The sequence below is a fragment of the Alkalispirochaeta americana genome, assembly GCF_900156105.1.
In the GTDB taxonomy this organism is placed as follows: domain Bacteria; phylum Spirochaetota; class Spirochaetia; order DSM-27196; family Alkalispirochaetaceae; genus Alkalispirochaeta; species Alkalispirochaeta americana.
Window position 1 is genome coordinate 115,344 of record NZ_FTMS01000003.1, and the last position, 105,802, is coordinate 221,145.

At 57.6% G+C, this 105,802-nt stretch carries 91 protein-coding genes and 4 tRNA genes (1 of these 95 running past the window's edge); 51 read left to right on the top strand and 44 right to left on the bottom strand.

The window, feature by feature from the left end:
• The 4 genes from BW950_RS03340 to BW950_RS03355 form a co-directional block, all read right to left on the bottom strand.
• Window positions 1-3,755, bottom strand: the 5' portion of a protein-coding gene (locus tag BW950_RS03340) for a FlgD immunoglobulin-like domain containing protein (protein WP_076487874.1). Its footprint begins 1,576 nt before the window's first position; 3,755 of the gene's 5,331 nt are visible here — the first part of the coding sequence; its start codon is at window positions 3,753-3,755; its stop codon lies off the left edge, out of view.
• A gap of 83 nt (window positions 3,756-3,838) precedes the next feature.
• A complete protein-coding gene (gene epsC, locus BW950_RS03345; protein WP_076487875.1) occupies window positions 3,839-4,753 on the bottom strand; it encodes a serine O-acetyltransferase EpsC in 915 nt (304 codons plus the stop codon).
• A 156-nt stretch (window positions 4,754-4,909) separates the two neighbouring features.
• Window positions 4,910-6,379 (bottom strand): exodeoxyribonuclease I, encoded by a 1,470-nt coding sequence (sbcB, locus tag BW950_RS03350; protein ID WP_076487876.1) that lies wholly within the window; start codon window positions 6,377-6,379, stop codon window positions 4,910-4,912.
• Window positions 6,380-6,502: 123 nt separating this feature from the next.
• Window positions 6,503-7,063, bottom strand: coding sequence for a hypothetical protein (locus tag BW950_RS03355; protein WP_143559108.1), 561 nt, complete (start codon window positions 7,061-7,063; stop codon window positions 6,503-6,505).
• A 267-nt stretch (window positions 7,064-7,330) separates the two neighbouring features.
• Between BW950_RS03355 and clpB the strand changes: the two genes are divergently transcribed.
• Together clpB and argH are read left to right on the top strand one after the other, a co-directional pair.
• A complete protein-coding gene (gene clpB / locus BW950_RS03360; protein ID WP_076487966.1) occupies window positions 7,331-9,940 on the top strand; it encodes an ATP-dependent chaperone ClpB in 2,610 nt (869 codons plus the stop codon).
• A 21-nt stretch (window positions 9,941-9,961) separates the two neighbouring features.
• The gene (gene argH / locus BW950_RS03365) at window positions 9,962-11,413 is read left to right on the top strand and encodes an argininosuccinate lyase (RefSeq protein ID WP_234969016.1); all 1,452 of its coding nucleotides are present in this window, start codon (window positions 9,962-9,964) and stop codon (window positions 11,411-11,413) included.
• A gap of 27 nt (window positions 11,414-11,440) precedes the next feature.
• On the opposite strand, the gene BW950_RS03370 is transcribed toward argH, so the two are convergent.
• From BW950_RS03370 to BW950_RS03385, 4 genes are read right to left on the bottom strand one after another with little or no spacing between them, the layout of a single operon-like run.
• A complete protein-coding gene (locus BW950_RS03370) occupies window positions 11,441-12,256 on the bottom strand; it encodes an ABC transporter permease (protein ID WP_076487878.1) in 816 nt (271 codons plus the stop codon).
• Window positions 12,253-13,314, bottom strand: coding sequence for an ABC transporter permease (locus BW950_RS03375; protein WP_076487879.1), 1,062 nt, complete (start codon window positions 13,312-13,314; stop codon window positions 12,253-12,255). The genes BW950_RS03370 and BW950_RS03375 overlap by 4 nt, the downstream gene beginning before the upstream one ends.
• The gene (locus BW950_RS03380) at window positions 13,311-14,819 is read right to left on the bottom strand and encodes an ATP-binding cassette domain-containing protein (protein WP_076487880.1); all 1,509 of its coding nucleotides are present in this window, start codon (window positions 14,817-14,819) and stop codon (window positions 13,311-13,313) included. Before BW950_RS03380 ends, BW950_RS03375 begins: the two co-directional genes overlap by 4 nt.
• Window position 14,820: 1 nt before the next feature.
• A complete protein-coding gene (locus BW950_RS03385; protein ID WP_076487881.1) occupies window positions 14,821-15,909 on the bottom strand; it encodes a BMP family ABC transporter substrate-binding protein in 1,089 nt (362 codons plus the stop codon).
• A gap of 136 nt (window positions 15,910-16,045) precedes the next feature.
• Between BW950_RS03385 and BW950_RS03390 the strand changes: the two genes are divergently transcribed.
• Complete coding sequence (locus BW950_RS03390; protein WP_076487882.1) at window positions 16,046-17,440, top strand: xylulokinase; 1,395 nt, start codon at window positions 16,046-16,048, stop codon at window positions 17,438-17,440.
• 78 nt (window positions 17,441-17,518) lie between these two features.
• On the opposite strand, the gene BW950_RS15285 is transcribed toward BW950_RS03390, so the two are convergent.
• From BW950_RS15285 to BW950_RS03410, 4 genes are all read right to left on the bottom strand, one after another.
• Window positions 17,519-17,860 carry a P-II family nitrogen regulator gene (locus BW950_RS15285; RefSeq protein WP_076487883.1) on the bottom strand — a complete coding sequence of 114 codons (342 nt, stop codon included), beginning with the start codon at window positions 17,858-17,860 and terminating at the stop codon, window positions 17,519-17,521.
• A 24-nt stretch (window positions 17,861-17,884) separates the two neighbouring features.
• On the bottom strand, window positions 17,885-19,204 hold the full coding sequence (locus BW950_RS03400) for an ammonium transporter (protein ID WP_076487884.1): 1,320 nt from the start codon (window positions 19,202-19,204) through the stop codon (window positions 17,885-17,887).
• 215 nt (window positions 19,205-19,419) lie between these two features.
• On the bottom strand, window positions 19,420-20,982 hold the full coding sequence (gene nifA, locus BW950_RS03405) for a nif-specific transcriptional activator NifA (RefSeq protein ID WP_076487885.1): 1,563 nt from the start codon (window positions 20,980-20,982) through the stop codon (window positions 19,420-19,422).
• Between the two features lie 117 nt (window positions 20,983-21,099).
• Window positions 21,100-21,573 carry a hypothetical protein gene (locus BW950_RS03410; RefSeq protein WP_076487886.1) on the bottom strand — a complete coding sequence of 158 codons (474 nt, stop codon included), beginning with the start codon at window positions 21,571-21,573 and terminating at the stop codon, window positions 21,100-21,102.
• A gap of 111 nt (window positions 21,574-21,684) precedes the next feature.
• On the opposite strand from BW950_RS03410, the gene rpsF reads away from it, so the two are divergent.
• From rpsF to BW950_RS03445, 7 genes are all read left to right on the top strand, one after another.
• Window positions 21,685-21,966: a 30S ribosomal protein S6 gene (rpsF, locus tag BW950_RS03415; RefSeq protein ID WP_076487887.1), complete on the top strand. Its 282-nt coding sequence runs from the start codon at window positions 21,685-21,687 to the stop codon at window positions 21,964-21,966.
• Window positions 21,967-22,011: 45 nt separating this feature from the next.
• A complete protein-coding gene (locus BW950_RS03420; RefSeq protein ID WP_076487888.1) occupies window positions 22,012-22,500 on the top strand; it encodes a single-stranded DNA-binding protein in 489 nt (162 codons plus the stop codon).
• Between the two features lie 78 nt (window positions 22,501-22,578).
• Window positions 22,579-22,875 carry a 30S ribosomal protein S18 gene (rpsR, locus tag BW950_RS03425; RefSeq protein WP_499697505.1) on the top strand — a complete coding sequence of 99 codons (297 nt, stop codon included), beginning with the start codon at window positions 22,579-22,581 and terminating at the stop codon, window positions 22,873-22,875.
• Window positions 22,876-22,887: 12 nt separating this feature from the next.
• The gene (locus BW950_RS03430; protein WP_076487890.1) at window positions 22,888-23,829 is read left to right on the top strand and encodes a DUF2232 domain-containing protein; all 942 of its coding nucleotides are present in this window, start codon (window positions 22,888-22,890) and stop codon (window positions 23,827-23,829) included.
• Window positions 23,807-24,475 (top strand): 50S ribosomal protein L9, encoded by a 669-nt coding sequence (gene rplI, locus BW950_RS03435; protein ID WP_076487891.1) that lies wholly within the window; start codon window positions 23,807-23,809, stop codon window positions 24,473-24,475. The genes BW950_RS03430 and rplI overlap by 23 nt, the downstream gene beginning before the upstream one ends.
• An 8-nt stretch (window positions 24,476-24,483) precedes the next feature.
• Window positions 24,484-25,809, top strand: a complete 1,326-nt coding sequence (dnaB, locus tag BW950_RS03440; RefSeq protein WP_076487892.1) for a replicative DNA helicase — start codon at window positions 24,484-24,486, stop codon at window positions 25,807-25,809.
• Window positions 25,810-25,878: 69 nt separating this feature from the next.
• Window positions 25,879-26,160: a late competence development ComFB family protein gene (locus tag BW950_RS03445; RefSeq protein ID WP_076487893.1), complete on the top strand. Its 282-nt coding sequence runs from the start codon at window positions 25,879-25,881 to the stop codon at window positions 26,158-26,160.
• A gap of 81 nt (window positions 26,161-26,241) precedes the next feature.
• On the opposite strand, the gene BW950_RS03450 is transcribed toward BW950_RS03445, so the two are convergent.
• The 8 genes from BW950_RS03450 to BW950_RS03485 form a co-directional block, all read right to left on the bottom strand.
• Window positions 26,242-28,494, bottom strand: a complete 2,253-nt coding sequence (locus BW950_RS03450) for an outer membrane protein assembly factor BamB family protein (RefSeq protein ID WP_076487894.1) — start codon at window positions 28,492-28,494, stop codon at window positions 26,242-26,244.
• A 4-nt stretch (window positions 28,495-28,498) separates the two neighbouring features.
• Complete coding sequence (gene rseP, locus BW950_RS03455; protein WP_076487895.1) at window positions 28,499-29,854, bottom strand: RIP metalloprotease RseP; 1,356 nt, start codon at window positions 29,852-29,854, stop codon at window positions 28,499-28,501.
• 51 nt (window positions 29,855-29,905) lie between these two features.
• Window positions 29,906-30,790 (bottom strand): phosphatidate cytidylyltransferase, encoded by an 885-nt coding sequence (locus tag BW950_RS03460; RefSeq protein ID WP_076487896.1) that lies wholly within the window; start codon window positions 30,788-30,790, stop codon window positions 29,906-29,908.
• Complete coding sequence (gene uppS / locus BW950_RS03465) at window positions 30,787-31,527, bottom strand: polyprenyl diphosphate synthase (RefSeq protein ID WP_076487897.1); 741 nt, start codon at window positions 31,525-31,527, stop codon at window positions 30,787-30,789. Before uppS ends, BW950_RS03460 begins: the two co-directional genes overlap by 4 nt.
• Entirely contained in the window at window positions 31,527-32,081 is a 555-nt protein-coding gene (frr, locus tag BW950_RS03470; protein ID WP_076487898.1) for a ribosome recycling factor, read from the bottom strand. Before frr ends, uppS begins: the two co-directional genes overlap by 1 nt.
• Before the next feature lie 30 nt (window positions 32,082-32,111).
• Complete coding sequence (gene tsf, locus BW950_RS03475; RefSeq protein WP_076487899.1) at window positions 32,112-32,957, bottom strand: translation elongation factor Ts; 846 nt, start codon at window positions 32,955-32,957, stop codon at window positions 32,112-32,114.
• A 131-nt stretch (window positions 32,958-33,088) separates the two neighbouring features.
• On the bottom strand, window positions 33,089-34,045 hold the full coding sequence (gene rpsB / locus BW950_RS03480; protein ID WP_076487900.1) for a 30S ribosomal protein S2: 957 nt from the start codon (window positions 34,043-34,045) through the stop codon (window positions 33,089-33,091).
• 83 nt (window positions 34,046-34,128) lie between these two features.
• Window positions 34,129-34,794 carry a Maf family protein gene (locus BW950_RS03485; RefSeq protein ID WP_076487901.1) on the bottom strand — a complete coding sequence of 222 codons (666 nt, stop codon included), beginning with the start codon at window positions 34,792-34,794 and terminating at the stop codon, window positions 34,129-34,131.
• Window positions 34,795-34,929: 135 nt separating this feature from the next.
• On the opposite strand from BW950_RS03485, the gene BW950_RS03490 reads away from it, so the two are divergent.
• Window positions 34,930-35,003 (top strand) — tRNA-Arg (locus tag BW950_RS03490).
• A gap of 328 nt (window positions 35,004-35,331) precedes the next feature.
• Here the strand turns inward: BW950_RS03490 and BW950_RS03495 are convergent.
• Window positions 35,332-35,919 (bottom strand): plasmid pRiA4b ORF-3 family protein, encoded by a 588-nt coding sequence (locus BW950_RS03495; protein WP_076487902.1) that lies wholly within the window; start codon window positions 35,917-35,919, stop codon window positions 35,332-35,334.
• Window positions 35,916-37,283 (bottom strand): tetratricopeptide repeat protein, encoded by a 1,368-nt coding sequence (locus BW950_RS03500; protein WP_200796780.1) that lies wholly within the window; start codon window positions 37,281-37,283, stop codon window positions 35,916-35,918. The genes BW950_RS03495 and BW950_RS03500 overlap by 4 nt, the downstream gene beginning before the upstream one ends.
• 198 nt (window positions 37,284-37,481) lie before the next feature.
• Between BW950_RS03500 and BW950_RS03505 the strand changes: the two genes are divergently transcribed.
• Both BW950_RS03505 and BW950_RS03510 read left to right on the top strand, forming a co-directional pair.
• Window positions 37,482-38,123, top strand: a complete 642-nt coding sequence (locus BW950_RS03505) for a TetR/AcrR family transcriptional regulator (RefSeq protein WP_076487903.1) — start codon at window positions 37,482-37,484, stop codon at window positions 38,121-38,123.
• Between the two features lie 102 nt (window positions 38,124-38,225).
• Entirely contained in the window at window positions 38,226-39,386 is a 1,161-nt protein-coding gene (locus BW950_RS03510) for a nitroreductase family protein (RefSeq protein ID WP_076487904.1), read from the top strand.
• Window positions 39,387-39,428: 42 nt separating this feature from the next.
• On the opposite strand, the gene BW950_RS03515 is transcribed toward BW950_RS03510, so the two are convergent.
• The 3 genes from BW950_RS03515 to BW950_RS03525 form a co-directional block, all read right to left on the bottom strand.
• Window positions 39,429-41,669 (bottom strand): response regulator, encoded by a 2,241-nt coding sequence (locus tag BW950_RS03515; RefSeq protein WP_076487905.1) that lies wholly within the window; start codon window positions 41,667-41,669, stop codon window positions 39,429-39,431.
• Between the two features lie 78 nt (window positions 41,670-41,747).
• A complete protein-coding gene (locus BW950_RS03520) occupies window positions 41,748-44,180 on the bottom strand; it encodes a spermidine synthase family protein (protein ID WP_143559110.1) in 2,433 nt (810 codons plus the stop codon).
• Between the two features lie 67 nt (window positions 44,181-44,247).
• The gene (locus BW950_RS03525; RefSeq protein ID WP_200796781.1) at window positions 44,248-44,994 is read right to left on the bottom strand and encodes a protein-L-isoaspartate(D-aspartate) O-methyltransferase; all 747 of its coding nucleotides are present in this window, start codon (window positions 44,992-44,994) and stop codon (window positions 44,248-44,250) included.
• A gap of 601 nt (window positions 44,995-45,595) precedes the next feature.
• Here BW950_RS03525 and BW950_RS03530 point away from each other — a divergent pair.
• Genes BW950_RS03530 through BW950_RS03540 form a run of 3 tightly spaced genes read left to right on the top strand, consistent with a single transcriptional unit; the run spans window position 45,596 to window position 49,991 of the window.
• Window positions 45,596-46,210, top strand: a complete 615-nt coding sequence (locus BW950_RS03530; protein WP_076487906.1) for an SAM-dependent methyltransferase — start codon at window positions 45,596-45,598, stop codon at window positions 46,208-46,210.
• A gap of 11 nt (window positions 46,211-46,221) precedes the next feature.
• Complete coding sequence (locus BW950_RS03535) at window positions 46,222-48,213, top strand: flippase-like domain-containing protein (protein WP_159438708.1); 1,992 nt, start codon at window positions 46,222-46,224, stop codon at window positions 48,211-48,213.
• Window positions 48,213-49,991 carry a ferrous iron transporter B gene (locus BW950_RS03540; protein WP_076487908.1) on the top strand — a complete coding sequence of 593 codons (1,779 nt, stop codon included), beginning with the start codon at window positions 48,213-48,215 and terminating at the stop codon, window positions 49,989-49,991. The genes BW950_RS03535 and BW950_RS03540 overlap by 1 nt, the downstream gene beginning before the upstream one ends.
• A gap of 7 nt (window positions 49,992-49,998) precedes the next feature.
• Here the strand turns inward: BW950_RS03540 and BW950_RS03545 are convergent, their stop codons facing one another.
• The 7 genes from BW950_RS03545 to hydG are packed head-to-tail and all read right to left on the bottom strand — an operon-like array spanning window position 49,999 to window position 56,255.
• Window positions 49,999-50,640 (bottom strand): histidine phosphatase family protein, encoded by a 642-nt coding sequence (locus BW950_RS03545; protein ID WP_076487909.1) that lies wholly within the window; start codon window positions 50,638-50,640, stop codon window positions 49,999-50,001.
• Window positions 50,637-51,413, bottom strand: a complete 777-nt coding sequence (locus BW950_RS03550) for an adenosylcobinamide-GDP ribazoletransferase (RefSeq protein WP_076487910.1) — start codon at window positions 51,411-51,413, stop codon at window positions 50,637-50,639. Before BW950_RS03550 ends, BW950_RS03545 begins: the two co-directional genes overlap by 4 nt.
• Before the next feature lie 28 nt (window positions 51,414-51,441).
• Window positions 51,442-52,686 (bottom strand): [FeFe] hydrogenase H-cluster maturation GTPase HydF, encoded by a 1,245-nt coding sequence (gene hydF / locus BW950_RS03555; protein WP_076487911.1) that lies wholly within the window; start codon window positions 52,684-52,686, stop codon window positions 51,442-51,444.
• Window positions 52,683-52,982, bottom strand: coding sequence for a TM1266 family iron-only hydrogenase system putative regulator (locus tag BW950_RS03560; protein ID WP_076487912.1), 300 nt, complete (start codon window positions 52,980-52,982; stop codon window positions 52,683-52,685). Before BW950_RS03560 ends, hydF begins: the two co-directional genes overlap by 4 nt.
• Window positions 52,966-53,568 carry a hypothetical protein gene (locus BW950_RS03565; RefSeq protein WP_076487913.1) on the bottom strand — a complete coding sequence of 201 codons (603 nt, stop codon included), beginning with the start codon at window positions 53,566-53,568 and terminating at the stop codon, window positions 52,966-52,968. Before BW950_RS03565 ends, BW950_RS03560 begins: the two co-directional genes overlap by 17 nt.
• Window positions 53,561-54,691 (bottom strand): [FeFe] hydrogenase H-cluster radical SAM maturase HydE, encoded by a 1,131-nt coding sequence (gene hydE, locus BW950_RS03570; RefSeq protein ID WP_076487914.1) that lies wholly within the window; start codon window positions 54,689-54,691, stop codon window positions 53,561-53,563. The genes BW950_RS03565 and hydE overlap by 8 nt, the downstream gene beginning before the upstream one ends.
• Window positions 54,684-56,255: a [FeFe] hydrogenase H-cluster radical SAM maturase HydG gene (gene hydG, locus BW950_RS03575; RefSeq protein ID WP_076487915.1), complete on the bottom strand. Its 1,572-nt coding sequence runs from the start codon at window positions 56,253-56,255 to the stop codon at window positions 54,684-54,686. Before hydG ends, hydE begins: the two co-directional genes overlap by 8 nt.
• A gap of 328 nt (window positions 56,256-56,583) precedes the next feature.
• On the opposite strand from hydG, the gene BW950_RS03580 reads away from it, so the two are divergent.
• From BW950_RS03580 to BW950_RS03655, 16 genes are all read left to right on the top strand, one after another.
• Window positions 56,584-57,690, top strand: coding sequence for a DUF3187 family protein (locus tag BW950_RS03580; protein WP_076487916.1), 1,107 nt, complete (start codon window positions 56,584-56,586; stop codon window positions 57,688-57,690).
• A 75-nt stretch (window positions 57,691-57,765) separates the two neighbouring features.
• Window positions 57,766-59,085 carry an ABC transporter substrate-binding protein gene (locus BW950_RS03585; protein ID WP_083943686.1) on the top strand — a complete coding sequence of 440 codons (1,320 nt, stop codon included), beginning with the start codon at window positions 57,766-57,768 and terminating at the stop codon, window positions 59,083-59,085.
• Between the two features lie 292 nt (window positions 59,086-59,377).
• On the top strand, window positions 59,378-60,124 hold the full coding sequence (locus BW950_RS03590) for a carbohydrate ABC transporter permease (RefSeq protein ID WP_159438709.1): 747 nt from the start codon (window positions 59,378-59,380) through the stop codon (window positions 60,122-60,124).
• Window positions 60,125-60,189: 65 nt separating this feature from the next.
• Entirely contained in the window at window positions 60,190-61,068 is an 879-nt protein-coding gene (locus BW950_RS03595) for a carbohydrate ABC transporter permease (RefSeq protein WP_076487919.1), read from the top strand.
• 69 nt (window positions 61,069-61,137) lie between these two features.
• Window positions 61,138-62,094 carry a nucleoside hydrolase gene (locus tag BW950_RS03600; RefSeq protein WP_200796783.1) on the top strand — a complete coding sequence of 319 codons (957 nt, stop codon included), beginning with the start codon at window positions 61,138-61,140 and terminating at the stop codon, window positions 62,092-62,094.
• A gap of 95 nt (window positions 62,095-62,189) precedes the next feature.
• Complete coding sequence (locus BW950_RS03605; RefSeq protein WP_083943688.1) at window positions 62,190-63,086, top strand: ABC transporter ATP-binding protein; 897 nt, start codon at window positions 62,190-62,192, stop codon at window positions 63,084-63,086.
• The gene (locus BW950_RS03610; RefSeq protein WP_076487920.1) at window positions 63,083-64,054 is read left to right on the top strand and encodes an ABC transporter substrate-binding protein; all 972 of its coding nucleotides are present in this window, start codon (window positions 63,083-63,085) and stop codon (window positions 64,052-64,054) included. The genes BW950_RS03605 and BW950_RS03610 overlap by 4 nt, the downstream gene beginning before the upstream one ends.
• Window positions 64,035-65,078, top strand: coding sequence for a FecCD family ABC transporter permease (locus tag BW950_RS03615; RefSeq protein WP_076487921.1), 1,044 nt, complete (start codon window positions 64,035-64,037; stop codon window positions 65,076-65,078). Before BW950_RS03610 ends, BW950_RS03615 begins: the two co-directional genes overlap by 20 nt.
• 84 nt (window positions 65,079-65,162) lie before the next feature.
• Window positions 65,163-66,125, top strand: a complete 963-nt coding sequence (locus BW950_RS03620; protein ID WP_076487922.1) for an ABC transporter substrate-binding protein — start codon at window positions 65,163-65,165, stop codon at window positions 66,123-66,125.
• Window positions 66,122-66,805, top strand: coding sequence for a GTP-binding protein (locus BW950_RS03625; protein ID WP_076487923.1), 684 nt, complete (start codon window positions 66,122-66,124; stop codon window positions 66,803-66,805). Before BW950_RS03620 ends, BW950_RS03625 begins: the two co-directional genes overlap by 4 nt.
• 3 nt (window positions 66,806-66,808) lie before the next feature.
• Window positions 66,809-67,858: an ATP-binding cassette domain-containing protein gene (locus BW950_RS03630; RefSeq protein ID WP_076487924.1), complete on the top strand. Its 1,050-nt coding sequence runs from the start codon at window positions 66,809-66,811 to the stop codon at window positions 67,856-67,858.
• Window positions 67,859-68,101: 243 nt separating this feature from the next.
• Window positions 68,102-69,124: a C4-dicarboxylate TRAP transporter substrate-binding protein gene (locus BW950_RS03635; protein WP_076487925.1), complete on the top strand. Its 1,023-nt coding sequence runs from the start codon at window positions 68,102-68,104 to the stop codon at window positions 69,122-69,124.
• Between the two features lie 78 nt (window positions 69,125-69,202).
• Window positions 69,203-69,718, top strand: coding sequence for a TRAP transporter small permease (locus BW950_RS03640; RefSeq protein ID WP_076487926.1), 516 nt, complete (start codon window positions 69,203-69,205; stop codon window positions 69,716-69,718).
• Between the two features lie 36 nt (window positions 69,719-69,754).
• Window positions 69,755-71,035, top strand: a complete 1,281-nt coding sequence (locus BW950_RS03645) for a TRAP transporter large permease (protein WP_076487927.1) — start codon at window positions 69,755-69,757, stop codon at window positions 71,033-71,035.
• A gap of 83 nt (window positions 71,036-71,118) precedes the next feature.
• The gene (locus BW950_RS03650) at window positions 71,119-72,390 is read left to right on the top strand and encodes an exonuclease SbcCD subunit D C-terminal domain-containing protein (protein WP_076487928.1); all 1,272 of its coding nucleotides are present in this window, start codon (window positions 71,119-71,121) and stop codon (window positions 72,388-72,390) included.
• 13 nt (window positions 72,391-72,403) lie between these two features.
• Window positions 72,404-75,658 carry an AAA family ATPase gene (locus tag BW950_RS03655; RefSeq protein WP_076487929.1) on the top strand — a complete coding sequence of 1,085 codons (3,255 nt, stop codon included), beginning with the start codon at window positions 72,404-72,406 and terminating at the stop codon, window positions 75,656-75,658.
• Window positions 75,659-75,678: 20 nt separating this feature from the next.
• Here BW950_RS03655 and BW950_RS03660 read toward each other — a convergent pair whose 3' ends face one another.
• The 4 genes from BW950_RS03660 to BW950_RS03675 all read right to left on the bottom strand — a co-directional run bounded on the left by BW950_RS03660 (window position 75,679) and on the right by BW950_RS03675 (window position 82,077).
• Window positions 75,679-77,652 (bottom strand): GNAT family N-acetyltransferase, encoded by a 1,974-nt coding sequence (locus BW950_RS03660; protein ID WP_076487930.1) that lies wholly within the window; start codon window positions 77,650-77,652, stop codon window positions 75,679-75,681.
• Window positions 77,653-77,738: 86 nt separating this feature from the next.
• Window positions 77,739-79,793 (bottom strand): hypothetical protein, encoded by a 2,055-nt coding sequence (locus tag BW950_RS03665; protein WP_076487931.1) that lies wholly within the window; start codon window positions 79,791-79,793, stop codon window positions 77,739-77,741.
• Window positions 79,794-79,924: 131 nt separating this feature from the next.
• Complete coding sequence (locus BW950_RS03670; protein ID WP_076487932.1) at window positions 79,925-80,302, bottom strand: response regulator; 378 nt, start codon at window positions 80,300-80,302, stop codon at window positions 79,925-79,927.
• The gene (locus BW950_RS03675; RefSeq protein WP_076487933.1) at window positions 80,299-82,077 is read right to left on the bottom strand and encodes a sensor histidine kinase; all 1,779 of its coding nucleotides are present in this window, start codon (window positions 82,075-82,077) and stop codon (window positions 80,299-80,301) included. Before BW950_RS03675 ends, BW950_RS03670 begins: the two co-directional genes overlap by 4 nt.
• Before the next feature lie 161 nt (window positions 82,078-82,238).
• Here BW950_RS03675 and BW950_RS03680 point away from each other — a divergent pair, with 161 nt between their 5' ends.
• Genes BW950_RS03680 through BW950_RS03690 form a run of 3 tightly spaced genes read left to right on the top strand, consistent with a single transcriptional unit; the run spans window position 82,239 to window position 84,617 of the window.
• The gene (locus BW950_RS03680) at window positions 82,239-82,901 is read left to right on the top strand and encodes a hypothetical protein (RefSeq protein ID WP_143559112.1); all 663 of its coding nucleotides are present in this window, start codon (window positions 82,239-82,241) and stop codon (window positions 82,899-82,901) included.
• Window positions 82,898-83,602 carry a response regulator transcription factor gene (locus BW950_RS03685; RefSeq protein WP_076487935.1) on the top strand — a complete coding sequence of 235 codons (705 nt, stop codon included), beginning with the start codon at window positions 82,898-82,900 and terminating at the stop codon, window positions 83,600-83,602. Before BW950_RS03680 ends, BW950_RS03685 begins: the two co-directional genes overlap by 4 nt.
• Window positions 83,603-83,642: 40 nt before the next feature.
• Window positions 83,643-84,617, top strand: coding sequence for a mechanosensitive ion channel family protein (locus tag BW950_RS03690; RefSeq protein ID WP_076487973.1), 975 nt, complete (start codon window positions 83,643-83,645; stop codon window positions 84,615-84,617).
• Here BW950_RS03690 and BW950_RS03695 read toward each other — a convergent pair.
• The 5 genes from BW950_RS03695 to BW950_RS03715 form a co-directional block, all read right to left on the bottom strand.
• The gene (locus BW950_RS03695; RefSeq protein ID WP_076487936.1) at window positions 84,614-85,576 is read right to left on the bottom strand and encodes an L-lactate dehydrogenase; all 963 of its coding nucleotides are present in this window, start codon (window positions 85,574-85,576) and stop codon (window positions 84,614-84,616) included. The genes BW950_RS03690 and BW950_RS03695 overlap by 4 nt on opposite strands.
• Window positions 85,577-85,662: 86 nt before the next feature.
• Window positions 85,663-86,835: an MFS transporter gene (locus BW950_RS03700; RefSeq protein ID WP_076487937.1), complete on the bottom strand. Its 1,173-nt coding sequence runs from the start codon at window positions 86,833-86,835 to the stop codon at window positions 85,663-85,665.
• A 13-nt stretch (window positions 86,836-86,848) separates the two neighbouring features.
• Window positions 86,849-87,880 carry an ROK family transcriptional regulator gene (locus BW950_RS03705; RefSeq protein ID WP_076487938.1) on the bottom strand — a complete coding sequence of 344 codons (1,032 nt, stop codon included), beginning with the start codon at window positions 87,878-87,880 and terminating at the stop codon, window positions 86,849-86,851.
• A gap of 62 nt (window positions 87,881-87,942) precedes the next feature.
• Window positions 87,943-88,740 carry a class I SAM-dependent methyltransferase gene (locus tag BW950_RS03710; RefSeq protein WP_076487939.1) on the bottom strand — a complete coding sequence of 266 codons (798 nt, stop codon included), beginning with the start codon at window positions 88,738-88,740 and terminating at the stop codon, window positions 87,943-87,945.
• 81 nt (window positions 88,741-88,821) lie between these two features.
• Window positions 88,822-88,893, bottom strand: a tRNA-Thr gene (locus tag BW950_RS03715).
• A gap of 168 nt (window positions 88,894-89,061) precedes the next feature.
• On the opposite strand from BW950_RS03715, the gene BW950_RS03720 reads away from it, so the two are divergent.
• The 6 genes from BW950_RS03720 to tsaD all read left to right on the top strand — a co-directional run bounded on the left by BW950_RS03720 (window position 89,062) and on the right by tsaD (window position 94,111).
• Window positions 89,062-89,931, top strand: a complete 870-nt coding sequence (locus tag BW950_RS03720; RefSeq protein WP_076487940.1) for a flagellar hook-basal body protein — start codon at window positions 89,062-89,064, stop codon at window positions 89,929-89,931.
• Between the two features lie 63 nt (window positions 89,932-89,994).
• A complete protein-coding gene (flgG, locus tag BW950_RS03725; RefSeq protein ID WP_076487941.1) occupies window positions 89,995-90,789 on the top strand; it encodes a flagellar basal-body rod protein FlgG in 795 nt (264 codons plus the stop codon).
• A gap of 5 nt (window positions 90,790-90,794) precedes the next feature.
• Window positions 90,795-91,115, top strand: a complete 321-nt coding sequence (locus BW950_RS03730; RefSeq protein WP_076487942.1) for a rod-binding protein — start codon at window positions 90,795-90,797, stop codon at window positions 91,113-91,115.
• Window positions 91,116-91,316: 201 nt separating this feature from the next.
• The gene (locus BW950_RS03735; RefSeq protein WP_076487943.1) at window positions 91,317-92,162 is read left to right on the top strand and encodes a sigma-70 family RNA polymerase sigma factor; all 846 of its coding nucleotides are present in this window, start codon (window positions 91,317-91,319) and stop codon (window positions 92,160-92,162) included.
• A 16-nt stretch (window positions 92,163-92,178) separates the two neighbouring features.
• Window positions 92,179-93,078, top strand: coding sequence for a divergent polysaccharide deacetylase family protein (locus tag BW950_RS03740; protein WP_076487944.1), 900 nt, complete (start codon window positions 92,179-92,181; stop codon window positions 93,076-93,078).
• Window positions 93,059-94,111 (top strand): tRNA (adenosine(37)-N6)-threonylcarbamoyltransferase complex transferase subunit TsaD, encoded by a 1,053-nt coding sequence (tsaD, locus tag BW950_RS03745; protein WP_076487945.1) that lies wholly within the window; start codon window positions 93,059-93,061, stop codon window positions 94,109-94,111. The genes BW950_RS03740 and tsaD overlap by 20 nt, the downstream gene beginning before the upstream one ends.
• Here tsaD and BW950_RS03750 read toward each other — a convergent pair.
• On the bottom strand, window positions 94,103-95,074 hold the full coding sequence (locus tag BW950_RS03750; protein WP_076487946.1) for a nucleotide-binding protein: 972 nt from the start codon (window positions 95,072-95,074) through the stop codon (window positions 94,103-94,105). The two genes, tsaD and BW950_RS03750, sit on opposite strands and share 9 nt — an antisense overlap.
• Window positions 95,075-95,169: 95 nt before the next feature.
• On the opposite strand from BW950_RS03750, the gene BW950_RS03755 reads away from it, so the two are divergent.
• From BW950_RS03755 to BW950_RS03765, 3 genes are all read left to right on the top strand, one after another.
• Window positions 95,170-95,709 carry an adenine phosphoribosyltransferase gene (locus tag BW950_RS03755; protein ID WP_076487947.1) on the top strand — a complete coding sequence of 180 codons (540 nt, stop codon included), beginning with the start codon at window positions 95,170-95,172 and terminating at the stop codon, window positions 95,707-95,709.
• Window positions 95,710-95,753: 44 nt separating this feature from the next.
• Window positions 95,754-95,825, top strand: a tRNA-Gln gene (locus BW950_RS03760).
• Window positions 95,826-95,837: 12 nt separating this feature from the next.
• Window positions 95,838-95,909: transfer RNA gene (locus BW950_RS03765), tRNA-Glu, on the top strand.
• 343 nt (window positions 95,910-96,252) lie between these two features.
• Here the strand turns inward: BW950_RS03765 and BW950_RS03770 are convergent.
• Complete coding sequence (locus BW950_RS03770) at window positions 96,253-96,735, bottom strand: flavodoxin domain-containing protein (RefSeq protein WP_076487948.1); 483 nt, start codon at window positions 96,733-96,735, stop codon at window positions 96,253-96,255.
• Between the two features lie 288 nt (window positions 96,736-97,023).
• On the opposite strand from BW950_RS03770, the gene BW950_RS03775 reads away from it, so the two are divergent.
• From BW950_RS03775 to BW950_RS03805, 7 genes are all read left to right on the top strand, one after another.
• A complete protein-coding gene (locus BW950_RS03775; protein ID WP_076487949.1) occupies window positions 97,024-99,039 on the top strand; it encodes a DUF5054 domain-containing protein in 2,016 nt (671 codons plus the stop codon).
• Window positions 99,036-99,935, top strand: a complete 900-nt coding sequence (locus BW950_RS15230; protein ID WP_076487950.1) for an AAC(3) family N-acetyltransferase — start codon at window positions 99,036-99,038, stop codon at window positions 99,933-99,935. Before BW950_RS03775 ends, BW950_RS15230 begins: the two co-directional genes overlap by 4 nt.
• Window positions 99,932-100,507, top strand: coding sequence for an NAD(P)H-dependent oxidoreductase (locus tag BW950_RS03785; RefSeq protein WP_076487951.1), 576 nt, complete (start codon window positions 99,932-99,934; stop codon window positions 100,505-100,507). Before BW950_RS15230 ends, BW950_RS03785 begins: the two co-directional genes overlap by 4 nt.
• Before the next feature lie 232 nt (window positions 100,508-100,739).
• Window positions 100,740-101,714 (top strand): TAXI family TRAP transporter solute-binding subunit, encoded by a 975-nt coding sequence (locus BW950_RS03790; RefSeq protein ID WP_076487952.1) that lies wholly within the window; start codon window positions 100,740-100,742, stop codon window positions 101,712-101,714.
• Between the two features lie 97 nt (window positions 101,715-101,811).
• A complete protein-coding gene (locus BW950_RS15520; protein WP_076487953.1) occupies window positions 101,812-102,315 on the top strand; it encodes a DUF1850 domain-containing protein in 504 nt (167 codons plus the stop codon).
• Window positions 102,267-104,240 (top strand): TRAP transporter permease, encoded by a 1,974-nt coding sequence (locus tag BW950_RS03800; RefSeq protein ID WP_076487974.1) that lies wholly within the window; start codon window positions 102,267-102,269, stop codon window positions 104,238-104,240. Before BW950_RS15520 ends, BW950_RS03800 begins: the two co-directional genes overlap by 49 nt.
• A gap of 247 nt (window positions 104,241-104,487) precedes the next feature.
• Window positions 104,488-105,111, top strand: a complete 624-nt coding sequence (locus BW950_RS03805; RefSeq protein WP_076487954.1) for a hypothetical protein — start codon at window positions 104,488-104,490, stop codon at window positions 105,109-105,111.
• A gap of 85 nt (window positions 105,112-105,196) precedes the next feature.
• On the opposite strand, the gene BW950_RS03810 is transcribed toward BW950_RS03805, so the two are convergent.
• Window positions 105,197-105,802, bottom strand: a 606-nt coding sequence (locus BW950_RS03810) for an Rpn family recombination-promoting nuclease/putative transposase (RefSeq protein WP_076487955.1), incomplete at its 5' end; no start/stop codon positions are given.

Sequence of the window (105,802 nt, forward strand, 5' to 3'; positions counted from 1 at the left end):
TCACCCTTGCGATAAGAGAAGGTGATGGTGTCGTGGACGCCGTTTCCGTTGGGGCTGAAGGCGCGCCGCCCGGCGTAGAGATCAAGGGGTGTTTCGGCGGTATATACCTCGAAGGGAATCTGGCCTGTTCCGCCGGTATTTCCGGCAAGATCCGTGGCAGCGAGTTCGTAGGTGTAGAGCCCGTCGGGAACCCGCCGGCGTTCCTGGTCCAGGCCGGAGAAAACCAGTTCCTCCGGGGCGTGGCCTGTCCATTCCCATTGCCGGATGATTCGGCCCTCTTCGTCCCGAAGGGTGCCTGTCCATCGGTCTTCCCGGGAGGTTTCCTGGGAGATTATGAGTTCGTCCAGGCGACCGTCGCCATCGGGAGAAATGATCTCCGACGAGAACTGCGCTGTTGCCTCGGGCGGTATCCGGTCGACCAGGACTGTCCTGATCGATCTGACTCGGGGATGAGCGCCGGTGGCAAAGCGTACGGCCAGTTCTCCCCGGTATTCACCATCGGGCACAGGATTCCCCTGGTCGTTGCGGCCATCCCAGACAAAGGGTTCCAGAGCGCCCGTGCCGTCCACGGTGCGGACCGATTGATCCTCCTGGCCGGGCTGACCCTGGCCAGGAAGAATTCGCAGGGTCCATCGGGTGATGCCATCTTCGATATTGGATCGGGGCAGGAGTGTTACCGTCTCGCGCCCGCCGCGCCCGTTGGGGCTGAAGGCGGGGTGGCTGAGACGAAGCTGTATCTCCACATCCCTGGTATCGGTACGGAAGGGAGGAGTGCGCAGGGTCAGGGAGTTTCCGGCAGCGTCGGTGGCGCTTACGCCGTAGCGGTAGGTGCCGTCGGGTACCACCTGGCCGTCCTGATCGGTGCCGTCCCAGGAGAAATCCTGAAGTTCGCCCGAGGTTTCCCAGGTTCGAAGCTTTCTTCCCTGGGTGTCTTCGATCCAGCGGGTCCAGAGGGATTCCCGGGAAGAGCTCTGGAGGATCGGCATGGTATCCTTGGCGTCATCTCCGCCGGGTGAGAAGGCTCGCTCGTCGTCGCCCAGGGTGACTGTGGCTTGGGGAGGAACCGTGTCCACCTCAAAGGGAGCGCTCAGGGCTGCGGGACGGTTGCCATGGCGGTATTCCACCACCAGGCGCACCCGGTAGGTGCCGTCGGGCACGAACTCGCCCGTGGTGCCGCGACCGTCCCAGCGGTAGCTTTCGTCGGGTGCTCCCGCACCGTCGATGCGGGCCATGAGGGTTTCTTCCCCGTCAAGAACTTCCAGGAAAAACCGTTCTGCTCCGCGAGGGTCCTCAATGTGAGGGAGGAGATCCATCGTCGGATGAGGGCCCCGGGTTCCGGGGGCAAAGGCGTCCCGGGAGGTGGAGACAAAAACCGGGGTCTCTCTGGTGTCCAGGGTAAAGGTAATGGCCCGGCTGTTGGCGCGGTTTCCCGCCCGGTCCTGACCGGTGAGGATGTAGCGGTACTCGCCGTCGGGGAGGGGCGTTCCCTGACCACTGCGGCCGTCCCAGAGGAGTCGCTCTGCGGGGCGTCCTTCCCAGCGGAAGGTTCGTGTTACTTCGCCGTAGGCGTTTTCGATGCGCCCTTCCCACCACAGGGCTTCTTCGGTGTCCTGAATGAAGGCGATCGTGTCCTTGCGGCCGTTTCCGTTGGGCGAGAAGATATCGTCTTCGGCCACCACCGAGAGCCGGGGCGGGGTAATGTCCAGCACGAAGGAGGGGGATGCTGTCCGGGGTTCGCTGCCGTTTCGATAGAGCAGGGTAAGTCTGGCCTGATAGGTGCCCTCTTCCAGGGCACGGCCCCGGTCATCGCGACCATCGAAGATCCAGCGCGAAGGAACCTGCTCCCCGCCTGCCATGGTCCGCCGGGAGCGGCCTGTTTCATCGAGGATCTCCAGCGTATGGGTGCGGATTCCCTCCCGGATGGGTATATCCGGGGTAAGAATGATCTCGTCCTGACGGCCGTTCCCGTTGGGGGAGAAATGGCTCAGGTTTACGGCGAGTCCGATAGGGGTTGGAACGGTATCGACGATGATGTTTTCCAGCTGTCCCTTTCCGGTATTCATGGCCCGGTCCGTGGCGGTTGCCTGGTACCAGTAGACGCCGTCGGGGACAATTGATCCCGAGGAATCCCGGCCGTCCCAGACGAAGGGCTCCAGGTCGGTCTCATGAAACTCTTTCTCCAGGATAACCGTGTCGGAGGCGTCAAGAATCTGAACGGTCCAGAGATCTTCCCGGGAGCTGGTCTGGTTGATCGTAACGGTGTCCTGCCCACCGATTCCGCCGGGGGCAAAGATGAGCTCGTCCGTGTCTTCCGGGGGAATGATGGTTACCTCGGGAGGGGTGGTGTCCACCACAATCGGTTTCTCCCGCGATACGGCGCGGTTGGCGTTGTCGTCCGTGGCTTCCACGGTGAAGGTGTATTCGCCATCGGGGGCGACTCCGCCGGCGTCGGTTCGCCCGTCCCAGCGTATTCGGGCCGGGACGGCCACGCCGGTCCGGACATACAGGATGCGGTCCAGGAAGGATTGAAACCCGACGTTTTCAGGGCGCTGTTCTGCGTTTTCGATGGTGCGGATCACCGTTCCCTGATCGTCGCGGACCACAAAGGCCCAGGACATGACGTAGCGTTCGTCGGTGATCTCCACCGGCAGAAGCAGTTCGTCGGCCAGGCCATCGTTGTTGGGGGAGATATACTGCGTTTCGGGGTAGTCCAGAACAATTTTCGGGGGAGTCCGGTCTACCACGCCAAAGGCTACGTTTACTCCCGTCGAGGCGGCCCAGAGGTCGTCGTAGAGGGGTGCCCAGGCAGCATGGGCTGCGATCTCGCTTTGTTGCCACAGAGGAGCGGGGCTGTCTCCGGGAGTTGTTCGGGTTGGGTTTGCTCCGGTTTGGAAGCGCGCGGTGAGGCCGATCGAGGGGAGCAGGGATCCCGAGGTTCGGTCGCTGTCGTCCTGTTCGGCCAGGTCGATCTCCCATCCCAGGGTGAGGGAAAAACGGTCCCGGAAGGTGGCGCGTGAGCTGATCCGGTAGATCAGGTTCTGGAAGCTCGGGGCCTGAAGGCCCGTGTGGCCCTCCCATCGGATGTCATCGTCGGCGTAGAGCGTTGCATGGATATCGGCTGCGGGGGTAAAGGGTGCGGGAGTTCCTGAATAGTCCGAGTCCGGTTCGGGGCTGAGACCGATTTGGGTGAGAGCTGCTCCCCATCGCAGGTCCCGCAGCGGGCCGTGATCGCCCAGGTGGTGGATCATGCCCAGGCTCAGCCCTCCGCCGAAGGCGGTGCTGTTCCCCTGGTGGGCGAGTTGCCCGCTTATTCCGATGCCGGCTTGTACAGTGGGGTAGAGTTCCTTGGCGGCGCTGAAGTTCAGGGCGCCCCGTTGCCCCAGGTGCAGGTCTTCTGCCTCGATTGAGAGGTATTGCAGGGATCCTGTGAAGACGGCGTAGGGTGTAGGGACCGTCAGGGCCAGATGGAGGCTCCCGCCTTCCCAGGAGCCGTCGCCGGCCAGGGAGGTGTGGCCTGCATCAAGGTGTATCCGCTGTTTCCGGGCCGATACGGCAGGGTTTATCACGTCGCCGCTGCCCGATTGATCGGTGGCGGTGCTGGCGCCCCCGGCAAGGAAGAGGGGCGACCAGAGACGCTGCATGGCCTCGCTTCCCGGGGAGGGATCGTAGGCAAAGGCCGTGCCGTGAGCGAGAAGGAAAGAACCAGAAACCAGGGCCAGGAGTGCGCCGTGCCGGAGGCGGGAGATTATCTTCATACTCCCTTCAGTGTACCTCAGGATGGAAAAGATATCACCTGTTCCCCGGGATAATTCGCCCCCGGGATATGCTTCCGGGAGCGTTATATCTGAAAGTCCCCTGTTCGGGATTTTTCCCGCCGGGTCTGAAACTCTCCGGCACGGCTATAGATTCTGCTGAAGGGAGGAACCGAACTGGTGATCCAGACGTTTCCGCCGATGATCGAGTTGTGGCCGATGGTGGTCTCCCCGCCGAGGATCGTTGCTCCCGCGTAGATTGTTACGTTGTCCTCGATAGTGGGATGGCGCTTTTTGTTGGCGTCCCGCTTGTGAACGCTCAAGGCACCGATAGTCACGCCCTGGTAGACCTTTACATGGGCTCCGATGATGGTGCTCTCTCCCACCACGACGCCCGTGGCGTGGTCGATGAAAAAGGAATCCCCGATGGTTGCTCCGGGGTGAATATCAATTCCTGTGCGGCCGTGGATCTCCTCGCTCATCATGCGCGGAATCAGGGGAACCTCCCGAATCCAGAGTTCGTGGGCCAGGCGGTGTGCCATGATAGCCTCCAGCCCCGGGTAGGCCAGGATGATCTCCTCTGTGGAACGTGCCGCCGGATCTCCTTCCAGGGCTGCCTGCACATCCAGCCGCAGACGGCGCCGGATCTCGGGGACTTCCTCAAGAAAAGAAAAGGTAATCTTCTGGGCTTCGTGCCGGTAGGGCTCGGTGTCTTCCGTTTCGTGGCAGATTCCCTGGTGAAAGCAGAGACTGCGGAAGATCTCTTCCGAGAGGCGCCCTGCCAGGGATCCTACCCGCTCGGCCACGAGGAAACGAGCGTTGTGCCGGGCGATATGCTCTTCGCTCTGGAAACCCGGGAAGATCAAGGCCTGCAGGTCGTTCAGGATGCGGCGGATACTTGGCCGGGAGGGCAGATTGGGGCCGTCGATATGGTTGATCGCCCCCACGGTATCGTAGGAATCGACGATCGCTGAAATGATTGGAGTCAGGTCGTCACGCATAGTCTCTATTATTATGGATTTGATCGGTTTTGTGTAGCCGTGGATGGCCAATCACACAGGGTCAATCACACAGGGTCAATCACGAAGGGGTGAAAGGCGAAGGACCAATCCCCGATGACCAGGATGGGAGCCCTCTGGCCTGCGAGACCTCTGGCCCTAACGGGCCGAAAGAATATGCTCGTCCAGCCAGCGGGCGTAGTCCAGAAGGTCCTTCAGGGTCTTGCGTTTTCCTGCCGGGAGATCAGGCAGGGCCATGAGGTTGTGAAGCTTTTTTCTGAAGCTCCCGAAATCCAGGGCATTGCGGTATTCCGGGGCCAGAAGCCGTCGGGCGCAGTGACTTTGCCATCGCTGAAGTTCCTCAGAAGTGAGTTCCTGGGGATAGCTTCTGCCCAGATACCGCCGTAGCATTTCAGGCCCCCGAGGGTCCGTGAAGGTCGGCGGGGCCGTTGCCAGCTCAGATGGAGTGGTTTGGTGTATCCGGCGGAAGGTTTCCTGGTCGGCATCCCCAAAGAATCCGCCGCTGTATATTCCCAAATCAGGATCGGTGTAGCCCTGTTCCCCCGGGGTGTCCCCGCTGGCGGAGTCTCTTTGATAGACCGCCCTGATCTTCGTGGCCAGATCTTCTTTGCCCGCCAGGGCCGATGCGTTGCGCCGTATTTCTTCCAGACAAAGCCCCAGGGCTTGGGCCCGGTCTCCGGTGAGGGTGGAGAGGGGTGCCACCGCCGGTACGCGGTTGAGCTGAACCCCCAGCAGGGGTATCCGTTCTTCTCCTGCCAGCTCCTCCCGGCTGGAGAAGACCCTGCGGCGAATCTCCTCCCTGGAAAGATCCCAGAGTGGCGAGGGATCAAACCTCAGATCAAAGAGGATGATCTGGTTCGGGTTGTCGGGGCTCACCGTGAGGGGCCAGACCACGGAGGAGCATCCTCCGGGCCGCGTCAGGAGCGAATCGGCCAGGACAAGCGGTTCGGGATGCTCCAGATTCAGGACGCGCCGGACCTGATCTTTTTTGCGGAGTGTCAAATAATAGGAGAAGAGGCGGGGTTGCTTCTCCTTGATCAGCCGGGCCAGGGCAATGGTGGCCCGCACATCGCTCAAGGCGTCGTGAGCATCGTCGTGGGAGATCCCGTTGGCTCGGGTGAGTTCCTCCAGCTTGAACACCGGCGTCCCCGCCTCGTCGGTGGTCCATTGGACTCCTTCGGGGCGCAGATCGTGGGCGAGGCGTATCAGGGGCAATATATCCCATCGACTGTTGCCCTGGGCATATTCCCGCCGGTAGGGGTCGTGGAAGGTTCGGTAGAAGAGGTTCCGGAGGAACTCGTCGTCAAAGCGGATCGAGTTGTACCCGGCGGTGCATGTGCCGGGTACGCTCAGAATCCGGTTGATCTCCCGGGCCAGTTCGGCCTCCACCAGGCCATTCTCGGCGGTTTGCCTGGGCGTGATTCCCGTGAGCAGACACGCCTCGGGATCGGGCAGGTAATCGGGACTTATGCGCCCGTAGAGGATCGAGGGCTCTTCCAGCTCCTGGAGATCGTAGTCGGTGCGGATCGCAGCAAACTGGGCGATCCGGTCCCAACGGGGATCCCGGCCAAAGGTTTCCAGGTCGTACCAGAGAAATGTCTGTGCCACCTGCCGATGGTAGCCCGGAGAGAGAGGCCTTCACAACCCGGCGGGATTTCTTCCGGAGGTTTTTTTTCAAGGAAGCTCCCGTCGGGGCGTCCGAGTCTGCCGGGCCACCCGAAGCTGCCGCGACTAGCGGCGACCGCTTCGAAGGATGGAGCGAATCAGGCGCATCACCATGCGGCTTACGCCATAGCTGATCTCCCGCTCTACGCCCCGGCGAAACGTGGCCTGGGGAGAGCGGTAACCTCTGCGACCACGGCCGCCTCGGTAGGTGTTTCCGAAGAGATCCTGCCGGGCTCCCGACGCGGGAGAGGTTGCTTGTCCCGCGTGCGCTCCGGTCGGGCCCGATTGAGAATAATCCGGTTCCGATGTGCCGGTCTGAAACTGGGAGTCTCCTATGCGGGTGTAGCTGGTCATCTGTTTCCACTGGTTGTCGGTGTTTTCCAGAAAGGAAAGAAAGATCCCTTCCGCACGATCCCGGGGCAGCCGCTGGTCCACTGCGGCATACATGCCCGTGTCGTCACCGTACTCCAGGAAAAATCCCTGCTCTATCAGGGATGTCTGAACAAAATGGGTGTCGTCGTAGAGCATGATCAGCGTGTTTTTCCCTGCCATGGTTTGTTCAAAGACCTCTCTCACCAGCTCGGGGGTCGCCTCGTCCCAGGTTTCGTTCGCCGTTTGCAGTGTCATTATGTCCTCCTCCGGAAAGAGCTGTTTTGGCACGCCCTGCCTGGTGATGCGGATCTTCCTCCTGGAGAGATCCCGGCAGAGCGGTGCTGGCTCGTTCCGACTCAACCGCACCCCGGTCTCTGCGTGCTGCAGAAATCGGCGGCTGGTCTGTACAGGTACTCTTATCACTGTAGTATTGTGGCGACAGGTGCTTTTTGCAAACTCTCTTCAAATCTTGTCTTTTACCGGTTGAATGCGGGCGGAGCTGGCGATATCTTTTTACGCGATATGAACAACGACGGAATGACTCTGAAAGCCCAGGCTGCGGTGCAGGATGCTGCAGCCATAGCAAACCGGAACGATCACGGAACGCTCGAGGCGATACACCTGGCCCGGGCTCTTGCCGCGCAGGAACAGGGCATTGTGGGAGCTATCCTGCAACGACTCGAGGTCCCCCTGGGGCCCTTCATCCGCCAGATCGACGAGGAGATTCAGAAGATGCCCCGGGTAACGGGGGACCACGGTCAGCTTCACCCCTCACCAGCCCTGGGTCGCATCTTTGCCAAGGCTGAGGCAATGCCCCGGGAGATGGGGGATCGCTACGTCTCGACCGAGCATTTCCTGATTGCGATTCTGGAGTCTTCCGACAAGGCCGCAACGCTCTTTACCGCTGCCGGGGTGACGGCCAAGGCGGTTCGGGAGGTGCTTCAGGATCTTCGCGGCGGCGAGACCGTGGACAATCAGGACCCCGAGGGAAAAATGCAGGTCCTGGAAAAATACTGCAAGGATCTTACCGCTCTGGCTCGTCAGGAGAAGCTGGACCCGGTCATCGGCCGTGATGAGGAGATCCGTCGGGTCATGCAGGTTCTCTCACGGCGTACAAAAAACAACCCTGTCCTGATCGGCGAGCCGGGAGTGGGAAAAACGGCTATCGCCGAGGGGCTGGCACGGCGAATCGTGGCAGGGGACGTTCCCGAATCGTTGCGAAACAAAAAGATACTTGCTCTTGATCTGGGGGCGCTTCTTGCGGGGACCAAGTTCCGGGGCGAGTTCGAGGAACGCCTGAAGGGAGTAATCGAGGAGATCTCCAAGTCCAGGGGGCAGATCATTCTCTTTATCGATGAGCTCCATACTCTCATGGGCGCCGGAGCGGCCGAGGGATCCATGGACGCCAGCAACCTCCTGAAACCCGCCCTTGCCCGGGGAGAACTTCGAACCATCGGAGCCACCACCCTGGACGAGTACCGCAAACACATAGAAAAAGACGCAGCCTTCGAACGACGTTTTCAGACGGTTTATACCGAAGAACCCAGCGTGGAGAACGCCGTGGCGATCCTGCGGGGCCTCAAGGAACGCTACGAGGTTCATCACGGGGTCCGGATTCTCGACGATGCCCTGGTGGCGGCGGCGACCCTCTCGGATCGTTACATCACAAACCGCTTTCTCCCGGACAAGGCGATCGATCTGGTGGACGAGGCCGCTAGCCGCATGAAAATGGAGATCGAGAGTCAGCCCACGGAGCTGGATCAGCTGGACCGGCGGATATTGCAACTTGATATCGAGGCCCAGGCTCTTAAAACCGAGACCAGCGAGAGCGGTCGTGAACGTCTTGTGAAGGTGGAAGAGGAGGTGGCCGAACTGCGTCATCGCCGGGACGAGATGCACCTGCGGTGGAAAAACGAGAAGGACGTGATCGACCGGATTCGCGATTTGAAGGTTCGCCTGGAGCAGCTCTCAATCGAGGAGACCCAGCACGAACGGGAAGGAAATCTTGCCAAGGCCGCCGAGATCAAGCACGGCACGATTCCCCAGCTCAATCAGGAGATCCAGCGCCTCAGTGACCGCCTGCGCGAGCTTCAGAGCGAGGAGTCCCTTCTGCGGGAAGAAGTCACCCACGAAGATATCGCCCGGGTCGTCTCGTCCTGGACGGGTATCCCCGTGAGCAAGATGATGTCCAGCGAGGTCCAAAAGTTGCTTCAGCTTGAATCGATCCTGGAAGAGCGTGTTGTGGGGCAACCCCGGGCGATCGAGGCGGTAAGTGATGCGATCCGGCGCAACAAGAGCGGTATTGGTGATGAGAACCGCCCCACGGGAACGTTCCTCTTTCTGGGGCCGACGGGGGTGGGCAAGACCGAGCTGGCCAAGACGATCGCCTCGTTTCTCTTCGATGATGAACGGGCTCTTACCCGGATTGATATGAGCGAGTATATGGAGCGCCACGCCGTGAGTCGTCTTATCGGGGCTCCTCCGGGATATGTGGGCTACGACCAGGGGGGGCAGCTCACCGAGGTGGTTCGGCGCAGGCCCTATTCGGTGTTGCTCTTCGACGAGGTTGAGAAGGCCCACCCCGATGTGTTCAATATCTTTTTGCAGCTTCTCGACGAGGGGCGACTCACTGACGGTCAGGGGCGGCTGGTAGATTTCCGTCACACCATCGTGATCATGACCAGCAACGTTGGCAGCGATCTTATTCTTGCCGCCGATGACCTCGATTCCATCACCGATCAGGTCCAGGACCGGCTTCGGCAGGTTTTTAAACCCGAGTTTCTCAACCGCCTCGACGAGGTGATCACCTTCAGGAGACTCGATCAGAATCACATTCGGCGTATCGTTTCGCTGGAGCTGGAACGTTTGAACCGGCGTGTGGCAGACCGGGGAATTTCCATCGAGTTTACCCCCCAGGCGCTAACCCGTCTTGCTGCTATCGGCTACGATCCTGCCTATGGAGCCCGGCCCCTGAAACGGGCGGTCCAGCAGTACATCCAGAATCCTCTGGCCAAGCGGCTTCTGGGGGAGTCCTTTTCCCAGGGAGGGGTGGTCCTGGTGGACGCGGTCCCGGGGGAGGGGGCTCCTGTCAGGGGGGAGGAGGCCTTCTCCTTTGCCCTTCGGCCTGCCTGAGCTGGTCCGGGAGCCTCGTGAGTGCCCCGGGAGCTTCTGGAAGCTCCCGGGAGTTTGACCCGCCCGGCGTTGCTGGAGTACTCTCGCGTTATGGCAAAACTCTGGGAAAAAGGCTACAGCCTTGACGATGCGGTGGAGTGTTTCACCGTGGGACGGGACTATCTGCTGGATTTGAACTTGATAACCGCCGACGCCGTGGCGAGCATCGCCCATGTGCGGATGCTTGCCTCTACGGGACTGCTTGAGAACGACCAAGCCCGAGCCCTGGAGGAGGAGCTCCGGCAGATCGCCCGCGACGGAGTTGCCGGAAAGGTAAGGATCTCCCGGGAGGACGAGGACTGTCATACCGTCCTGGAGGCGCTCCTGACGGAACGCCTGGGAGACGCGGGCAAACGGGTTCACACCGGGCGAAGCCGGAACGATCAGGTCACGGTTGCCACCAGGCTCTTCTCCCGGGAATCGCTTCTGACGATTACCACAGACACGATAACCCTCGTTGAACGGCTTCTTGACCGGGCCCGGGAGGAAAGCTCCACGGTTATGCCCGGCAGAACTCACCTGCAGATCGCCATGCTCTCCACCTTCGGCCTCTGGCTTGCTTCCTGGGCGGAACAGCTCCTGGATGATCTGGAACTCCTCGAGACAGCGGCTCGTCTGAACGACCGGTCTCCTCTGGGGTCAGCCGCAAGTTACGGAGTTCCCCTGCCGCTGGACCGGGAGATGGTGGCCGATGTACTGGGGTTTTCGGGGGTCCAGAACAACGTTCTGGCGGTGCAACATTCCCGGGGAACTCTGGATGGTCATATTGCGGGAGCCCTGGCGGCGATCGCAACAACTCTGGGACGCATGGCCCAGGATCTGATCCTCTTTTCTCTCCCCGAAGTCGGCTACGTGCGCTTGCCCTCGGCTCTCTGCAGCGGGTCCAGCATCATGCCCCAGAAACAGAATCCCGATGCTCTGGAGCTGCTGCGGTCCCGGGCGTCTCTGGTGGAGGGGTGGGCTGCTCAGTGTCGAGGCGTGGTGAGGGGATTACCCTCGGGCTACAATCGGGATTTGCAGGATACCAAGGAACCCCTTTTGAGATCCCTGGCCACAGTTCGTGAGGAGCTGGCCGTTGCCCTGGTTCTGGTGGACCGTCTGGAGCCGCAGCGGGACCGCATGGCCAAGGCCCTGAACGCCGAGGTCTTTGCCACGGACTACGCCTATCAACTGGTTCTGGAAGGAGTCCCCTTTCGGGAGGCCTATCAGCGGGCTGCCCGGGATTACGGTCAGCAAGAGCTCCCCGATCCCCGGGAGGCCCTGGCCCGGCGGACCAGCACGGGAACCCCGGGCAACCTTAACCTGGAGGCCCCCCTGCGGCGCCTGGCCGGGCACAAGGAGCGTGTTTTGGAGGGGTTCAAACGGCACCAGCGGGCTCTGAAGGACCTTCTGGGCCAGGAACTCTCCCTTTTGCCACAGGACGAATCCCGGTAAACCCGGGGAGGGTCTGCTCCTGCCGGGCTAGGCCCGGCGCCGGAAAAAGGCACAATAGGCCACAAAGGCGATCACCGTGAGCAGATAGGGCAGGGCCAGGAGAACTGTGGGAGAAACCCCCGCCGTTGCCTGGGCCCGCACCGCCACGGCCTCCAGGAGGCCAAAAAGGAGCGCCGCTCCAGCGAGCCCCCAGGGGCGACGGTAGCCCAGGTAGATGATCACCAGAGCGATCCAGCCCCGGCCGGCGCTGATCCCCGGAAGATAGGCGCCAATTCGCAGTGCCAGGAGCGCCCCCGCCAGAGCAGAGAAAATCCCGCTGACGATCAGTCCCAGGAGCTGATACGGAGCAACCCCGACGTGGTTGGCCCGGAGCCACCGGGGTTCTTCCCCGGCCACACGCAGACGCAGACCGGGAACGGTGTAGAAGAGGCCTCCCCAGACAAGAATCAGAACAATCAGAGCCCAGACCGGCACCGCCTGGATCGGTATTCCGCCCCCCGAGGGAAGGCGGATCGATCCTCGTGTCCCCAGAAGCGTTTCCGAGAGGAGGGGGATCGTTCCTGCCGAGAGAAGGTTGATCGCCAGCCCCACGATGAAGGGGTTTGCCCGCCAGCGAAGGACAAAGTGACCGAAGATCAGCGCTGGCACCACCCCCGCCAGGGTTGCCGCCAGGATAGACCCCAGGGGACCGAGCCCGGCCAGATGGGCTGCCACGGCCGTGAAGGCCCCCAGGGCGATCATGCCTTCGAGACCGATGTTCAGGATGCCGCTCCGCTCGGCCACAAGCCCCCCCAGGGCCGCTATCAGGAGAAAGGAGCTGCTTTGAAGAACCTGGGCGATCATGAGGCCTCCCGGTTTTGCCGGACCCGGGGGAACCCCGCGATCCGGGCCGTTACAAAGAGAAAAATGACTCCCTGAATGAGAGATCCCAGCTCCCACGTGGTCTGATCCTGCAGCACCGCCGCCCGGGCGCCCCCATCGAGAAAGGCAAAAAAGAGCGCTGCCGGGACCACCAGGAGAGGGTTGTTTCGGGCGATCAGAGCCACGGCGATTCCGTTCCACCCCAAATTCCCCGAAAAACCGGTGATGCTCCTGCCGTGAACCCCCAGGACCAGGGCGCTTCCGGCGATCCCGTGAAGGGCCCCCGAGATCGCCAGGGGAATCACGGTGTATCGTCCAACCGGTATGCCTGCATACCGTGCCAACTCCCGGTTATAGGCGGTAATACGCATCTCGTACCCAAAGAGGGTCCACCGCAGGACAACCGTCAGGGTCGCCGCCGCCAGAAGCGCCCAGATCAGGCTGCTGTTGAGCGTCGACGGGGGCAGGAATCGGGCAAGTCGCACCGACGCGGGCACGAAGGGCGTGGCCAGGAGGTTGCTCGTCTGATCTCGCAGGGGGCCAAGAATCAGATAATCACCCACAGGGAGCACCGCTGCGGCCAGAAGGAAGGTCGTGATCAGCTCGTCGGCCCCCGTGAGGTGGCGCAACCATCCCGAGAGCCCTGCCATCGTCCCGGCTGCCATTGCGGCAATGGCAACTCCCGCCAGGGCAACTGCGCCGGCGGCGAGGCCGGGGTTTTCGGCATACCCTGCCAGGGGCGAGGTCGTGAGAACCGCCGTCAGGACAATTGCTCCCAGGTAGGTCTGGCCCTCACCCCCCAGATTAAACACACCAGCCCGGAAGGCCCAGATTACTCCCGTTCCTGTCAGGGTGAGCAGTGAGGCCCGGGCCAGGGTATTGCCCAGGGCGTAGGAGTTGGACCAGGGGCCGGTAAGAAAGGTTGTAATCGTCCGCAGGGGGTGGGGCGACGAGAGGAGAATCACCACCAGAACCGTTGCAACCGCTGCTGCAGCAGCCAGAAACGGACCCCGCCGGGAGGCCCCTGCGGCACCGGTCATGAGGATATCCCCGCAAAGGCCCGGGCGATAGCGCCCTCCTGGTGGGGCAGAAAGTCGCCCTGGACCAGGCCGTGGTGAAGCACTACAACCCTGCTTGCCAGGGACGTCACGGCATCAATGCTGGAACTCAGGAGCAGCACCGCAGCCCCCGTTGCGGCAATCTCCCGCAGCGACTCCAGCAGGATGTGCTGGCTCTGGAGATCGAGTCCCGCCGTGGGCTCGGCGATGATACATATCCGGGGGTTTGTATCCAGTTCCCGGGCAAGGATCAGCTTCTGGATCATCCCGCCCGAGAGCGACCCCAGCGGCATATGCCGGTGAGTGCGGATATCGAAGCGTTTCAGAAGGCGGTTCGTCACGTGTTTTGCCTCGCCGGGGGTGCGGAACCCCCGTTGATAGACCTGGTTTCTGTCGATCACCGTGGCGTTCTCTTCCACGCTCCCCTCCAGGGCTGCGGCCCGGTCAAAGCGATCCGAGGGAATGAAGGCGATCCCCCGCTGGCGCAGAAGACCCGGCACGATCCGGGCCGGAACACGTTGCCCCGCCGCCGAGAGAGCCCCTGCGGCCAGAGTGCTCTGCCCCCCCAGATACTGTTCCAGGAGGTCCAGCCCCGATTCGCGCACCCCCGTGAGAGCCGTTATCGTTCCTCGGGGTGCTTTGAAGGAGAGGGGGCCCACGGTTCGTCCCGTCGGGGCGTCGTGGAGGAGGAGTTCCTCGCAGACCAGCCCCGCCTCATCGGAAGAGGCCGGGGACTGTTGCCTTTTCTCCTGGTGCGTGTTCCCGTGGATCGTCTCCCGGTGGTGATCAAAGAGCTGCGCTGCCAGTTCCTCTGCCGGGGGAACCGGGCTGGAAGAGGTCGATGTGGAGCCCTGGCGGAGCAGGGTGACCCGATCTGCCAGGCCACTTATCTCTCCCAGATCGTGGGAAATATAGAGAATTGCCACTCCTTGCTCCCGGAGCGTCCGCATGGCCCGAAGGATTCGCTCCTGATCGGGCCGTGCCAGCCCCACGGTGGGCTCGTCCAGGATAAGGACCTTGGGGTGCTGGGCAAGAGCCGCCAGGAGCGAGGCCAGGCGCAGCTCCGTTCCGTTCAGGCTGCCCGCGGGCTTGTTTGTGTCCAGATCGATGCCGAAGCGCTTTGCCCGACCTGTGATGATCCGGGCCGCTTCACGCCTGTTCAGGAAGAGCGAGACCCCCGGGAGCCTGCCCAGGCGGGGTTCCCTGCCAACGATGAGGTTTTCCATCACCGGCAGGGAGGACGCCATCCGGGGATATTGAGGAACCACAGCGCAGTGTCCCGGGGAACATCCCCTGAGATATCCCCGGTCGGGCGACTCGATACCCGCCAGGATCCTCACGAAGGTGGATTTCCCTGCGCCGTTTTCTCCGGCTAACCCGTGGATCTCTCCCGGAAAGAGAGAGATCGATGCGTTCTGCAGCGCCTGGACCGCGCCGTACCGCTTTCCTATGTGTTCCGCCGTGAGAACCGGCTCCAGAGCCGTCACATCACGTCCCCGGCGGGGTCATCTCCAGGCGGAGCTCCCCCTGACGCAACAGTTCAAGCTTGGCCTCCATAGCCTGGATCATCTCGGAGGGAATCAGCTCCCGGAAGGCGGGATGCTCCGTATCAAAGCCCACGGCCCCGTCGGCCACACCCAGAATGCGAGCGCTCCCCCAGGGAGTCTCTCCCCGCAGAGCCTCTTTCGTGGCCTGGTAGGTCATCGTATCCTGATGAACCAGCGAGGAACCGGCCACCACGCCCGGCCCCTCGTCGTAGCCGGAATCGTCGTACCAGAGAACGTAGGTCCCTCGTTCCCGTGCTGCCGAGAGGGCCCCCTGATTTCCGCCACCGGCGATAGTCAGAATTGTATCGCTTCCGCTACGGATCATGTCTGCGGCGATCTCCTGGGCCTTGCCTGCATCGAACCAGTTGCCCAGAACCCGGAAGTCCAGGGTTATTTCCTCCGATATCTGGCGGGCTCCCTCGCGGTAGCCCGGCAGAATGACCTCGTTCATAATGGGGAACTCCTGGCCAGCCAGGAGCCCGATCCGTGGCCGGGCAGTAGCTCCTGGAAGATCGCTGGTGGTAAGGAGGCCCGCAAAATACCCCGAGAGATACGCCTGCTCCCGCTGGTTAAAGAGGATCGAGTGCACCCCTTCGTGGTCTGGCAGATAGGCATCCATCAGGAGGAATCGAACCCCGGGAACGGCCTGGGCAACCTCCAGAATAATCTCGGGCATGCTGGGGTTGGAGGTCACGATAAGATCGTACCGGCCCGACGCGGCCATGGACATGACCCCTTCAAGCCATCCGGCCTGGTTGAACCCGCCCTCGACCACCGTGGCCGATGCGCCGGGAAAATCTGCCACGGCCCTGCGGACGCCCCTGACGAGCATCTCGTAGGTGGGGCTCCCGTCAACCACGCCGGGGACAAAGACGCCGATCGCTGATTTTTCGGTACCCCGGGTTTCGTCCCCCCCGTATCCGGACGGAGAGTGACGGGTGTCGCTGGAAGAATCTCCTCCGCAGGAGACGAAGCCCGTCATGGCCAGAAGGGCCAGGGGCGCCAGGAGGGCGGTATATAACGCTTTCATGGGCCTATTCTAACGGGAAGAGTCGGCCTTTCTCAATCGCCTTTGGCGCCTTTGGTGACGAGTGACTGCAGAGATCTCTTTTCCGGGAAGATCCTGCCGTTGACCGCCGGTGATCCTCTTGGTAGCTTCTGGGAGTATGACAACAGCAGCGGTGGATCACACACGATACCTGGTGATAGACATCGGCACCTCCAGCCTGAAGGCGGCCGTGGTAACAACCTCCGGGGAGCTCCTCTCCTTTATCCGGCGGCCCGTCATGGGCCCCTCCGATTCAGCATCGGCCTTCGACGGCCACCGCTGGCTTGAAGCGTTGAGGGAAACCGTTCCCACCGTGGCAGGCCACTACAGGATCGACGCTGTGGTGATCAGCGGAAACGGCCCCACCGTGGTTGCTGTAGACGAGGAGGGGCGCATTCTGGGGCAGCCCCTGCTCTGGCTGGACCCCCGGGCTGAGGTCCTGCCAGAGAGCGTCTCGTTCTATCTTCCAAAAATCCTCTGGTTTCACCGCAACGACCCCCACGCCGATCAGGTTCGGTGGTACCTTCCCTTCCCGGAGTATCTCCTCTTTTATCTCACCGGTGAGGCCGTGGCCGTAACCCCGGGCGAGGAGTTCTCCCCCTACATCTGGAATACCGACGACGCCTCGGCAGCGGGGCTGGATACCCGAAAGCTGCCGCCCTTCGTTCAGGTGGGTTCCGTGGCAGGTCAGGTGGCGCGTCACCGCAGTGTCGAGCTGGGGCTCCCCCCGGGAACCCCCGTGGTGGCGGCGGGGTCGGACTTCCTCATGAGCCTGATCGGTACCAACTGCCTTCAGCCGGGCATGACCTGCGATCGGGCCGGAACATCCGAAGGAATCAACTATTGTTCGGCCCACCCCCGCCAGGCCGAGCACCTGCGGACCCTGCCGCATGTTATCCCGGGGCTGTACAACGTGGCGGGCATCCTCTCCTCCACGGGGCTGCTCTTCGAATGGTTTCGCGAGATCAGCGGTCAGAGGGGTCGTGATTACGGTGACATGATGCTGGAAATTCTGCGATTGTCCGAGGATGCTGACCTGCCCTGGTTTTTCCCCTCCCTCCAGCGGCCCGGGGCGTGGCAGTTTCGACGGGGCATGTTTATCGGCCTGGGAGCGCAGCACAGCCGGGCCGAGATGGGCCGGGCCGTGGTCCTCTCCATCGGCTTTGCCGTGCGGGAGGCCTTGGAGTTGCTCGAGGGGGCGGGATGCTCCGTGACGGAGCTTGTAGCATGCGGGGGCCAGGCTCGAAACGGGCTGTGGACCCAAATGAAGGCCGATATGACAGGAGTCCCCGTGAGCGTTCCCGCCGTGGCCGACGCTGAATTGATTGGAAACCTCTGCTGTGGCATGGTAGCTCTGGGAGAAGCCTCCTCCCTGCAAGCGGCCGCCGCCAGGGCAGTTCACATCGTCCACACCTATCATCCCGATCCTGCAGGGGCCCTTCGCTACGCCGAGCAGCATCACCGGTATCAGGCTCGTTTCCGGCGGTTTCAGGAAGCCCTGGAAGGGTGCTGATAAGGAGTTCCTCCGCAGGCTGGGGAACTCCGGCACGCTCCCGATGGCTGCCCTGTCAGGCAGCCATCGGGCTGTTAATCAGCCGATCGCGTCGTTCCCCGTCTCCCCGGTGCGAATGCGGATCACCTCCGCCAGGGGGACAACAAAGATCTTTCCGTCGCCTATCGTGTCCGTTCTCGCTCCACGAAGGATCGCCTCAATGGTGACATCGGTAAACTCGTCGTTCACAGCGATCTCCAGGCGAACCTTCTTCAGAAGATTTACCTCGATATCGATCCCCCGGTATACTTCGTGGTAGCCCTTCTGCTGCCCCGCTCCCAGGGCGTTGGTGATCGAAAGTTTGAAAACCTTCGCCTTGTAGAGCTCTTCCTTCACGTTATTCAGTCGGTGGGGCTGTATGTAGGCAATAATCAGTTTCATGGCGTTCTGCTCCTTTCTAAGCGATCACACGTTGGAGAAAATCTGGAAACCTGCGTAGGATTCAGTCCCGTGCTCGGAGATATCGAGACCCAGAAGTTCATCTTCCGGCGATACTCGCAGGAGGCCCCAGGTCTTTAGCAGGTAGAAAAGGATGAACGATGTGCTGAGAACCCACAAAAGGACAGCGCCGATACCGATCAGCTGAACCCCTATCTGACCTCCCCGGGTGAGACCGCTGCCGATCAGTTCGAGGTCGCCGAAGAGCCCCACCGCCAGGGTTCCCCAGATTCCTGTGATACCGTGGACACTGATCGCACCCACAGGATCGTCCACATGGAGAACCTTATCGATAATTTCAACGGAGATCACCACAATTACTCCGCCGAGGGCCCCCACCAGGAGTGATAATCCGGGGCTTATCACCCAGGTTCCAGCGGTGATCGCCACGAGCCCCGCCAACGCTCCGTTCAGGGACATGGAGGGATCGGGTTTCCCGAACCACTTCCAGCTGGTAACCATGGCGGCAATCGCGCCTGCCGAGGCAGCCAGGGTAGTGGTTGTTGCCACGTAGGCGATATCCAGATCCGTTCCGGAAAGGGTGCTTCCCGCGTTGAAACCGTACCATCCAAACCACAGGATAAAGACTCCCAGTGCTGCCAGGGGCATGTTGTGGCCCTGAATTGCCTTCACTGTCACCACATCTCCAACCTTGACGTATTTTCCTCGCCGGGCTCCTATCATGATGGCTCCGGCCAGGGCTGCCCAGGCACCTACAGAGTGGACCACGGTAGATCCTGCAAAATCATGGAATCCCATCCCGGCGAGCCAGCCCGCATCGGACCATATCCAGTGGCCGCTGACAGGGTAGATAAGGCCTGACACAACCGCCGAGTAGAGGAGATAGCCCGAATACTTGGTTCGTTCTGCCATGGCTCCGCTCACAATGGTTGCTGCCGTGGCGGCAAAGACTACCTGGAAGAACCAGTCGCGAAAGTCTGCCGAATCTGCTCCGGCGAGAAAGAACTGATCCGTTCCCACCAGGCCGGCGGCGCTGGCGCCGTACATGATGGCCCAGCCCACGGCAAAATACGCGATAGCCCCCATGGAGAAATCCATCAGATTCTTCATGATGATGTTCCCGGCGTTTTTGGCGCGGGTGAGGCCGGTTTCGACCATGGCAAAACCGGCTTGCATCAGAAAGACCAGCGCTCCTGCCAGGGTGAGCCATATCATGTCAAAGGCCTGGCTGTAGAGTTCCAGTACCGCTTCCACATCTTGCGCTGCTACGTGTGTCAGGGAGATCGCAGTCATCAAGAGAACCAGCAAAAAAGTCCGTCGTCCCATAGTGTTTTTCCTCCTCACAGGATGGGGTCGTATCAATCACTGTTCAAGCAAAAGGTGTGCCAGTTTTTCCGATGAGGAGGATTTGATGGGGAGCTGCGGGCACATCTTTCACCTTTGTAAGGAAATAGAAAGATGCGCCCCTGCGGGATCTTTGATGACAATAAGGGTGTTTATGCGGTTGGCGACTACTTTTATGTATGAATATGCTTATAAGCCTACATTCTTGTTCTATAATTCCTCGGGTCGATGCCGTGTTTTTTGACTCGCAGGCCCATGATGCGCTCGGTTATATCCAGGATGCGCGCCGCCTTGGCCATGTTCCCCTTGGTCGATTTCAGGGCGTCCATGAGCAGTTCCCGTTCCAGGTTGTCCAGGGAATCCTGGAGCGATCCGTGAATCTGGGTGTTGGTGCTCTCGGCGGACTGAAGGCTTGGAGGCAGATGGTGCGAATGGATCACCCCGTCGGCGCTCAACAGGACAGCCCGCTCGATGCAGTTTTCCAGCTCCCTCACGTTCCCGGGCCAGTGATAATTGCTCAGCAAGTCGATAGCGGGCGTAGAGATTCGCTGGATAGGTTTGTGATTCTCCTCGCGGTACTTTGCAATGAAGTGATCAGCCAGGAGGAGGATGTCGTTTCGCCGCTCCCGCAGGGGAGGAATATGAATAGGAAAGACGTTGAGCCGGTAGTACAGGTCTTCCCGAAAGAGCCCTTCTTCCATGGCTCGCTCCAGATCCCGGTTGGTGGCTGCGATAACACGGACGTTGGTGCGAATCGTCTCGTTTCCTCCCACACGCTCAAACTCCTTCTCCTGAAGCACCCTGAGAAGCTTGACCTGGGTCATGGCCGAGAGATCGCCGATTTCGTCGAGAAAGATTGTTCCCCCGTTGGCCATCTCGAAGCGCCCCTTGCGGGTGCTGATGGCGCCGGTGAAGGCTCCTTTCTCGTGGCCAAAGAGTTCGCTCTCGATCACCGTCTCCGGAAGAGCGGCGCAGTTCACCTTGATAAGAGGTTTTGCCGCCCGGGCGCTGTTATAGTGGATCGCCTGGGCCACCAGTTCCTTCCCTGTTCCGCTTTCCCCGCGGATAAGGACCGTGGCGTCGCTGCGAGAGACCTGGGCCATCATATCAAAAACGTGTTGCATGGCCTTGCTGTTGCCAATGATATTGGAGGGACGGAACTTTTCTTCCAGCTCTCGGTGGAGGCGGGAGTTCTCCTCCAGAAGTTGTTCTCTCTCCTCCATAACGGTCTGTCGGATCTTTACGGCCTGAGCGATCAGGGACGCCACAACCGTAAGGATACGCAGATCCTCCTGAAGCGCCTCTTCGCCGGGAAAACTGCGGTCCACGCTCAACGCGCCGATCGTCTCGGGGCCGATCTTGACGGGGACACAGATGAAGGAGACCTCCTCGGAGGGTTTGCCCCGGCGCGCTCCGGTGCGATTGAGGAACTCCGGTTCTTCGTCTATGCGGGGAATGATCTTTGACCGACCGCTTTGAACGACCTTCCCCGTGATTCCTTCGCCAAGCTTGTAGCGGCCCCGCTTCCGCTCTGCTGGCGAGAGGCCGTAGGCTGCTTCGATAAGAATCTCGCCGCTCTTGCGGTTGAGAAGGGTGATCGTCCCGCGGAGCATTCCCAGGTGGTCTGTAACCGCTGTCAGGACAGGCTGGATCACCTGCTTGAGATCCATGCTTTGATCCAGGATCTGGCTTATTTCAAAGAGGAGCGAGAGTTCTTCCAGTTTTCCTCTTGTATGGTTGTCGGAATGTGTGGTGTTCATGGCGTACTCCCTGGGCATTACCCTACATCATTGTAGGGTAATACACAAGAGAGGCTTTTTTAGACCAATCCATACAATCCGGTAGGTCTTTCTTGTGCCAGGGGCGGCCGTCTTCTGTCAGGTCGCGCCCTGCTCTGTATCATCGGGGTCGCTCGCCAGGAGAAAGCTGAACTCCTCGGAAGAGACGATCGACGACGATGAGTCCTCCTCGGGTTCAACCTTATCCAGGTGGGCCTCCACCTCACGAAGCAGTGCTTCTTCCTCCTCTTTGATTGTTGCCAGCCGTTCCAGGTACGGTGCAAAGGCATCCTGAAAGGCGGTTTCTCCCTCAAGGATGAGCGACAGAAAAGCCTTGTAGGCCAGGGCTGTCCTGCGGAGGGCTCGCAGATAGGTTGTCCGGTTTATGAGCTGTTCCTGCTCCTGCAGGACGCGGTGCTTGCGCTGAAGCACGGCGTGGACGAAAAAAATATCCTCCAGGATTTTGTCCCGGAAATATTCCGGATCAATATCCAGGCGCAACCCGGACTCTACGGTACGGATGATTGAGTGGAGAAAAAAAAGATTATCCTGATAATGAATTTTTGCGGGCAAGGGATTCCTCCGATATTGACACAGACCGTGGAGCGTGGTAACGTCCTCCGACCTTCTTGCTGCCTTTGATGGTATCAAAATGGTAGTCGCAAGTCCAGAAGGAGGAATAATTTGCGAACATACGAAGCGATGTGTGTGTTCCGCTCCGACCAGGAAACATTCAATGCCGGGGTCGTTGCGGTACGGGAAGAGTTGGAAAAGCTGGGAGCCCAGATCGAAAAAGAAGAAGACATGGGCTTGAGAACCTTGGCGTATCCTATCAAAAACCAGATCCAGGCTCACTATTTTTACTACGTGTGCACCATGGATCCCGAGAAAGCCAAGCAGATTGAACGCCCCCTGCGCTTGCGCAGTGAGCTTCTGCGGTTTTTGATGGTGCGGCGGGACGATTAAGGATCACCTTGAAAGAGCTGTTCCAAACCAGGGGATCGAGGAAACATGGCTGATATCAACCACGTCGTCTTGGTGGGGCGTCTTGTTCGGGATGCCCAGCTGAAATATACCGGTGGAGGACTTGCTATCTGCGAGTTCTCCCTGGCTATCAATAATCGCCGAAAGCAGGGCGATCAATGGGTGGATGAACCCAGTTTTTTTGATGTGACGTTGTTCGGTCGACAGGGCGAAGCAATTCAGCGCTATCTCACGCAGGGCAAGCAAATTGGCGTTGACGGCCAGTTGCGGCAGGACCGATGGCAGACTCCCGAAGGGCAGAATCGCAGCAAGGTGGTGGTAATCGCCAACAATGTGATGCTTCTCGGTGGTGCCGGCGCCGGCGCCGGTGGCGGATCAGGCGAAGGAGGCGGTTTTGGCTCCTCCCGATCTGATCGCGAGGGTTCTGGCGGGTCAGGAGCACCCCGTGGGGGTGGTGGCCCCGGCGGCGATGATGGCTTTGGCTCGGATGATTTTCCCGATAACATTCCCTTTTGAGCACCTCTTGTACAGGCGTCTTTGATCGGATAGGGAACGAAGGAAACAAGTAACCAGGAGGACCATGTGTCTGACGAAATGAAACGAAGCGGTGATTCAAGAGGCCGCGATGGTGGCCGTGACGGCCGGGATGATCGTGACGGTGGACGGGGATTTCGACCCCGTGGACGGAGTCACTTTCGAAAAAAAGTAGACAAGATCAAGGTTCACAACCTTGTGGTTGACTATAAGAGGCCTGACGTCCTGCGTCGGTTCCTGACGGAAAACGGAAAGATTCTGCCCCGCCGAATAACCGGTACGTCTGCCAAAAATCAGCGCAAGCTGGTTCGCGAGATCAAGCGTGCCCGTTATCTGGGCATGTTGAAGATGGGTTGATTCGCCTTCGTGATGATGCTCATCCGGGATAATCGAGAGCACTGGTTGCCGCTTCTTGCGGCAGCTCTCGTGAGTGCAGTGCTCTTTTATTCCGGATTTTTCACCTTTTTGTTTGCCGTGCCGGTGCAGGTGATTTTTTCGCGGCGGGGAGGCGAGCGAGGCCTTCTGGCGGCGGGAATAACGGTTCTGTTGATCCTGGTGGTCCATACCGTGCAGGCAGTCCGGTTTTCCGGGCCTGCGGGATACGTCCTGCTGGATGTTCTTACTCCTGTGGGACTGCTGGCGGGGCTTGCGTTTTTTAACCTTGCCCGGCGTTACCCCTGGTGGTTGCGCCTGATCGCCGGAGGAGGGATCGCCCTTGTTGCGGCCTTTCCCGGTCTCCGGGCGTTGCTCCTGGCCGGGAGCGGTGAGGGGGAGCTGAGCGAGCAGTTCCGCTCAATGTTTGCCATGATGGGCGTCAACCAGGACTGGGAGCTCTGGGTCGATCTGATCACCCGGATTGTGCTCAGTTCGGTTGGTCTGGCCCTGACGGCGGGGATTGCTGCAAACTGGTGGTTGGGAAACGGAATCGTTTTACGGGGAGCCGGGGCGGTTCAGACCTTGCGTCACGCCCGTGTTCCCGATCAGCTGATCTGGATGGTGATCATCGGCCTTGCGGTCATCATTGCCTCCTGGGTTTCGGATGTTGGCACCTACGCTCCGGTGGGATGGAACCTCGCCCTGGTGGGAGGGTTCCTCTTTTCCATTCAGGGGATTGGCCTGATTCAGCACCTGCTTCATCTTCGGGGAGTTTCTCCTCAGGGAGAGCGCTGGGTTTTGACAGTCGTGCTGATCGCGTTCTTTGTTCCCGGAATGAATATACTCGTTGCGGGAGGGTTGCCCTTGCTCGGCATGAGTGAATTGTGGATAGATTATAGAAGGGGAGATCGATATGAAGGTCATACTGAACAGTGATGTTACAAATCTTGGCGAAGAAGGTGATATCTGCACCGTAGCTCCGGGCTACGCCCGTAACTTCCTCCTGCCCAAAGGGCTGGTGATGGAGTACAGCGAGCGCAATCTGGCCAGCATCGAGGAGCGGCGCTCCGAGATTGAGGCACGACGCGAGCAGAAGCGCAAGGATGCAGCCAGTGTGAAGGAGCGGCTCGAGGCAGAAGCGCTGGTAATTTCCATGACGGCAGGGATCAACGGAAAACTCTTTGGTTCCGTAACGAACGCTACCATTGCCGAGCAGCTGGCTGCTCAGGGTATCGAAGTTGAGCGCAAGCGCATCGATGTCCCCGAACACAGCCTGAAAGCCGTGGGAACCTACAAGGTCCGGGTAAAACTCTACGCCGACGAAGAAGCTCTGCTGGTGGTGCAGGTTGTGGCAAGCAACGCCCAGGAGCTGGAAGAAAAGCGGAGCCGCTTGGCCGGAGCTGCTGGCCAAATGAAACCGTCGAAGGAAGAGACACCGGAAGCAGCTGAAGGCTCGGCTGACGCTCCCGAGGGAGACCAGGAGTCGGATCAGACGTCTCTTGACCCCGAGGTGATCGCCATGCAGCAGGCCCTTGAAGAAGAAGCTGCTCAAGAGGACGCGGACCGGTCGAGTCCGGAGTAATTCCGGCCATGGAAGGGCGTCTGCCCCCACATAATCTCGATGCCGAGGTAGCAACCCTCGGCGCCGTTCTTCTCGATGCCTCATCGGTTCCCCGGGTTATGGAGTTCGTCCGTCCCGAGGATTTCTACCGCAGATCCCACGGCTCCATATTTGAAGCTGTTCTGACTCTTTGGGATCGCGGGGAGAGCATCGACCTCATAACGCTTACCAACGAGCTCCAGTCTACAGGCGTCCTGGAGCGCGTCGGTGGTGCCTCGTACATCTCCTCGCTGACCACGGCCGTTCCCACCAGCGCAAACGTTGAGTACTACGCTCAGATTGTCCGTCAGACCGCCCTGCGGCGACGGCTCATTACCATCGCGGCGGAGCTCACCGAGAGTTGTTTCGACGATACGATTCCCACACGCCAGTTGCTTGAGGATGCGGAGCGTCGTATCTTCGAGCTGGCCGAGACAAATCAGACCCAATCGTTTCAGCCTGCCAAAGAAGTGGTTCGCCGAACCATTACGGCAATCGAAAAGCTCTATCATAATCAAGACGCCTTCACCGGTGTTCCTTCGGGGTTCTCGGATCTGGACAGCATGACCAGCGGGTTTCAGGCCAGCGAATTTATCGTTGTTGGCGCGCGTCCTTCGGTGGGAAAGACAGCGTTGGCCCTCTCCATGGCGGCCCACATGGCGGTGGGCCAGAAAATACCCGTGGGATTCTTCACCCTCGAAATGAGCGATATGGCGCTTATGCAACGTCTTGTAGCCAGCGAGGCCCGCATCGGAAGTCAGACCATCCGGACCGGAATGCTTCGGTCCTCGGACTTTGCAAACCTTACCCATGCAGCGGGGCGCCTCTACGACGCGCCTCTGTGGATATCGGATTCTCCGGGAATGCGCCTTCTGGACCTGCGGGCCCAGGCGCGGCGCATGGTAGGGCAACACGGAGTCAAGGTGATCTTCGTGGACTACATTACCCTCATCACCAACGAGAATCGGGAGCTGGCGCGGCACGAGCAGATCGCCGAGATATCCCGCTCCCTGAAGGCGCTGGCCCGGGAATTGGACGTTCCCGTCATTGCACTTTCCCAGGTATCGCGCGACACTGAAGGTAAGAGGCCCATGCTCTCGAGTATTCGGGAATCAGGAAGTATTGAGCAGGACGCCGACGTGGTCATCTTCCTTCACCGGGAGCGAAACCTCGAGGAGTCCTCCACGGAGAACATGAACGTCATCAAGACAGAGCTGATCGTGGCAAAGCAGCGGAACGGTCCGGTAGGAACGATCGAGATTGCCTTTGTTCCGCGCTATACCAAGTTCGAGAATCTGTCTCATGATATGAAGTAGACTGAATGAAACAGGTGGCATTGCACGCAAGGTGTTGTGTCACGGGACTGAGAAACGGGGGGATGAACCATGGATTTCAGAGATCTCTACGCCTTTGATGAACTGGCAAATGAGGCCGAACGGCTTGTGATTGATGAACTGGAGCGGCAGCTGGAAGGGGAGAATGCCCCCGATCTTGGCGAGGACGCCGATGGAATCGTCCTGGACATTGCCGCCTATGCCTTGAATCGAGTCCCTCCCCTGTACCGGGCAAACCTGCTGGGAAGGCTCTACGCAGATTCTCTCAAGGACGAACACGAAAAAACGGTGCGCGAGGCCGTAGCTGACGCGATAGCAAAGGTTATCGGCTAAATCATTACCGTCTTCCGAGCCCCGTCCTCCCGTCCCCCTCGGCCCCGGTCTAGCCAGGGCCTCATCGATCAGATAAAGGGGTCAGGATGAAGGGGCTGGATCCCCCGATTCAGGGTCAAAATAGTCCGTCTCTTCGTCTATGAGGGAATCATGGAACCGGCCGCTTTCGAACCGGCTTGCCTCATCTTCTTCTTTCTCCTCATCCTCGGGAAGTTCTTTCTCGGGTTCTTCCTCCCGGACGATCAGATCTTCCAGGGTCGTTCGTGAGTCGTTGACACTGATTATGTAAGGATCTGCCAAAGCCGGGTGGGAGGTGTGGAACAGGCCGTCCGGCCGCTGGGCAATCCAGGCCGCGCCCGAAGCGGTACGCACCACCGTGATATCCAGAACGGATTCCTCGGAGAACCGGCTGATAAGAGAGAGGGTGCCGTCCCAGTTCACGGAGAAAACGTAATGGTCGTTCAGAACCAGCCGTCGCGGCATGTGCGCCTGATTCCGGGATAGTTCGCTCACCCGGGATCCGTCCCACCGAAGGACTCCCCCCCGATCATCAAGGGTTGTGTAGACGGCGCCCCGCAGAGGATCCACGGTTATTCGCGCATCAAGATATTCCCCGGGAATTTCCAGAATTGTTCGGCGACGGCTATAGTTGGGGCCGTCGAAAACCTCGATCACCGTGGCGGTCTCTCCCCCCTGGCTATTGCTGATGCCCGTTGCGAAGAGTCTGCCCCGTCTGGGATCATAAGTTAGTGAAAAGATCAGTCGGGCATCTGTCTCCATGGGTACCGTCTGACCCGTCCGGGGATCTATGCGCAGGAGCGCTGAATCAAGAAACCCTCCTGTATAGGCCTTGCCCAGGAAAATATCCCGGTCGGTGCGCATGGCCGTCTGGAATCCCGTACCACGGTAGGAGAAGGTCTCGTTTCCGCTATCCAGATTGACCATGGCCAGTTCTCCCGCTCTTGAGAGGGTCAGAATTTCGTTGCCATGAGCGTAAATGGATCGGACTCCCGAAGAGAGGCGGATAGGAAGATCGGTCACCTCGCCGGTGAGCCCGTCTATCCGTTTCAGGGGAGAGCGGGAATCTTCGGGAGACCAGAGGAGCAATTTTTCGCCGTCATGGTTGCCGGGCACAATGCGGGCCCCTTTCCCCATGGCAACGGAAAAGGATGTCGCCCCCACGGGAGAAATAGGCTGACCCGGCCGGGCTCTTCGCATGTCTGCCAAAAATTGTGTGGGAAGCGAGAGAAGCTCCTCCTGTGTGAAAATCCAGAGCCGGTCATTGCTGGTGGCAATCGTCGTGATCGGTTCAATGATTGACTCGGCAAAGAGGGTTGGGTCATCACCCTGGTGGGGTAACAGAAAGAGTCGTCCTTCCAGATCAGAGCCGTAGAGCAGGCGATCCAGAGATGCAATATTGTTTATGGTATGCTGAGGGAGCCTCATCGCAGGCGAGGTTTCTTCCAGGCGGCCCTGGTGGAATCGGAAGCGCCGGATCTCGGGCATTCTGCCCGATGTCTGGGAGAGGACCAGGATCTCCTCCCTCAGGGCATCGTGGTGAATCTTTCTGATTCTCCCCGCTTCTGCCTGATCAACCACATTGCCCGAGAGCAGGTCCACCACGGCAAGCGTCCCCGTAGCGGTCTCGGCGGCGGCAAAGCGACGCTGGGAGAGAAGGTGTAAATTGCTCAGGTCCGAGGGGCCCTCAAACTCCCCCTCAACTCTGCCGTTGGCGATATTTCGGTATACGATGTTTCCCGACGAGGGCGAGTAGGTCATGACCCGCTCTTCGCTACCGGCTGTAACAAACCAGCTTACAATGCTGGTGGCTTGCTGAAGAAAAGGAAGCCTCCTCCCCGAGGATGCCCGGAGTATTCGCATGCTCCTGAGTCCCGGCACGGAATAAAGGAGATAGGATCCCCGGGGAGATGCCTCCATCCAGAGAACCTCTCCGTCGGGGGTGTGCAGATAGCGGCGCTGACCGGTTTTCCAGTTCCAGAGAGAAATCCGGTGGAGGCGGTTTCCGTCGGAGCTGTAGAGTGCCACCTCGTTTCCGTTCGGGAAGGGCGCGATAGCACGAACGGGGAAGCGGTCAGCCCGGATGCTTTGCAAAAGGGCTTCGGTCCGGGTGTCCCAGACCATGAGTTTTCCGTCTTCCCCTGCCGTAAAGAGAAGGTTCTCTCCCGGGAGCGTTGCCATGGCGGTTATCTCGTCGGTATGACCCGATCGAACCAGGGCACGAGGCTGAGCCAGCAGGGTATCGGCCTGAGAGAAGGCAACAACCAGGGTCAGCACAAAGGGGATCGTCCAGGCACGTTTCGTATGTATCTTCATTGTCTTAGCTCCGGGCAAAGAAAAGAATATCATTAAAGACAGCGAAAAACATAAGGCCGACAATAATGATGTTTCCTGCAACCTGATAGTGGTAGACCAGTCTGGGATGCAGGGGTTTTCTTGTGATGATCTCCACACCCGTCAGGAGAATCTGGCCTCCGTCGAGGGCGGGAATGGGCAAGAGGTTCATGAAAAAGAGGGTTATGCTGATGAGGCTGAGAAAGTTAAAGAATGAGAATAACCCTGCTCCGAGTCCTGCCCGAAACCCTTCAGCGGCAACCTCTCCTACCATATAGGTGATCCGCGCAGGTCCCATGAGGGCCTGGTTCAGATCGATTCCGGAGAAGAGCAAGCTGATGCTCCGGAGGGTGAGGTGAAGGATCTCCAGGGATTGATCGAAGCCTGTTTTAAGTCCCCCCAGAGGCCCTATCGTGCCGGAGGAGACCTCCATCGCTTTGTATCCAATACCCAGGGAGGGTGTGCCCTCATCGGTATGGCCGGGAACGATCCTGAGGCTGATGATCTCCCCGTCGCGGCTGATCTCGGCCGTGACGGGAGCGCTGGCACGGGTCTGCAGGAGTGCTTCCAGGGCGATGCTGTGGGGTATCTCCTGGCCTTCCACGGCAAGAATCCTGTCACCCGGTCGCAGCCCGGCCATATCAGCGGGGGATCCGGGTATCACCTGGGAAATCACCGGTTCTATCCAGGGATAGATTCCTATATATCCAGCTCCCGTGGAGGGGTTCAGGGCGGGAACCAGGGTCGTGGAGAACTCCTGATCCTCCCGTTGATATTTCAGGGAGAGATCTTGCTGGGCCGAGCGGCTTACCAGAGACTGGATATCCCGAAATGATTCGACCCTTTGTGAGTCGATCTGAACAATCAGGTCGCCTGTCTGAAGACCTGCCTGGGCTGCAGGGCCTTGTCGATCGGGGTGGTAATCATCGGCCAAAATGATCTTGTTGGGAAAGGTAAAAAAGGAATAGCCGATCATGGCGATGATCCCCAGAACGACTACGGCAAAGAAAAAGTTAACCGCCGGTCCCGCCAGGAGAACCAGTATGCGCTGCCAGGGGCGGGCGGCGTAAAAATCGCCCTTTTCAACGGTGATGGAAGAGCTCTTTTCCTGCCATGCCTTCAAGAGGGCGTGCTCCCCTTGCATTTTGCAGTATCCGCCGATGGGGAGCCAGCTTATTCGGTACTCGGTCCCTCCCCGGGTGACAGACCATATCTTGCGGCCCCAGCCAACGCTGAAGGCCTCGACGGCTATTCCCATCTTCTTGGCCACCAGAAGGTGTCCAAGTTCATGGACGAACACCACCAGGCCCAGTCCAAACAAGCCCACAACAACATTTATCATGAAGAAACCTCGCAGAAATACCCTGTGGAATGTCCCCAGGAAGATACCCTTCTAGGGGACCAGAAAGAATAGCACATAGCCATAGTAGAAAAATGGCGCTGCAAAGATGGGAGAGTCAATCGAATCAAGGAGTCCTCCGCGACCTGGGATGAGCTGTCCTGAATCCTTGATCTCGGCGGAGCGTTTCATGGCAGATTCTACAAGATCGCCCAGGATAGTGGCTACGCCAATGATGGCACCGAAGGCGATATGGGCAAAAATGGACCCGGGAAGAATCTCCGGGAACACCAGGCCTGCCACAACTACAACGGCGGGGGTGGTGCAAAACCCTCCCACGAATCCTGCCACCGATTTATTGGGGCTGATCGCCACCGGAGGGGCAGCCCCGGCAGGGGTGGTGATCTTTCCCAGAAGTCTGCCAAAGAACCAGGCCGCGCTATCGTTCAGGTAGGTGCAGAGCAGAAAGAGAACCACCAGATGCGAAGGGTGGGGCAACTCTGTCAGACGAAGAGCGTGCCAGAGAAAAAGCCCGGGATAGAGGAGTACAAAGGTGTGGGTAGTTATCGAGGGGATGATTCCAGAGAAATCCCCGTGATGGCTCCGAAAAACCTGGATGGCCATAACCAGGGAGAGTCCCAGAATGATCACGCCCACCACGGCAAAAGAGGGCGAGCAGTCGCCGGGAAGCCAGTGAGCACTATAGCCCGCACCAGGGACGAGGGCTCCCATGAGAGGGATCACCAGCCAGCTGTGGCGATAGGAACAGGTCTGTTCCGGGAAAAATCGTGCAGTTTCGCGTGCTCCCAGAGCGGATGCCGCGATTGCAAGAAAAGCAAAGGCAGGGAGACCCGCCTGGGGCAGGAGCAACGCACTTGCTGCCAGAAGGGGGATGCCGATAAAGAAAACCAGAAGTCGAAAAATTGTGTTTTGTGTCATCCTGTACCGCCGAAGTTTCGTTTGCGCAACCCGAAGTCGTGAATTGCCTTTCGGAGATCTTTTCCTGTCCACTCGGGCCAGAAACGATTGCTGAAATACAGCTCTGCGTAGGCACTTTCCCAAATGAGGAAATTGCTGATACGTCGATGCCCTCCGGTTCTGATAATCAAGTCAGGATCGGGGAGGTCCGGCAGATCCAGATGGTGCTGAATATCCTCCTCCGTCAGGAGAAGAGCTGCCTCGTCCAGGGGCTCTCCGCAGGAGCCCAGTTTGTGTTGCAGCGCCCGGTTTGCAGCGCGAGCGATCTCATCCCTCCCGCCGTAATTCACAGCCAGGTTTACGGTGATCGCCGTGTTGTTGCGGGTCTCTTCGGTAACCCGGTGAATCTCATCCCGAACTTGGGAGGGGAGGCCCTCCAGGTTGCCGCTGTGTCGGACGCAGACGTTGTTGTCCCGGTAGAACGAATACTGGCTGCGCAGATTTTTTGCCACCAAAGCCAGAATGAACGAAACCTCTTCCTCGGTGCGACGCCAGTTTTCGGTGGAAAATGCGTAGAGCGAGAGGTACCCGATGTTTTGTTCGATCGCTTCCAGAACGATCCGCTTCGCCGCCTCGATTCCCTTTGTATGGCCCCGGGTGCGGCGAAGTCTTCGTCGGGTGGCCCAGCGTCCGTTGCCGTCCATGATAATGCCAATGTGCCGCGGAACGGCCGCTGAGGGTTTCTCTCCGCTCCCCATCAGATCTCCAGGATCTCAGTCTCCTTGGCTGCCAGCACCGTATTGATCTCTTCGATGCGCTGATCGGTCAGCTTCTGGATTTTTTCCTCGCCGCGCTTCAGATCATCCTCGCTGATCTCGCTGTTTTTCTCCAGCTTTTTGAGCTCGTCGTTGGCATCCCGGCGGATGTTCCGTACCGCTACCCGGCCTTGTTCTGCAGCGTTTTTGGCGAGTTTTACCACCTCTTTGCGCCGCTCTTCTGTCATGGGGGGGATGCTGATACGGATTACTTTTCCGTCGTTGCTGGGGTTCAGGGACAGTTCCGATGCGTAGATCGCCTTTTCAATGTCGCCCAGGGCACCCTTATCCCAGGGTTGGATGACCACCAGCCGGGGTTCGGGGACGCTCACGCTGGCTACCTGATTCAGTGGCGTAGGCGTCCCGTAGTACTGAACCCGGACCTTGTCAAACATCGCGGCGGAGGCCCGGCCGGTGCGCAATCCTGCCAGCTCCTCTTCCAGGGCGGCGACGCTTTTCTTCATTCGCTCTTGTGCATCCGTGATAATTGCTTCCATAGCTCGTTCCTCCTTGCAATGGTTGGGTGGTTAGGCCTCTTCTCCCACAGCGTATACCAGGTATCCGCTCAGGGAAAGAGACGTTCCGGCTGTTTTGGAGAGCTCCTGTGCCACGGTAGAGACGCTCTTTTTCTCGTCCTTTACAAAACCCTGATCAAGGAAGCAGATCTCGGCCAGGTGCTTCTTGAGTTTCCCCTGGGCGATTCCCTGGAGCACCTTCTCGGGCTTGTCCATGTTTTTTGCCTGGGTCATGAAAATTTCTTTCTGCTCCGCCAGGTATTCGGGATCGACGGAATCTTCCGAGAGATAGGTGGGCCGGAAGGCAACGGCATGAAGGGCGCAGTCGAAGGCAAAATCCTTCACGTCCTGACGCTCCAGGGCAGCCGGGTCTTCAGCGCCCAGGGCCACAATGCACCCCAGTCGGCCGGAATCGCCATGAATGTAGGAAGCGAAAATCTCGTTATCTTTTTTCTCGATACGGCTGAAGCGGCGGAGACTCATGTTTTCCTTGATGGTGCTGATCGCGTCCCTGATACGGTTTTCGATGGCCTCGTCGGCTTCGGTGAGGTTCCGTTCGAGGATCTCCTGAGCCAGGCTCTCTCCCAGGGCGACAAAGGTCTCGTTGCGGGCAACGAAGTCGGTCTCGCAGGCCAGCTCCAGTACCAGACCGGTGTTACCTTCGGTGCGGGTAAAGATTCGCCCCTCGTTGGTGGCCCGGCCACTCCGCTTTGCAGCTGCGGCCTTGCCCAGTTCCTTGAGAATGCGCTCGGCCTTTGCGAAGTCGCCTTCGGCTTCGGTGAGTGCATTCTTACAATCCATCATGCCGGCTCCTGTTTTGTCACGGAGCTTTTTTACGTCGGCTGCGGTTATTGCCATTATGGTTATTTCCTCCTGAAGATATGGTTCAAGTGCATTAACGGCGACAAGGGTGGGGAGGGGGGTTCCCCTATGTACCCATCCCTATCTGGTCGCCTGGAGGAGGCCCCGCCGGGGGCCTCCCGGTGAGATCAGCTCTGGTAGAGCGTTTCCTCGTCAAGGCCGGCTTCTTTTGCAACGGCTTCCTCGGGCGTTGTCTCGTCGGCGGGAAGCTCCGGATCGTTTCCGGGTTCGTAGTCGGAGTAGTCCTCCGTGGTAAAGCCCTTATCGGAGTCTTCCGAGGAACCGACCGCCTCGGCCAGGCGAATCTTTTCTGCGTCATCGCTTCCGGGTTTTGCTGCAGAGGGCGAGGTGAAATCGTCCTCGGTCTCATCATCCTGGAGGTTTTCGATAACTTCCAGGCCGATCTCGTTGTCCGCCTCGATTACCGCTTTGGAGATAATCTGGGTAAAGAGGGTGATTGCCCGAATGGCGTCGTCGTTTCCGGGGATCGGGTAGTCGATATCGGTGGGATCGCAGTTGGTGTCCACCACAGCAACGATGGGAATCCCCATGCGTTTTGCCTCGGCAATAGCGATCGCTTCGCTTCGTGTGTCTATGATGAAGATCGCTCCCGGGAGCTCTTTCATCTCTTTGATTCCGCCCAGGTTTTTCTCGAGCTTCTGTCGCTCTTTGTTCAGGCGGGAAATCTCTTTCTTGGTAAGGCTGTCAAAGGTTCCATCCACTTCCATCTTTTCCAGCTTTTTGAGCCGGAGCAAGGACTTTTTGATGGTGGAGAAGTTGGTAAGCATGCCGCCCAGCCAGCGGTTGTTTACGTAGTACATGCCACAGGCTGTTGCTTCGGCCTCAATGGCCTGCTGTGCCTGCTTCTTGGTGCCCACAAAGAGCACGCTCTTGCCTTCAAGCACGGTCTGGCGGATCATCTCGTAGGCATCCTTGATCGCCACAATCGTCTTTTGAAGGTCGATGATGTGAATTCCATTCCGCTCGGCGAAGATAAACTTCTTCATCCGGGGATCCCAGCGCTTGGTCTGGTGCCCAAAATGTACACCGGACTCCAACAAATTTTTCATCGTAACTACGGCCACGATTCCTCCTCTTGCAGGCCCTCAAGGCCCGCCCCTTCGCTTTGTCTCGAACGGTTTTTCTTACAGAAAAACACGCCGGAAGATTATGATTCTTTAGCCTGAATTACCCGGGATTCGTCCCGAAAATTGGTAAAAAATCGTTTGATAGTAGAATATACCTGGTGTATTGGCAAGCCCATCACGGCATCGTAGCTTCCTTCCAGATGGCTGACAAAAGCAGCGGCACGGCCCTGAATTCGGTATCCGCCGGCAACATCGCGCCATTCCTCGCTGGTGAAGTACCACTCCAGATCAGCCCGGGAAAGGGGCGCAAAGGTTACCTTGCTTGTGACAACCTCCTCCATCCAGCTTTCGGGATCTGTCGGGTCCTGGTAGAGGATTATTGCCGTATGAACGCGGTGAGTGATTCCCGAGAGGTTTTGCAGCATCGTCCGGGCCTCGTCGATGCTATGGGGTTTGTCCAAAAGCATTCCTCCTGCATCGACCGTGGTATCGGCGGCCAGGGCAAGATGCGATGGGGGGAGAGGGGCCACGGCGGCTGCTTTCAGCCGGGTCCGTTCGAGCGCTATCTGCCGGCAGATCTGATCGGGAGGGGTGTCGGGGTGAATGGTATCGGGCCCGCAGGAGGCTTCGTCGGCCTGGGAGGGGCACACCAGGGGCTCTATCCCCATGCGGCGCAGCAACTCTTGCCTCCGGGGGCTTGCGCTGGCCAGGGTTATGCAGAGATGTTCAGGAAGTGAAAGATTCATGAAAGAAACGCTATCACAGGCACCGGCGGAGAGCAACCTGAAGAAGTCCCTGAAGAAGTCCCTGAAGAAGGGAGGAATATTTTCTCCCCATGCGTTGACTTTTTCTGGGGTCTGCGCGTACTATGCTGTCCAGACGGACACGTAGCTCAGCTGGATAGAGCGTCGGCCTCCGGAGCCGAAGGTCGTGGGTTCGAATCCCGCCGTGTTCATTCCTATCTGCTTTTCATACAATAAGTTGGAAAATACCGGCGATAGCCGGGCGGAGAAAATCCGACAGGAATCCGACAAAAATCGCACATGAAAAAATACAGTATAGTCTTGTCCGGAGACCGCGAAACTCTCGGGGGCAAGCTGTTCCCCGCCAGCCGCTCCTTCCGGTAAACCTGCAAATTTGCCGATAGTGCTTTTCGTGGTGTTTTGTGCAAGATATTCGACACTAACACTGGTTAAAAAAGCTTGCCACTTTCATCGGGCCAGGATTTGCCAAGGCATGTGCCGGCATGGGGGGCGGAGGCGGTCCCAATGCTATGGTTCTCTTTAAGAAATATCCCAATCCGTATGTCTATTCCTTGACCAGCGGATATACTTCATCAACTCCCGATTTACTGTGCTACAATCAAATTTTTCACTATCAAAATCGCCGTCGGACCATTGCATATAGTGATCATGTTCCTCGTGATCAGGGTCTTTTATCGCGTCGCAGAATTCAAGGTAGCCGGGGACGCTGCCGACATCTTCCGGCGGACAAGCTCGCATGCCCTCAAGGCACACGATCTCTGTAGGTAATTCCGGATTAAAATAGTTGCTTTTCTCAAGAACCACTTCATGTCTCCAGCTGTCCCCGAAGTCATAGAGATAGTGAAACCTGCGTCCGCTCTGTTTTATAAGATTGCCAAGATGATATCTGCCGCATGTCAGCCCGTCTTCTTTCGATTCCGGATACTCGGTATATCTTTTTTGGCCTATGGTGAATTCGTGCAGATGACTGTCGGTCCAGCCCATAATGATCTGAATAACATCATGGAGCCGGTCCAAAGTTATGTTTGACGGCACAACAAAACGCCGCCATATTGCAGGCTCGATATCAAGAAGTTGTATTTTTAGCAGATAATTTCTTTCGCTCATTTCTTCTCCTCATATTTCGACCAAAAGCTGTGTTTGCGGGCATGGTTCTGCATAATCTGCTTTTTAAACTCGACATGGCGATTGAAATTCTTCCAGTCGTCAACATATTTTGCCATCTTGTTCAACTTCTTTAGATATCTGACACCATGGGGATAGGATTTAGTATAGCCCCGATCCAGAATAGATACCAGCAAACTCCGGTAAATGAGGCTGGCCGCAAGATGTCGTTCTTCTGATTCCATGTTTTCTGCCAAGGGGATCAGACTTCCGTAAAAGTTCCCGTCAAGCTGTCCGGCTCGCTCCATGAGGTATTCCTCGGCTTCCTTGATTTTTCCGATTTCGATCAGAAACCCGGCATCCGATGTGGAAAGGGTCTCGTTTTTTAGGATTTGTGTCACCTCGGCGGTAATGACCTCGTCCCTTCTGTCATGACCAATCACATCAAGAAGAGCCTGCAGGGTATCCGTGGAATGGAAGGATTTGAATTTCCTGTAAAGAATTTCTGTCAGTTTTTCTGAGTCGCCCTGCCTCTCATAAATTTCCAGCAGAATTTTTTCCCGCTCATATGCCTGAAATGTTTCCTCCTCCGAGACCTTTTTAAGCCATGAATGAGCTGCTTCAACATCTCCGCTTTCCAGATATACCCGGGCTATATCGATGAAAGCTGCCGTGGAGAGCTTGCCCCATGAAGCAATTCGGGTCTGTTCAAACAGTTTGGCATCTTTGATCTGTCTGGCCAGGGATTCAATAAGGATCAGGTGATGTCGCCTGTCATGTTCCTCATTTTCTTTATCAGCCCGCTGTTGAAGCGTGGAAATCATTTGTCGGATAGCATCTTCAGGCAAGCATTCTCTGGCGCAGTCAATCAAAATGTTCCTGATACCGTAATCATCGTTTTTATTCACTTTCAGAATGATTTCGACAACTTTATCCTTATCAGCACAACGTGAGGCATAATCAACAAAAAGATCTTTGGCATCAAAGCGGAAAATATCACCGATATGCCCATTGGAATCATCGCATATTTCAAAGATGGCACTGTCAGCCTCAAAGAAAGAGGCAGCCATTTCCGTACCGGTAAGTGGATCCTCCACACCGGCTTTTAAATCCTGCAGAAGCATTCCAAGTTCCCTGGCAAATCCGGCGGCACCGCGCCAATCGATAGAGCAGCTGAACCGCTTCAAATCTGATATTTTCTCCTTGAATCGCTGAGTGTTTTCCTTCGGCGAGGCGATCAGTCGTTCTATTAAATCATCAGCTTCATCAGAACTGCCGGCAAGATCCAGGAGTGCGTCGGCAAGAACTTCAATCCCCTGATCAATCAATTTGTCCCTGCGGTTATCCCTTGAGTATTTCATCACCATTTTTATTATTCTGCTTCGGCATAAAATTTGTAAATCGGATTGATTTTATCATGGAAAGTCTTGTTGGCGAAGAACAACGGGCTCTTGGATGACGTCCATTCCCTTGCGACTCGGGGCTGCGGATGTTTTCTTGTCCGCACAGCCTTTCTGTAATCCCTTCCGGTTGCCTGCCGTGTAACCCCATGGTAACGTGTTGTTATGGCAACAGGAACACCGTCTTCATCAAACGGACGAAATCGAGTAGCCACGGAGCAACGGCTGGTACAGGCAACGATCGATCTGATCCGCGATCGAGGTTTCGACGCAGTTGGCGTAAACGCTATAGCCGAACAGGCCGGGGTGAGTAAAGTGCTCATCTACCGGTATTTTGGAGACTACTCCGGGCTGCTTCGTGCGGTGGCCGAAGAGCTTAAGGGCTTTGATCCGGACTTTGCATCGTCCGTGATGGAACGCCTTGGAGAGAACGCCACGCCCGGTTCCATCATGCATTCCACCGTGATGGCGCTTCGGGAAATGATCTCGCGCAACGAGATTATCAAGACCCTCCTGGTGTGGGAACTCTCTGCGAAAAATGAGTTAACCGACGCCCTCTGTGAAAGCCGGGAGAAGATCGGTCTGAAACAGACAGAACAGTTCGAGAAATTTCTCTCCTCCAATCGTCCCGATGAAGAAATCGATCTCCAGGCACTCCTCGCCCTTGTTACTGCGGGAGTCTACTACCTGACCCTCCGGTCCGATACCGTGCAAGTCTTCAACGGTGTCGATATACAGAGCGATGAGGGCTGGCATCGTATCGCCCAGGTCATCAGCGACCTTATAAATCGACCTCCCTCGGATTGAGGAAATCTCCCCCAGCACGAAGGCAGGGACGACTCTTGACTAATTTGTAACCACCCGGTAACATATGGCGCAAGTAACTTGGTAGTAACATTTGGAGGGGGTATGGCCAACGTATCGTTGAGAGGAGTTCTCCCGCTGTGTGCAATTCTGTGCATTCTGACGGTTGTGTTTGCAGGAGGGTGTGCCGGTTCACCAGATAAAATTGGAGAGGTTCTGGCGGACGATATCCGGGTGGAAACAGTGGAGTGGGCACGGCTCGCCCAGAGCGCTCATAACTATCAGCCCTGGCAGGTGAGGCTCGACCCACTTTTCCGCGATAGAATGAGGCTCTTCATAGAACCTGATAGACTCCTGCCCGAAACCGACCCCCGGGGACGCCAGACCATGGTCTCGCTGGGGCACTTCCTCGCGGTGGTCGAGGCCCGCGCTGCGCAGCTTGGCTACCGTGCCGCGATTGATCTGTTTCCCAAGGGTGGCGAGAGCCTGTGTGATTTCTCGAGAGTGCCCGTTGCCCTCATTACCTTCACGCGCCTCGGGCAGGTCCATTCGGAACGTGCCGTTGCTGCCGACATCGACGCCCTGACCACGGCAACGGTGAAATATCGCTATCGCCCTGCCGCTCTCGGGCCAGAGCTTGTGGAAAGAATCACCTCCTATGCGGGCAGTGTGGAGTCTGGTCTGCGCGTGGATGTTGTAACGGACCCGGATAAGGTGGCCTGGCTGAATCGCCTGTCGATAGAGGCCTTCACCATTGAGATGGAGCATGAGGCTACCCTGATCGAGACCTACGAAAGCGTCCGTTGGAACGGCCGCGAACGGCGCCGGCACCCCTACGGTCTGGCTTTCACCGCGAACTTTCCCCATCGCTCACTTTGGATGATTGACGCCCTGATGACGATCCGGTCCCAGAGACCGGAGGCCTTCGGGCGCAGCGGAGTCCGCATGTTCACCAGAGCACTGGAGGAGATCAACACCTACATCATTCTTGCTACTGAGGATAACAGCCGTCGTTCCCAGGTCGAGGCCGGAATGGTGCTGCAAGCCATGTGGATGGACCTGCACGCTACAGGTCATGTGGCGCTGGCGATTTCCCAGCCCCTGCAGGAATATGCAGAAGTGGCCGATCTCTATGCCGAGGTGCACCATCGGCTGGCCCCGGATGGAGAAACCCTGCAGTTGTTTCTGGCGGTGGCTCGCCCCCGGGGAGGGCAGCATCTGTTCAGTCCCCGATTTTCCGCCTCGGATATTATCATTCGGTCATAGCCTATGGCCCATAGCCCATAGCCCATAGCCCAAGGGGGATCGCTACATGGAATCATCCAGGTCAGGGTGATAATCTTTCCTGGGAGAGAGGTGTAGACGTAATGCGTCGTGGGTCTTCCCGGACTCAACGGGCTTGCTCAGAAAGTCATCTACGCCAGCGGCAAAACACTTTTCCTTTTCTTCTTTTAAGGCGCCGGCGGTCAGGGCGATGATGGGAACGTGCAATCCCGTTGCGGCTTCTATCTGTCGAATGCGTCGGGTTGCTCCCAGCCCGTCAAGCTCTGGCATCTGCACATCCATCAGAACCAAATCGGGCCCTTTGGTTTTATACAGTTCAACAGCTTCCAGGCCATTTGCCGCTTCAAAGATCTCTGCCCTGGGCATGATTCGTTCGATTATCCGCTTTATGAGAAGCATGTTCATTGAAACGTCTTCTGCAATCACTATCCTCACGGATTCCGTTATCTGGGTCTCTTGCGTTGCCCCCGAAACCTGTTGCGTCTGCTCGGAGATTTCCCTCTCCGGCTCATGCAGATTACGAAGGTAACTGAATAAATCGCTACTCTTCACCGGTTTGCTCAAGCGGTAGCGCACACCCAGTTCATCGCACGCCTTGTACATCTCTGGATCTTCCGAGGATGAGTGAAGCAGGATTATCGGCTGTTTTGTGGCGCTCAGCTCCAGTTTTTCACGAATCCTGCGGATAGTTTCAAGCCCGTCAATGTGGGGCATATTGTAATCACAGATGATCACATCAAAGGGCGGGGATGTTTCCAGTCGTTCGAGTGCCTCGAGGCCGTTATCGCAGGAGTCGGTTTCTATGTGCCACTGCTCCAGCATATGTTCCAGAATCAGCCGATTATTGGCATTGTCGTCGATGATTAAACATCGCTTCACCTGTTGAATCCGGGTAGCATCAAGCGGTTCGCCATCTTCAACGGCGGTGCAAATATCAAAAGAAAAGGTCGTGCCCACATCGGGTGTGCTCTTGACAGTAATTGTACTCCCCATCTTTCCGGCTATCATCTGGGAAATGATCAGCCCCAGCCCGGTGCCGCCGAAGGTGCGGGTGGTGGAGCTGTCGGCCTGGGAGAAGGCCTTGAAGAGCTTTTCCTGCTGAGTGTCGCTGATTCCAATGCCTGTATCCCGTACGGAAAAGAAAATTTGTCCCCTTCCGTGGTCCATCTTCTGGAATCCAACTTTGAGCTCAACTTCTCCTTCTTTAGTGAACTTGACCGCGTTCCCCAAGAGATTAGCCAGAATTTGTTTGAGGCGGACAGGATCAACAAGAGCAAAGCGGGGCATGGTCAGATCAATGTTCAGAAGCACCTCGAGATTCTTTTTTCCCGCGGCGAGTTTCACGATATCCACGCTGTTTTCCAGAAGCTCAATCATGTCGGTTTTGACAGTTTCCAGTTCCAGCATACCCGCTTCTATTTTGGAGAAATCCAGAATGTCGTTGATGATCCCGAGCAGGGTGTGACCAGACACGTTGGCGCTGCTCACATACTGCTGCTGCACCGGGCTAAGCGGTGTATTTTTCAGCAGGTCAGTGAAGCCGATAACGCCATTGAGGGGTGTGCGAATCTCATGGCTCATATTGGCCAGGAATTCCGATTTTGCCGTGCTGGCGGCCTCGGCCTGCTCCCTGGCGATTTGCAGGTCCATTTCCGCACGCTTGATTTTTCCGGTAAGGATAATCCCCAGAAAGGTGATGAAGAAGGCAAAAATGACAAGGGCAAGGTCTATCACCCGTTGACGGGCAATCATGGTGTCATTTCCCTGCTGATACAAACCCGTGACAAGGTGAAACTCGTCTTTCAGCGCCATGGCTGCATCGGTGATCCTTCGCAGATATTTCTCCTCCCCTGGTTCCTGGAGGAGCAGGATCGTGCTTTGAATGTAGGAACCTACCTGATCTTCCATGCCAATCAGGTAGTCCCGGATTTCCGGAAGGTGATTTGGTGCAAGCTGCAGCGCCCTGTCTCCGTACCTCAGGGCTCGGGCAAACTGCCGGTAGATGGAAATCTCCTCCTCCAGAATAGATGCCAGCGAGTGCTGAACCTCTGGATGTTCCTCTGCCGTGGCGCTCGAGTGGAGTTGCTGGGCATAATTTGCGATCAGCATGGTGCGCATGCGCTGAGAACCAGCCATGTTAATCGCCTCGCTGAAGAAGGAGCGCTCCGGGCTTCTGTAAATCGAGTATCCGATGCCTGCAATGAAGGGTAAAAATGATAATACCAGAACCAGCAGGTTCTTTGTGGCAATTGATTTATGTTTCATACATCGTGTTTCATGGGGGAAAATCCTGATTTTTACAATCAGCCTAGTAAAGGTGGTGAGTATACTGCAATTTTTCCCTCATGGTAACAGCTTTTTCGGCTTCTGTCCGTTCCCCCCACCCCCCCAGGCCGACACCGCCACAACCAGATAGGCGCCACAGGAAAGAAACCAGGCCCCTTCCAGGCCAATCCGTGCACATACGAGGGTTGTCACCGCCGCAGCGGCCACGGAGCAGGAGCTGTCAATGGCGCAGGCCCAGGGAAGGTGGTCCGTGTGCGATACGGAAAGACGCCGCAACCCCAGGGGAAAGATCATTCCCATCACCAACCCTGCCGGAACAAGAGCCGCTGCCAGAATGCCAAGCCCCAGCGCCGAAGATGAGCCCAGTGCAGCGGCTGTCGCGAACCTCCCCAGACGTGCCCGTACCAGGATGAGTCCTGCCGCAGCCAGAGCCGTCCCCGCCAGAACAGGTCGGGTGGGTTGTACACGCCGGGAGAGAAAGCTTCCCGTTCCCGAGCTTGTCAGCAGGAGGGTGAGCACCACAGCGGTCGCTTCCAGGTGGTTTCCCAGGGGCAGCAGGGTCTCCTGGATCAGGGCGATTTCGGCGACAATGAAGCCTGTTCCTGTTCCTGCAAAATAAAGAAAGGTCCAGAATTTTCTCTCTGATCGCCAGCGTTTCCGTCCGCACAGGGGGGCTGCCACCAGAATCAACGCCGCCACCACAGCCTGAAGAGCTGTGAGGAGGGCCACGAAAAATCCGAGCTCGAAGTAGGGGAGGGCCGCCGTACCGGCGAAGGCCGCGAGGCGGGGAACTGCCCGAAAGTCGAGAAACTGAAAGAAGAACGGAGCTGTATCGCTTCGGGGCGAGATGTCGAACCAGTAATCCCTGAGCTCCGGGGACTCCCGAGAGTCCAGAATTGCATCAAGGTTCTCAAAGAAGCCCCCCTCTGCCCTCCGGTGAAACCGTCCGCGTTCACCTGGGTCCAGACCGGACAGGATTAGCAGATCGAATCCAAGAGATTCTGCGGTGGTTCGCACTGCCTCTTTCTCCTCCGGGGAAAAGGGTTCTTTGCTGACCAGAACGGTGGCGGTGTTCCAGCTTTGAATCGCAGCGATGTGATCTGCTGCCGGGGTGTGTCCCTCCGCTTCCAGGGCCGCGACCCAGGTTGTCAACAACCGCAGGGAGATCGAGGGAGGATCCTCCAGCCAGAGGGTTGTACTGACCATTCCCCGGGGACTCAGGCGGCGCAGCATCGCCTGAAGCGCCTCCCGGGTGTAGTCGTAGCGGGGGCTCATGGCTTCTGTTCCAGAGGTCCCCCCGAATCGTCCCAGGTGAGGCGTCACAATAAGATCGTAGTAATCTGTTTTCCGGTTTGGCGAGCTCTGGCCTGGCGGTTTCCGGCGCTCTAGCCAAGGTCGTATTGCCAGGGAGGTGGTGGATATTCGAGGGTCCTGGTAAAGGTGGTCTATCCATTGAGGGTGCGTTTCGCGCAGGAGGCGCAGAGCCGGTTTGTGGGATTCCTGGAGAGTGACCTCCTGAACCCCTCGTGCAAGGGCGTGGGCTGCATCGTTGCCTGTTCGCCCCCCCAGGAGTGCCACCCGCCGGGGAGGGCGAACCTCGTAGGGAATCACCCGGGTGGTGTAGTCCAGAAGGGTTCGGCTCTCTTCTCCTGTCTTTTCTGCGCCAGCGCTCCCGGCGGTTCCCGGAAGAGAGCCGAAATAGTCTCCGTCATTGAACAGTACCGGTCTTTGGGGCGGTTCATCCAGAAACTGAAGACTCAGTCCCGGAGCGTAGCGCAGGGCCGGGGCCTGGACCACTGTCAGGTGTCCCTGGGGGGTCGATTCGCTGTAGAGAATCCGGGCCTGAGGGAGCTGGAGTGCTGCACTGATATCCTTGTATTGCGAGGGATCGGGAAGCCCGGGAAGGATCAGGGCTGTTCCTGTGAGGAGTATTGCCAGAGTTCCTGGCAGAAGCAAAGCCAGGGTCTGCGAACGCCTTTGGAGAGGGTGGTTTCCGGCAAGAGCGGCAGGCAGGAGCAGTATAGCGCCTGCCAAGGGAAGCAGCGCCGTGAGTCCCGGCAGCGAGGCCAGGGGAAACCACCCCAGGGCGGTCAATCCCAGGAGAGCTCCCGCAGCTGATCCTCCAAGATTGGTGGCGTAGAGCGCTCCGATTCGTTCCGGGGTGCGGAGGAACAAGAGCGTTATGGCCAGGCCTGCGAAGAAGAAGGGCAAGGCGTAGAGGATATAGGTTCCTGCCAGCAGGATTCCCTGGAAGGGATCAAAGAAGATAAGGAAGAGATCGAAATGTCCCGAGACCCTGGTAAGGGGAGTGGTGGCAGCCATGGTTGAGCAGGCAAGAAACAGGAGACAGACCAGCGCTCGGGGGCAGGAACGAAGCAGGAAGGTCTTTCCCAGAAAGGCAACAGTCCCGGCTGCGCCGAAGCCCAGCATGGCCGCCGAGATAACCAGCCCCGTAAAAGGGGCCCCCTGGGCGGCAGAAAGGAGTCTCATCAGGACTAACTGAAAGGCGATTACCGCAGCCGAGAGAAGGGCCAGTGCGGGGAGTGCTCCGGGGATTTTATTCGGGACGGACAAAGGGAACAAACCGCACGGGCAGAATCTGTTCGGTCCGAAAGGCCTCCCCCTCGCGGTGGACCAGGGTCAGAACTTGTGTGCGGAAGGGTGATCCCACGGGAATGATCATCGTTCCCCCCGGGGCCAGTTGGGAGAGCAGGGGAGGGGGAATGGAGGCCGCCGCAGCGGTGACCACGATCGAGTCGAAGGGAGCCGCCTCGTCCCAGCCGTAATAGCCGTCACCTCTGGCCGTTTTTACCTGGTGGTAGCCGGCGTTTCTCAGGTTGCCTGCTCCCCACTCTGCCAGGGCTTCCACAATTTCGATGGTGTAGACGTGGTCGGTTATCTCCGCCAGGATCGCCGCCTGGTAGCCCGAACCGGTGCCGATTTCCAGTATCCGATGCCCCGGCTCGGGTTCGATAAGCTCCGTCATAAGCGCCACAATATAGGGTTGAGAGATCGTCTGGCCGTGGCCGATGGGCAACGGGCGGTCGTCGTAGGCTCGCTGGAGGTGTTCTTGCCGTACAAAGCGATGCCGGGGAACGCGGGAGAAGGCCTCCAGGGTTGGTTGATGCGTGATTCCCCGATCGATCAGTTGTGTGGTGACCATTTCTTCCCTCCGGGTGCGGTGGGGGTCTGCGGCTTGGGCTGAACCTTCTCCTGCCAGGGCAGAGAGCCCCGTCAGGACCAGAATAAGGGCGCGCCGCAACAGGGCCTGTTTGTGCTGGAGTATGGGAGCTGTGTTTGTCACGCCGCCTCCCTGTGTGTTTCGGAGCGTCTTTGTTCCCGGGATCGGACGTTCCCGGGCCTGGACGGTCCAGGGCTTGGACAAAAACCAAAACAAAAGAAGTTGGCAGGTGCTCGTGGTGAGACACCTGCCAACCGGACCAACCTCAGGCAGCCCCCGCACGGCTGGAAGCGATCCCGCCTGAGGTGTACCAGCCACGTAGTCCCTTAAGGGCAACACCGAAAAGTGTAGCACAGGATCGTCTTCATAACTACTGAAACCTGGAAGGCCTTTCGAAAAAACAAGAAACTTCTCACGGCCTCCGCCAGGGAACACCGCCAGGGCTGCCTTCGGAATTATCCCCGAATCACCCCGGGATAGTCCCTTCCGGGCTGTTGACACCTCCTCGTATTTGCGAGAGTATTAGCGCGGGCTAACTAATTATGGTAGCAGTAACATCAACGAATTCCAGCCGCACAGTTTTTTTTGCCCGCTTGATTCTCCGGACGGCAATAGGTCTGGTCTGGTTTCTCCACCACGGGAGAGTCGGTGCGAGAGGTGCCGGGGTTGCCCGGTGCGGGGGGTGTCCCCTGAAAAGCCAGTGTGGCCCCAAAGGAGCACCGCGGTGCCCATCATAAAACCTCTTGTTGCGGCCTTCGAAAAGCTCTGTGCCTCGTCGCGAACCCTCTTCTGGTGCTATGCGGCACCCTATCGCGGTGTGGTTTCCAGGGAAATATCCCTCTCGGGCATCGGGGAGGGAGATCGTGTTCTTGCCATCGGCTGCGGTTCGCTCCCTTTCACTGCGGTTCTTGTGGCCACCCTGGCCAAGGCGCAGGTGGTGGCCGTTGATATCGATCCCGTTTCGGTTCTCAAGGCCCGGGAGTTGATACAACGGCTGGGGCTCTCTTCCCGGATCCAGGTTCTTGCCGGCGATGCTGCCTCCATCACGTTGCCCCAGGCCGAGGTCGCTCTCGTGGCACTCCAGGCGGCTCCCAAGAAGGAGATTCTTGATAACCTGGCCAGATCGCTTTCGGATACCTGCGGGCGGGTGCTCCTTCGTCTGCCCCGTCCAGGGCTTGAGGGACAGTACGGGCTGGATTCATCTGAGCGGTTTCTCTATTCCGCCCGGGCAGTATATCACTCCATGCCCACCTTCGATCGGTCGGTTATGGTCTCCTTCCCGTCAGAACCATCGCCTGAACAGTCGGTACAGTCGGAAAAACAGGCGGTTGTGGCGTGAGCGCACTATCTGTGAGGGTATCCTCTGAAAAAAGCAGACCGTTTCAGGGGTTGAAAGGCGGGGTGCTCCGGGGCGCCGTTCTTTTGGGGGGAGTCGCCGTACTCCCGTATCTGGTTTCACGGGAATCGCTCTGGTCGGCCCTCGAAAACCTGGGGGCCCTCTCCTGGGTTGCTCTTGCAGCGTTGCTTCTTCTGCAGGTGCTGGTTCTGGGCGTGCTTTGCGTTCAGTGGAGCCTGCTTCTGGCGTCCCGGGCTCCTTCGGGAAAGGCTTCGTGGCTGTCGGTGGTTGCTCCCTATCTGGCGGGTTCCTTCGTTGAGTCCGTGACCCCTTCGGCAAAGCTGGGCGGGGGGCTCACGCGGGGCCTTCTCTTTCAGCGGCGTTTCGGAATTCCTCCCCGGGATGTGGCCCTGGTAATCGCCCTGCAGGCAACAGTCATGGTTCTGGGGGCAGTGGTTGTGCTGGTTCCTGCGGGAATGCTCCTGGGGCGGTCGGCGGTGAACCTTCTGGGAATCTCTTCCGGGATCTCTTCGGGAATTTCCGCACCAGCCCTGGGGCTCCTGCCCGGGCTGGGCATTCTTCTTCTTGCCTGCGGAGGGGGCGCTTTCTTCCTGGTTTCGGGTTCCTCCCGGCTGCAGCGACGGAATCAGAAAGGGGGCTCCCCGCGCGTGATTGCGAGAAGAACCCTGATGGTTGCAACGGCTCTGGCCGCCGCAGTGTGGGTGCTCTATCCCGTGAAGGTCTTTTGTGCTGCCTGGGCGCTGGGGGTTCCCGTTGCATTCTCGGTAATCCTGGTGGCCACGTTCAGCGCGTATCTGGCGGGGCTCCTTCCTCTCACGCCGGGAGGGTTGGGTAGCTACGAGGCGGTAATGACTCTGGTTCTGGTCCGGTCAGGGGTTCCAATGGATCGGGCGCTGGCCGTGACGATGCTTTCCCGTCTGGTGAGTTTCTGGTGGCCCCTGGCTCTCTCGGCTGTGGCGGGGGGCTTTCTTCTGATCAAGCCGGGGACCTTCCTTCCCACCGGAACAGAACGAACAATAGCTGAGACAAAGGAAGTGACAATGGGTTCTTTTTTTCTTCCTGCGGTGGTACGCTTGGAACGGCTCGCGGCTGGAAACAGTGTGGCCGGGGCCTTGTATCATCGGTGTTTCTACAGGAAAATCATCGATATCGAGATATCGGCTGCCCAGATGCGGCCCGGCTCGCGGGTGTTGCAGCTTGGTTGCGGGCCGTTTCCCATGACGGCGATCGCTCTGGCCGAGCGGGGGTATCGTGTTACCGCTGTGGACCGATGCGCCGAGACGGTGCACCGAGCCAGGCGGCTGGTCCCTCAGGCGGTACAGGTGCTCTGTGCCGACGGGTTACAACTTGATTATTCGGGCTACGATGCGGTCTTTGTGGCGTTGCACGTACAGCCCCGGCAAGATATCGTCCAACGCATTCTTGCAACGGCAGATCCGGGAACGTCCGTGTTATGTCGCAACGGACGGGGTCCTCTCTGCCGGCCCTACGGGCGGGTGACGCCCGATATTACCGACGGTGCTGTGTCTGGCTGGAGCCGGCCGCTACCGGGAACAAAGGAGCTGGTGGTGCTCAAGAAGAAGCGATCTCAGGTGAAAGCCTATCCCAAGGTTAACAGCATGGAAGATAGTTGCCCGAAAAATAACGGGGATAATCATAACAGCACCTGCTGGAAGGAAGATCTTGCCAGTGTGTGCAGGCTCTGCGATCTGGCTCCCTGTCAGGGAGGGCAGATCGCGGCTATACCCGATTTACCCATGCTTGCTGCCATGGGGTTGCGTCCCGGCAAGGACTGTACCATTCTGGCTATCCAGCCCTGGGGTGGTCCCGTGATCTGCTCCATCGGGGGGCGCCATATTGCGCTGGAGCGGGCGGTTGCAGAAGACATCACCGTCTCCTCGGCCTCCGTATCGGCGGCGGACGCCGCACGGGCCGGCTCATCGGGGGCTGATTCTGCCAGTCAGGAAGGATCTCTCGTCTCCTGATGGCCTGTCATACTCCAGCACGGCCAACTCCGCACGGTCACAAGGAGGTTCTGCTTATAGGGCCTCCCAACGTGGGAAAGAGTGTCATCTTTAATCAGCTCACCGGCATGAACGTCTCCATGGCAAATTACGCCGGGACAACTGTGGATATCGCCCGGGGAACGGGCCGGTTCGGTGAGTTTCCTGTTTCACTGGTGGATCTTCCCGGTACTTATACCCTGGCGGCTTCTAACCAGGCCGAAGAGGTTGCCACGGATATGCTGGCGGGTCCCGCCGACCTGGTGCTGATTGTGGCCGACGCAGTCCATCTGGAAAGCAGCCTTTTCCTCATCTTGCAAGTTCTGGAAGCCGGCCACCCCTCAATTGTGATCCTGAACCGCATTGATGTGGCTCTGCGTCGGGGAATCTCGGTTGACGCCGGGCTTCTGGCGGAGCGTCTGGGGGTGCCGGTGGTTCCCACCGTTGCGGTCCGGTCCGAAGGGTTCGATGCACTTCGTGAGGAGGTGGTTCAGATCCTGAGAGATCCCCGCGAGCCGAAGCCCCTGCAGGGAGACCCCTGGGAGATCGCCGAGGACCTCTGCCGTGTGGTACAGCACGCCCCGGCGGGGGACGATTCGGACCTCCACGATCTGCCGCCTCACGGTGCACCTCCGCACCCCCGGCGACGCATACGCTTTGGCGAGAACGCGCTGATCCAGCCCTGGCCTGGCCTCCTGATAGCGGCCGTGGCCCTTCTGACCGCCGTAGGAGTGATCGTCGGGCTTGGAATGGGGATGCGTCAGATTCTGCTCCTTCCCCTGGTGCGGGGGTATCTCTTTCCGTTCCTCCGGAGTCTGGTGACAGCTCTGGTGGGACAGGAGATGATCCGGAACATTCTTATTGGAGAATACGGGCTGCTGATCAAAGGCATTGAGTGGCCCTTCACGCTGGTGCTTCCCTACGTGATCTCCTTCTATCTGGTAATCAGCATCATGGAGGACACGGGGTATCTGCCCCGTTTTGCCGTGCTCCTCGATGGAGCCTTTGGCAAGATCGGCCTTCGCGGGTCTCACAGTATTTCCCTTCTTCTGGGGTACGGTTGTGCGATTCCGGGGATACTTTCTTCCCGGGCCATGGGGTCCCGCAAGGAACGGATAATTCTTGCCACCATGATCTCCCTGGCGGTGCCCTGTATTTCCCAGACCGGAGCGATCTTCGCCCTCCTGGCGGAGGCGAGTCTTCTTCTTGTGCCAGTCATCTTTCTGCTCTCCTTTGCGGTGATGATCGGCGCGGGATTGATTCTGGATCGCCTCGTTCCGGGAACCCGATCCCGCCTGGTCTACGAGATGCCGGTTCTCCTGGTTCCTCAAAGGCGGGTAATCCTCCGCAAGATGATCGGACAAATCCGCCATTACATCATCGATGGGGCTCTGCCCATGGTTGTCGCTGTGGGGATCGCCTCGGTTCTCTACGAAACGGGAATCCTGGCCTACTTGGGACGGTTCTTTGCTCCCCTGGTCACGGGGTGGCTTCGCCTTCCCGAAGAGGCTGCCGTGCCGCTTGTGCTTGGGGTGGTCCGTCGGGAGCTCACGGTATTGCCCTTGCTGGACATGGGATTATCGCCGGTGCAACTTCTGGTGGGAGCCTCGGTGGGGCTTTTCTACGTGCCCTGCATAGCTGTTGTTGCCACCTTGAGCAGGGAGTTCGGGGTCAGGATTGCCTTCGGCCATCTCCTTCTGACGGTGGCCACGGCCTTTCTGGTGGGAGGGTTCATCGCCCGGGTGGGGGCGCTTTTTTAGTCTTGTGCTACCGCTCCACATGGAAAGAGAACCTGGAGGGAGCAGCTTGGGAGGAACAGCACAGAGGCAGAGGATAGCGCCGGATCACCCCAAAGGGCAGGGGCCGCTCAAAAAAATTCTCCAGGCCAGCGCCGGCTCCTGATCCCGCAAAGAGATACTCCAGACACCGCAATACCCCCTCGTGGGTAACCGCCAGGGTCGGGGTGTCTCCGGGAAGATCGGCGCAGAAGGCGCGCACCCGTTCAATCATCATCGGCAAACTTTCTCCTCCAGGGGTTGGATGGGTCTGCCAGTTCTCCATCCAGGGGTGCGTCTCCTCCCGGGGAATATCCTCCCAGGGGCGGCCATCCCAGAGGCCGTAGTCAAACTCCAGGAGCTGGGGATCTTCCTGTACAGCGTACCCCAGGGCTGATCCAAGATCACCTGCGAGGATGCGGCACCGTTCCAGGGGGCTGGTATGGATGATCGCCCCTGCCAGGGGGATTTTTCGCAGGTTTTCCAGGATCACCTTTCGTTCCTGATCATAACTTTCTGCCAGAGGAAGGGGCGTGCGCCCCAGGCACATCCCTGGGGGTTTCTCCACCCGGGTATGCCTGATCGCAACCAAAAGGGGGGATTCATCCTGGCGGGGGTGGATTGGGGTGTTCACAGGAGCAATGCCGCCGCCAGGAGGGTCAGCTCCGAGACCTGCTCGGTTGCGCCCAGGGTATCTCCCGTGTATCCGCCCAGATGCTTTCGAAAGAAGAGGGCGGCCAGGGGGACCAGAAGCATCAATGTGCAGAGGCCCAGGAGCCCCGCGCGTCCCCTCAAAGCCATCGTGACTCCCGTGGTAATAGCCAGGGCCAGGAGGACGCTCGTGGGGCTGACTCCTTTGCTGATCGGTTTCGCCTTGCTCAGCTCGTCGGCCCGGACATAGGGAAGGAGGGCGATCACCAGGACAGGCGCAAACCGTGCGCCCACGTGGACCGCGATAATTGTCTGGACCATGCCCTCGGCGGGCAGTGCCAGAAGCAGATGGAAGCGCAGAAGCAGGGCCAGAACCAGCGTGATAAGCCCGTAGGTTCCCACACGGCTGTCCTTCATGATTTCCAGCTTCTGTTCCACCGTCCAGCCGCCGCCAAAGCCATCGGCGGTGTCGGCCAGGCCGTCCTCGTGAAACGCGCCGGTGCAGAGGACCGCGGCGGCCATGCTCAGGAGAATCGCCACGGCGGGAGGAAAGAAAAGATGAGCTCCCCACCAGACAGCGGCGGCCAGGCCTCCCGTGATCAGCCCCATGGCGGGGAAGTAGGCCGTGGCCGGGCCCAGGAGGTGTGTCTCGGCCATCACCCGTGACGAGACGGGAATGCGCGTGTAAAACCCCAGGGCAACGAGAAACAGTTTTAGCTGCCGAGGCAGCCGCACGGGACGATCGTAGCGGTTCATGCCTCAGGAGTATAGCAGGTTTCGCGGCTCAGGCCGACCGGGCGGCCCCATTCAGGTTAAACGGTTCCAGGACTCGTTCCAGGACTCCCTGCATGTGCGATATGGCCACCCCGTAATTTGTCACGCCCACTCCGGCCAGGCGGGCATCTTCCAGGCGGGCCAGCATCTGTGGCCGGGTAATCATGCACCCCCCGCAATGGATGATCAGATCGTAGCAATCAAGCTCTTCGGGGAAGGTTCCGCCCGTTACTTCCAGGTGATGCTCTTTCCCGGTGTAGGCCCGTATCCATTTGGGCAGCTTCACCCGGCCGATGTCGTCGCACTGAACCTGGTGGCTGCAGCTCTCGGTGATAAGGATTCGTGAGCCTGCGGGAAGACGATCCAGAAGATAGACGCTCTCCACAAAAGCGGGGAGGTCTCCCTTGAGACGGGAAAAGAGGATCGAGAAGGTGGTGAGGGGCACCTCGGGAGGGAGTAGCGCTGCTGCCCGGTCCACCACCTGGGAATCGGTTATCGCCAGATCGGGGGGGTGCTTCAGCTGGTCCAGCACCCAGGGCAGCTCCTGATCCTTCACCACCAGTGTTGCAGCGTTTCCGTCGAGGACCTCGCGGATCGTCTGGACCTGAGGCAGAATGAGGCGTCCCGCCGGAGCCTCCAGATCGATGGGGACGATCAGAAGCACCAGGCGAGCAGGCCCGATCAGCCCCTCCAGAAGCTGCCGGCCCCCTCGCTTCTCCTCTTTTTGCCGGGCAGATTCAAGAATTCGGGCCAGCTCATCCCGGAGCTCCCATACTCCCTCGCCCGAAGCTGAGGAAACTACGGCGGGCGGGCGGCCGGTGATCCGCTGCAACTCCCGAAGAAACTCCTGTCCGGGTCTGGTGGTGTCGCTGTGGGTCACCACCGCCAGGGTAGTCCGCTGGCTCGCGCAGGATACGAGATGGTCCAGATCTTCCGTGTCCCAGCGGTCGGGGTGTATCGTGTAGAGCGTCAGATCGCTCCCTGCCACGGCGGTACGGGTTTTTTTGTTCCTGGCAGACCCCAGGGCACCTCGATCGTCCAGACCGGCCGTATCCACATACACCACGGGTCCAAAGGGCAGAAGTTCCGACGAGCGGAGTACGGGATCCGTTGTGGTTCCTCGGGTGGGCGAGACAATAGCCAGATCCTGACCCACCAGGGCGTTCATCAGAGCCGATTTTCCGGCGTTGCACTTTCCTGCCAGGACAATGTGGGGCCGCATGGCCCTGGGAGTTCCCTGTGGTCCTCTGCTCATGGGGTTTCCTCGGTGAGGGCCGTGCCGGGAAGACTCTGAAGCCCCGTTTTCACCGTCACACCGGGCAACGCTCCAAGCTTTCCGCTGAGAGAGCCCATCTCGTCGGTGGTGGCGCGAACGATGAGGGTTATGATCGAGATTGATCCTTCCTCAAGGTTGGGAAGACCCAGACGTCCAACAATGCAGTCGGCATGAGCCGAAAGGATCTGGTTTATCCGTGCTCCCAGGCGGTGGCGGTTTTCTACGATAATGCCCACAAAGCCGTAGCGCTTGTTTTGTTCAGCCCTTGTTTCCATGGTGGCTCCCTCCTGTTCGGGATGGTTCAGGTGATGTCTGATCCTTGAGTGATTCATCTTCATTGGAGGCTCCGGATTCAGCAGGAGATTCTTCCCGCAGAACCTGATAATCCCGGGTTTGCACGCCAAGGAGAGCTGCTACTGCAGCGGTCCAGGTCGAGACGTTCCGGGGATCTTCAACCAAAGGAGACGAGTGGGGAAGAGGATAGTGGTTGCCCAGGACACCTGTAGCGTAGGCGTCAAAGAGATCGCCTTCTCTCCGGAGCGGCAACCCGGCAATCTCTTCCAGGTGGTTTAGAAAATTCTCCGCCTCTGGTGGCGTCTTCCGGGGCTGCCAGAACGAGCAGTGACCCACTGGAAAGGGAGTATCGGGCGAGTAGAGGAGATCCTGAAGAAACTCAAGTCCCGCCGAATCCCCCCCGGGAGGAACCCGGTAAAAGAGAATCGGTTTGGCAGGATCAAGGAACCGGAGTATTACCCCGGGGATCGTCTCCGAGGGCTCCCTGGCTGCGGGTATCCTCTCCATCATCACTAAATCACCTGTTTCCAGAGAGGGGGCAAAGAGGGTGAACTCGAGCTCAGTCATGGAATACTCCTTCCTTCCGCCGGGCGTGGGGGGCGTCTCCCCAGGAATGATACGACACAGGGCGCCGGGCCCAGGCCGCACGGCGGGGAGTACAGGAAATGCACTCCCGAGCCGTCTCCTCCACGCAGGGTTTTCCCTGGTAGAGCTGGTAGGCCCTGCGCTGACCACCGGGAGTAACGATTGGCATTAGTACGTTGGCGCCAAAGGCGAGTCCCTGTTCCCGTCCTGTCGGTGAAAGGGCCTGCAGGGCCGTGGCGGCAGCGATATTCACATCCCTCAAAACGAGTCGTGTGGCGGCGATCATCCGCAGGGAGAGGCGCAATCGTTCTGCACCGCTGGTGTCGGGCAAAAGTCCCTGGCGGTGCATCTCCTCCCGGGCGCTGCCTGCAGCCTCAATATAGGGCCCCATGCCGATCATGTCGGCATCGATCTCCCGGAAAAACATGATATCCCGGGCCAGATCCCGTGAGGTTTGGCCCGGAATGCCGATCATCACGCCCGTTCCAACCTGGAACCCTTCGGCCCTGAGATCTTCCAGTGCCTGGAGTCGCCGCTCCAGGGGCTGTTCCGGGGGGTGGAGTCGGGCAAAGAGGCGAGGGTTGCTGGTCTCGACCCGCAGGAGATAGCGGTGTGCTCCGGCGTCAAAAAAACGCCGGTAGGTCTCCCGGGTTTGCTCTCCCACGGAGAGGGTAATTCCCAGCCCCCGGGGAAGATCGGGAGTGACCGTTTCCTCCTTTATCCGTCGCAACACCCCTTCGACAAAATCGATAAAAGGTCGGTCCCGGCGTTCTCCTGCCTGGAGGGTCATGGAGCCGTATCCCTCCTGCAGGCAGAGACGAGCCCCTTCCAGGATTGCCTCCTCGGAAAGATCGAACCGGACAAGAGGGGCTCCCTGGTCATCGCTCCTGCTGGAGCGACGAATCCCGCAGTAGTAGCAGTCGCTGGTGCACCGGTTGGAAAACTCCAGGAGCCCCCGAAGGCGGACCTCTTCTCCCACCTCATCGGCCATGACCTGCCGTGCCCGGGCTGCCAGGGCGGCGTCTCCTCCCGGCCAGCGGCCCAGAAGAAGTTCTTCCAGCTCCTCCAGGGAGAAGGTTCCCCGGGGAACAATCGTATCAGACATAGAGATCCCTCGCGCCTTCGCTGGTTCGCTTGTAATAGTCCAGAAACTTTGTGTGCAACGCAGGCGTCCTTTGTTTTGCTCCCGCCAGCTCCTGCTGGATCAATGCCTCGCCGATCTTTCTCGTTTCGGGGGTAGCGAAATCGTCGAGCCACTCCCGGAAGGTTATAATCGCGTTGAGTTTACAGTAGTTTCCCTCGCTGCAGCTCCGCAGAAGACGCATGATTCGCTCTCCCCGGCGGCCGATCCGGTATCCGGCGGTGCAGAAGCTGCTGATGAACCCCAGGGAGGCCAGATCCCGAACCAGCTCCTCCACCGTGCGGGGGTCCCCCAGGAGAAACTGCTGTTCTTCTTCTTTTTGGCTGTAGGCGTCCCGGCCGGCCTGATCTCCCTTTGCAGGCTGCTCCGAGGGGATCGCCCCGAGGTCATTCTGGTGGCCGGAGCTGTAGGCTCCCAACCCTATTCTGGTGGAGGCATCCATCTGGGTTATGCCCCGAAGCACCGCCTGATTCCGGATGTCCCGGGTTTCCCGGGCGGTACAGATGAGCCCTGTGTAGGGCACGGCCAGGCGAAGGACGGTGATGATCTTCAGAAAATCGGCATCGCTCACGGCGTAGCGGCTTGAGCGAGTCAGGGGCGCGTTATGAGCCGGTTCAAGACGGGGAAAACTGATGGTGTGCGCGCCGATCCCGCAGTCGGTGCTTTCCAGGGCCCGGACATGGCTCAGGAGCCCCATAACCTCGAACTTCCAGTCGTAGAGGCCGAAAAGCACGCCCAGCCCCACATCGTCCACCTGGGCATCCTGCGCCCGGTGCATCGCGTAGAGCCTCCAGCGGTAGTCTGCCTTGAGACTCTTCGTTCCGTGAACGCGGCGGTAGGTGTCGCGGTGGTAGGACTCCTGAAAGACCTGGTACGTTCCCAGGCCGACCTCGCGGAGCCGTTTCAGGGAGGTGATATCCAGAGGCGCGCAGTTCACGTTTACCCGGCGGATATTGGCGTGGCCCCGACGAGTAGGGACGCGCACACCATAGACGGCGTTGATGCTTTCCTCAAGATAGTCGATGTCGGTGAGGGGGTGCTCGCCGTAGACCACGACCAACCGCTTGTGGCCGAAAGACCCCGCCAGGGCCGATGCCTCGCGGCGAATCTCTTCCATGGTCAGGTGCCGCCGGTGCATCTCGGTGTTTTCCCGGCGAAAGCCGCAGTAGCTGCAGCTGTTCACGCAGTGGTTTGCCATATAGAGGGGCGCAAAGGTGACGATCCGGTTGTCGTAGACCTTGAGTTTTATCTCCAGCCCGGTCTGGGCCATCTCTTCCAGCATCTCCGGGTCTTCCACGTTCAGAAGAACCGCCGTTTCCCGGGGTGTCAGGGTCTGAATAGCCCGGGACTTGTCCAGGATATCTCGCACGGTCCGGGGATCGGGGTTTCGCGTCTCTTCCAGGGCACGAAAGATCGCCTGCTCATCAATAAAGTCCTGGCCCTGGCTGTCCAGGTATTTCTCTACTTCTTGGGGTTTTACAATGCTCCGGGACCACTGGAGGTCGCGGGCTGGGGCTGAGATCGCCATGGCACATCCTCTCGATAAAACTGTTGTGTGTTTCAGGAGAGTCCCTTTTCCCTTGGGGATGCCCCGTGGGATCAGTACAATCCAGACGCCTTGGAGCTGTTCCTGGCAACTTCGGCGCACCGGAGTCGGAACGGTTCCTCAGCTATTCCTCTTCGATCATTACACCATCCATCGAAGGTATTGTCAATAGTTTATATAGATATAAAAAGCCCTGTTTATCCAGGGAGATCCGCTGGCTAGAAAATTTCCCGCTTGATCGGGTTTATTGAGGTTAATCGGGGTTAATCGATCTTCGTGCATTCTGGTTGGGGATGTGGTAAATTCGCCCATGATGCTTTTCTGCAGCCACCGCTTCATCAGAGTTGGTCTCACCCGATTCAGGCCCGTCCTGGAGCTCTCCCTGATCCTCTTCCTCACCAGCCTGCCCGCCGTGGCCGGGGAATCCCCGCAGTCTGCTCCCGAGCCCGATTCCCGGGTCAGACAGGAGATGCTTCTGGCTCCCCTGGTGGGCCGGAACATGCATCCTCTCTTTCTTGCCGTGCCCCCTCTCCCTGCCCGCCGGTCGGCACTCCTGGAGCCGGGAGAGCAGGAGATATCCTCCGCTGTTCATTGGGGGAACAACTTCACCATGGAAGGGCTTCAGAGTGATCGAACCACGGTAGATCTGGAGCTGGATTCGGAAGCCCTCTACAGCGGGATAGCCTGGGCTCAAGGTCTTCCGGGCGGCAGGGAGGCTCACCTCGGGTTTGACATCTCCTGGCATTTTGGAGGGGCCATGGACCCCCATATCTCGAACTTCCATCATTTCTTCGGGTTTCCCGACGGAAGCCGGGAAATACGCCCTCACTATAGTTGCAGGATGGTGGTTTTTCAGGATGACGAGCGAATACTCGACGAGAAAGGCCCTCTCTTGCCTCTGGTTCACCTTTCGGTGGAGGTTCGCCAGGCGATCCTCTCGCGAAGGTCGCTGGGGCCGGGGGTTTTTCACCTCTCCCTGGGGGTTCTGGGAGCGCAGCCGGTTCCCGTGGGCGAGAGAAGGCATCCCCTTTCGGCAAACTTCCCCTCGGGGGCTTTTCGCCTCTACGGAGGATATCAAAGTGGTCCCTGGACAGGGGAGTTTGCCGGAGGGGTTGCTGCCGTCTCCCGGCCCGCCTACCTGGGGTCCGGCAACTTTCACCCCCTGATCGTTCCCTTCGATGCAACCCTTGGGCGGGCCTTGGGGAATCGCGCTTCCCTGGTTGTGACTGTCTCCGGTTCAACCAGTCCTTTCCGTCTCGGCTATGACCGAACGGACCGCCATAGCGCGACAGTGAATGTGGGAACCCGTCTGGCCCTGTCAGAGAGGGATGTTCTGCAGCTGAGTTTTACCGAAGAGTTTTTTACCTTCGCGGCCACGGATATCGGGTTTCACCTTGGATGGAATCGGAGAATATAATTTGTGAAAACCTTTTCTTGACAGGTCGGTAAAAGCGGTTTACCGTCATACTAGAAAAAAACAGGAGGAGTGTGTATGGCAAAAAAATTATTCTGTATGGTCGCCGTTGCTGTTGTTGGCTTCGGGTTCCCGGCGTTTTCCGGAGGGCGGGCCGAGGCGCCGGCTCCAGCAGAAAAACCCGAGAAGCTAACGATCATCGCCCTGGACATTGACGTGGTTCAATTTGGCCCGGCGGCGCAGGTTTTCGAGGATACCTATGGGATCGAAGTGGAATGGCTGGAGTTCCCCTATGGTCAGCTCTGGAGTCAGATCACAACGGGTATCACAGCGGGAACTCCCATAGATCTCTACATGATGAGCAACTCCTGGCACGCCGAGCTGGGTGGGGTCGGAATGGCTATCCCTTTGAACGATCTGGCCACCGATGCCGAGCTTGATGCGATGACCGAGAAATATTTCGATATTACCCGGGAGTTTCTTACATCCCACGACGGCAAGCTCTGGGGGCTTCCCAGTACCGCAGCATCGGTCTCTTTCTTCTACAACGCAGCAATGTTGAAAGAACTTGGCTACAACGAGCCTCCCGCCACATTCGACGAGATGCTGCAGATCTCCCGGGAAGCAATCGACCAGGGCCTTGCAAGTTACGGGTTTTTCCCCGGCTGGATTGCCGGCGGCGAATGCGGTATGGTTCAGTTTGATATCATGCTGAAACTGTTCGGCGGCGAGTGGATGAACGAAGATCGCACTGAGTTCACCTTCAACAGCGAAGCCGGAATCAACGCCCTTACCTACATGAAGGAAATCCTGGACGAAGGAATTGTGCCACGGGCAGCCCTGGAGACCAGCGACTGGGACAACTTCCATTTCTTCCTCGCCGGTGATCAGCCTTTCGAGATCAACTGGAACTTCATCTGGGGCAGGGCAACAGATCCCGAGCAATCGTCTATTGTGAACGATGTGGCTGTGGCCCCGATTCCGTCGATTGTGCGGGAGGCCTATACCGTTCTTGGTGGCGGAGGGTATGCAATTTCTCCCACTTCCCGCTCCCCCGAATGGGCGTTCAAGCTTTTGCAGTACATGAAGGGCGAGGAAGGAGCCCGTGGAGTCATGCGCCAGCAGGGTGGTGCAGAGGGAACAATCAAGGCGCTCTATCAGCCCCCGCTGGTTAACGAGTTTCCCCCGGAAGAGTATCCCCTGGTGGAGACGTTCCAGCGGCAGATCCAGGAAGCAGGCCTCAGGCCAAGTCACTTCCTGACCTGGTACTCCGAGTTCCGGAATAACATCTTTACACCGGCTATGCATCTGGCTCTTCTTGGCGACCGATCCCCCGAGGAAGCGCTGAATCAGGCCCAGGCAGCCGCTCAGCGGATGCTTGACAGGGAAGGCCTCTGAGGTCACGCCGGGGGAAGCTCTTTTGGGCTCATCCCGTGTAAAACAAGTATTAGGACAGAAGTAAATTGTACTGTCTTCGGCACCTCTTCCGGGAGGTGTCGGAGATATCTTCTTCCAGCCGGGGACATTTCCCGGCTCTCATCCAGAGGTGGCGCTTTTGAAAACCAAGGATCTTTCGGAACGACAGCTTGGTGCAGTAATGATGGCTCCCACGTTCATCCTGATCCTCTGTACAGCTGTTCTGCCCATATTGTACGTCCTGTTTCTCAGTACGCAGGATATTCGCGGTCTTATGAACCGCGGCTTCGTTGGGTTCCAGAATTATGTGACAATCTTTGAGTCAGGGCATCTTCAGGCTGCCTTGGGAGCAACCCTTTATTTTGCCCTGGGAACGATCGTTTTTCAGATGGTTATAGGAATGATCGTTGCCCTCTCTCTCAATGTGGACTTTGCCGGAAAAAACTTTGTAAGATCCCTCATTCTCATCCCCTGGGCGATACCGACCTCCCTGGTGGGTATCATGTGGAGTCGATTTCTTTCCTCCACCGATGGGTATTTTAACGCGACCCTGAGACTTCTGGGGTTAGTGCAGGGTGAGATGAACTGGTTTCTTGACCGGTTTCTCGCGATAACCATGGTGGTTCTGGTCGATTCCTGGAAGTTTACGCCCATCACGGTAATGATCTTTCTCGCCGGCCTGCAGGCGATCCCGCGTTCCATGTACGAAGCTGCGCTGGTGGATGGTGCAAACCGGTGGAAACAGTTCTTGTATGTTACCCTTCCCGTTATGAAGCCCGTTGTACTGGTCGCGCTGATCATGCGCACCATTTTTGTCTTTCACGCCTTTGATCTCATCTTCATTCTTACAAAAGGTGGCCCTGGTGATTCCACCCGGGTGCTCTCGTACTATGCCTATCAGGAGTCGTTTATCTTCCTTCGTCACGGTCGGGGTGCGGCGGTGGCGTTCATACTTTTTCTTTTCACGGCTCTCATAACCGTGGGGTATGTGCGAATGTTGCGCGAGAAGAAGCCTGCCTGATCCTGGGGCTGGTCCCGGGGATGTGTGGCGGCACATCAATTTTTACACACAAGGCGAAGGAATTCATGAATACACAGAAATTGTCAGGTTGGCTAAAGGTCGTACATCGGCTGATTATTGTTGGAATCGTTCTGGCGGTCTTGCTTCCGTTCTATTGGATAGGGGTGATGAGTGTCACGCCTCAACGCCATATTGCAGGGAAAATGATCCCCACCATGGTTCCTCGCGATGCATCGCCGATTGCCTACGCCCAGGTTTTGGGGTTTGCCGAGGTCCAGGGTGCTACGGGACGCAGTGCAGCCCAAATGTACCGGCGTTCCCTCATGAACAGCATCATTGTTGCGGCAACCTCAACCCTTCTGGCCCTTGTTCTTGGAACTGTCGCGGCCTACGCGCTTGCCCGGCTTGATTTTCCCGGAAAAAACGTCGCCTATGTACTCATTCTGGGCAGCCGCTTGCTGGCGCAGGTCACGCTGGCGGTGCCCATGTTCATCCTCTTTCATCGATTGCGGATTCTGGACACCTACTTACCCCTGATTATCATGAACACGTCTTTTTGTATGGCCTGGGTGACGCTGATCATGAATAATTACTTCGATATGATCGATAAGGAGATGGAAGATTCCGCGCGGGTTGACGGCTGTACACGGTTCGGAGCATTTTGGCGAATTCTTCTTCCCATGGCGATTCCCGGGGTCATCTCGGTGATGCTGATATCCTTTCTCTTCTCCTGGGGGGAGTTTCTCTATGCGTTGCTCTTCACCAGTACCGCCGCTGCCCGCACCATGCCGGTAGTAATGTCCATGTTCCTCGGGCAGTTTGCAATCGAGTATCGCCTGCTGGCGGCCGGGCTTGCTGTGGGGGTCCTCCCTCCGGTATTGCTCGCTCTTGTGTTTCAGCGGTTCATTATTAGTGGTCTCACACAGGGTGGGATGAAAGGGTAGGGCCTCTGGCTCTTGCTGAAGCCTTCGCTGAAGCTTTGGCCAGACCCCTGGAAAGGAACGTATAGAACAGTGAATCCAAAACCAATAATCATCGACTGTGATCCCGGACACGACGACATGGTGGCTATTATGCTGGCCTGCGCCAGCAAATCCATCAAGTTATTGGGGGTAACTACCGTCGCCGGTAATCAGGAGGGTCACAAGACCTTCGAGAACGCCCTGCGGGTGCTCACGCTGATCAACCGGGGGGATATTCCTGTTGCCCGGGGCGCTGACAAACCCCTTCTGCGGGATCTGATAATTGCCCCCGAGATCCATGGCTCTTCAGGACTGGATGGTGCAGAACTCCCCCTTCCCGGGGTGGAGCCCTGGCCAGGCCATGCCCTGGATCTTCTGGAAAAATTGATACTTGAATCCCCCGAAAAGGTGACCCTCGTTCCCACAGGGCCTCTGACAAACATCGCGCTCCTGTTTCTCAAGAACCCTGCTATCAAGGAACGGATTGAGCAGATCGTTCTCATGGGGGGCGCTGCCCTGGACTCCAATTTCACTCCCGCTGCAGAGTTCAATATCTTTGTTGATCCCGAAGCCGCCGACGTTGTCTTTTCTGCGGGGCTGCCTCTCACTATGGTGGGGCTCGATGTCACCAACAAGGCAGTGATGACCTTCAGCGAGATAGAGGAACTGGCTCGCCTGGGAGGTCCCGTTTCGTCCGTAGCCGCTCCTCTGCTGGAGTTTTTTGCACAAGCCAACAAGGATGTGTTCGGGATCGAGGGCGCTCCCATCCACGATGCACTGGCTGTGGCCTCTGTGATCGACCCCTCGCTTCTGAAGGCAGGCCATCATCATGTAGCGATCGAAACACAGGGCACCCACACCCGGGGACGGACTGTGGTGGACCTCTATAATATTACCGGAGAGGAGCCAAACGTTGCGGTCGCCCTGGAAGTGAATACCCCGGCCTTCATCGCGATGCTCCGCAGAGCCTTCATCACCCTGGACGAGGCGGTTCAGGGAAAAGGGTAGAGGAAGCCCCTCCCGCAGCAAAAGGAGGGAGGGGCTTTTTTTATTCCATCAGTTAGTCTTGACAAACAATAAGAATCTCTTTAAACAAAGTTAGTATGTTGCACGATCCTGGCGATATTCATGTTCCCGAGTCCCGGGAAGAGCCCCTGCTCTTTCGTTGCCGGGACATCTCCTTTTCCTATGGACGAAAAAACGTTCTCCACCAGATTTCTCTCTCCGCCGGAAGAGGGGAGATCATTGGATTGCTGGGCCCTAACGGGTGCGGAAAATCCACCCTTCTACGGTGTATTGCGGGAGTCCTGAAGTCTCACCAGGGCTCACTTCACTATGGGTCCTCATCAAAGTCCGGGCTTGCACCGCGGGAACGGGCTCGGCATGTGAGTTTTCTTCCCCAGCATCAGCTTGATGTGCCGGGAATCACCGTAAGAAAGCTGGTTATTTTGGGAAGGAATCCCTATTCGGTCACGGGGTGGCATCAGTCAGCAGAGGACCGCCGGGCAGTACACCAGGCCTTGGAGCAGTTACAGCTTCTGGATCTCCAGCACAAGCCCCTGGATCAACTCTCGGGAGGGGAACGTCAGCGGGCCTGGATCGCCATGACCATAGCCCAGGATACGCCCCTCATTCTTCTGGACGAACCGGTGAGTTATCTCGATCTGCGTCACCAATGGGCGGTCCTGGAGGTGCTCACCGAGCTGAAACGGACGATGGGGAAAACCCTGATTGCCGTTTTCCACGATGTAAATCACGCCATGGCCGTGTGCGACCGCGTGTATGTCATGAAAGAGGGACGAATTTACAGCCGGGGGTGTCCCGAGAGCGTTCTCAACGAGGATTGCCTCCAGGAGGTTTACGGGGTCCGCACCTGTCTCTGTTCTGTCGGAGAGGGAGAGCGATCGGTGGTGGTTCCCCTGTGCCCCTGCAAGATGAGAAGGACCGGGCCTTCAAGCTCAGTCAAAACCACAACAGAGAAAGAAGGAGTGCTATCATGACCAAGACCCATCAGAAAAAGAGGACGCCCCTCTGGGTAATCCTGGCGACGGTGATTCTCACAGTGACACTTTTCAGTTCCTTCGGCCGAACAGAATCGGCAGAAGATTCTCTCGGGGAAGGGGGGCTTCAGGGATGGGTTGTCACAGACCATCTGGGTCGGGACGTTTATCTGAAAGCTCCTCCCCAGCGGATCGTGGGACTCTCCCGACAGTTTATGGAAGAGTTGTATGCCATCGGCCTTGTTCCCGTGGGAAAAGTGGAGGAGTACAATAACCGTCCCGAAATGAACGCCCTCCCCAGCTTGGGGCGTCAGGGAAGCCCCGATATCGAGGCGATCCTGGCCCTTGAACCGGATCTGATTATTGCAAATGTGCGGCAGCATTCAGAAATGACGGAAATGCTGGAATCAATGGGAGCAACTGTTGCCTTTGTTGACCCCTCCTTTGAGGGTGACAATTTTTTCACCGATCGGATTCTTCTCTTTGCCCAGTTGACAGGGCGGGAACAGGAGGCTGCTGTCTATTGTGAACACATCACGGCGGTCCTCGAGGAGGTCCAGCAGCAGATTGCTCCCCTGGGTTACGAGCGGGGAATAATTGTCCAGGGCGGAAGCGAGATGATTCAGGCGGCTCAGCCCACTGGTCTCTACGGAGCGCTGCTTCCTTCGCTGGGAATACAGAATGTGGTTCCCGCGAACCTCCCCGGCTCTGGCCGGTCCACCTTTGTCACCTACGATATCGAGGCCATAACCGAGGCTGATCCCGATATTCTGGTGATTCGGTCGGCCGGAAGTGGTGAACGGAATCTGGAGTGGCTTCGCACCTATTACCTGGATAATCCTCTCTGGCAGGGGGTAAGAGCTGTCCGGCAGGGTCAGGTCTTTGTTTTGCCCCAACGCGTGAACCCGGGCAACCTTTCCAGCGAAGAAGCCCTGCGGATCACCGCTGATGTTATCAGCAACAACTGATCCCAGGTCGTTCGGGCTGGCTTTCACAGCGCTGCTTCTGGCCACCGGGCTGGCAGTGGCGCTCAGCCTGAACTCCGGAACGATCAGTTTTACCGTTTCCGAGGTGGTTCGTGCCCTCTTTGGTCAGGCTCAGGGCCCGCAGATCCTGGCATTCCAGGTTATCAGAAATATCCGGTTGCCCAGAGCCCTGGTGGCAGCCCTCTGCGGGATGAATCTGGCCGTGGCGGGCTGTCTCCTGCAGGCGGTGTTGAGAAACCCCCTGGCCTCACCCAACATCATCGGTGTCTCGGCGGGGGCGGGGTTCTTTGCTGTTCTGGTGATGGTGGTGTTGCCGGGACACCTTCATTTTGTTCCTCCGGCAGCTTTCGCAGGAGCCTTGGGAGCGGCCGCCCTGGTGTATGCCCTGGCTGCCTGGCCCAGAGCGCTCGATGCAGGAGGGGGAACAGTAACGATCATCCTGGCGGGAGTCGCCATTTCGGCCCTTTTGAACGCGATCACCTCGGGAATCATGGTGCTTCACAGCGATGACCTGGACGTAACCTACACCTGGCTCATTGGAGGCCTTTCGGGACGCAGTTGGAACCATGTCGCTCTTGTCGCTCCCTACAGCTTGCCGGGAATTGTCCTGGCAATTTTTCTGAGCCCCAAACTGAACCTGTTCCCCCTGGGGGACGAGATGGGATCCGGTCTGGGGAGCAACATAGGGGCCTTGCGATTTCTCTTTATTGCTCTGGCGGCGGCTTTGGCCGGAAGTGCTGTCAGTGTGGCAGGAACAATCGGTTTCGTCGGTCTGGTGGCCCCCCATATCAGTCGCCTTGTCGTGGGCAATGACAGTCGGGTGCTTCTGCCCTTTTCGGCTCTCATGGGAGCCTTTCTGCTTCTGGTGGCTGACCTCTGCGCCAGAACTGTCTTTATGCCCGTTGAGCTTCCCGTGGGGGTGGTCACGGCGGCGTTGGGAGCTCCCTTCTTTATCCTTCTTTTGGTCCATCGAGGACGGGAAGGCGGCCACGGCAGCACACAATAGATGCAGGAGCCTGTAGAGAGTAGCAAGAGACAAAGCAAAACTCGCGAAAAACCCGCGAGAAAAAATCAGATCAAGGAGTGTGTGATGGCCTTTAAAGATGGATATATTTCTATTTTATGTATTATCCCCTGTCCCCTGCGGCCCCGATTCAATCGGATCTTCGAGGAGTATCTGGAAGAGTACAACCGCAGCGCTTCCCTGCCGATCTATTGCCCCAGTCTTGAGGGTATGAGTTGCGATGATGCCGAGGAGTTGCTCGAAGGAGCCCGCACGCGGGAGGATTTGCCGGAGCTGATCGTTGCAACGGCAGGACACGGGACGTTCAGCCACAATTTTCGCAGCCGCTTTGTAGAAACAGGCTTGTATGAGCCCTGCGTGCCCGAGGGGTTCCACACATCCCTGCCGGTTTCTCTGAAAGGAGAGATGGATCGGCACAAGATAGGGCTTCTGGCGGCAAGCGGATGGTCTTGCCTGCTGGATCAATCCGTGGACAGTGAGAGTCCTCTCCCCGGCTCGTGGCTTGATCTTGCCGATCCGTGCTACGCCGGGGAGATCTGTTTGCACGGCTGTGACGAAACAGTTTCAAACACAGCTCTTCTCTACCGGATACTCAAGGCCCGGGGAGAGGCCGGGCTGGAGCAGTTCGCCCGGAATGTAACGGGGGTCAAGCATTTCTCCCGAATCATCAAGGCTATGGATAGTTCTTCGCCGGAGCGGAGCCGTTTCAGCATTATGCCCGGGGCGGCAGCCACGCAGATTCCCCGACACAAACGGGTGGCTATGCTCGATTTCGCCGAGGGGCCTCTCTTTGCTCCTCTGCAGGTTCTGGCCGCAAGGGAAACGAGGGGGTGTCGGGAAGAGCCGCTGGCCTTCTTCTACGGTGAAGACTTCAGGAAGCTGCTCACCTTGGGGGGGTATATCATGGCTGACGAGATATCTCCGGACCATTCCTTTGTTCTTCCCGACTACGACCACATCCTTTCCCGGGGGTATGAGGATGAGACGGAAGAGCTGAAGCGGCGTTTCTCGGGATACCTTGTGTCATGAAGCTTGTCACCGTCTCGGGGCCTCCCTCGTCGGGGAAAACGGCGGTCATGCTGAAAGTTCTCAAGGTTTTGCAGGATCAGGGCCACCGCACCGGGGTGGTCAAGTTTGACTGCCTCACAACGCACGATAAGGAACTCTACCAGGAGCTGGAAATCCCCGTGAAGGTTGGGCTGTCGGGAAACCTTTGTCCCGACCACTATTTTGTCAGCAACATAGAGGATTGTCTGAACTGGGGACTTCAGGAGAACCTGGACTATCTTGTTTCCGAGAGCGCCGGTCTCTGCAACCGTTGTTCTCCCCATATAAAAAATGTCCTGTCCCTTTGCGTCATCGACAACCTCATGGGAATCCACACGCCACGGAAGATAGGGCCCATGCTCAAACTTGCAGATCTTGTGGTGATAACCAAAGGGGACATTGTCTCCCAGGCGGAGCGGGAGGTCTTCTCCTTCAAGGTCCGCCAGGCCAACGCCGGTGCCCGGATTCTCTTTGTGAACGGCATAACCGGTCAGGGGGCCTATGAGCTATCCCGACTGATAGCCGATGCCCCTGATCAAACGAGCCTGCAGGGAGGGCGCTTGCGCTTTCCCATGCCAGCGGCGCTCTGCTCCTACTGTCTGGGGGAAACCCAAATTGGAGAGCAGTATCAGGTCGGAAATACCCGAAAGATCAAGGTGTGAACCATGAACCAGTGTGATTATTTGTTATCCCTCTCCTGGGAAGAGCTTTGCAGCGAGGCTCCCCAGCTGATCGATTTTTTCAGGGGGTACGGGATAGATTCGGCCCCCGGAGCTCCATCTCCAGGTCATCAGATAGAAGCCATGGGGGAGGATGACTTTCTCGACATCGGTCTCACCAAGGGACAGCTTCTGCGAAACCTGAGAGACTTTCTGGAGAAGATCGATGACATGACCCGGGCCGGACAGAAGGATGTGCGGGAACTATCCCTCCTGGGAGGTCACGACAAGGACGGAATTCCGGAAGATCTTGTTATCACCCTGAGGCGGGGCGAGATTACGGGGATCGTGGGGCCCACGGGGTCAGGAAAAAGCAGGCTCCTGGCCGATATCGAGTGGCTTGCCCAGGAAGACACCCCCACGGGGCGACGAGTCCTTATCAACGGGGAGCCTCCCGACCCGGAGTTGCGTTTTTCCATCGAGCATCGGATCGTTGCACAGCTCTCGCAGAACATGAACTTCGTCATGGATACCACGGTGGGAGAGTTTCTGAAACTTCACGCCGAGAGCAGAATGATCGACGAGCCCCGTATCATCGAGAATATAATCACCATGGCCAATGAGTTGGCGGGAGAGCCCTGTACGGCAGAAACGGCTGTCACGGCTCTGTCAGGAGGGCAGAGCAGGGCCCTGATGATCGCCGACACAGCATACTTGAGCACCTCGCCTATCGTTCTCATCGACGAGATAGAAAACGCCGGGATCGACAAGCGCAAGGCCCTTGATCTTCTGTGCAGCCGGGAGAAAATTGTCTTGATCGCCACCCACGATCCGCTCCTGGCCCTGATGTGTTCCCAGCGCCTGGTGATCCGCAACGGCGCGGTCCAAAAAATCATTGCTGCCGATCGTGACGAACAGGACCAGCTGGAATCACTTCTGCAAATCGATAGCGTTATTCAGGAATTACGGCGCAGGATCAGAGCGGGCGAGCGAATCCGAGAGGGGGCGCCCGGTATCCTTCCGGATATTCTGGGGAAACCTCTTCACGAAGGATAGTCTGTGCGTGCCCGGATTTATGTACTCTTCTCAGGAGGTTCGTTTATTCCAGTTTTCTCATATTGAATTCGTTTATTTCTTTTTTGCTTTTAAAAAGTATTTTTTTGAGGCGTTTTGTTTTCACTATTTTCATATTTGCCGGAATCGTGAAGTGACAACCGCTGGATGCTACAATTTTTCTTGACACGTGGACAAACGCAGGATACCATCTCCCTTCGTTTCGATAAGAAAAGAGGAGGACGAATGAACAAAATGAAAACCCTTGGTTTGGTGGCTCTTATGGTTTGTGCTGCAACCACAGCACTCTACGCAGGCGGTAAGGCCGAGGCAAAAGATGGTGACGATTACAAGCTGGTGCTTCGGCTCAGCCACGTTTTCAACCCCGTGGAGCAGCTCTCCCAATCCATGGACTGGGTGGCCGAGCGCATCTACGAGCGGACCGACGGAGCTATCGAGATTCAGACCTTTCCCCAGGCGCAGCTTGCTGCTTACAAGGAAGGTGTCGAGCAGGTTGTGCGCGGAGCCAACTTCATCTCCGTGGAAGACCCCTCGTTCATCGGTGACTACGTACCGGACATGAAGGCTCTCTACGCTCCCATGCTCTACCAGAGCTTTGACGAGTATGTGGAACTGGTGCGGACCGATCTGGTTCAGGACATGATGGCCCGTGCCGAGGAGCAGGGTATCAAGATCCTCGCGCTGGATTACATCTACGGCTTTCGCAACCTGATGACCCGCCGCCCCGTGCGGACCCCTGAAGACCTGTCGGGTCTGCAGATTCGGGTTCCCGGAACGGATCTGTACATCAACACCCTGAACAACATGGGTGCTATTGCGAACCCCCTTCCCTGGGGCGAGACTCTTTCCGCAGTACAGCAGGGCGTCGTTGACGGGCTCGAAGGTTCAGAGTTCACCAACATCGGAAACAAGGTCTTCGAGACCGGTGCGACCCACGTAGGTCTCTCACGGCACATCCTGGGAACCTGTGGTGTCTACATCAACATCGATGTCTGGAACAGCATCCCCGAGCAGTACCGGGAGATCATCCAGGAAGAGTTCACCAAAGGCGCCGCCGAGGGGAACGCGATCCTCATGGCCAACCACGCCGACGTTGTGGCTGAGCTCGAGGCAAACGGTGTGCAGTTCCACGAAGTGGACGGCGAGGCTTTCCGTGCCCGTCTGGCTCCCATGTATCGGGAACAGGCCGGCATGACCCCCGGAATCTTCGATGCCGTATTTGCTGAGCTCGACGCGATCAGGAACTAATCTCTTGCGTTCCTGAGAAAAATCTCGACCGGGGCCTGTGCGTTGGCGCAGCGCCCCGGTTTTCAGTGAGTACAAATCATGAAAAACAAGCTTTCAACTATTTTATTCCACGCCGAGGAGATCGTGAGTGCGCTCTTTCTCTCGGTAACAGTTTCAGTTGTTATTCTCAACGTAATTTTGCGCTATGGCTTCAGAAGCGGTCTTTTCTGGGTTGAGGAAATCGCCACCACGGCCTTTATCTGGAGCGTCTTCATCGGCGCAGCCGCCGTCTATAAACGGAGGATGCATATCGGGATTGATCTGATTACGCGTCTCTTTCCGGAGTCCTTTCAGCGTGTTATTGCCGTGATTATCGATCTGATGATGGTTCTAATCAACGGATATGTCTGTTATCTGAGTGTCCTGATGATCCAGTCTAACCGGCTCAAGACTACACCGGTCCTCAACATTCCCTCGATCTATGTGAATCTGGCAATTACTATCGGTTTCGGGCTCATCATGCTCCACGCCATAGGGTTCGTGTACCAGGACATAAAACTCATTGTGCAGGCCGGTCTCTCGTCAGAGCCGCCAGCGGAAATCGCGTCCGAATAGATTTCTGATACATCTGTATAGAAAGGACTTAATTTTATGGCACTTTTCCCCATCGTTATCGTGATGGTGCTGTACTTCTCGAGTATTCCCATCGCTTTTGCGCTAATCGGCGCCACTCTGGCCTATTTTACCTTTGGTGATGTCGGGTCTCCGCCCGATCTTGTTCTCCAGAGTTTTATCACCTCGGCCTCGTCGTTTCCGCTCCTGGCCGTGCCCTTCTTCATCATGGTTGGCGAAATCATGAACTACTCCGGGATCAGTGCCAGCCTCATGCGCATGGCTGATGTGCTCACGGGGCATATGAAAGGCGGTCTGGCCCAGGTAAACGTGGTGCTGAGCACCCTCATGGGCGGCATCTCCGGTTCTGCCAACGCCGATGCGGCGATGCAGTCAAAAATCCTGGTGCCGGAGATGGAAAAACGCGGTTATAGTGCCGAGTTTTCCACGGCGATCACCGCAGCCTCTTCCTCGATCGCCCCGGTGATCCCTCCGGGAATCAACCTGATTATCTACGCCCTCATAGCCCAGGTCTCGGTGGCCCGAATGTTTATCGGTGGCTATATGCCAGGCATCCTGATGGCCCTGGCGTTGATGGTCACGGTCCACATTATTTCCGTGCGGCGTGGCTACAAACCAGTGAGAGAGAAGATGTCTTCCCCCAAAGAGATTCTCCTGCAACTCAAGGAGTCTATCTGGGCGTTGCTCATGCCCTTTGGAATCATTCTTGGTATCCGCTTTGGTATTTTTACCCCCACCGAAGCCGGGGCGATCGCTGTGGTCTTCTGCACCGTCGTGGGAGTGTTCTTCTACAAGGAGCTCAAATGGCACCACTTCCCGATCATCATGAAAAACACCGTCCAGGCCACAAGCGCCGTTATCCTGATCATCGTGGCAGCTTCGATTTTCGGACGGTACCTCAGCTGGGAGAGAATCCCCTTTTTGCTGACTCAGTCGCTGATGCAGTTTGCCGATAATCCCTGGATCATGCTGGTAGCGATAAATATCTTCCTCCTCCTTATGGGAATGTTCCTTGAGGGTGGGGCGGTGCTGATCATTGTTGCCCCCTTGCTGGTGCCTGTGGTTACCGCCATGGGAATGCATCCCGTACATTTCGGTCTGGTGATCATTGTAAATATCATGATCGGCGGCATCACGCCCCCCTTCGGGTCCATGATGTTTACCACCTGTTCGATTACAGGTGTTTCCATTGGCTCCTTCATAAAAGAGGTTTATCCCTTCATCATCGCACTTCTTCTGGTGCTGATTGTGGTTACCTATGTGCCCTCGCTGATGATGTTCTTGCCAAACCTTTTGTAGATGCAGGATTGGCTCCGGTCAGATCCTGCGGGGTCTGACCGGAATACCCCGCGCCGGGGTATGCTTGAAGGGAGCGCAGAATCATGCGAGTTCTCCATACAGCCGACTGGCATATCGGCCGGGCCCTCTATGGCCGGCAGCGCTACCAGGAGTTTGAAGCATTCCTGGATTGGCTGGTAACGGCCATTGCCGATCACCGGATCGATCTCCTTCTGGTAGCGGGGGATATCTTTGATACCACTGCGCCGAGCCATCGGGCGCAACAGCTGTATTACCAGTTCCTCTGTCGGGTCGCGGCCTCTTCCTGCCGTCATGTGGTGATTGTTGCAGGGAATCACGATTCTCCCTCCTTCCTGAACGCTCCCCGGGAGCTCCTGAAAACACTCTCCGTTCATGTTGTGGGCCGGGCCGAAACTCCCGAAGAGGAAGTTCTCGTTCTGGACGATCCCGAGGGATCGCCGGAACTCATCGTGTGCGCCGTGCCGTATCTTCGCGATCGGGATCTTCGCACCGCCGAAGCCGGCGAGAGTCTGGAGGACAAGGAGCGAAAGCTGCTGAAAGGGTTGTGCGATCACTACACTGCTGTGGCCGATGTAGCTCTGGAAAAGCGGAGCGCCCTGGGAGTGCCTGTTCCGATCATCGCTACGGGTCATCTTTTTGCCGCAGGAGGAACCACCCTGGAGGGTGACGGCGTGCGGGACCTCTATGTAGGAACTCTGGCGCAGGTTACGGCCGGGATATTTCCTCCCTCCTTCAGTTATGTTGCCCTGGGGCATCTCCACGTCCCCCAGACGGTGGGCGGTCTGGAAACCTGCCGCTACAGTGGCTCCCCCCTGCCCATGGGATTCGGCGAAGCAAAACAGCAGAAAAGCCTCTGTCTGGTCGTGCTCTCCGGACCCGGGAATCATCCTGAGGCAAAGGACGACAAAGACACTCTCTATCCGCCCGCATCGGTGGAGTTAATTCCCGTTCCGGTCTTTCAGAAACTCCGGCGTCTTCAGGGAGACTGGCCGGCTCTGGAAGAAGCGATCCCTGCCCTGGCTGCAGAGAAATGCCCGGTGTGGCTGGAGGTCATCTACGAGGGTCATGATAGCTCGGGTGACCTTCGGGGGCGTCTGGAGAGTCTGCTGGAGGGGACACCCCTGGAGGTTCTCAGGGTGAAAAATACCGGTGTCGTCGATCGTGTGCTGGAACAAGCCGGTCAGGATGAGGAGCTGGGTGATCTCGACGTGCAGGAGGTATTCCTTCGCTGCCTGAAGCTTCACGAGATTTCCCCTGACCGCCATCGGGAACTCCTGCGTACCTACGGGGAAGCGCTCACCTCACTCTATGAGGCGGACCTCCAGGCAGAATGACCAGGGGAGACTCATGCGAATACTACAGATACGCTTCAAAAACCTGAACTCCCTGGTGGGGGAGTGGCAGATCGATCTTGATCATCCCGACTTCGTTTCGGACGGGATCTTTGCCATTACCGGCCCCACGGGAGCAGGAAAAAGCACCATTCTCGATGCACTCTGCCTGGCCCTGTACGGCCAGACGCCCCGTCTGAGCAGGATCAGCAAAAGCGGGAACGAGATCATGTCCCGCCAGACCGGCGAGTGCTTCGCCGAGGCAACCTTCGAGACCCAGTCTGGACGTTTTCGCTGCCACTGGAGTCAGCGCCGGGCGCGGAAACGCTCCGAGGGAGACCTTCAACCTCCGAAGCACGAGATCGCCCGGGCCGATTCCGGCGAGGTCTTGGAGTCCAGTCTTCGGGGCGTTGCCGGACAGATCGAGGCGGTGACGGGTATGGATTTTGATCGCTTCACTCGCTCCATGCTGCTGGCCCAGGGGAGCTTTGCCGCGTTTCTGCAGGCCCCTCCGGACGAACGAGCTCCTCTGCTGGAACAAATCACCGGGACGGAGATGTACAGCCAAATCTCCCGACATGTTCATGAGCGGTATCGCGAGGAACGGATAAAAATGGAACAGCTTCAGGCCGAAACTGCCGGAATTGTCCTGCTGGAACCACAGGAGGAGCAGGAACTCCTCCTGAAGCAGAAGGAAGGTGTGGACCGGCAAGCGCGTCTGGAGGCCAAACTGGTCCAAACCGAAGAAGCCCGGAACTGGGTCACCCTTGTGAAGGGCCTGAAAAAGGAAATCAGTGACCTTTCCCGCGAGACCGGGCAGCTTCAGCGTGACCGGGAATCATTCCAGCCCGATCGTGACCGGCTGGACCGGGCCAGGGCGGCAGCTTCCCTGGAAGGAGCCTTTGCAGGGCTTGTATCACTTCGGAGCGAGCAGAAGGAGGACCAGAAGGCCTTAGCGGAGGGAGAGGCATCTCTTCCCGAGGCTGAATCCCTGGCTGCGGCCAGAGCCGAGGCGCTCGAACTGGCTGAGCAGTGCGTGGTCGAGGTGAGAAAAGAACAGGAAGCAGCGGCGCCGCGCCTGCGATCACTCCGATCGCTGGATTATCAGTGCTCCACGCTGGAAGACGGAGTCCGGAAGAAGGCTCTCTCCTGCCAGAAGCATCTCCGTGTCGTGGAAGACCAGGAACGGGAGTTGGTCCGGCTTCGGCAAGGGGTCGCCGTCGTCGAAGCGGATCTGGCCACGATTCAGACCTCTCTGGAAGAAAACCGCCAGGATCAGGCGTTGCTCCAGGAGCTCGCCGGTCTTGAGGAGCAGATGAAACGGCTGCGTCTGCTGCGTCGGGACATTATCCAGAAGAAGGAAGAGTCTGCAAAATATCAGGCTGCTCTGAAGCGGGCCGGGGCAGATCTGGAAACGAGCCGGAACGAGCGATCTGCCCGGCAGGAGGACCTGACGAAAGTCGCCCAGACGCTGCAACAAGCCAGGACCGGCCTTGACGAGCTCCTCCAGGGACGGTTTCTGCGGGAGTACCGCGCGGAGAAAGAATCGCTCCAGCGCGAGCTCCTTCTTCTCAGGACCATCGCCGATCTCGAGAGCCATCGAACCCGCCTGGAAGATGGAACTCCCTGTCCGCTCTGCGGCTCCAGGGATCATCCCTTCGCAGCGGGCAACGTCCCCGTGCCGGGCGAGACAGAGCAAGCCATCGAGAGCCTGAGATCCCTGATTGCCCGGGCAGAAGAGCAGGAAGAGAAGATCCGGGAGCTCGAAGGTGCTGAAACCGGTCTGCGTGAAGATCTGGCAAGGCGGGAGCAGAAGGTTGCCCGGGCTCTTCACGACGAGGAAATGGCTCAGGAGGGCTGGGCCGGGTTGAACCGGGAGCTTGAGAGGCTTGGCAGAGACGAGCAGGAAGGTGTGTCTTCCCTGCTGGAATCGCTGGCTCCCCTGGGGATCACCGAAGTCCCCCGGGATGATCTCGCGCCCCTCCTGTCCTCACTTCGGAAGCGGCGTGACGCCTGGCAGAGCCAGATTCTGAAGCAGGAAGAACAGGAACGGCGATTGAGTGATCTGAGGAGCGACCTGGCAGCCCGCGACGCCGTTCTGGCCACGCAGCGTAAGACTCTGGGAGAAGAGCAGGAGCACCAGCGGTCGTTGGAGGAAGATCTTGCCAGGGCCCGGGATGAACGGGTCGCGAAGTACGGTTCCATAGATCCCGATGAGGAAGAGCGGCGCCTTGAGACTGCCCGGGACCAGGCCGAAAAGGCCGAAAGGGCGGCCCGGGAGGGCCACGACGAAGCGCGTCGAAACGTGCAGATTCTGGGCACCCGGATTGACTCACTTCGGGAACGACTGTCCCGGCGAGCGCCGGAACTGGAGGGGCGTACCAGGGAATTTCTCCAGGCCCTGGGGAACCAGGGGTTTTCCCGGGAGGATGAGTTTCATGCTGCCCGGCTGAGTCCCGACGAGCGAGACTTCCTGGCCGAAAAGGCTCGGAACCTCGATGAGCTGGCTCTGGAACTGAGAGCCCGCCAAAAAGATCGGGAGCAGCGGCTCGCTTTGGAGTCTGCCCGAAATATCACGGAGGAGCCTCTGGACGTGCTGGAGCAACGCTGTCGTGACTGCACCGCCTCCTTGAAGGATCTCCAGGAGACTCTGGTGAATATTTCCTACCGCCTGAATGAGCAACGAGCTGCCAGGGAGCGGCAGAAGGAACGGCAAAAGGCCCTTGACGCCCAGAGAACCGAATCCCGGCGCTGGGCCGATCTTCACGAGTTGATTGGCTCCGCCGATGGCAAGAAGTATCGAAACTTTGCCCAGGGGCTCACCTTCGAGATGATGATCGGCCAGGCGAACCGACAGCTTCAGAAAATGAGCGATCGCTATGTTCTGACCCGGCGCGAAGGACACCCCCTGGAACTCTGGGTGGTGGACAGCTATCAGGCGGGAGAGATTCGGTCCACCCGAAATCTCTCGGGGGGCGAGAGTTTTATCGTCAGCCTGGCTTTGGCCTTAGGGCTCTCCCGAATGGCAAGTCAGAAGGTCCGGGTGGATTCACTCTTTCTTGATGAGGGGTTTGGCACGCTCGACGAAGAGGCTCTGGATACTGCCCTGGACACCCTGGGGAGTCTGCACCAGGAGGGAAAACTGATCGGTATAATCTCTCACGTCTCGGCCTTGAAGGAACGGATCAGCACGCAAATAAGGGTAGAGCCCCGAACGGGGGGGCGTAGCCGTATCCTCGGGCCAGGCTGTAGCGGCACCACATCTCCGTGATGGCTGGCGCCGCCGCCAGCCTATTCTCTCCCCAGGATAAATCCCTGTATTTCGTCGTCGGCTTCGCGGGAGAACTGCAGAAGCTCCTGCCGGGGGAGGTCTGCAAAGGCACCAAAGGTGGTGACAGCATCGCTATCGATATCACGGCTATGACGAATCCAGGTGGTCTGATAGAAGGCCAGAGGCTTTTTCTGGTCGATGCCGATCCTGATGAGAGACCGTGCTCCCTCCTGAAGAAGGAGGAGCTTTCTCAACAGGTCTTCCTGGGAATCGACGCTCCAGACCCCAAGGAAGATAGGTCTCTCTGTGCTGTTCACATCGCCGATGAACTCTCCCCGCAGGAGGCCTTCCCGCTCTGCCCCCAGGTAGGGCGCAAAATCAAGATGCTCCGCCAGCTTGCGGTCTGTGGCGTAGAACGCCCCCGTCCGGGGATTCAGGGTGAAGATGATAACATTATCAACGGCCTGACCGTAGCTTTTGAGCATGGCATCGCTCAGAGGTGTTCCTTCGCCTGCTGCACCAATAAGGATCCAGCGCGAGCGCACGCGCTGCGAGATTTCCAGGAGCCAATCCTTCATCACCGGCCGGTCCACCCGGAGGCTGCCGATATACTTCTTTAACTGCGATTCCGGAGTCTCGCCCACAAGGTAGCCGAAGATCGATCGGAAGATGGTGCGAATATTCTGGTGGGCGCTGAAATGGAGGATTACATCGAAGAGGAAGATTTCTATCTTCCTGGTTTGCCAGATGTAGGCGATGATCTCCTGCCGTGATGACGAGGCTGTGAGGGGGCGGCTTTGCTGCAAGTGAGATGCCTCGAGGAAGCGCCGTTCCAGACGGGCATACCAGGGATCGCTTCGAAGCAGAGGTTCCCCGAAGGATATTTTCCAGGTACACCCCCTGTTTGGTCGGGCGTCGACAGTGATGTTTTCCGGACCAAAGGTGCTGAAAATCTGGACCGTCCCCAGTCCCTCACCCTCGTTTCGGGCTTTTGTGGACTTCCCCACAAAGAGAGGTATTCCGTCGGGGCCTCGCTCCAGGCGCGCTGCGTCCATACCGACCCCGTTGTCCCTGAACCGCACATAGGGAGTTCCCTGGTCTTCGCCTATTTTGATCTCCATGATCCCCGTTTCCCGGTTCGATGCGGCGATCGATTCCAGGGAATTGGCGACAATATTTATGAAGGCCCGACTCACGTCGACGTAGTTCCCCAGTACTACCTGGTTTGTTTTTTGCAGTTTCAGGCGCAGTTCGCAGGGAATCGATGACCCTCCCACATAGGGGACGATTCGTTCCAGAATCAACTCGGTGATATTCACCTCGTGGACCCTGCTCATGGAATCCCGGAAGGAGTTCAGGGTATTCACCAGAGTGGTGGTCTCCCGGTTTATGTCCTCAATGATCCGCCCGCAGTTATCCAGAGAGAGGATATCCACCATATGCGAAAGAAAGCGTATCGTTTTCCGGGCATCATGGCGGGTGCGGCCGATTTCCTCGCGCTTGTCCGGCCCCGTTTCGTCCTCCTCTTTCTGCTTGAAGAGGATCTCCGAGGCCTGCGCCCAGAGGTGATGGAAAATGAGGTTTCGATATACCAAGGACTCGCCCAGGTGAAATCCCTTGTTCAGGAAAAACTCCAGCGAGTCCGTTTGCTTTTCCCAGACGTAGAGGTAGACCGAAGCCTCCCGGGGGATCGACGCCACCAGGTGCCCTCCCAGGGCAGTGCCTATCCCGGCGCCTCGGACGAAGGGGCTTGTAACCAGCTTGTATATAAGAAAGCATTCCTGCGACGGATCGGAATAGACCATGATGTATCCCAGGATTTCTCCCTCCTGAACCCAGACATAGCTGTGCTCGTAGTCTTTGGCGATTCCTGAGTCGCGGATGTAGGGGCTGGGAATAAGGAAGGTATCGATGCTCAAAAGGGGATTCTGCCCGATGGATCGTTCCAGTTCCGGCGTAAGGTGACGGATTGCGTTTCTGGCTTTTGAAGACATGGTGTGTAGTATACAGAAAAGAGGCTCCCCGTGAAGGGAGCCTCTCCGGTTTTGGAAAAAACCTGTCCAGGATCAGGGTAGATGATTTAGAGGGAGCACCCCTGAGAAACCACTACCTGCGATATGCTCTGGGTGCTTTTCTGAAATTGCCCCGCCACAGGTGAGATTTGCCGTTCAGCCTGCTGTACGGAGTTTCCAGCCTTGCGGATATCGGCAAGGTACCCTTCAACGCTGTCGAGCAGGCGATCAAGCTCATCGATTCCGGGAATAGAGGGAATCTGGATGTTCAGACGCTCCATGAGCGGGTTCAGAATTGCCTCGGCGGCGCGCTTGACCACTCCCGTGCTGGAATCGATAGCTTCCTGAACCGTGAAGGACCGTCCCAGAACAGAGACTCGCCTGTCGAGGGCGCTCTGGATCTCATTGGTAACTGAGCTGATCCTGTCCAGGGGCTGCATGACCCGTTCTACACCGGTATTTACCCGGCCGATAAGGGGAACAGCCTCTCCAAGGCGGAGCAGCGTCGTGTTTACCTCTTGTTGCATCGCTTCGAGCTGGCCGATGCCTGTCTGGAGACCCGAAAGGGATTCCCGGAGTGTTGCCAGGTCGCGTTCAAGCTGCTGCAGGGGAGAGAGTTCGGTGATTGACTGGGCGCAGTTGTTTAATCCCTGGACGATGGCGTGGGCTGCGTCGAGCTCCCGTTTGATCTCGCCCATGGAGGCGTTTATCCCGTCGGTCTGCTCCTTCACGGAGGTGATCTCCCGCAGGGCAGGCTCCAGGGCCGGGGTTTTCATAAGGCCTGCTTTCCGGTCTACCGATCGCACCGGATCGTGGACGGCTCCCAGCGATGTTGAGGTAACCCGAAAGACCGGGCCCACAACGGGGACAACTGAAAGGGCATCGGTGACACTGATTACCGTTCGGAGTTGTCCTTCCAGCTGATTTACCCGTCCCACAATGTTATTCAGATCAGTGATCCCCTGGTGAGCTCGATTCACCGATCGCGAGAGGCTCGTTACTTGCGCCTCAACCTTGGAAAAATCATTCCGCACCGGAGCGAGCTCCTGGGAAAGGTCTATAATCTCCCGAGCCACTACCAGCCGCTGTCGTCGCAGGGGGGCGTCGCGAAAACCGGGTATCCATTCCAGAGCCTGATCGAAGGCGGCGATCCCCTGTTCCACCTGATTTCGGTCGTTCAGACGGTTGCTGAGGCGCACTCCCTGCTGGTAATGGTGATCGGCTATCAGCTCGGTAACTCGGGGAACCCCCTCCTGGGCAGCCTGATTTCCACTGTTGTACTCAAGGGATTTCTTGAAATAGCCTATCGCGGCTTCCCAGCCTTGCAGGGTGTTGCGGTTTTCCTCGGCCAGGCCCATCGCGAGATAGACATCGGAAAGAGCAAGTCGTTTTCGCTCCCGTCCCTCGCTTGCTCGCTGCTCGCCTGAATCAAAACGCAGGGCAACCTCATAGGATTCGATAGCCTGGAGGAGTTCCTCCGGGTTCTGGGAGCCGTGAAAGTGGGCTCCCCGGGCTACAAAGGCTTCAATGATTCGTGCCCGGTCCTCTTCCTGCTCCTTGGAACCCTCTTGGGCGAACTTGGTAATAACCTGCAGAAGCAACTGGTGAGCGGCTGAGATTTTCCCTGCTTCGATATGCTCTTCGCCGGCTGCGAGAAAGCCTTCGCGGGCGGCCATCCGGGACTCTTCCAGTTCCTTGGTGAAGTCAAGGATCGGTGTGGACCAGGTCCATCCCTTGATAAGCCCGAAGAGGCGCTTGTCTGCCACGAGGGGCATCCTCATCTTGCCCAGGTTGTCGTAGAACTTTACCAGGTAGTAATAGGTATCGTACCGTTCCTCCAGCTCGGCTGGAACGGTGGTGTTCTCGGTGGCAATGAACAGGTTCTGGGCCCGTTCCAGGGCGTCGTCGGTGTTGTCGCGCAGGAACGCCTTGGCTGCGGTAAGGTCGGGGTTTTCCCGAAGAGCCTCTGTCGCGTGATACAGCGCTTCGGCGTGCTGGCCTTCGTTCCAGGCCCGACGGGCTTCATTGAGCGTTCCCCGTCCTGCCGTAGCACATCCAACAAAAAGAACCAGCACCCCCAAAAGTGCCCATCGGAATAGGTCATTTTTTTTCATGTTCTTCATAGCCTCTCTTATCGTTGAGGCTATCAGGTGTTTCTTAAATGCTTCTTAAAATTCGAAAAAAATGCACTGTGCCGGGGTGCTGCGGGATAGGTATTTCTCCAGGCCCGCATCCAGGCCCGGGCCTGAAATGCTCAAGATCGGGGGGTGTGGGAAAAGAGGCGCTGCAAGCGTCGTTTGAGCTCCTGGGGACGGAAGGGCTTGGCGATAAAATCCCGGGCGCCCAAAGAATAACAGCGGGTTCGCACAGAGAAATCCATGGTCGAAGAAACAACCAGGATCAGTGTGTCCGGCGCACGAGCAGGAAACTCTTCCAGGAGCGTGAGGCCCGATCCATCGCGGAGCCCCAGGTCGACCACGGCGATATCAAAACGGTGCTCTTCCAGTCTGCATCGGGCAGCTTCCAGGGATTCGGCCTGGAAGGGCTTCAGATTCATCTCCGCGAGGATTTGAACGAGCTGCTCTCGGATAACGGGCTCGTCCTCCACAACAAGCGCCAGGCCCTGTTTCACTGATTCACTCCTGCAAGGTGCTGACCCTTTCGGGATACACGAAAGAGCCAGACGGCACCAACAGGCCCGGGACAGGGAGGAACCCAGGAGGGAAGCTCGTCCAGCAGGAGCAATTCTCCCCCGAGGCGATCGGTCAGGCGAGCCGAGACGAAGAGCCCCACCCCTGTGGACCGTTCTCCCCGGGTGGGTCGGGCGCTGAGACGGGAGTACTTCCGGAACAGGCGACTCCGGTCCTGCTCGTTGAATCCAGGACCCTGATCGGCAACGATGAACTCGACGTTTTCATCGGTGATACGGTCGGCCAAGGTGATTTCTGTCTCGACAGGGCTATACTTTATTGCGTTGCTCAGAAGGTTAAGTAAAACGTGAAAGACCAGATCCTCATCGGTTGTAACCGGTGAAGGGCTGTCGGGAGGGGCTTCCTGGGGGATTTTCAGTGTTTGTGCTTTTCCTTGAAGTGCCGCCCGGCAGCTCAGAAGAAGGCGGTCCCGCAGTGCTCCCAGATCCAGTGGCTGAGGAAAGATGCCAGAGTTTCCCTCGTCCAGCTGGGCCGAATAGATCGCGTTCTGGAGCACCTGTTCCATATCCAGCAGGATGGGGTCAAGTTGCTCCTGGTGGTGACTTGGGTGGCCGGCAAGGGAACACCTCAGGGACTGAAGATCATTTCCAAGGCTGTGGGTGAGAACAGAGATCAGCTCGTCGAGCTGGGCGCGGCTGCGCTGGATAAGAAAGAGCTGATTTGAGCTGTGGTTTGCATAGGCCGCGATGAGTAGCAAGTAGCCTCCGATGACCACGGAGAAGGTGATCAGAAGGGCTGTCATCTGGCGAAACGCCAGGGTTCGCACGTATTCCACGCGGTCCCGGGTGTTCAGAAAAACGCGGGCAGTGATATCCAGAGGGGGAAGTGCGAAGACCCCCACGGCGTAGTTTCCGTCAGAAGTTATTATGGGTTCTTCCAGCTCTCGTGATGCTTCAATGTAGCCCTCGGGGATGATCATTGATTCCTGGGCCATGGGCTGGTCCTTCCGTGGCTCAATTCCCGTGGTAGTATATACAGGGAGGAACTCCCGAAGGGTGGTGGAGCTGATCTCCAGAAGGATTTGCTCATCGTCGTCGACCAGATAGACAAACTCGCCTGCCGAGAGATCGCGTTGCACCCGTTGGGCAAGTTCCTCCAGCTCCACCAGGGCGCCAAGGATTCCCAAGGGTGCACTCCGGGCATCGCGAAGGAGGATATCATAAAAAAAGGCTCGTCCTCCAACGGTCTCATCATAATAGAAGGCAATGTTTCGTTCAGGTGGTTCGGGTGTTTTCCAGACCTGGTAGAACCACGCATCCCGTTCAAGAGAAGGATCAAGCTGGATCGGCTCACCGGACCAGTAGGCGTAGACCACTTCCCGGGAAATATCAACCAGGGCGATATCGGTTACACCCAGGATGGCCGACCACTGGTCTGCTTTTTCCTTGAACACCGGGGGATTTTCCCAGGCGTCGTCCAGGATATCCTGCCATTCCTCCTGGAAGACGAGAAGATCCAGGGATCGGCTGAGAGGATCAAAAAAGGTCTCCACGCGGTCATAGGTGGAGCGCACCAGGCGCGGAAAATCGTGATCCAGGATGCGGTTCCGTTGCTCCTGAAGGGTGCCGAGGTAGGAATAGATGATTGTAGCTCCAAAGAATACAAAGGCGATAAGACCGCCTGTAAGTACCAGGAGCCGCACCCGCCGGGTGGTGCGCGATTCCGTCCGCTGATGTTTCATTGCTCGCTCGGTCACTCTTGCCACCCATGGTAGTACGTTCCTGACGGAATTTTCAATCATTGTTAAAGATAATTTAAGGTCTTTTTAAGATCTTTGCGGTATTATTCCCACTGATCTGTATGTTGAACTGTCACATGAGGTGACACGAACTGAATAGCTTGGGGGAAAATGATTTCATGATGAAGGAGAATGTGCCAGACGATCAGACCCTTCTCACACGGTTTGTTGCCCATTCTCTCAAAAACTCCCTGGCTGAGATATCGGCCGAGGCCCATTCCCTGTCGGGTAACCGGGCTCTCCTGCGGGCGGTCCAGGGGCTCTCCCGGATTGTTTCGGATACGCTTTATTTTCAACAGCTCCAGGCGGGAGAACCCGGGGTATCCGGTCTTAAGGCCCCTCCCGGTGAAAATATCCTTGCCGAAGAATTTTTCGAGTTGCTCCAGTTGCGGCTCCAGCCCGAAGTGGAGGCCTTGCAGGTATCCCTCTCCTTCTCGTTTGAGCCCGAGGCATGGCTGTTCACCAATCTTGATCTTTCCCTGGATGCTCTGGAGCGGTTGGTTCTGGTGGCGATGAACGGTATTTCTCCAGGCGGGGTGCTCCCGGTTTCTGCCGTATCGACCCCCCCGGCTGTCACCATCGGTGCGCCCGGGAAAGCGTTCTGGCCTGATCTTGATTCCCCGAGGGACTTTCCGGAAAAAGAGCGTCTTTCCTTTCTGGTGGCAAGGCGGTTGCTTGAGTTCCTTGGGTGCCGCCTGGTCGTGGAGGGAGCTGATCATCAGGCGCAGGGGCTGTGCCGCATCTGCTTTCCCGTTTCGGCAGGGTCAGGAGCGCCTTTGTGACAGAGGCCGCTCACATCCTGGTTATCGAGGACAACGATCCTGTAAGAACCTTTATCGCCCGGACGCTGGAAGAGGACGGTTTTGCCGTGGAGCAGGCACCGGACTGTTCTGTTGCCTTCAGCAAGTTGCGCCACGACTGTTACGACCTGGTTTTGCTCGATCTGAAGCTGGGTGATGGCGATGGCATGGATATCCTCAAGACAATTCGCCGACAGGACGAAACTCTCCCTGTTATCATCGTCTCTTCCCTTCAGGACATCAATACAAAGGTGGGGGGCTTTGAAATCGGGTGTGATGATTATATCACCAAGCCCTTCCAGGCGGCGGAACTCATTTGGAGGATTCGGCGCTTGTTGCGGAGAAGTTCGCGGCAGGGTTGCCGGGATCTGATTCATCAACAACTGCGGGCAGGACCTTTTTTTCTTGATATCAAGGAGGTTTGCGCCTACCGGGACGGGAAGCCGCTGCGGATGCGCAGAAAACTTTTTGACATTCTGCTTTTCATGGCCCAGAATCCTGATGTGGTGCTCACAAAGGAAGCAATACATGAACGGGTTTGGGATTCTCGGGAAGATCTAAACGAAAACTCCCTCTACGTGCATATCCATCAGTTACGGACGATCATAGAGGATAATCCTTCCCATCCTAAATATCTGAAAACAGTGAGAGGGTTGGGCTTCTCTTTTCATCCCCAGGGATGATCCCGGAAGTTGCCTTATGCCCTTCGAAGGGGAGATGCTCATGATACAGCTGTGGTTGACCAGTGATTTCTGGCACGAGGCGGGACGAAACCTGTTTTCCTGGGCCCTGGGGGTGCTCCCCGGGATTCTCTTCATTCTTCTTATGGCTTTGGTGGTGTCGCGCTTTTTGGAAAAGGCTGTGAAATACACCTCCCGGTTCATGGCCGCCAGCATTAACCAGGGCCGGGTCCTGGACGAAGGTGAGGTGGAAAAGCGTCTGAAAACCCTGACCACCATTCTTTCCACAGGAATACGCCTCCTGCTCTGGCTGGTGGTGTCCATGATGATTTTGCGGCGCCTGGGAATCGATGTGGCCCCCCTGATGGCTGGAGCAGGAATTCTGGGGCTGGCTGTCGGTTTCGGGGCACAGGAACTGGTGCGAGACTTCATTGCCGGGTTCTTTATTCTGATGGAGAACCAGATTCGCCTTGGCGATGTGGCCCTGATTAACGGGACGGGGGGGCTGGTGGAGCACGTGGGATTGCGCACGGTAGTCCTGCGAGATAACACCGGAACGGTTCACGTTTTTCAGAACGGCAAGATCAACACCATTTCCAATATGACCAAGGATTGGTCAGCCCAGGTTTTCGACATTGGCGTAGCCTACAAGGAAGATACCGACCATGTGGTGTCGGTGATGCGGCGTGTCGCGGCCGACCTCAGGAAGGATGAGGTCCTGGGGCCGGACATCCTTGAGGATATGGAAGTCATGGGGGTGGACGCCTTCGCTGAGAGCGCTGTGGTAATCAAGGCGCGAATCAAAACACGGCCCATTCGCCAGTGGGCTGTGGGCCGTGAGTACAGAAGACGTCTGAAATATGCCTTTGACCGTGAAGGAATCGAGATTCCCTTCCCGCACCGAACTGTTTTTCTGGGTGAAGGGCAGCCTTCTCAGCTGCCGGGGCCGTTCCCGGAGTCGTCCTCGGAGTTGTCTTCCCGCGAGGAGGCCGATGGAAGGGGCCGCGGAGGGCGTTAGTAGCCCGCCCGTTCGGTGTTTTCAATGATGTATCTGATTGATTCTCTCAAGAGTTCCCTCTCGTCCCGGGCAAGATCGTATTGGAGGCGGCCGCGCTTACCTGCGTCGAGAACGATCCCCTTGTTGCCTATGAAGTGGGGGTAGCTGAAAGCAGCTTCCCGGAAGGTTTCAAAGCCCGAGACCACAGCCGTGACCGGGAGAATCCGGCGCTCATCGCGAAGCACCGCCTGGGTGATGATGGCCACGGCCTGGGCCACGGCGTAGTAGGTGGATCCTTTGGCCTTGATAATCTGCTGTGCTGCCTGGCGTACATATCTGGTCGCCTCACTACGCAGGTCCTCCTGGCTGCACCCTCGGGGGCAGTCAGGGCAGAAATCTCCAACCTGCATACCTCCAAAAGTGACATTTGACCAGGCTGGAAAAGAAGTGTCGCCGTGTTCGCCGATTACGTAGCCGTGTATGTTCTGGGGGTTTATGTTACAGTGCCGTCCCAAGAACGTGCGGAGCCTCGCTGAATCGATCACCGTCCCCGACCCGATCACCTGTTCCCGAGGGAGGCCGCTCTCGCGGTAGGCCACGTAGGTCAGGACATCCACGGGGTTGGTTACCACCAGAAGCACTCCTTCAAAACCGGATTCCATGAGGGATCCCGTCATGGAGCGCATGAGATCCACATTCCTGTCCATTAACTGAACCCGTGATTCGTCGGGCCTCTGTTTTGCTCCTGCTGTAATAATGGCTATTTCGGCATCGCCACAGTCCTGGTAGCTTCCTGCGTAGAGACGCGCGGTACTACCCAGGGACATTCCTTGGGTAATATCCAGCACCTCGGCCTCAGCCCTGGCTTGGTCAATATCAACCAGCACCATTTCGTTAGCCAACCCCCGGTTCGACAGGTTGTAGGTGATGGTCGCCCCTACGGAGCCAGCTCCGATTATTGCAATCTTGTTCTTGATCATGCCTTCTCCTTGCTCTCTCCCGTAAATCTACTGCGCCACGCCCCGGCCCGTCACCTTTTGAGGTTCATTTGGGCATGGGGGGCGGGTCAAGACGATGGAACGTCACGTGGGCAGGCCCTCAATCGGGCAAAGTTTGCCAGGAGCGCCAGGATGTAGGCCAGCAGAAAAAAAGGAAGCACCATCATCCCCGTAAAAGTGGCGACATACCCAAATAACGGGGGCAAGAACGTTGAACCTATGTAGGCCAGAGCCATCTGGAACCCCATAATCGACTGGGCATATTCCTGTCCAAACCGAAGGGGCGTCTCGTGGAGCATGCAGGGGAAAATGGGTGCGCATCCAAAGCCTGTCAAAAACAACCCGATGAGAGCGGTCGGAAGGGGAAGGGGTAACGCCATCAGGATAATTCCGGTGAGGGCTATCACTGCTCCACCGCCGATCATGGTGTTGTTCTTCAAGCGAAAGGTGAGGAATCCCGTGAGAAATCGGCCTGCCGTGATGCTGGTATAGAAAAGAGAGACCCCTGTCGCGGCTGCGGCTGGATCAAATCCTTTGACCTTGAAAAGAAAGGAGCTTCCCCAAAGGCCCAGGGTGGCCTCGATTCCGCAATAGAAGAAAAACACCACCAGGGCCGAGGGAACGCCTTTAATTCTCAGGGCGGTAGCCAGAGAAATGGAGTGATGATCCGGGCCATCATCGACTTTGATGGCATGAACCTTCCCCCATAGGGGAAGGGCGGCGCACAGAACAAGTACAAGCAGAATCTGGAGCGAGCCCACGGTCAGATAGCCCCCTCGCCATGACTGGTCGTCTGCAAGAAAGATTGAGAGGATGATCGGTCCTCCCAGGGCGCCAATGCCCCAGAAACTGTGAAGCCAGCTCATGTGCCTCGATTCGTAGTGATTTGCCACATAGGCATTGAGCGCTGCGTCGACGGCACCCGCTCCAATGCCGAGGGGCACGGCGCAAAGCAATATCCACAGGAACGAGGGGGCTGCTGCGTACCCCAGCAAGGCCATGGCCGTCATGGCGACGCTCCCGGCAGTGAGTTTCCCTGTTCCAAAGCGCTGGATTGCTGCGCCTGAGAGAAAGCTGGAGACGATGGTTCCCCCCGAGATAAGCATCTGTGCCAGACCGGCAAATCCATAGGGGACTGCCAGTTCCGACTGCATCACCGGCCAGGCCGCACCAAGCAAGGCATCGGGCAGCCCGAGACTGATAAAGGCGATATAAATCAATACCAGGAGAATCGTTGCCATAGCGTATCCTTATCTATATCTTTTTTTTCGGAATCTGTTCTTCCCGGAGTGGTTTTTCCAGAAGATTCTCGTCCAGCAGATTCAAAAGGATTTTCTTTAAACCCTGTTCAAAATCAGCGGTGAAGTCTTCGGAGCAATGAAGCGTCGGAAGCGCCTGGGCTGGAAGAAGATTTCGGCATAGTTCACCTATCCTCTGGAGGTGCTCTTTACCCAAGTGCTCGCCGTAGAGGACAACCGACGCAGGGTCAACCACGGCTGTCAAACTTGCCACCACCTTTGCGGCAGCACTACAGCAGTCTTCGAAAGAATCGGCCGTTTCCGGTCCCCAGGATATCCCCAGAGGAAGCCACCCGATCTCCCCGGCAAAATGGTGGCACCCCTTGAGGAGCGTTCCCTGTATCAGCAAACCAGCCCCGGGAGGATATTTTCGGGGAAAATAAATGTAGGCCTCGCAATCCCTTCCAAGGACAGCGGCATTCACATCGTTTTCTACCAGAACGGGCATGCCGAAGCGTGATCGCAGCCTGTCAGCCAGGGGTATCCCGATCAAGGCCTTGTAATCAACGGAGACGATAGTGCCCTTGTACTCAATGCCGGGGAGTCCGAGGGATATTGCCTGGAGGCGGTTGAACTGCAGGATTTTTTCACCGATGAGAGTTTCCAGTTCATCCGGTCCGAGGGATGGTATCTCGATGCTCTCGGAATCCAGGGTTTGTCCGTACAGATCGACAACCCTGAGGAAGACCGTATCTTTCCCGTCCACCTCTCTGGTGAAAATTACCAACCCCAGGCTGTGTTTCTCGTTAAAAATGTAGCGTTGCGAAGGTCGGCCCCCGCCGGAAGGTGCTTTCCCGCCGATGAAGGCCTTGCCCTGGTCTACCAGGCTGGTCATTATCGCCTTGACGGTAACCACGCTTAGTCCGCTTGCTCCGGCAAGTTGCCGTACCGTTGCGGTTTGAGCCTCCTTAAGGCATCTCAGGACCGATTGGGCATTCAGATCTTTTACAATCAAGGTGCTGGCGCCGTGGGGCCTCTCGGTGTTCATAAAACACTTTTAAAATGTTATTTAATAAGTTGCAAGAGGGGTATCAATTTTTTTGCTGTTCCCTAGAGCTTTTTCCATAGATGAAGCATGTGGAAAAAGTCTTCCGTTCCGGCGGACCGCCCCTGGTAATCTCCGTGGATTTCTGTTTTGCAGAAGCCCGCTTTGCGGGCAATCGTAGCCAGGGTGGTGCTGGGAAAGGGTGAATGACGATGGCAGTCCTGGAGGGATTCCCCTGTCTTCTTGTCGATCACGCGGGTCTCGAAGCCGTAACCTCCTCCTGGAGTGGAGGAGGGGGGGCGTGCCGGAAAACCTGGATAGGGAGAGTTTTCATCAGAGGGTATCTCTCCGGGAGAAATGTACCGGCGGCTAAAGCGCAGCCGTGCGCTCTCCACCAGAGGGAAGATAAAGCCCGGTCTGATTTCGGGGTTGGAATAATTCAGAATCTGTATTGCCAGGTATCCTCCGGGCCGCAGGACTCGAAGCGCCTGGGTCAAGAACTCTAGAAGTTCGTCTGCATCGGTCAGGTAGGCGATCGTGTTACCCAGGCACAGCAGGGCATCCCATGTAGCGGGTCCACTCTGTTTCAGGTAGGTTTTCATCTCTCCTTGGACAAACGTGACGTTCTGCGATGCTCCTGCCTGGAGCCGCGCCTCGCTAATCATCGCATCGTCCAGATCAAGACCGGTGATGGTGCGGTGGGGGGATTCCAGTCGGCGGGTGAACTCACCGCTGGCGCAGCCGATGTCGAGGATTGTCTGCGCTCTGGTCGCGGTAAGACGGCTTTCGATACAGCGGATTTTCTCCGGGGAGGAGGGGAAGAGACTTGAATACTCCACAGCTATTGCCTGGTAGAGATGCATTGCAGGATTGTATCATTCCCTGCAGACGAAGTGAACCAAGGGGTATCGGTAAAGTGTTTTTGTGGCGGCCAGAAAGGGAAAAGCCAAGAGTGGGATTCGAACCCACGGCCTGCTCATTACGAGTGAGCTGCTCTACCCCTGAGCTATCTTGGCGAACAGTCAGGCCGAACCTCGCGGTTGCGGACGGAGCGACTATAGTGGAGATTGAGGAAAAAGGGAAGCCCCTTCCGCATTCTCTCTTCCGTGTTTCCTCCGGGGCGCGGTTTATTCTGCCGCGCAATAAGGCTTAATCACGGCCACGACCCGTCCGATACTCTTGATATGGTTCGTGGAGTTTTTACCGCAGCAAGCGGAATGATAGCGCAGCAGCATCGTCTGGATGCGCTCTCGAATAATCTGGCCAACGCCGATACGGTTGGCTACAAGCGGGATGTCTCGGTCCAGAAGGCTTTTCCGGAGCTCCTGCTCCGCCGCATGAACGACGATGGTGTCATCCAGTTCCCGTATCGGGGAGAGCCCGTGGGATCTGTGGACAAGGCTGCCGTGGTGGGGAAACTCGGAACGGGAGTAGAACAGAACGAGGTCTTTACCATTTTTGAGCAGGGGGCGGTGCATCCCACGGAAAACGCCTTCGATCTTGCCCTGGAAGGGGATGGGTTTTTTGTTGTTCGAACTCCCCAGGGCGACCGGCTCACGCGAAACGGCAGTTTTTCCCTGGGTCCCGAGGGAATCCTGGTGACCCAGCAGGGCTATCCTGTTCTGGGTGACGATGGAAACCCCCTGGAGGTAAAGCTCAACAACTTTGTTGTAGACGAGGCAGGGAAAATATTTGCCAACGAGCGGTATCTGGACGATCCCGACAGACTGGTTCAGATGCGGGAAAACCAGTGGGACGAGACCCTTCAGGTGGGCCAGTTGCGCCTTGTGGGGGTAGAAGAGGCGCGGTACCTGCAAAAGCAGGGAACAAACCTCTGGCGGACCACCCGGGAAAGCGGTGATGCCGAGGATCTGCTGGGCGATCGCCGGCCCCAGGTTCTGCAGGGCTTTCTGGAAAAGGCCAATATTAATGTGGTCGTGGAAATGACGAACATGATCGAGGTGAACCGCGCCTACGAGGCTAATCAGAAAGTAGTGCAGAGCCACGATCAGAGCACGGGCCGCCTCATATCGGAGGTGCTCCGTGCACAATAGTGCGTTCCTGTCCGTAGATACTCAGGGGATCCGGCATAACCGGAGAAAGAGAGGGCAACAGTCATGATGCGATCGCTCTGGACTGCCGCATCGGGGATGATGGGGCAGCAGTTTAGTATTGATACTATTTCAAACAACCTTTCCAACGTGAATACCACAGGGTTTAAGCGAAATCGTGCCGATTTTGAGGATCTTCTGTACCAGACGGTGCGAACAGCAGGCACTCCTGCCACGGAACAGACCCTGGTGCCCGTGGGCGTGCAGGTAGGCCATGGGGTGAATATTGCGGGGACTCAAAAGCTTCATATCCAGGGGAGTTTGCAGAATACCGGGAACGTAACAGATATCGCCATTGAGGGCGAAGGTTTTTTCCGGGTGATGCAGTACGATGGTTCCTTCGCCTATACCCGGGATGGGGCGTTCCAGATCGATTCACTGGGGCAACTGGTTACAAATAACGGGCTGCGGGTGATGCCCGAGGTTATTTTGCCCCAGGGCTTCCTGCGGGATACTCTGGCAATTTCCCAGGACGGACGCATCACTGTTCAGATTCCCGGTGTGGAAGATCCTCTTGAAGTGGGGCAGGTCGAGTTGAACCGCTTTGTGAACCCCGCCGGGCTGAACGCAGTCGGAGACAATCTCTTCAAGGAGACCTCGGCCAGTGGTGCTCCCCTGAGTGGCCAACCAGGGTTCGACGGGATGGGACAGACGCTCCACAAGTTTCTGGAAATGTCCAACGTCTCTGTGGTAAGCGAGATGGTGAATATGATCGTAGCCCAGCGTGCCTACGAAACAAACAGCAAAGCGATCCAGACCAGCGACTCCATGCTGGGTATCGCGACAGGCCTGAAACGGTAGGTAGTATGAACGATAGTATCGGTGGAATGAACCAGGCCGGACCGGCCAACCTGGCCCAGCTGCAGCTGCAAAACCTTCGCTACAACCTTCCCGAGGGCAGCGAGGCCGACCAGTTGCGTCAGGTAGCCCAGGATTTTGAGGCGATCTTTATGAAGCAGATGCTGGATAGCATGCGTGGAACCCTCAATTCCGAGAATCGCCTGGTTGATACCGGCATGGCCGGGGAGTTCTACGAAGATATGCTCTACGATGAGTACGCCCAGATAATGGCAAAGACCGGGGGCATCGGACTTGCCGATATGATAGTGAAACAGCACACACCGTGATATATTCTTCAGGGGAGTGTATGAAATTGCCTGACGCCTCCATAGCCGGTGTCAGGTTTTTTATACACCCCCTCTCTACTCGTGGTTTCATTTCTTTATAGCATTTCGTAAATCGTTTCAATAAAAAGATTTATTTAGTTTCTTGTATTTTTTCGCTGGTTGGCACGCTTATTGCATAATTGATATGCAGGAGGTGTGTACATGGCCAGGAAAATAAGCGCCGACTATAGTCAAAACGATGCGTTGCAAACCTATTATACGCAAATCAAGAAAAATCCGCTTCTTACGGCGGAAGAGGAGTGGGACCTTTCCCGCAGAATTGAACAGGGTGATGCCGAGGCAAAGCGGATCCTGGTTGAACGTAACCTGCGTCTGGTGATAAAGATCGCGAAAGCCTATGTTACCCCCGATACTACATTGCTGGATCTGATCCAGGATGGAAACCTGGGGCTCCTCAAAGCTGCCAGCCGTTTTGATTACCGCAAGGGCGTGCGGTTCAGCACCTATGCAGCCTGGTGGATCAAACAGTCCCTTTCCCGCTCGCTGGCAAATCGGCGCAGGACAATTCGACTTCCCCATCGGAAAGAAGACGTGCTCCGGCGAATTCAGAGGGCCTACAATTATCTGAATCAGCATCTTATGAGGACTCCCTCGGTGGAAGAGATTGCCCGAGAGGCGCACATATCCCCCGAAGAAGTTTCCGAAATCATGAACATTGCCGCTACTCCTGTATCGCTCGATACGGAGATAAACGATGACAACGGTACCGTGATGGACCTCCTGGAGGACGATTCCTTTTCTCCTGATCTGCTGGTCATGGACACCATTGTCCGGGAAGAGACTATCAAGGGACTAAAAGTTCTTCAGGATCGGGAACGACAGGTGATCTGGTACCGCTACGCTCTGGACGGCGGTGAGCGCTACACCCTCAAGCGTGTTTCCGCTACCATGGGGATCTCGCCCGAAACGGTCCGGCAGATAGAGATGAAGGCGATCCGCAAGCTTCGTGATCAGGCTGGACATCTCCGGGAGATGATGACAAACTGATGTTCCGGCGGGGGTCATGGTACGGCGACAAGGTATTTTTCTCGGTTTCCTGCTTCTTGGTGTTGCGGGTAGCATCGCGTTTCTTGTATTTCAGGGAGGAGGACACTCCCCCGATCGGGTAATCTCGTACCCTCCTTTGGACATTCTGGAAGAGACTCGCCGGGAAGAACCTCCTGTTGTACAGGAGGATGACCTTGTTCCGGTTTCTCCTCCCGAAAAACTAGCTGATCCTGCACCCCGGTTGTATCTGGTTTTGGACGATGCCGGGCAATCATGGGATGAGATGGAGATGTTTTCTGCCCTGACCGTGCCCTACACGGTGGCGGTGCTACCCGGATTGCCTCAAAGCCAGGAGGTGCTCCGGCAAGCGCAGAGCCGGGGGTATCAGGTAATTCTTCATCAGCCCATGGAGGCCTTCAACGGTCAGAACCCGGGGCCGGGAGCCATTTTTGCAAACCAAAGCATTGAGGAATCCCTGGAGATACTGAGAGAGAACCTTGGGCGCTATTCCGGTGTGGTGGGATTAAACAATCACATGGGGAGTCGCATCACCAGTGATCCCTCTTTTGTGAGGCCCCTCCTGCGAGAGGTGAAAGCCCAGGAGCTCTTCTTTCTGGACAGTCTTACCACCGGGAAAAGCGTGGTTTCTGCTGTAGCAGCTGAAGAGGGTATTCCTGTCCTGGTGAGAGATGTCTTTCTTGACCACCATCGAAGCGAAGAAGAAATACGGGGCCAGCTGGATCGTGCTCTGGAGATAGCCCGCTGCCGGGGCCAGGTCATAATGATTGGTCATGTGACCGTTCCGGAAACAGCTCGAGTCCTTATAGAGCGGCAAGATGAAATCCTTCGGGAGGGGTTCCGTTTTCTCCCTCTCTCCTGCGCCTGGGAGGCCTGTGATGCTAGTGCTTGGAATTGAGAGTTCCTGTGACGAGACCTCGGCCGCCGTTGTTCGCGATGGTCGTACCATAGAGTCCCTGGTGGTGGCGAGTCAAAGCGATATCCACGCCCGTCATCATGGCGTTGTACCCGAGATCGCCTCGCGGGCTCACGTGGAGCAAATTCTTCCCGTGGTGTCCCGTGCGCTCCACGAGGCCGGAGTTGACCCGGTCCATTCGGGGCTCTCGGGGGTGGCGGTTACAAACCGACCAGGGCTGAGCGGTTCTCTGGCTGTGGGAGTCTCTTTTGCCAAGGCCTACGCCCTCGGAGCGGAGCTCCCCTTTGTGGCGGTTGATCACATGGCCGCCCACGCCTACGCAGCGCAGCTGGTGAACCCCGAAGAACCTCCTCTGGCGTATCCCTACATTGTTCTCCTTGTTTCCGGGGGGCATACCATTATTGCCGTGAGCCGGAGTCCCGGTGAACTGGAGATACTGGGAACAACCATCGACGACGCCTGCGGAGAAGCCTACGACAAGGTGAGCGCCTATCTTGGCACGGGATATCCCGGGGGACCTGTGATCGACGACTTGGCTCGTCGGGGCGACTCCCGGGCCTGCCGTTTCCCGCAACCCAAACTGAATCGCAACGATAACCGCTACGATTTCTCTTACTCGGGCCTCAAGACTGCCGTGGTGCACCAGCTGGATCGCTTCTGGAACGATGAGTACCCGCGAACCCGGGAGAACATCGCGGCTGCTTTTCAAAAAGCAGCGATTGACATGCTCATGACCAGGGTAGAGAACGCCCTGGAGGATACAAGTATTGCCAGGGTGACCGCCGGTGGCGGGGTCGCCTCTAATGGATATCTGCGGGAGCGTCTTTTGGCGTTGGCCGACCAGGGGGTAGAGGTTGTCTTGCCTCCTCCGCTGCTTTGCATGGATAACGCCGCCATGGTCGCAGGTTTGGGGCACCAGATGCTCTCTGCCGGCGTTCGAAGCGGTCTTGATGCGGGAGTCACCGCCCGGGTCGCCTCTTTTCGCCGACGAGGGCGGCCCCATCCATCACAGTAGATTTCCGAACTGATCGGCCAGCTCCTGCAGGTCCTGATCGTCTTCAAAAAGAGCTTGCATTGGCGGGACCGGCTCCTGGATGATCCGGTGCGCGCAGTGTTTGATCCCCTGGGAATAGGGGCATTCGGGGTAGCGCAAAAGGGTGGGGGTTCGTTCCAGAGGGCTTCGCGAGGCATATTCGTCCTGGGGGAGATAGGCGATGAACTCGATCCCGCTTTTCAAATTGTCCTGAACTACTTTTCGAAGCCGCCCGCCCAGACGGATGTCCTGGGCTGTGCGGCCCATGTTCATCACAACCCGGGGGCGGAACTGCGAGAGAGCCTCCCGGGCACGGTTGCCGCTTTCGGCATCCAGGCGGTGGATCTGCTCCACCAGCTCCTGGATGTGGTGATTGCCGCCCTCCATTTTTTGTTGAAGAAAATCCATAACCAGGTGGCGCTCGGAACTTTTGGCAGAAAAACTGCGCTGGAGCAAGCGAAACATGGCTGATTTCAGGAAGGAATAGGCGTTCAGAATTGCCGTTGTGTCCGGTGATGTCACAAGCAGTCCCGCAGAAGAGGTAAGGAAAAGGTCCAGGGTGTTGTAGGTGGTGCCGGAACCCAGGTCAAGGATGACAAAATCTGCCGGTATGTCTGGCAGCTGCTTGAGAATTGCCTGCTTCCGGTGAAAAGGGAGGTTAGCCGTTGCGCAAAAGAGTCCGTCCCCGGGAATAAGAAAGAGTTGGTGCTGTGACGTTTCTACCAGGAGTTCTTCAAGGGTTTCTGCCTTTTTGTAGATGAAGTGGCCAATTCCGGGGTGGCTGTTACGGATGCCCAGGAGGGTGTGGAGGTTGCTTCCTCCCAGGTCCAGATCTATCAGGACCACCGTTTTGCCTTGTTGCGCCAGGGCGATGCCCAGGTTTGCTGCAAGAAGGGTTTTTCCAACCCCTCCTTTTCCGCTTGCGATGGGGATCAGGTGCTGCATAGATCCTAACTATAGGGTGAACTGGGCGAGAGTTCAATAAAGAGGGGGAGATCATCCCGTTGACCCCCCGGGGTGATCCGATAATACTATCGCCCATGAGTTACGATGCAATCATTGACAAGGCAATTCGCCGGGTTCCTGATTTCCCCAAACCGGGAGTTCTCTTTTATGATCTTACCAGCCTTTTGGCGCATCCCGATGCGTTCCGTCATACTCTGGATCGCATGGTCGAGACCTACCGGGACACCAGGCTGGAGGCCGTGGCCGCTATTGAGGCCCGGGGGTTTTTGCTGGCCGCGCCTTTTGCCTATCGCCTGGGAATCCCCCTGATCCTGTTGCGGAAAAAGGGCAAGCTTCCCGGCGACACCCTGCGTCGATCCTTTGATCTCGAGTACGGCCGGGACACGATCGAGGTTCACCGGGAGGACGTTCCCGCGGGAGGGAACGTTCTGGTGGTGGACGATCTGATTGCCACGGGAGGAACGGTGGAGGCGGCGTGTGCTCTTCTCGAGGAGGCTGGCGCTGTGGTGTCGGGAGTTTTTGCCGTGGTGGGGCTTCCCTTTCTGGGATACCAGGAGCGTCTGGGGACACGGGATGTACAGTGTTTGCAGTATTATCAAAGCGAGACGGCTTGACATCCTTCATGAATAGGCGGTAGTATCCGCTTCGAAAGAGCTGATTCCCGGTGGTGTAATTGGTAGCACATCAGATTCTGGCTCTGACAGTGGGGGTTCAAGTCCTCCCCGGGAAGTTTTTTCTACCCGGCCCGTTCGTCTAGCGGCTAGGACGCGGGATTCTCATTCCCGAAACAGGGGTTCGATTCCCCTACGGGCTATCAAGGATGGTGAGTTTTTACAGCTCACCGTCCTTTTTTTCTTCCCTCTCATCTATTTCCGGCTCTATTTCCGGCTCTATTTCCGGCCCATACCGGGACACCCTGCGGAACCGGGCACTCTGCGGAACCGGGACACCCTGCGGAAGGCGATAAAAAATACGGGAAGAGAACTCTCTCTCACCAAAATTTTGCCTCAAAACAGAACACACGCCAACCGCCCTCGCGTGAATGCCTCGATCACCGCCGCTGTTCGATCAATGAGAATTAGATCAATGAGAAAAGGTGTGAATAATGTGAACAACCTGTTATGGATCGGGCTCCCCCGGCCCGCACTGTCCACGGATCAGCTGTGGTCGGGGGCAAAGTGCGCGGCAAATTCCTTAATTTTTTCTTCCCTGAGATTAAACTGGCTTTCTTTGGTTTTTGCCAAAATGCGGATGACCAGTCTGAAGAAGATGTTCATTGAACTGAAATCGAACTCGTAGCCAAAGCTTCCTGTCGAGGTGGCGTGGGCGACGAGATCTACACCCAGAGAGGTTTCCAGTTGCTCGCGAGCTGTGTGCTCCTCACGGCAACACACAAAGAGACCGATGGTCTGGCAGAGAAGCTGTTCCTGATGGGCAGTGCAGAACTGCCTGACCTCTTTCTGTATGGATCCGGCATAGATAGAGCCACCAATCAGCACCTGATCATAGGTGCCGGGGTTCGGCGCATCCTCCCTCACAAGATTGACAAGCGTGATATCGCCGTGCAACTGCCGGGCAAGGGTCCGGGAGGCTTTTTCGGTGGCTCCGTACCTGGTAGCGTATACAATCAGTGTTTTCATGAGGATTATTTACCCTGCATGCTATGTAGCACACCGAGAGGCGGGGTGCAAGTGGGCCTCTTCACCGCAAGTGTCTCCACCGCAGGATGGATTCCCGGGGACCTCCTGTTTTCCGGGTATGCTATACTCGGTGGATATGGTCTGCTTTATCCGGTTCTGTATCATCCTGCAAGAGGTTCCGATATTCACCCCCCGGGTGGAAACCTCCACCAGGATCCTGCTCCAGGCTGCCCCGCAGGAGGTTTCTGAGAAGGGCCGTCCCGGCAAAACCTCCGAAGAGGGAAGGCGATGACACCCGAGGTCGGGAAGGTTGTGGTCGTTTTCAAGACACACCTTGACGTGGGTTTTACCGATTATGCCTGGAGGGTTCAGGAGCGCTACCACGAGGTTTTTATCCCCCGGGCGATCAATCTGGCGAAGCAGATCCGGGAGGAGGGCTCTGACATCTCCTTTGTCTGGACAACCGGGTCCTGGCTGATCCATGAGGCTCTGGAATGCTGCCGGGGGAGGCGACTGAAAATGCTGGAACGTGCCATCGAAGAGGGAGACATTGCCTGGCATGGCCTTCCTTTTACCACCCATTGCGAACTCATGGAGGCGTCGCTTTTCCGGTTCGGGCTTTCCCTGAGCGAAAAACTGGACAGGCGTTTTGGAAAGACCACGGTCTCTGCAAAGATGACCGATGTTCCCGGGCATACACGCAGCATCGTGCCCCAGCTAGCGGATGCAGGGATTCGCTTTCTCCATATCGGGGTGAACCCGGCATCGACACGGCCGAGGATACCCGATGGGTATGTCTGGAGACACTCCGACGATTCTGAGGTTCTTGTTGTTTACGGGGGAAACAGTTATGGAGGAACCACGGTGCTGCCCGGGGTATCGACGGGCCTTGCCGTAGTCCATTCAAACGATAACCATGGACCGCCGGGGGCAGCAGAAGTTGAGGAGTCCTTTCGAGGATTGCGACAGGCCTTTCCCCGGGCAGAGGTCGTTTCCGGACGGCTCGATGATTTTGCCGTAGATCTTGATGCTGTCAGGAATAATCTGCCTGTCGTCACGGACGAAATCGGGGATACCTGGATTCATGGTGTGGGTACCGATCCGGCAAAGGTATCGGGCTTTCTTGAATTACAGCGTCTGGGCACCCTCTGGGAGAACGCTCCCGAAGGAGGTCCTGATCCGGAAAGTTTTGATGCTTTTCGTCGCGTGCTCCTGCTGATCCCTGAGCACACTTGGGGAATGGACGAGAAGACCTTCCTTGACGACTACCGTCATTATACCGCTGCGGATCTTGAGAAGCTTCGCAGAACCGAGGTGTGCATCCGGTTTGAGCGTTCCTGGCAGGAGCAACGCCGATACCTCGATCAGGCCCTGGGTCTGCTCAAGGACCCGCAACGCAGGCAGGCCCGGGAGGCTCTGGATTCTCTTGTTCCACAGTACCCCGACAGGAGGGGCTATGAACGGATCGGCCATCCCGGGATGATCTTCAGCACCCCCTTGATGACAATCGGTTTCGACGAAGAAACCGGGGCCATATGCCATATGAGAGAACGAACCAGCAGGCGACTCTGGGCGACACGGCCACATCCTCTGGCCAGCTATCTATACGAAACCTTCTCGGCCGAGGACTACAACCGGTTTGGTCGTCAATATGTGCGAGCCTGGCCCGGGGCAGAGGCCTGGGCCAGGAAGGATTTTACCAAGCCCGGTCTGGAGGCCCTCGACATACCGCACCAGACCGTTGCCCCCATTCTGGATGCCCTGTGGTACCGGACCGATGAGGCAGGAGATGCGTGGTTCATTCTGGAAATGACCATGCCCGAAGGTGCGGTAAGGGATTTTGGAGCACCGGCACAGCTAACGACCCAGGTCCATGTCCAGGCTGGAGCGCCGGAGATTGATCTGGTTTTCCAGTGGTTCAGGAAGAAGGCCTGCCGGATACCCGAAGCATCCTGGCTGTCTTTCCTGCCTCGTTCCGGACATCGTCCTGCCTGGGCCTTCAGAAAAATGGGAAGCTGGATTTCGCCAACCCAGGTCGTGTGGAACGGAAACAGAAAACTCCACGCCCTTGAGGAGGCCCGGTACCGGGATGACAGAGGCGGCATGACCATTGTTCCCCTGGATTCTCCCCTGGCTGCACCGGGAGAGCGGTCCCTGCTGGACTTTAACAACCGGCAACCTTTACGGACAAAGGGTGTTCATTTTAATCTCCACAACAATGTCTGGGGAACGAACTTTCCCATGTGGTACGAGGAAGATGGGCGCTTCAGATTTACCATCAACGTGGGAGATGTCACCCTGTGAATGACCAGAGGCACCAAAAGATTATTGCCCGCAATCTTGAAGCATTGGGAGTTCTCCCGGGAGACACTCTCCTGGTTCATTCCTCCTGTAAATCCCTGGGCCCCCTACCTGGCGGGATAGAGGCGGTTATCCAGGGCTTTCTCCGTGCAATCGGGCCGGGAGGGACCCTCATGATGCCTGCCCTGAGTTGGAACTTGAGACCTCCCGATGTCTTTGATCCCTCTCTGACGCCGGTAAACGTGGGGGCGATCCCGGAGTTTTTCCGCAAGGCCGAGGGCGTTCTCCGAAGTATTCATCCCACCCATTCGGTGTGCGCCACAGGAAGACGTGCAGAGGAACTCCTGGCAGATCACGAGCTGGATAATACTCCCTGTGGTCCGCACTCGCCATTTCACAAACTGGTGGAGACCGAGGGGAAAATCCTCATGGTGGGGTGCGGGGTGAGGCCCAACACCACCATGCACGCCCTTGAAGAATACCTGGAGCCGCCGTATCTCTACGGAGAAACCTGTCTCTTTACAATCAGGGACCATCACCTCAGGACGTATTGCAAAGAATACCGAACCCACGGGTTTGTTGCCCGCGGGTTCTCCCAGCGATACGAACGAATACTGGCCCTTGAGACGGACGCCTTTTTGCGAGAGGGCCAGGTCTTGCAGGCGCCAGCGGTTCTTCTGGACGCACCGGAACTCAAAAGGGCCGTTCTGGAAAAACTTCGAGAAGATCCCTTGTTTTTTGTCGACAGCCAGCACAGCCAGGACAGCCAGGGCAGCCAGGGCAGCCAGGGCAGCCAGGGCAGCCAGGACAGCCAGGACAGCCAGGACAGCCAGGACAGCCAGGGCAGCCAGGGCAGCCAGGACAGCCAGGACAGCCAGCACAGCAGGAGGGGCAGATGAAACAGCTCGTGATTTTTTGCCATCCATCGATGGAGAGTTTTTGCAATGCCCTGGCGGAAAGATACTGCGCAGGAGCTCAAGATGCGGGGAACGATATACGGCGCATTAATATCGGGGAGATCGCCTTTGATCCGGTTTTGCGGCAGGGTTACGCCCACGACCAGCCCCTCGAATCAGACCTGGTGATGGCCCAGGAGACCATCCTGTGGGCTGATCATCTTGTCTTCGTCTATCCCACCTGGTGGGCCGCTCCGCCAGCCGTGCTCAAGGCTTTCATAGAACGGGTCTTCCTGCCGGGCTTTGCCTTCAAGTACAAGGAAAGCAGGAAAATAGTCGCCTGGGACAAACTTCTGCAGAACAAATCGGCTCGGGTGATCAGCACCATGGATTCACCTCCTCTCTACTACAAAATGATCATAGGCGACCCTGGCTATAAAATGATGAAAGACATCATGAATTTCTGCGGGATCCGACCCGTTGCACAAACCTACGTGGGTTCGGTAAAATTGTCCTCCCCGGCAAAACGTCAGGACTGGCTCGAAGGCATGTACCGGATCGGCAGCAGAAGCTGATTCCCCCCGATCAGAGTCGGCGAGGTGTGTATGAAACCGTGCAGGCCCAGGGGGCAACAGCATGGTTTGTCGGCGCAGGGCTGCCGCAAGAAGCAGTAACCGGCACACAACCAGCGAAATGCTTGACAGCTTTGATTTGCTAATGCATAATTTTGCGTCACCCTCGGTGTTTTATGCATCTTTGAGGGCGCTTTATGCATACCAGACACCAATACTTACTAGTGGAGATCCAATGAAAGCAACACGTAACATCAGTCTTCTTGCCGTCATCGCCCTGATAGCGATGCTCTTCGCAACGGCCTGTGGTGCCGATCGGACAAGTCAGGGCCCGGCCCGTCTTGCTGTGGCAACGGGAGGAACCGCCGGAGTGTATTTTCCTCTGGGTGGGGCCTTTGCCAATATCATCAACGAGAAGGTGTCCGATGTTACGGCCAACGCCGAGTCAACGGGAGCGTCGGTGGAAAACGTGAACCTCCTGAACAACGGCGATGTTGATTTTGCCACAATCCAGAATGACATCTCCTACTATGCCTTCACGGGCACCGAGATGTTCTCCGACGTAGCCGCCATGACCAACCTCAGGGGCGTGGCCACGCTGTATCCCGAGGTTGTCCAGATCATCACCCTGGCCAATTCCAATATCAGAAGCGTCGAGGATCTGCGCGGACGGCGCGTTGCCGTTGGCGCACCGGGAAGCGGGGTAGAAGCCAACGCACGACAGGTCCTCACCGCCCACGGGATCGGGTACAATGATATCCGGGCGGATTATCTCTCCTTTGCCGAAGCAGCCGACGCTCTGAAGGATGGCAACGTTGAGGCTGCTTTCCTCACGGCTGGTACACCCACCGCCGCCGTCACAGACTTGGCAACCACCCATTCTGTCCGGATCGTTCCCATCGCCAGCGCAATGGCCGAGCGGCTTATCGCCGATTTCCCCTTCTACAACCAGGTTCGTATTCCCGCCGGGACTTACCGGAACCAGGCCGAGGATGTGGAGACCGTGGCGGTCATGGCCATGCTCACCGTGCGCGAGGGTCTGGAAGAAGAGATGGTATACAACATTACCAAGGCACTCTTCGAGAATCTCGATATGCTGGCGGCAGCTCACAGCAGAGGGGGTGATGTAGTCCTCGAAACTGCAACGGACGGAATGTCGCTGGACCTGCACCCAGGAGCTGCCCGCTATTACTCCGAAATGGGGCTTTAAGCCGAAAGCGGAAAAGTTGATACGCCTGAGGAGATGGCCCTGGCCATCCCTCGGGATACGAACCGGCCTGTGGGCCGGTCTTTGCACTGCGGGAATCGTGGCGGGGGGCGTCTGTTTGTGGCCTCTGGAGGGCCTCCGGCTACAACCGGAGCAGGGTTCTGCCAGGTTCCTGCCAGTTGCCAGGGGCAGCGAGATCCACCTGATTTATCGCCATTCCGTGGCGCGCAGCCTCGTTTCAGAGGTTTTTGGTGTGACCCCCTGTGGAACACTGCGTTTGCAGCGAACAGCCTACCATGACTTCGGGGCAGGCCTGCCCGGTCAGACGTCCCGAGGCTTCTCTCATCGCGACGGGATGTTCGTGATCGACGATATCGATTTGGAACTGTCTGAACTGCCTCTGAGGATTGGCCGAACCGCCGAACACCGTCTTTGGATACCACCAGGGGGAGAGATCAGACTTGCGGAGTTGTTTTCGCCAGGGTCGCTGGTTCGTGTGGAACCGGCGAGAAGAGCTCTCTGGAATTTTGTCTTTTTTGGGGGACACAGCAGCGTATGGAAGAACGGCCAACAAGTATTCACGACAGTTTTGACGAAAAAATAGATATTGAAGAGACCCTGGCCGAGTTTGAGGCCTCATCGCACATGCGAAAGCTGGCGGGGAAGCTGGCCATGGTGGTCGCCCTGGGCGCAGTGGTGATGTCACTCTTCCATCTCTATACGGCGGGCTTCGGCACGCTTCTTACCATGAAGCAACGGGCAGTGCATCTCCTGTTTGTCTTTGTCCTGGGATTCCTGCTGTACCCGCCCAGTCGCAAATCGGCGATGAATCGCATCCCCCTGATAGACTGGCTTCTGGCAGCAGCCGGGGTTATGGTGACAAGCTATATCCTCTTCAACTACGAGAGCCTGGTCCGACGGGGCGGCATGCCAACCCCGGTTGATATGGTCTTCGGACTGATCACGGTACTGCTGGTGCTGGAGGTTGCCCGGCGCAGCATCGGCCCCGAGTTGCCCTTCATTGCCCTGGTTTTTATCGCCTACGCCCTTTTCGGGAGCTATATTCCCGGTGCGCTCGGCCATCGGGGCTACAGCGCGGCCAGGGTGATCAATCAGCTCTACATGACAACCGAGGGTATCTTCGGGACACCCTTGGGGGTTTCGGCCAGTTTTGTTTTCATGTTTATCCTCTTTGGCTCCTTTCTGGACGTCACAGGGGTGGGAAAGTTCTTTATCGATCTCGCCTTTGCCGCTGCGGGGCACAAAAAGGGCGGGCCTGCAAAGGCAGCCGTCCTGGCCAGCGGTTTCATGGGGTCCATCTCGGGGAGCTCCATCGCCAACACCGTCACCACCGGAGCCTTCACCATCCCCCTCATGAAAAAGGTCGGCTACCACGCCAACTTTGCCGGAGCTGTCGAGGCAGCCGCCTCCACGGGCGGGCAAATCCTCCCTCCCGTAATGGGCGCGGCCGCTTTTATCATGTCGGAGTTCACAAACATCCCCTACATCAGGATAATCGGAAGCGCCGTTATCCCTGCTTTGCTCTATTATCTCGGTGTCATGATGATGGTCCATCTCCAGGCCTCCAAGCGCGGTCTTGAGGGAATCCCCAAGGAGGATCTGCCGCGCTGTAAGGAAACCTTCCTCAAAGGATTCCACTTGCTGGTGCCGCTGGTGACGGTGGTGCTCTTCCTGCTGCGTTACTCTCCCCTGCGGGCCGCCTTTCTCAGCATTCTTCTTGCCCTTGTTGTGTGTATGCTACGCAAGCATACCCGCATCGGATGGCGTGATATCTTTCTGGCCCTCGAGGACGGCGCCATCAAGGCAATCGGCGTGGCCGCTGCCTGCGCCTGCGCAGGAATAATCGTGGGGATCGTAACCCTCTCAGGCCTCGGCCTGACCTTTGCCAACCTGGTGGTGAGCCTGGCCGGGGGCAGACTCTTTCCCACACTCCTTCTCACCATGTTTGCCTCGATCATTCTCGGGATGGGCTTGCCCACCACGGCAAAATACATCGTTCTGGCCACCATGGCTGCTCCGGCCCTGGTACAGCTGGGCGTTCCCCTGATCGCAGCACACCTTTTCATCCTCTATTTCGGTGTGATCGCCGATGTCACACCACCGGTGGCACTCGCTGCCTACGCCGGTGCCGGCATTGCCGGCGGAGAATCCTTCAAAACAGGCCTGCAGGCACTCAAGCTGGCATCAGCCGGGTTTCTCATACCCTTCATATTCGCCATGAGCCCGGAACTGCTCCTGATCAATGTTACCCCCCTGCAAGCCGTTATTGCCGTAACCTCAGCCTGCCTCGGAGTAGTGGCCTTTGCCAGCGCGGTGCAGGGCTACTTCCTGTCGCCCACCAGACTCTGGGAACGGGCCTGTTTCCTGGGGGCCGCCCTGATGCTGATCATCCCGAACATTCACATGGACCTGATTGGTATCGCTCTCCTGGCCCTGGCCGTGCTCGGACAGGTCCTCTCGGCTTCTGCCGCAAAACGCGCCGCAGCAGAACAAGCCGTTACCAGATAGTCGGCGATCACAGAACCGATCGCCGATCTCCCCCTCCAGAACCAGGGCAGGGCGTGCCCCTCGCGCCTGCTCGGGTCGTGCTTTGCGGGGCTCCGCTACCCGCTCCGGCCCTGCCGGTCCCGGCAGGGCAGCCTTCGGCTCCCCTCCAATCACTCACGCATTCTTTCAGGCCTTTTTCATCCTGTGACAGTTTATGTCATACCCTCCCGCGCATACTAAGCTCACCACTGTGCAAAAAGGAGAATCTGTGAAAAAAACGATCTTGATCACCACGATGGCATGCCTTCTGGTTGGAGTGAATGGGCAATCTCTGTTTGCCGATCCCTTTTCTCACCGTCAGGATATCCCGGTAGTACAGGGATGGAGCCTGGGGATCGGTTTCTCCGATCTCTACGACACCCATGGGCATGGCGGAAAAATTGGTTTCTGGGGACACCACGTCGGATTTGAAGCTTCGATCTATTCATCGGCGCTTCTTCTGAACCTGGAATACCCGAAGGGATGGGAAGATAATATCGAGCGAACGGTGAGCCATGTCATGGCGGGTATCAAGTTCGGGTCCCAGGTTGAGCGAGCCAAATGGTACGGGGTTGCCTCTGTCGGCGGGTTGGTGGAAGTTGTGGAGGACGACACCGAAGAGAACAAGCTGACCACGGAGATAGCTGTTTTCTCCCTTGGGGGCGGTGTAGATTTTGCCATCACTCCCAACCTGCTGGTTGGAATTGATATGTTTAACCTGCGCTACTACGCCGGAGATGTCACCCTTGAGTCGTACGGTTCATACGACAATGGATGGGATCGAGATTCTCTCACCCTGGAAGGGGTGCAGTTTTCCTTCTTTGGCGGAGGACATATTTCCTACCAGTTTTAAGGCGGCCCGGAATGGGGGGCAACCTGCTGCTCCCCTCCAATCACTCGTGCTCAGGCTAAACTCACAGGCGCCCCGAGAAGGGGTGCTAGGTTGATCGCTCGAGATCCCCGATCTCCTGCTCGGAAAGGCCGGTGATCTCGGCGATGTCGGAAAGGGGGAACCCGCGTTTCAGCATCTTCAGGGCATCTTCACGACGAGCCTGATGCATGCCCTGCTGCATGCCCTCTTCCTTGCCGCGTTGCTCGGCGCTGCGTAACCGCGAGCTGACATCGCGTTGCCATTTCTCACGCGCCTCGGCGATGTCCATAAGCTCGTCGTCGGCAGTAAAGGTGCGGTAGACTCTGTGGGCCTTGCCCAGAGCAGGGTTGTCCTTCAGCAATAGCGTCATATCCTCCTCCTCCACGGTGCCTTCGTGCTCGAAGTAATAACACCATGTATCAAGTTTGTCCTTCACATCACCGGTGCTTTTCAGGTGATTCTTGGGCAGTTCGATGAAATGGATCTGCAGGTGATCGGATAGCACATACTCCGGTGCGTCGGCCTCGGTGATCTGGAAACAGCTATGATAGCCGGGAAGCTGGGGGAAGATCTCGAAATCCAGCAGGTTGATACAGACCGAGGGGGTCAGCTCGATATAGTCGTCACCTTTCTTCAGCTGCCCGGCGTAACTCCTGGCCCAGTAGTACAGGCT

What these genes read in the sequence shown, in the direction of transcription:
- epsC (WP_076487875.1), bottom strand. Translation starts at nt 4,753, where the DNA reads ATGCGTGACGACCTGACTCCAATCATTTCAGCGATCGTCGATTCCTAC.
- BW950_RS03355 (WP_143559108.1), bottom strand. Translation starts at nt 7,063, where the DNA reads ATGACACTGCAAACGGCGAACGAAACCTGGGACGAGGCGACCCCCGAG.
- clpB (WP_076487966.1), top strand. Translation starts at nt 7,331, where the DNA reads ATGAACAACGACGGAATGACTCTGAAAGCCCAGGCTGCGGTGCAGGAT.
- BW950_RS03370 (WP_076487878.1), bottom strand. Translation starts at nt 12,256, where the DNA reads ATGATCGCCCAGGTTCTTCAAAGCAGCTCCTTTCTCCTGATAGCGGCC.
- BW950_RS03375 (WP_076487879.1), bottom strand. Translation starts at nt 13,314, where the DNA reads ATGACCGGTGCCGCAGGGGCCTCCCGGCGGGGTCCGTTTCTGGCTGCT.
- BW950_RS03385 (WP_076487881.1), bottom strand. Translation starts at nt 15,909, where the DNA reads ATGAAAGCGTTATATACCGCCCTCCTGGCGCCCCTGGCCCTTCTGGCC.
- BW950_RS03390 (WP_076487882.1), top strand. Translation starts at nt 16,046, where the DNA reads ATGACAACAGCAGCGGTGGATCACACACGATACCTGGTGATAGACATC.
- BW950_RS15285 (WP_076487883.1), bottom strand. Translation starts at nt 17,860, where the DNA reads ATGAAACTGATTATTGCCTACATACAGCCCCACCGACTGAATAACGTG.
- BW950_RS03400 (WP_076487884.1), bottom strand. Translation starts at nt 19,204, where the DNA reads ATGGGACGACGGACTTTTTTGCTGGTTCTCTTGATGACTGCGATCTCC.
- nifA (WP_076487885.1), bottom strand. Translation starts at nt 20,982, where the DNA reads ATGAACACCACACATTCCGACAACCATACAAGAGGAAAACTGGAAGAA.
- BW950_RS03420 (WP_076487888.1), top strand. Translation starts at nt 22,012, where the DNA reads ATGGCTGATATCAACCACGTCGTCTTGGTGGGGCGTCTTGTTCGGGAT.
- rpsR (WP_499697505.1), top strand. Translation starts at nt 22,579, where the DNA reads ATGAAACGAAGCGGTGATTCAAGAGGCCGCGATGGTGGCCGTGACGGC.
- BW950_RS03430 (WP_076487890.1), top strand. Translation starts at nt 22,888, where the DNA reads ATGATGCTCATCCGGGATAATCGAGAGCACTGGTTGCCGCTTCTTGCG.
- rplI (WP_076487891.1), top strand. Translation starts at nt 23,807, where the DNA reads ATGAAGGTCATACTGAACAGTGATGTTACAAATCTTGGCGAAGAAGGT.
- dnaB (WP_076487892.1), top strand. Translation starts at nt 24,484, where the DNA reads ATGGAAGGGCGTCTGCCCCCACATAATCTCGATGCCGAGGTAGCAACC.
- BW950_RS03445 (WP_076487893.1), top strand. Translation starts at nt 25,879, where the DNA reads ATGGATTTCAGAGATCTCTACGCCTTTGATGAACTGGCAAATGAGGCC.
- BW950_RS03450 (WP_076487894.1), bottom strand. Translation starts at nt 28,494, where the DNA reads ATGAAGATACATACGAAACGTGCCTGGACGATCCCCTTTGTGCTGACC.
- rseP (WP_076487895.1), bottom strand. Translation starts at nt 29,854, where the DNA reads ATGATAAATGTTGTTGTGGGCTTGTTTGGACTGGGCCTGGTGGTGTTC.
- BW950_RS03460 (WP_076487896.1), bottom strand. Translation starts at nt 30,790, where the DNA reads ATGACACAAAACACAATTTTTCGACTTCTGGTTTTCTTTATCGGCATC.
- uppS (WP_076487897.1), bottom strand. Translation starts at nt 31,527, where the DNA reads ATGGGGAGCGGAGAGAAACCCTCAGCGGCCGTTCCGCGGCACATTGGC.
- frr (WP_076487898.1), bottom strand. Translation starts at nt 32,081, where the DNA reads ATGGAAGCAATTATCACGGATGCACAAGAGCGAATGAAGAAAAGCGTC.
- tsf (WP_076487899.1), bottom strand. Translation starts at nt 32,957, where the DNA reads ATGGCAATAACCGCAGCCGACGTAAAAAAGCTCCGTGACAAAACAGGA.
- BW950_RS03485 (WP_076487901.1), bottom strand. Translation starts at nt 34,794, where the DNA reads ATGAATCTTTCACTTCCTGAACATCTCTGCATAACCCTGGCCAGCGCA.
- BW950_RS03495 (WP_076487902.1), bottom strand. Translation starts at nt 35,919, where the DNA reads ATGAGCGAAAGAAATTATCTGCTAAAAATACAACTTCTTGATATCGAG.
- BW950_RS03500 (WP_200796780.1), bottom strand. Translation starts at nt 37,283, where the DNA reads ATGGTGATGAAATACTCAAGGGATAACCGCAGGGACAAATTGATTGAT.
- BW950_RS03505 (WP_076487903.1), top strand. Translation starts at nt 37,482, where the DNA reads ATGGCAACAGGAACACCGTCTTCATCAAACGGACGAAATCGAGTAGCC.
- BW950_RS03510 (WP_076487904.1), top strand. Translation starts at nt 38,226, where the DNA reads ATGGCCAACGTATCGTTGAGAGGAGTTCTCCCGCTGTGTGCAATTCTG.
- BW950_RS03515 (WP_076487905.1), bottom strand. Translation starts at nt 41,669, where the DNA reads ATGAAACATAAATCAATTGCCACAAAGAACCTGCTGGTTCTGGTATTA.
- BW950_RS03520 (WP_143559110.1), bottom strand. Translation starts at nt 44,180, where the DNA reads ATGAGACTCCTTTCTGCCGCCCAGGGGGCCCCTTTTACGGGGCTGGTT.
- BW950_RS03540 (WP_076487908.1), top strand. Translation starts at nt 48,213, where the DNA reads ATGGCCTGTCATACTCCAGCACGGCCAACTCCGCACGGTCACAAGGAG.
- BW950_RS03550 (WP_076487910.1), bottom strand. Translation starts at nt 51,413, where the DNA reads ATGAACCGCTACGATCGTCCCGTGCGGCTGCCTCGGCAGCTAAAACTG.
- hydF (WP_076487911.1), bottom strand. Translation starts at nt 52,686, where the DNA reads ATGAGCAGAGGACCACAGGGAACTCCCAGGGCCATGCGGCCCCACATT.
- BW950_RS03560 (WP_076487912.1), bottom strand. Translation starts at nt 52,982, where the DNA reads ATGGAAACAAGGGCTGAACAAAACAAGCGCTACGGCTTTGTGGGCATT.
- BW950_RS03565 (WP_076487913.1), bottom strand. Translation starts at nt 53,568, where the DNA reads ATGACTGAGCTCGAGTTCACCCTCTTTGCCCCCTCTCTGGAAACAGGT.
- hydE (WP_076487914.1), bottom strand. Translation starts at nt 54,691, where the DNA reads ATGTCTGATACGATTGTTCCCCGGGGAACCTTCTCCCTGGAGGAGCTG.
- hydG (WP_076487915.1), bottom strand. Translation starts at nt 56,255, where the DNA reads ATGGCGATCTCAGCCCCAGCCCGCGACCTCCAGTGGTCCCGGAGCATT.
- BW950_RS03580 (WP_076487916.1), top strand. Translation starts at nt 56,584, where the DNA reads ATGATGCTTTTCTGCAGCCACCGCTTCATCAGAGTTGGTCTCACCCGA.
- BW950_RS03585 (WP_083943686.1), top strand. Translation starts at nt 57,766, where the DNA reads ATGGCAAAAAAATTATTCTGTATGGTCGCCGTTGCTGTTGTTGGCTTC.
- BW950_RS03590 (WP_159438709.1), top strand. Translation starts at nt 59,378, where the DNA reads ATGAACCGCGGCTTCGTTGGGTTCCAGAATTATGTGACAATCTTTGAG.
- BW950_RS03595 (WP_076487919.1), top strand. Translation starts at nt 60,190, where the DNA reads ATGAATACACAGAAATTGTCAGGTTGGCTAAAGGTCGTACATCGGCTG.
- BW950_RS03605 (WP_083943688.1), top strand. Translation starts at nt 62,190, where the DNA reads ATGTTGCACGATCCTGGCGATATTCATGTTCCCGAGTCCCGGGAAGAG.
- BW950_RS03610 (WP_076487920.1), top strand. Translation starts at nt 63,083, where the DNA reads ATGACCAAGACCCATCAGAAAAAGAGGACGCCCCTCTGGGTAATCCTG.
- BW950_RS03615 (WP_076487921.1), top strand. Translation starts at nt 64,035, where the DNA reads ATGTTATCAGCAACAACTGATCCCAGGTCGTTCGGGCTGGCTTTCACA.
- BW950_RS03620 (WP_076487922.1), top strand. Translation starts at nt 65,163, where the DNA reads ATGGCCTTTAAAGATGGATATATTTCTATTTTATGTATTATCCCCTGT.
- BW950_RS03625 (WP_076487923.1), top strand. Translation starts at nt 66,122, where the DNA reads ATGAAGCTTGTCACCGTCTCGGGGCCTCCCTCGTCGGGGAAAACGGCG.
- BW950_RS03630 (WP_076487924.1), top strand. Translation starts at nt 66,809, where the DNA reads ATGAACCAGTGTGATTATTTGTTATCCCTCTCCTGGGAAGAGCTTTGC.
- BW950_RS03635 (WP_076487925.1), top strand. Translation starts at nt 68,102, where the DNA reads ATGAACAAAATGAAAACCCTTGGTTTGGTGGCTCTTATGGTTTGTGCT.
- BW950_RS03640 (WP_076487926.1), top strand. Translation starts at nt 69,203, where the DNA reads ATGAAAAACAAGCTTTCAACTATTTTATTCCACGCCGAGGAGATCGTG.
- BW950_RS03645 (WP_076487927.1), top strand. Translation starts at nt 69,755, where the DNA reads ATGGCACTTTTCCCCATCGTTATCGTGATGGTGCTGTACTTCTCGAGT.
- BW950_RS03650 (WP_076487928.1), top strand. Translation starts at nt 71,119, where the DNA reads ATGCGAGTTCTCCATACAGCCGACTGGCATATCGGCCGGGCCCTCTAT.
- BW950_RS03655 (WP_076487929.1), top strand. Translation starts at nt 72,404, where the DNA reads ATGCGAATACTACAGATACGCTTCAAAAACCTGAACTCCCTGGTGGGG.
- BW950_RS03660 (WP_076487930.1), bottom strand. Translation starts at nt 77,652, where the DNA reads ATGTCTTCAAAAGCCAGAAACGCAATCCGTCACCTTACGCCGGAACTG.
- BW950_RS03665 (WP_076487931.1), bottom strand. Translation starts at nt 79,793, where the DNA reads ATGAAGAACATGAAAAAAAATGACCTATTCCGATGGGCACTTTTGGGG.
- BW950_RS03680 (WP_143559112.1), top strand. Translation starts at nt 82,239, where the DNA reads ATGATGAAGGAGAATGTGCCAGACGATCAGACCCTTCTCACACGGTTT.
- BW950_RS03690 (WP_076487973.1), top strand. Translation starts at nt 83,643, where the DNA reads ATGATACAGCTGTGGTTGACCAGTGATTTCTGGCACGAGGCGGGACGA.
- BW950_RS03695 (WP_076487936.1), bottom strand. Translation starts at nt 85,576, where the DNA reads ATGATCAAGAACAAGATTGCAATAATCGGAGCTGGCTCCGTAGGGGCG.
- BW950_RS03700 (WP_076487937.1), bottom strand. Translation starts at nt 86,835, where the DNA reads ATGGCAACGATTCTCCTGGTATTGATTTATATCGCCTTTATCAGTCTC.
- BW950_RS03705 (WP_076487938.1), bottom strand. Translation starts at nt 87,880, where the DNA reads ATGAACACCGAGAGGCCCCACGGCGCCAGCACCTTGATTGTAAAAGAT.
- BW950_RS03710 (WP_076487939.1), bottom strand. Translation starts at nt 88,740, where the DNA reads ATGCATCTCTACCAGGCAATAGCTGTGGAGTATTCAAGTCTCTTCCCC.
- BW950_RS03720 (WP_076487940.1), top strand. Translation starts at nt 89,062, where the DNA reads ATGGTTCGTGGAGTTTTTACCGCAGCAAGCGGAATGATAGCGCAGCAG.
- flgG (WP_076487941.1), top strand. Translation starts at nt 89,995, where the DNA reads ATGATGCGATCGCTCTGGACTGCCGCATCGGGGATGATGGGGCAGCAG.
- BW950_RS03730 (WP_076487942.1), top strand. Translation starts at nt 90,795, where the DNA reads ATGAACGATAGTATCGGTGGAATGAACCAGGCCGGACCGGCCAACCTG.
- BW950_RS03735 (WP_076487943.1), top strand. Translation starts at nt 91,317, where the DNA reads ATGGCCAGGAAAATAAGCGCCGACTATAGTCAAAACGATGCGTTGCAA.
- BW950_RS03740 (WP_076487944.1), top strand. Translation starts at nt 92,179, where the DNA reads ATGGTACGGCGACAAGGTATTTTTCTCGGTTTCCTGCTTCTTGGTGTT.
- tsaD (WP_076487945.1), top strand. Translation starts at nt 93,059, where the DNA reads ATGCTAGTGCTTGGAATTGAGAGTTCCTGTGACGAGACCTCGGCCGCC.
- BW950_RS03750 (WP_076487946.1), bottom strand. Translation starts at nt 95,074, where the DNA reads ATGCAGCACCTGATCCCCATCGCAAGCGGAAAAGGAGGGGTTGGAAAA.
- BW950_RS03755 (WP_076487947.1), top strand. Translation starts at nt 95,170, where the DNA reads ATGAGTTACGATGCAATCATTGACAAGGCAATTCGCCGGGTTCCTGAT.
- BW950_RS03770 (WP_076487948.1), bottom strand. Translation starts at nt 96,735, where the DNA reads ATGAAAACACTGATTGTATACGCTACCAGGTACGGAGCCACCGAAAAA.
- BW950_RS03775 (WP_076487949.1), top strand. Translation starts at nt 97,024, where the DNA reads ATGACACCCGAGGTCGGGAAGGTTGTGGTCGTTTTCAAGACACACCTT.
- BW950_RS03785 (WP_076487951.1), top strand. Translation starts at nt 99,932, where the DNA reads ATGAAACAGCTCGTGATTTTTTGCCATCCATCGATGGAGAGTTTTTGC.
- BW950_RS03790 (WP_076487952.1), top strand. Translation starts at nt 100,740, where the DNA reads ATGAAAGCAACACGTAACATCAGTCTTCTTGCCGTCATCGCCCTGATA.
- BW950_RS03800 (WP_076487974.1), top strand. Translation starts at nt 102,267, where the DNA reads ATGGAAGAACGGCCAACAAGTATTCACGACAGTTTTGACGAAAAAATA.